We start from the raw sequence: 114,471 nt of genomic DNA, 5'->3' as shown, positions 1-114,471 counted from the left end.
GTCCTCGCCCTTCTCGTACTCCTCGTCCGCCCGCCGGTCGATGGCGATCTTCTCGCCGTTCTGCTTGCCGGTGATGGGGTGGTCCCTGAGGATCAGATACGCCGTCATCGTCTTGGTGACGCTCGCGATCGGCACGGGCTTCTGCGCGCCGTACGTGCCGACCATGCCGACGCCCTCGACCTCCACCGCGCCCTGGCCCTCGCCGGGGAACGGCAGGCCCAGCCGGCCGCCCTCGAAGGTGTAGGAGGGCTCGGCGGTGAGCGTGAGCCGGGGCTCGGGCAGCGGGCGCAGCACCTGGGCGGCCGCGAAGACGATCAGCAGCAGCAGAACGAGCGGCGTCCAGATCTTGACCCGGCGCGCCGCCGAACGGATCCGGGTGTCCGGGGTGTTCGTCAGCTGGGCGAGCAGGTCGAGCGGGGGCTGCGGCGGCATCGGCTGCTGGCTGGTCCGCTCGGCCTCGGTGAGGCTCGCGGGGGCCTGGGGGCCCGAGGCCGTCTCGGCGCGCTCCGGAGCCTCCGGCGCGCGCGTCCCGGGACCGGCCGCGCCGGACGCCGCCGGCTTCCCGGGGGCCTCGGCGGCGGTCGCGCCGTCCTTCCTGCCCCAGGACGCGGTCCGCACCTCGTCGTCCTTGCGCAGCGGTACGAAGGTGCTGGGCCGCTCGCCGGCGGTGGAGCCGGCGGACTTCGGCGCGGGGTTGGACTCGGCGCGGGGGGCCGGAGGGATCTTGAGCGCGGTGGTGGGGGAGTCGCCGGCGGGGGCGGGGCGAGTGACGGCCCGGAAGGCGGTGGTGGGGTGGTCGGCCCCGGCCTTCGCGTCCGGCTCGGGGTCCGACTTCGCGTCCGGCTTGGAGTCCGGCTTCGAGTCCGACTCGGGGTCGGCCTTCGGGGCCGGCTTCGGCTCGGCCTTCGCGTCCGACTTCGGGTCCGGCTTGTTGCCCGCCTCGTCGCCCGGCCCGTCGGACGCCGGCTCGTCCTGCTCGGCGGCCTTCTTCTCCTGCTCGTCCCCGACCTGCGGCTTGTCCGAGCCGGAGGCCGACCGCGCGTCGGAGCCGGAGGCCTTGTCCGCGGCGGCGGCCTTCGCGGGACCGCCGGAGTCCTCGTCCGGCCGGTCCGCGTCAGCGTCCGTATCCGTATCCGTATCCGTGTCTTCGCGCTCGCCCCGGTCCCCGGACGCCTGCGCGGGTACGACGGAGGACGCGCCCTTCTTGTCGGCCGGACCGGCCTCGGGGCTCTCGTCCGCCTTGCCGGTCCCGCCGGTCCCACCGGTCTCTTCGGCCTTGCCGGTCTCTTCGACCTCTTCAGCCTCGTCGGCTTCTCCGGCTTCTCCGGTCTCGCGCTCGGAGCCCGAGTCCCGTTCCGCCGAGGGCCGTTCCCTCACCTCGGGCAGGAGGGCCGTCTCCTCGGCCGCCGTCTCCGGCAGCGCGGCGGTCTCGTCCGCCGGGTCCGAGCCGCCCTCGGCGCCGGGCTCGTCGTCGGCCGACGCCACCCAGGCCGCCACCGCCGACCGCAGCCGCTTGTCCCGCTCCATCGACCCCGTCTCCGTGCCCGGTTCGGGCCGTCCGCCGCCCTGGGTGGGCCCTGGACGGGCCTCAGAGCCGGTCTGGGCGGCCTCCGGGCCGTCCCCCCGACCCTTGGCGCTCTCAGGGCGCGTGAAGACCGCCGTCGGCTGATCCCCGCCCGATGACCCCGCCCGGCCCAGCACGGCGGCACGCGGATCGCGTTCGCCTGACGCCGTCTCCCCCGACGACTTCCGCTGCTCCGACCTGTCGGGGGACTCGCCCGCCACCGTGCCTCCTCCATGAGTCGTGCGCCGTTGCCCACGTACGCACCGCGGGACGCCGGATGTCGGCGGCCCAAGTTGTCCGAACCATCTATCAGTGTCCTGTGTGAGAGCACGGCCCCCATGGCTAGACGAGAACGACATACCTATCGGTTCCCACACAAAGCCCGCAGGCGCTCTCGACAGACCAATGTGAGAGGGGTCACCCTGTCATTCATCCACGCGGGGAGGCATGGATGGGCAGGAGCCGCAGAACAATTCCGGAGGAGCTTCTGCTGCTCGCTCTGGACCCGGCCACGGGTACCACAGCGCAGCCGCAGTCGCTCGACCTCGGCCTGGCCGGAGCCCAGCTAGTAGAGCTGGCTCTGGCAGGACGGATAGCCCCAGACGGGGATCGTATCGCCGTGGTGATGCCACGGCCGACCGGAGATCCGACACTGGACTCCGCACTGGAGCTGCTGCGCCGACGCGGCAGCCCGGTCCGGGCCGTCCACTGGATCGGCGGGCCCCGGCTGGGGCTGCGCCAGATCTATCTCGCGCACCTGGAGCGGTGCGGCATGGTCCATGCCGTGGCGGGCCAGATGTGCGGAGTGCTGCCGACGACGCGCTATCAGGCGACGGAGACGGCGATCAGCCGGGACATCAGAGCCCGGCTGGACAGCGCGATCCGCACCGGCGTTCCGCCGGACCCGCGGACCGCGGCGCTCGCCGCGCTGGCCCACGCGGTCGGACTCGGCAAGCACCTGTACCCGGGCAACGAGGGTCGTTCCTCGCGGTCCCGGCTGCGGGATCTGATCAGACACGACCCCATGGGCGGACTCGTGGCGCACGCCGTGATGGACGTTCAGAACGGGGTGGCCGCGCAGCCGCGCCGCAACCCCACCGCGACGACCGGCGGCCGTCAGCCCGCCGTGTCGATGCAGCCGCGCCGCGGAAGCATGGCCCGCGTCGCCCTCCACTGAGCGGAACCGAACCGAGCGGGCGGGACGGAACAGCAGCACCGCACCACAATTGATCAGCACCGGTTGAATTCCAGCACCGCCCGAACCATCGGATTCAACCGGACCACCAGCGGCGTCCGGCGCGTAAAACCCTCTGCCGGAACGCCGCACCCGGCCGTCCGCACGGCCGGTTCGCCCGCCGTGTCCGACGCGCGGGGCAGCCTTGCGCCGCCCCGCGCGTTCCCATGCGCCGGGCAGGGCCGCGGAATCCCGTCGCGACGAAACCGAACTGCCCGAACGAAACCGACGCCTCTACGTCGCGAACGCGACCCGTGTAGCGATTTTGCAGCGCGCATGTGCCGTTTGGTGGCAGTCTGCTGAGCAGTAGATACGCTCAGCTACGCAGTCGGAGGTGCAGTTTCCGTGGCGTCCAACGTCAATCCCACCGTCAGGCGACGCCGATTGGGCCTGGAGCTGCGCCGGCTCCGCGAGCTCAAGGGCATGACGGCCGAAGAGGTGGCGGAGCGTCTCCTGGTGTCCCAGTCGAAGATCAGCCGTCTGGAGAACGGCCGCCGTTCCATCAGCCAGCGCGATGTGCGCGACCTCTGCGGAGTGTACGAGGTGGACGACCACCGCATCGTGGATTCGCTGATGCAGATGGCCAAGGATTCGCGTCAGCAGGGTTGGTGGCACGCCTTCGGCGATATTCCGTACAGCGTCTACATCGGTCTGGAGACCGACGCCGCGAGCCTTCGGGTCTATGAGCCCCAGGTGGTTCCCGGTCTGCTCCAGACCCGTCCGTACGCGGAGGCGCTGATCGCGGGAGCCTTGCCGGAGAGCGGCGGGGCCGATGTCGAGAAGCGCGTCAGTGTGCGGATGCGACGACAGGAACGGATCAAGGCGGACGAGCTGCCGCTGCGGCTGTGGGCGGTGATCGACGAGGCGGCGCTGCACCGGGTGGTGGGCGGCGAGCAGCTCATGCGCGAGCAGCTGGAGTATCTGATCGAGCTGTCCCTGCTGCCGCATGTCACCGTGCAGGTGCTGCCGTTCGAGATGGGCGCGCATCCGGGCATCAATGGCCAGTACGCGATCCTGGAGTTCCCGGACGCGACGGATTCCAGCGTGGTCTATATCGAGGGCGTCACCAGCGATCTCTATCTGGAGAAGGCCAACGACGTGCACAAGTACAGCGTGATGTACGAGCATCTGCGGGCCCAGGCGCTGAATGTGGAACAGACCCGGGCGTTCATCGAGAACATCGCCGAGCGGTACGCGAAGCCGTAACGCCGTAGCGCCGTAGCGTCGAAACCACGTGGCACAGCATCGCCGTGGAGCGGCGGGGGACGCGCGGCCGGTGGCGGGGGAGGCGCAAGGTACACCTCCGCCACAGTGCTGCGGAAGAGTCCCATGGAATATGCCATCCGACCGAGTGAATGCGGGCCTCATGGGTCGGTGGTGACGAGTAGCGTCCATCGCACCAACGAAAACGTTGGCGCAGATACGACCAACTCGCCGAAGCGGAGCGAAAATGGCCATCATTCAAGGAGCCACGGAGACCTGGACGAAGTCCTCGTACTCCGGGGGGAACGGTGCTTGCGTCGAGGTGAAGTCGCCGGTGACCGAGGCGATTTCGGTGCGGGACTCCAAGGTCCCCGCCGGCCCGAGCATCACCTTCGTCCCCAGCTCGTGGAACGCGTTCGTCAGCGAGATGGGGCAGAGCGCGTTCGACCTCGGCTGAGCGCCGCGCCCCACTCACCGCACCACAGGGATCGGACGCGCAGCAGAGCCGGCGCGTCGACTGATCCGCCGCGGTGAATGATCCGGCGCGACGACATCTGAAGAGCCCTCTCGACTGGTCCGCCGTCCTGGCCGAGGGGGCTCGGCCGCACCCACGGCCCACCGCGCCCTTCCCCGTCCCGAAAACGCACACACCCGCACCACGACCGCACCCACCCGCACCGCGACCGCATGCGCATCGCGACCGGGCTCCCCCAAGACCTCGCGGTCTCAGCGCAGCCGGTCGACATGGAGATCGGTGCCCGGCACGGTCGGGACGAACGGGGCCAGCAGCTCGACCCGCCCCAGCCCCGACCCCGCGACCTCCTCGACGAGCCCGCCGAACGCGGTCCCCCACCGCACCGCCGGGTCCTCCTCCAGGAACCACAGCACCGTCAGCCGGGTGTCCACCCCCTCCACCTGCTTCACATACGTCATCCGGTCCCCCGGCAGCGGCGTCGGCCGGAAGACCGTCGCCATCGCCGCCGGCGAGCCCGCGAGCCGCTGCGGCAGATGCCGCGTCCGCAGCCACTCCAGCAGCTCCGCCCGCCGCTCGGGCCCCTCCGCGTCGACGACCTCCAGCACCAGACCGGCGTACGGATGGTCCAGCGCGTGCAGATCGCGGGGCCCGGCCGCGCCGTCGCGGTAGACGGTGGCCTCATGGTCCTGGAAGGCGGTGAACACATGGGTACGGGCGTGATGCACCCGGCCGTCCCGGTTCAGCCGCTTGTTCACCGCGACCGTCCAGCGCAGATGGTCGGCACGGCGGCCCTCGGTGATCCAGTACGTGGAGAGATAACAGCCCGCGGTCACCGGCCGGGCGACCGCCGACCGCTCGGGGACGCGCAGCGACTGGAGTTCGCGGGTGGCGACCCAGCGCCGGCCCGCGAAGATCCAGGGCATGGCCATCGCGCCCGCGTAGTAGTGATCGTCCTCGTACCAGCGGTTGTACGCGTACTCCTGGCCCGGATGCGGTTCGACCAGGGTGATCAGGGCATGGCCGGGGCGGACCCCGTACGGCCCCACGGCCGCCAGTTCCCCGTACAGCTCACTGCCGGTGTCCTCGCTCATGGCACCGCGCTCCCTTCCCGTCGGCGACGGACGCCTCTACTCTGACGGTCCGTCAGATCAGATGCCAGGGCCGGGAGGCGACCGGATGCTGCTCCGAGGCAAGACCGTGGTGGTGTCGGGGGTGGGTGCCGGTCTCGGGCGCCGGGTCGCGGAGGCCGTCGTGCGGGACGGGGGCCGCGCGGTCCTCGGCGCGCGGACGGCGGCGAATCTGGCGCGGACGGCCGGGGCGATCGACCCCGGCGGGGACCGCACCGCCCACCGGGTCACCGACATCACCGACGAGGCCCAGTGCGAGGCGCTCGCGGCGCTCGCCGTCGAACGGTTCGGCCGGCTCGACGCGGTGGTGCACGTCGCCGCGTGGGACAGCTGCTTCGGCGGCCTCGCCGACGCCGACTTCGCGGTCTGGAGCGCGGTGCTGGAGGTGAATCTGCTGGGTACGCTGCGGATGACCCGCGCCTGTCTGCCCGCCCTGCGGGAGCGCGGCGGCTCGGTGGTGATCATCGGTACGCAGTCCTCGGCGGCGGCTCCGTCCCAGGTGCGCCAGACCGCCTACGCGGCCTCCAAGGGCGCGCTGACCTCGGCGATGTACTCCCTGGCGCGGGAGCTGGGGCCGGAGCGGATCCGGGTGAACACGGTGCTGCCCGGCTGGATGTGGGGCCCGCCGGTCCGGGCGTACGTCCGGTCCGCCGCGCGCTCCGGCGGCGTACCGGAGAGCGAGGTGCTCGCCCGGCTCACGGACCGGGCGGCCCTGCCCGAGCTGGCCACGGACGGGGATGTGGCGGAGGCGGCCGTCTTCCTCGCCTCGGACCGGGCGCGGGCGATCACGGGGCAGTCGCTGCTGGTGAACGCCGGGGAGCTGATGCGTTAGCGGTCGGGCCGGGTCCGCTCACGGTTCGAGTCCGGGTCCGGGTCCGGGTCCGCGTCCGGGTCCTCGTAACGCTCCGGGACGGTCCCCTCGTACCGCTCCGGGACCGCCGCCCGGTAGGACTCGGGGACGATCTCGACGGTGATGTGCGAGGGGATCGCCGGGCCCCGGCGGGGCTTCTTGGGGAGGGTGAGGGTGTGCAGCCGGGGAAAGGCGGTCAGCCACTCCCCCGGCTCGAAGTTGACGTATCCGCGCCGCAGCCAGAGATGGGTCAGCCGGTCCGGATCGATGTGCTCGACCAGATCCCGGGGGCGGTACAGACCGACGATCTGGATCCGGTCCCGGCCGCCCATGGCGCGCAGGGCCCGCAGATGGTCGGAGTTGTGGGCGGCGAAGTAGAGGTCGGTCTCGTCGAGATGGGCGATGATCTCGTCCGCGTACTCCTGGCTGTCGAAGTGGTACCAGTCCCAGGCGAGCTGGCGGCGTACCACGAGGTCGGGGTGGTCGCGATAGCGGGTGAGGAAGGAGAGGGCGGCGTCGGTGGCGACGCGGGAGGCGGTGACGACGACGTTCACGGCCTCCCGGGAGGTCAGCTTCTCGGGGCCGGGGAGCAGGCCGAGGACGAGGGGGCCGCCGACCTCGGCGAGATGGCGGGCCCAGTTCGCGTGCGGCGGCGGGATGAAGTGCGAGGTGAGGGCGACGATGCGCTGCCGGGTGGCCGGGGCGACCTCGGTGGCGTGCTCCAGACAGCTGGCGGCGAGCAGGGCCTCCCGGAGGAAGACCGCTCCGGGCTCGACGTCGGCGGCGCTCGCGGAGCGGCCGATCAGCTCCCGGAGGATGCGTTCCCGTTCGGCGGGCCGCCCCAGCGCCACCGCCATCCGGACCACGTCCTCCCACTGGTCCCGGCCCGCGTTGCGGAGCAGCAGCGGGAAGTCGCCCTCCTCCACCAGGGCCTTCGCCCCCAGATAGTCCTGGAAGGTGCGGTGGACGAAGTCGACGCGGCCGACGGCCGGTTCGCGGAGCAGGCCGGAGCGTTCGAGGAGATGGCTCAGCACCCGCTCGGGCGGGGCTTCGACATGGGCCATGTGGACGAGGGCGCGCGCCAGCTGGGCGAGGGCGTCGGCGCGGTCCATCTCGGCCCTGTCGTTGCGGATCATCCAGTGGGCGAGCTTCTGGAGCAGCAGGATCTGGGTCTCGGAGGAGAGCCTGAGACCGTCCTCGGCGCGGACGCCGCGCTCGGTGTCGCGGCGCTCCAGGAGCATGCGCAGCGCGGCCTCGTAGAGGTCCTTGCGGCTCTGCGGGAGGAAGCCGTTGCGTTCGCGGTGCAGGGCGCAGAGGAGTCCGCACATGAGCGGATTGACCGCGAGTCCGCCGAGGTCGGAGCCGGCGCGGACGGCCGCGAGGAGGGCGTCGGCGAGTCCGGCGGGGGCGTCGGCGGCGGTGTGCCAGCGGCGGACGAAGCGGGTGACGTGGTCGCGGGTCATCGGGGAGAGCGCGAGTTCGGCGAAGCCGAGGTCGGCGAGCCAGTCCTCGGCGACGGCGGAGGGGCGTGCGGTGACCACCCACAGATTGCCGGGGAAGTCGCCCATGAGTTCGCGCAGCCAGCGGCGGGTCTCCTCGCGTTCGCGCCGGGGGATCTCGTCGATGCCGTCGATGAGGACGAGCGCCCGTCCGGAGCCGAGCACACGGTCCGCCCAGCCGTCGGGCTGCGCGCCCGCGATCGCGCTGCGGACGGCGTGGAGGAAGTCGCCGGGGGTGGGGGGCGATCCGTCGCGGACGACGCGGCGCAGCGGCAGGACGAAGGGGACCCGGCCGACGAGCTGGGTGAGGTGCTCGCCGATCTCCTCGTACGGCTGGCGGGCGGTGGTGACGGCGAGCCACTGGACGAGGGTGGTCTTGCCGGAGCCCGCGCCGCCGCGCAGCAGGACCCGGTCCCGGCCGCTGAGGACGGCTTCGACGGGGAGGGGTACGGGGTTGGCGTCGGCGGCGGTGACGGCCTCCAGGGCGACGTAGGCGGCGTCGAGCCGCCATTCGCGGGCCTGGTTGAGGTCGAGTCCGTAGATGGTGAGTTCGCTGTGCTTGCGGGCGATGTGCTCGGCGTACCGCTGCTCGAAGCGGGTGTCCTCGGCGAGGGGCGAGCCGACGCGCTCCAGGAGCAGATCGGTGCGGGCGACGAGGCGGTCGATCGAGCGGGTCTGCTCGACGAGGGTGCGGGCGACGAAGCCGGAGCGCCGGGTGAAGAAGTCGAGGATGTGCAGGGCGGCGGTGTGGAGCAGCGGCTCGTAGTACGGCTCGGCCGCCGCCGACAGGGCGGTGGGGCGGGCGAGCCTGCGGGCGAACTCCTCCGGGCCGAGGCGTACGGCCTGGACGTCGTCCATGTCGAGGTCGCCGAGGCTGTGCAGGGCGAGGGCGAGCGCGTCGGCCAGCTCCTCGCGGACCTCGTCGGCGGGGGTCTCCCCCGGTCCCCGGGAGGCGGTGGCGCGGGTGGCGAGTTCGGCGGCGAGTCCGCGCAGGTCGCGCTCGCCGAGGGTGCGCTTCTCGCCCCGGAAGGAGACCAGCCCCGATATCCGCACCGGCCGGTCGACCAGTCCGGCGCCCTCGGACTCCCGCACGAAGAGCTTCTTGACGAGCGGGGCCACGACGGCGGACGCGAGACGGGCGGCGAGGGCTGCGGAGGCGTCCATGGGCGTCGATGCTAGAGGAATGAGGTGGGGGCGGGGGCTCGGGAGCCTGGAAGTGTGTGGGGGCTTGGGGGCTTCGGGGCTTCGGGGCTTCGGGGCTTCGGGGCTTCGGGGCTGGGGCTTCGGGGCTTGAGGGCTTCGGGTCAGCCGCGGGGGTAGCGGGCGAGCCAGCCGGGGGCGGCGGCGGTGGGGCTGTGCAGGGCGGGCCCCTGGGTCATCTCCATGGCGAAGTCGTCGGCGAGGGTCAGCACGGTGGGCCGGCCCTCCAGTTCGGCGAGCCAGGCGGGCGGCAGGGCCGTCTCGCCGTGCAGCGCGCCGAGCAGGGCGCCGGTGATCGCTCCGGTGATCTGCGAGGGTCCGCCGTGGTTGACCGCGAGCCGCAGTCCGTGGCGGACGTCCTCGCTGACGAGCGCGGCGTACACGGCGACGGCGAGCGCGTCCTCGGAGTGGCCGCCCGCGCCGAGCGCGGAGACCCGGTCCGCGTCGGGCACTCCCTGGCGTACGGCGCCGAGCGCGGCCGTCAGGGCGTCCGTGACCGGCTGGTGGCCGGGGCGCACGCCCACCAGGTCGAGCGCGCGCCGTACGGCGGCCTCCAGGGTCTCGCCCCGGGCGAGGCCGTGGACGACGACGGCGAGCGCGCCCGCGGAGAGATAGGCGGCGGGGTGGCCGTGGGTCTGCGCCGCGCACTCCAGGGCGAGCTGGCACACCAGCTGCGGCTCCCAGCCGACGAGCAGCCCGAACGGCGCGGACCGGGCGAGCGCCCCGGCGTCGCGCGCCTCCGGGTTCTTGGGGTCCTCCAGGGTGCCCATCCGCTCGTCGCCGAGGCCGAGCAGGCTGGCCCGGGGCGGATCGCGCCGGGTGTAGAGCCACTCCTCGCAGGCGAGCCAGCCGTTGTCCTTGCGGCGCTCGTCGGGGCCCCAGTCGCGCTGGGTGGCGGCCCAGCGCAGACAGGCCCGGTGGACGTCGGTCGGCGGATGCCAGGCCCCGGTGTCCCGGCGGACCTGGGCGCGGATCAGCCCGTCGACGGTGAACAGGACGAGCTGGGTGACGGCGGTGACGGCGCCCCGGCGGCCGTGCGCGGGTACGAGATCGATGACCCCGCCGGGGCCGTGGGCGGTGCGGATCTCCTCCAGCGTGAGCCCCGCGACGCCCGCTCCGAAGGCGTCGCCGACGGCCCCGCCGAGCAGCGCGCCCCGGACCCGGGACCGGAAGTCCTGCTGTTCGGCACGGCCCCAGACGGCTGTGGCTGCTGCGCTCACCGCGCGCCCTCCCTGGACGTGGAACCTGGTCCGAACCTCTGCCGGGGCAGCACTGTAATCGAACGGGGGACGCCCGGCCCGTCATGTGTTCCCGGGCCGGAGAAGGGGTAGAGGACGCGTGGAGAAGCGGGTGCGGGGCCCCTCGGGTCAGCGCACGACGACGATCTCCGTGCCCTTCACCGTGAAGTCCCAGATCTTGTTGCCGTCCTCGGTGCGCACCCGTATCGCCCCGGTCTGCGTCCCGGGCACCGGCTTGGGCGACGAGCCGTCCACCGCGGCCGAGAAGGCGATGGGGATCTTCCCCGAGGCGGAGAAGTACACGATGTTCTCCACCGAGACGCCGTCGTTGCCCGTGATGGTCGGCGTGCGGTGGGACACCTTGTGCGTGCCCAGCGCCGGTTCCACGTTCCCCGGCCACACCGTGAACGTGCGCAGCGTCTTGTCCGAGTGATCCACCAGCCACGCCCGGTCCGCGCCCAGCGAGTACACGATCCGCTTCCCCGTCCCCGACCCCTCCGGCACCGCCGGCGGCCTCGGCACGGCCTTCGGCTTGTCCGCGCTCGCCGAAGGACCGGGGCTCGCCGCGGGCTTCCGCACCGCGGCGTTCTGCGGCACCGACTCACCGGCCTGCACCGCGAGCAGCACCACACCCATGAGCGCCGCCGAGGTGAGCCCTGTCACCAACGCCCCGGAAGATATCTGACGGGCCATCGGGCAATGTCTCCTCGCGCTCTCCCAGCCCCCTTCGGGCCGATGACGCGAAGCAGCTTATCGGCTCATCCGCTTGGAGCGGGGGGAACGGGAGGGCGGGGGGGACGGGTCCGGGCCCGTCAGCCCCTCGGGGCGGCGGAGGCCGGGCGCAGGTTCCGGTTCCGGTTCGGCGGATTGTGCGGTCCCGGATCCCGGGGCGGCTCCGGCGGAGGCTTGGGGGACGACGGCGGCTTCGGGGCTCCGGACGCCTCGGCCCCGGACCCGAGCCGGAGGGACGGCGGGACGGGGCGGGCCGAGCCGCGTACGGCGGGCCGCCGCCCCGGACGGTCCGCGGCAACGAGGTGCTTCAGCGAGTGGTCCTTCGTTGACAAGAGCATGTCGCCAGTCTGCCGGGCAGGGCCCGTGGCGGGAAGGACGCCTCCGCCGCCCGGGACGCCTCTTCCAGCCGTCCCGGGCCGAGGGCGATCAGTCGGTGGCCAGGGGCAGGAGTTCGGGGAGGTGGCCGTCGGAGCCGTGGGCGGCGCGCATGCGTTCGTCGGGGACCGGGCCGTAGAGGGTGGAGCGGGCGCGGGCGGGGCGGCCGGCGAGGTCGGCGATGGCGACGAGGTCCTTGATGGAGCGGTAGGAGCCGTAGCGGGAGCCGGCCATGCGGGAGATGGTCTCCTCCATGAGGGTGCCGCCGACGTCGTTGGCCCCGGAGCGCAGCATCTCGGCCGCGCCCTCGGCCCCCAGCTTCACCCAGCTGGTCTGGATGTTCGTGATGTGCGGATGGAGCAGGATCCGCGCCATCGCCGTCACCGCCCGGTTGTCACGGACGGTCGGCCCCGGGCGCGCGATCCCCGCCAGATAGACCGGCGCGTTCGTGTGGATGAACGGCAGCGTCACGAACTCGGTGAAACCGCCCGTCTCCTGCTGGATGCGGGCCAGCGTCCGGAAGTGGCCCAGCCAGTGCCGGGGCTGGTCCACATGCCCGTACATCATCGTCGACGAGGAGCGGATGCCCAGCCGGTGCGCGGTGCTGATGACCTCGATCCAGGTCGCCGTGGGCAGCTTGCCCTTCGTGAGCACCCAGCGGACCTCGTCGTCCAGGATCTCCGCCGCCGTCCCCGGCATCGAGTCGAGCCCGGCCTCCTTCGCCGCCGTCAGCCACTCCTTGATGGACAGCCCCGTACGCGACGCCCCGTTCACGACCTCCATCGGCGAGAACGCGTGCACATGCATGTCCGGTACGCGCTTCTTCACCGCCCGCGCGATGTCGAAGTACGCCGTCCCGGGCAGATCCGGATGGATCCCGCCCTGCATGCACACCTCCACCGCGCCCACGTCCCACGCCTGCTCGGCCCGGTCCGCGACCTGGTCCAGGGAGAGCGTGTACGCGTCGGCGTCCGTGCGGCGCTGCGCGAAGGCGCAGAACCGGCAGCCGGTGTAGCAGACATTGGTGAAGTTGATGTTCCGGGTGACGACATAGGTGACGTCGTCGCCCACCACCGACTTCCGCAGATCGTCCGCCACCCGCGTCAGCGCGTCCAGCGCCGGCCCGTCCGCGTGCAGCAGGGCGAGCGCCTCGTCGTCCGTGAGCCGCGTCGGGTCGTCCGCGGCCTGCCGCAGCGCCTGCCGCACATCCGTGTCGATGCGCTGCGGCACCATCCCCGGCGCCGCGGCCTCCCGCAGCGCGTCCCAGTCCCCGTACACCTCGTCGAAGTCGTCCCGCCGGTCCCCGGTGCGCCCCTCGGTGTCGATCGTGCGGTGCAGATCGGTGCGCCCGGTCGCCGTGAAGCTCTCGTCCGGCTCCTGCCACGGCAGCCCGGCCGGCATCGCGCCCGCCCGCGCCAGCCCCGTCTCCGGGTCCGCCAGCGCCCGTACGTGCGGCACGAGCCGGGGGTCCAGCCACGGCTCGCCCCGCCGCACGAACTCCGGATACACGCAGAGCCGCTCCTCCAGCCGGAACCCCGCCGCCGCGGAGTGCTCCGCCAGCTCGTCGATCTGGGGCCACGGCCGCTCCGGGTTCACATGGTCGGGCGTCAGCGGGGAGACCCCGCCCCAGTCGTCGATCCCCGCGCCGATCAGCCGCGCGTACTCCGAGTCCACCAGATTCGGCGGCGCCTGGAGACAGGCCGACGGGCCCATGATGTGCCGGGCCACCGCCACCGTCGCCACCAGCTCGTCCAGCTCCGCGTCCGGCATCCCGCGCATCGCCGTGTCCGGCTTGGCGCGGAAGTTCTGCAGAATCAGCTCCTGAACGCCGTGATAGGCCCGCGAGACCCGCCGCAGCGCGAAGAGCGAGTCCGCCCGCTCCTCGTACGTCTCCCCGATCCCGATCAGCAGCCCGCTGGTGAACGGCACCGAGCTGCGCCCCGCGTCCTCCAGCACCCGCAGCCGTACCGCCGGCTCCTTGTCGGGCGAACCGTAGTGCGGGCCCCCCGGCTCGCTCCACAGCCGCGTCGCCGTGGTCTCCAGCATCATCCCCATGGACGGCGCGACCGGCTTCAGCCGCTGGAAGTCGGTCCAGCTCATCACGCCCGGGTTCAGATGGGGCAGCAGCCCCGTCTCCTCCAGGATGCGGATCGACATCGCCCGCACATACGCGATGGTGTCGTCGTACCCCTCCGCCTCCAGCCACTGTCGCGCCTCGGGCCAGCGGTCCTCCGGCTTGTCCCCGAGCGTGATCAGGGCCTCCTTGCAGCCCATCTCCGCCCCGCGCCGCGCGATCGCCAGAACCTCGTCCGGCGACATGAACATCCCGTGCCCCGCCCGGCGCAGCTTTCCGGGCACGGTGGCGAAGGTGCAGTAGTGGCACTTGTCGCGGCACAGCCGCGTCAGCGGGATGAACACGCTCTTCGAGTACGTGATGACCCCGGCGCGCCCCGCCGCCTCCAGCCCCGCGTCCCGCACCCGCGCGGCGGACCGACACAGATCCTCCAGATCACTGCCCCGCGCCTGGAGCAGCACCGCCGCCTCGGTGACATCGAGGGCGACCCCGTCCCTGGCTCGCTTGAGGGCGCGGCGCATGGAGTTCTCGGTGGGGCGAGCGGGCTTGTGATCCGTCATGAATCGAGCATACGAGCTGCGTCCGGCGGCCGACCGGCCCGCACCCGATAAAAGGAGCCAACCTCCGTTACGCCCCGCACCCCGCCGCCGGCACCCGTCGCTCCCCCGGAATCACCCGTGCCACGATGGCCCGCACCCCGCCGAACGCGCTACGCCCCCACCCGGCCCCCCGCTCCCCCACCGGGTGCGCACCCCGCGCGGAAGGGGTACGCCAAGGGCACGACCGGGCCCGCGTCAACGCCGTGAGCGGAAATCCACTCCGCAGCGAGCCGTAGACACCCGCCGTGGAATGAACCGAAACCGACGGCCAGGCGTCCGGCGGTCAGCAGAAGAGAAGGTCGGCATCGATGTCCACGCAGGCCCTCATGACCGCGACCAGTTCCCGTGTGTCCTCGACGCGGCGCCGGTGAACGGGGTCGGCGTCGTGCCGTCGCCGGTCGATGATCTCCTCCAGCCGGGGCAGCATCGCCGCGCACTCGGCGGGCGTCAGGCTGCCGTCCTCGTCCGAGTGGTCGAACAGCGGCTCCAGCGTGGTGGAGACGTCGCTCCACGGGCGGTCTCCCCGGAAGGTCTCCGAGCCGGGCGGCCCGCCCGGCCAGGGGCTCAGCGCCAGTTGAGCCCCCGTCCGGCAGCGGTCAGGGAGTAAGGGACACATCCGCCCAGACCGTCTTGCCGACCGCGCGGTCCTTGGTGCCCCAGGACGACGCCAGGGCCTCGATCAGGAAGAGGCCCCGGCCCGATTCCGCGTCCGGTGTCGCCTCTCTGGGGATCGGCGCGCGTTCCGCCCGCGCGTCCGAGACCTCGATGCGCAACGTGTCCGGAGTCAGCGCCAGGCGGAGTTCGAACTCCCTGCCCGGCAGCTTCGCGTGCGTCACCGCGTTCGCGGCCAGCTCCGCCACGATCTGCGCCGCCGCGTCGGACGAGTCCGTCCCGACCGGGATCCCCCAGCCGTCCATGGCGTGCACCGCCAAGAGCCGCGCCATCTGCGCGCACTTGCGGGTCGCCGGGAAGCGCTGGGCGAATTCAACCGTGTGAGTGGGGGTTTGGGGATTCATGTCACCGAGCGTGGGCCCATACCCATACTGCTGAACAGCAGTGATGTCACGACGCTGGGTATCGGTACGGGTGCGTCCGGTGTGCTGTACGGGGCCTCGGCCGTGCCTGCCCAGGCACACACACAAAGGCGGTACGGACATGTCAGACGCAGCCCGTGAGCGGCGTCCCGAACTCCCGATCGAACTGGACGGGACGGCCTTCCTCTTCAATACCCTCCGGCTCCAGGTGAAGATCCTCCGCACCGCGTCCGGGATGAGTCAGAAAGACCTCGGCAAAGCCCTCAGCTTCAGCGAAGATCTCGTCTCCTCCATCGAACGCGGCGTACGTCCCACCCAACCCGACTTCCTCAACCGCGCCGACGACGCCCTCAAGGCCGGCGGGCTCCTCAAGGCCGCCATCGACGACGTCGAGAAGGCCCTCGCGCAGGCGCGGAAGCGGCATCCGGACTGGTTCCGGGACTATGCCGATGCGGAGGCACAAGCGCTCGCACTGCATGTGTACAGCGTCCAGGCCGTTCCCGGACTGCTTCAGACGAAGGAGTACGCCCGCGCCAACTTCATGCACTGGCGCCCCTTGCTGAGCGAACAAACCATGGAGAAGCGCGTCGCCGATCGCATGGCCCGCCAGGTAATCCTGGAGAAGTGGCCCGCCCCCACCTTCACCTTTCTGATGGAAGAGGCTCTGTTGCGACGGCCCACTGGAGGTGTCGCCGTTCACAAGGAGCAGCTGCGGAAACTGCTCGACGCAGGTCAGAAGCGGAACATCGAGATTCAAGTGATGCCCATCAACTGCCCCGACCACCCCTCGCTGGACAGCTCATTCACCCTGCTGACTCCCAAGGGGCGAAGGCAAGTCGCCTATATCGAAGCCCAGGGATACCCCAAGCTCATCACCGACCAGGATGAGGTGCGCATCTTCAGCGAACGCTATGGGATTATGCGATCGCGGGCCCTCCGGACCGACGAATCCCTGTCCCTCATCGAGACGTTGCTGGGAGCACCATGAACAGCGAGCACCTCCACTGGGTCAAGAGCACCTACAGCAGCGGATCAGGCGGCGAGTGCCTGGAAGTCGCTCTCACCTGGGACAAGTCCAGCTACAGCGATGGCTCCGGCGGCAACTGCGTCGAAGTCGCCGCCTGCCCCACCCTCATCCACGTACGCGACTCCAAGCAGCCCTCCGACGGGCGGCTCGACCTGCCCGCGCCCGCGTGGGCCGCGTTCGTCGCGTACGCGCGTACGCACGCCGTATGACCGACGTACTTCGGGCCTGGTACCCGCCGCTCCCGCCGGGTGGCTTGCGGGGGGACGGGAAGACGCTCGCCGTCGCGCGGTTCCTGGCGCGCGTCGGCGGGGCGGCCTTTCGCAGTGGGCCGCTGGGCATGGAGCTGAGCCGGGTCGACTGCGCGAGCCGGGGGTTCTCCTTCCGGGACGTGGAGACGCCCGATCCGAGGCTGCCGGTCTTCCCGCTCGGGCCCGTCCCGGAGGAGGACTGCGCGCGGAACGAGTGGGTGTGGATGCCGGCCCCGCCGTCCCCGCCCTGGGCGCACCTGGCCTGGCTGGTGACGGACCTCGGCGATCAGTACGGGATGCTCGGCGAGCACGGCGTAGAGCTGCTGGGCGTGGACGCGCCCTCGCGGAGCCGGGCCGATCTGCTGGTGGCGCACGCGGGTGCGCGCCGGCGGGTGCGGGTCGCGCTGGAGGGGCGGACGGAGCCGATCGAGAACGCGGCGATGTTCGTCGGCGAGCTGTTCGGCGAGGGTCGGCACACGCGGTACGCGGCCGATGGAGCCGGGGACCTGGTCGATGTGAGCGGGGTCCTGTAGCCGGGGCGGTCCGCCGGACTTATCACCGGGTCTGACGCGTACAACCGTTGAGGAGACTCGGGAGTCTCTTCTGTACCCCCGTCCCCATGACGTCATCCGGGGCGCGGGTATCAGACCGCGCGGCCGTGGACACGGCCCGCACTCAGCAGGAGACCTCCGCATGATCATGCGCACGAACCTTCGTCTCGTCGTCGCGACGGCCACCGCCGCCGCCCTCACCGGCGGACTGCTCGGTCTCTCGGCCGGGACCGTCGCCGCGGCCCCCGCCAAGCACGCCGACGACTTCAACGGCGACGGCCACCGCGACTACGCGTCGTTCGAGACTCCCGGCTCGGTCGTCGTCACCTACGGGACCGCGGACGGTCCGGGGCGCGAGAGCGAGACGTTCGACCAGAACAGCCCCGGGATACCGGGTACGCGCGCCGCGGGCGGCGACGCCTTCGGCGACGTCCGCGCCAACGCCGACTTCAACAACGACGGCTACGCGGACCTCGCCGTCAGCGACCCCGAGGAGAAGGTGGGCAAGCACAAGGGCCGGGGCCTGGTCGTGATCATGTGGGGCTCGAAGTCCGGGCTGGGCGCCAAGGCCGCCTCCCTCGCGCTGAAGACCTCGTACGCCCGGCAGGGCCTCGGCCGCCACCTCGCCGCCGGGGACTTCGACGGCAACGGCAAGGCCGACCTGGCCGTGGCCGACCAGAAGTCCGTCCATGTCTTCCGGGGCGGCTTCTCCTCCAAGAACGGCGGCACCGGCAAGGTCACCCGGCACCAGCACCGTGATCAGCTCGAAGTGACCGGTCTGGCGGCCGGGAAGGTCACCAAGGACAGGGCGGCCGACCTGTACGTCTTCGGGGCCGCCGCCGACGGGTCGAACACCTGGTTCCTGCGCGGCGGCTCGACCGTCAAGGCCGCCAAGAAGCCCACGGCGTACAACGCCTCCCACGCCGCGCGCGAGGGCGTCGTCGCCGACTTCGACAAGGACGGCTACGGCGACCTCGCCATCGGCGACTTCGCGGACAAGGGCTTCACCGGGGCCGTGCGGGTGGTGCGCGGCGGGAAGAACGGCCCGGGGAGCACGTACCGGCTCACGCAGTCCACCGCCGGGATCGCCACCGGGGCGGCCAAGCACGACGGCTTCGGCTTCTCGCTCTCGGCCGGCGACACCGACCGGGACGGCTACCAGGACCTCGCGGTCGGGGCCACGGAGCGGATCGGCTCCGTCGAGGGGGCGGGCGGCGTCCACATCCTGCGCGGCGGGAAGAAGGGGCTGACCGGAGCCGGATCTCAGTGGTTCACCCGCGCCACGGCGGGCATCCCCGGCGAACCCAGGAGCAACGGCTTGTTCGGCACCGACGTCCGGCTCCGCGACCTCGACCGGGACGGCGACATCGATCTGCTCGTCACCGACCAGGGCTGGAACAGCGTCCGGCTCGACGGCGAGACGTCCGGTATCACCGCGCGATCGGCGTACGAGCTGAGGATGCTCGCGAACTTCCCGCAGTAGTCGTCGTCCCCCCTCGGCCGGGGGCCGCGCACACCGCGCGGGTCCCCGGCGCACCAGCGCATCCACAGGAGCACCCTTTGTCCATCCGCCCCACCCGCCTCCGCCGTGTCGTCGCGACCGCCACCGCCGTCGCCCTCGCCGGCGGGCTGCTCTCCCTCGCCACCGGTCAGGCGACCGCCGCCGCGAAGCCCGCAAAGCCCGCGAAGTACACAGACGACTTCAACGGCGACGGATACCGCGACTACGCGACCAGCGTCACCGGGCAGTCGGTCACCCTCACCTACGGCACCGCCGCCGGACCCGGCGGCAAGACCAAGGAGTTCGACCAGCGCAGCCCCGGCATACCCGGCACGCTGACCGGCGCCGACGGCTTCAGCTCCGCCATGGCGGCCGCCGACTTCAACAACGACGGCTACGCCGATCTCGCCGTCGCCGACCCCACCGAGAAGGTCGGGAATCGCCGGGGCCAGGGCATGGTGGTCGTGGTCTGGGGGACGAAGTCCGGACTCGGCTCGAAGGCCACCACGCTGCCGCTGAAGTCGCCCAGGGCCGACATGGGGTTCGGCCGGCACCTCGCGGCAGGCGACTTCGACGGCAACGGCAAGGCCGATCTCGCCGTCGCCGACGATCAGTCCGTCCACATCTACCGGGGCGGGTTCTCCTCCAGGAACGGCGGGACCGGAAAGGTCACCCGGCACACCCCGAACCATGACGCGCTGCTGGAGATCACCGGCCTCGCCGCCGGGAAGGTCACCAAGGACAAGGCCGTCGACCTGTACGTCCTCGGGGCGGGGTACGCGAACGGGCGGCAGAACTCGGGCACCTGGTTCCTGCGCGGCGGCTCCACCGTCACCGCCCCGAAGAAGCCCTCGACGTACAACGCCGCCACCCCGGACTACAGCCCCGAAGGCGTCGTCCCGGACTTCGACAAGGACGGCTACGGCGACCTCGCGGTCAACGACACCCCGTACAAGAAGCACGCGGGGTCGGTGCTGGTGCTGCGCGGCGGGAAGAGCGGCCCCGGCGGCTCGTACCGGCTCACCCAGGGCACCGCCGGGGTCGCGACCTCGCTGACGGCCGGTGACGAGTTCGGCTTCTCGCTGTCGGCGGGGGACACGAACCGGGACGGGTATCCGGATCTCGCCGTGAGCGCCATGGAGACCGTCGGCGGCCTCGACGCCGCGGGCGGCGTCCATGTGCTGCGCGGCGGGAAGAAGGGGCTGACCGGCGGCGGGTCGCAGTGGTTCACGCGGGCGACGGCGGGTGTGCCGGGCGAGCCCCGCGAGACCGGGATGTTCGGCGCGTTCGTCCGGCTCCGGGACGCCGACCGGGACGGCGACGCCGACCTGATGATCTCCGACAACAGCGAGAGCACCCTCGTCCTCAAGGGCGGGGCGTCCGGGATCACGACCGGCTCCGCCTCCGTGGTGAAGCTGCGGGCGAACTTCCCGCAGTAGGAGCAGCCCTCCCGGCCGACCGGGGTCCGCGCCCGGCGCGCGGGCCCCGGGTCAGGAGGCCGAGCCCGGCGCGGGCCCGGGGTCCCGGGCCGCCGGGGCGGGTCACCGGGGCACGGGGTCACCGGGGCACGGGGTCTGCAGCTCCGCCAGGAAGTCCGCGACCAGCGGCCCCATCGCCGCGCCCAGATCCTCCGCCGTCAGCAGTTCGCCGGAGAGCGCGACCGGCGCGAGGCGGCCGTGCGGGAGGGTCCGGGCGACCTCGGCCGCCAGTGCGGTGGGGTGGCGGGCGTCCATGCCGGGGACGATCAGGGCGGGGGCGGTGATCGCGGCCAGCTCGGACACCTCGCGGAAGGCGCGGTCCTCGCCGAGCGCGCAGAAGGCGGCCACGCTCGCCGGGTCGGAGCGGGGGATCGCCTCGCGGACCAGATTCCCGATGAGCGGGGCGAGGCCGGGCAGAACCGGGGCCCAGGCCGCCGCCACGCCCTCCGCGCGCACCCGGGCGGCGAACCGCTCGAAGAAGAGGCGTTCGGCCTCCTTCGCCTCGTCGTCCTCGATGTCCTCCACGCTGATCACCACGATCGCGCGCACCCGGTCCGGGTGTTCCAGGGCCGTGCGGAGCGCGATCGTGCCGCCCAGGCCCGTACCGACGAGCACCGCGCGTTCGGCGCCCAGACGGTCCTGGAGGGCGGTGACGTCGTCGGCGTACCGCGACCAGGTGTGGCGGGCCGGGTCCGCGCAGACGGAACGGCCCCAGCCCCGGATGTCGGGCAGGACGGCGGTGTGCGCGGGGCCGAGCCGGGCCGCCAGCGGGAGCAGGCTGCGGTGGTCGGGGCCGCCGCCGTGGAGCAGGATCACGGGGTCGCGGCCCGAGCCGGTCGCCTCGGGGCCGCTCACCTCGGCGTGGAGGGGGCAGCCGTCACTTCCCCGGAACGTCAACTCGCGCATCTGGCCTCTTTCTTCGGGTTCCCCGCCATTCTCCGCCGCCCGCGCGCCGCGACGGCGGAGCAGCGAGGTGATCAGTACGGGGACGAACGACAGCCCCATGCACACCGCGCCCGCCCACATCGCCGCGCGCACCCCCGCCAGTTCGCCGATCACGCCCGCGAGGGCCGAGCCCAGGGCCAGCGCGCCCATCAGCATGAAGCGGAAGGTGGCGTTCATCCGGCCGAGGAGTCCATCGGGCGTGAGGCGCTGGCGCAGGGTGACCGCGAGGACGTTGTCCACGCCGACCTTGCCGATGGCGAGCACCCAGCCGGCCGCCGCGAGCCAGAGCCAGCCGCCCCGGTCCAGCAGGGGGATCGCCAGCGGGGCCGGGGCGAGGGCCAGTCCGACGAAGCCGATGGCCCGGCTGTGGTCGCCGCCCCACCGGCGGACGACGACACGGGCCGCGCGGGCCCCGAGGAAGACGCCCACGCCGCCCGCCGCCCAGTACAGGCCGAGGACGGCGGGCGAGAGGCCCAGCTCCCGGGTGAAGAGCACCGGGAGCAGGGTGTTGATGAGCTGGAGGCCGAGGTTGGAGAGGGATCCGGCCAGCACGAGCGCGCGCAGCTCGCGGTGGGCCAGCACATGGCGCAGCCCCTCCCTGATCCGGGCGGTCAGCCTCGGCGGCCGCTCCCCGGGCCCGGGGCGGGGCGCCTCCCGGATTCCGGTGTACCGCAGGGCCGAGACGAGGTGGAGGAGCCCCACGGCGGCGGCCGCCGCCGGCGCGGTCAGCAGCTGGACCAGTGCGCCGCCCGCGCCCCGGCCCGCGACCTGGCCCGCCGCCTGAAGGCTCACCAGCGCCGTGTTGGCCCCCACCAGGCTCTCCCGGCCGACGATTCCCGGCAGCGCGCTCTGCGCCGCGACATCGCCGAAGACGGTGGCGCAGCCGGTGAGCAGGACGGCCACGTACAGATGTTCGAGAGTGAGCGCGTCGAGCTGCCACGCGAGGGGTATCGAGAGGGTGAGCACTCCGCGCACCAGCTCCGCCGCGATCAGGACGCGGCGGTGGCGCATCCGGTCGATCCAGGCTCCGGCGGGCAGTCCGATCAGCAGGAACGCCACGGTCGTCAGGGTGGCCAGCAGACCGACCTCGCCCGGGCCCGCGTCCAGCGCGGTCACGGCGATCAGGGGGACGGTGACATGGCCGATGTTGACGGCGAGGTTGGTGAGGACGGCGGCGGAGAAGAGCGTACGGAAGTCGGGCACCCGCCAAGGGCTCGGTGAGGGCATGCTCCTCACCCTGCCGGGGCCCCAATTTCCGTACCAATCATTTAGTGTGGACTGAATGGTGCGAGTGGGGCGTGCTCAAGGCGGCACTGTCGAGATCGAATTCACGGCTGAGGACATGGCGCGTACGCGTTTCGCCGTCTCTCCCCTGTGGGAGGTGGTGGCGAGTGTACGGGTGCTCAAGGGGGCGGACGACCAGGGAATGCACCGTCAGTGGACGGAGCAGGTAAGGCCGTTGCTCGAAACGGCGAAGCTGGACATCACCCCGCTGTCCCGGCTGATCACCGTGCCGGCGGAGTGCATTCCGTCCTTTCTGGCGCCGCCGCCGACGACGCCCCAGCCCTCCCTCGAAGTGGAGCTGACGACCCTTCGGGCGACCCCGCCGGAGCTTCTTCGCACCTCCACCCCCGGGGTGCAGGGATACGCCGAGGAGCTGCGCTCGGACCCCGCGCGGGAGCTGGGCCGGCTGTCGGACGTCATCGCCGCGTACTGGGAGCTGGCGATCGCGCCGTACTGGCCCCGGATGCTGGCTCTCTTCGAGGGCGACATCCTGCACCGGGCCATCCACTTCGCCGAGGGCGGCGCCCGGCGGCTCTTCGACGACTTCGGGCCCCAGCTGAGCTGGGACTCCGGCACCCTCCAGCTGGTCCGCAGATCCAGCCGGGGGACACAGCGGCTCGGCGGGCGGGGGCTGCTGCTGGTGCCCTCGGCCTTCGCCTGGCCGCAGATCTTCTCCAATCTGGGCCGCTCCGACTGGCAGCCCACCCTGCGCTATCCCCCGCGCGGGATCGGAACCCTGTGGAAGCTCGGGCCGCAGCCGTGCTCCGACGCGCTGGCGGGGGTGCTGGGGCGCACCCGGGCGCGGCTGCTGGCCGAGCTGACGGCCCCCGCCTCCACGACCGACCTGGCCCGGCGGATCAGTCTGTCGGCGGGAGGCGTCTCACAGCATCTGACGGCCCTGCGGGCGGCCGGGCTGGTGAGCGCGCACCGGACCGGGCGGGTGGTGCTGTACGCGCGGACGAGTGTGGGGGAGGCGCTGGTCGGGGAGCGGTGAGCGGCTGCGTGGGCGGGGGGCGGGGCCCGTCGCCCGGCGAGCGGCTGCGTGGGCGGGGGGGCGGGGGCCGGGACCGTCGCCGGCGGCGGGCCCGGGGCCGGATCGCGCGCTCGCCGATGCCTGGCGCGTACCGGACTGATACACAGCCGCCGTAGGTTCCCGGGAGAGACCGCCATGCCCGGAGCGGGAGGGCAGAGCCGTCGCCCGACCAGGCACTATGGAGGTCGAGCGACAGACTGGGCACCACCGAAAGGCATGGCGTGATCGCTGACCCGCAGGGAGCCGTGACGGCAGGGGGCGGCGGCCGGCCGGCCGAGCAGGCTCCGGTCGTCCTCCTCGTCGAGGACGACGAGGTGATCCGTACCGCCGTCTCGATGGCTCTGGAACGCTACGGCTACCGGATGCTGTCGGCCGCCGACGGGCTCACCGGTCTCGAACGCTTCCGTGAGCACACGCCCGACCTCCTGCTGCTGGACGTGATGCTGCCCGAGCTGGACGGCATCGGACTCTGCCGCAAGGTGCGCGAGACCAGCCAGGCCCCGATCCTGATGATGTCCGCCCGGGGCGACTCGCTGGACGTGGTCTCGGGGCTGGAGGCGGGGGCCGACGACTATGTGGTGAAGCCCGTCGACACCCCCGTACTGGTGGCGCGGATCCGCGCGCTGCTGCGGCGGGTCACCTTCGCGCCGGAGGCTCAGGAATCCGCCGGGTCCGCCGGTCCCGCCGGGTCCGCTGCCGCTGCCGCTGCGGACCGGGACGCGGACCGGGACCGGCTCATCTTCGGCGATCTGACGGTGGACACCCGCGGGCTGGAGGTCTTCCGGGACGGCGAGCGGATCGCGCTGGCCCCGACCGAGCTGCGGCTGCTGCTGGAGTTCGCCGCCCATCCCGGGATCGTCCTGGACCGGCAGACGCTGCTGCGCAAGGTCTGGGACTACGGCTGGGACGGCGACAGCCGCGTGGTCGACCTCTGTGTGCAGCGGCTCCGGCGGAAGATCGGCGCGGACCGCGTCGAGACCGTGCGCGGCTTCGGCTACAAGCTGCGGCGCTGAGGTGCGGAGCACGTTGAGGACACGGGGTACACGGGGTACACAGGGCGCGCGGGGCGCGTGGAGCACCGCCGCGTCGGCCTGGCGGAGCCTGTGGAACTGGCGATCCCTGCGGTGGAAGATCGCCGCCCTGGTGATCGCCGCGTCCTGCGCCGTGGCGCTCGCCGTGGGCGTCATCGTGCACCGGGCCACCGCCGACCGGTTCCGGTGGGAGGGGGAGGGCCGGGCCTTCATGGAGTTGGAGGCGTCGGAGCGGGAGTACCGGGAGAACGGCGGAACGCCCCCCGAGTACACCGTGTTCGACCCGGCCGAGATGCCGCCCGAACTGCTCGAACGCGTCGAGGAACTCGACGGGACCGGGGCCTGGTACGACACCGAGAGCGTGCAGGGCCCGTGGATGTGGGCCGCTCAGCGGGTCGACGGCGGAGTGCTCGCCGTACGGATCCACATGGGGCCCTCGGACATGAGCCTCGCCGCCCTGGACCGCACCATCGTGAAGGCCTCCGCGGCGGCCCTCGTCGTGATCGTCCCCCTCTCCCTCGTCATCACCGAACTGCTCAACCGGCGGCTCCGCCGCGTCGCGCGCACCGCCCGGCACATCGCGGACGGCGATCTCGACGCCCGTACGGGAGCGGGCGGGTCCGGCGGGGACGAGATCACCGAGATCGCGGGGGCGGTCGACTCGATGGCGCACGCGCTCCAGGAACGGATCGTCAACGAGCAGCGCTTCACCGCCGACGTCGCCCACGAGCTGCGGACCCCGCTGATGGGGCTGGTCACCTCCACCGAGCTGCTGCCCGAGGGCCGGGCGACCGAGCTGGTGCGGGACCGGGTGCGGGTGCTGCGCGGGCTGGTCGAGGATCTGCTGGAGATCTCCCGGCTGGACGCGGGGGCGGAGGCGGCGGATCCGCGATGGGTGCCGGTGGGGAGCGTGGTGGAGGCGTCCGTGGCGCGGGCCGGGGAGCCGACCCGGACGGTGGTCGTCAGCGACCGGCGCGTGGAGACCGATCCGCGCCGGCTGGACCGCATCATCTCCAACCTGGTGATCAACGCGCACCGGCACGGGCGCGGGCCCGTCGAGGTCCGGGTGGACGGCGGGACCGTCGTCGTCCGCGACCACGGTCCCGGCTTCCCGGAATCCCTCCTGACGGAGGGGCCGCAGCGGTTCCGCACCGGCGCTTCGGAACGCGGGCACGGGCACGGGCTGGGGCTGACGATCGCGCTGGGGCAGGCGGTGGTCATCGGGGCGACGCTCGAATTCACGAACGCGGAGGGTGGGGGGGCGGTCGCGGTGCTGAGGCTGCCGGAGGGGGATCCGCCTCCGGCGGAGGCCGGGCCGCCCGGGTCTGCCTGAGGCTGTCTGGCCTCTGTCTGGCCTGTCTGGCCTGTCTGGCCTGGTGGGCGCTGCCCGGTGCGTGTCGATACAGGGCGGAGACATGGTCGAGCGGGGGGCGAGGAGCGGGGGCGGCGAGGTGGATGCGGGGGCCGCGCAGGGTGGGGGTGTACGCGACCTTCCGCGTGCCCGTCATCCGGAGGCAGCACTTGTCCGCGCAGCAGTCCGCATCAGGGGGTTTGCGCCTCAATCGCCGGCGGGGCCGGAGTTCGACTCAGCCGCCCGGCGAAACTCAGGAGCCCGAAGAGGCGGGCTTCGCGGACCCGCCGACCGAGGAGAGCGACACCAACGGGACGCCGCGCCTCAAACGCCGGCGAGGCTGGAATTCAGGTCCATCGCGCCTCGAACGCCGGCGGGGCTGGAGTTCGACTCAGCCGCCGGGCGAAGCTCAGGAACCCGAAGAGGCGGGCTTCGGTGACCCGCCGACCGAGGAGAGCGACACCAACGGGACATCGCGCCTCAAACGCCGGCGAGGCTGGAATTCAGGCCCGTCGCGCCTCGAACGCCGGCGGGGCTGGATTTCAGGCCCGTCGCGCCTCAATCGCCGGTGGGGCTGGGATTCAGCAGGGCGGCGGGGCTGGGTGGTTGGGAGTGTGGGTGGGGTGGGGGCGGGGGGGTTGGTGGTGGTGGGGTATTCGGGGGTGCCTGGTGGGGGGTTGGGGGTGGGGAGCCTGGTGGAGACGTTTCTGCCGTGGTCGGGGGTGGCGGTGGCGGTGCTGGCGGTGGGCGCGCTGGTGCGGCGGTCGTGGGTCGCGCTGGGCGGGGTGACGCTCGCGGCGCTGGCATGGCTCGCGCTGTTCGGCGGGGTGCTGCTGGACAAGGGGGAAGGGGGCGGTGAGCTGACGGTGGTCAGCCACAATGTGGCCGAGGACAACGCGGACCCCGAGGGCGCCGCCCGGGCGCTCGCCGCGTCGGGGGCGCAGGTGATCGCCGTACAGGAGCTGTCGCCCGCCGCGCGGGACCGGTTCCGGGCCGCGCTGCCCGAGCGCTACCGCCACCACACCGTGCAGGGCGGGGTCGGCCTGTGGAGCACGTACGAGGTGACCTCGGCGGAGCCGCTGGAGATCATGCCCTGGCCCCGGGCGCTGCGCGCCACCCTGGCCACGCCGAAGGGGCCCGTCACCGTCTTCGTCGCCCATCTGGCGTCGGTGCGGGTCACCCCGGCGTCCGGCTTCGCCACCGGTCGCCGGGACGCGGCGGCGAAGCTTCTCGCGGAGGCCGTCGAGCGGGACCGGTCGAAGCGGACCCTCCTGGTCGGCGACTTCAACGGCACCGCGGACGACCGTGCGCTGGCCCCGCTGCTGGACGGGATGACCTCGGCCCAGGACGCGGCGGGGGACGGCTTCGGCTTCAGCTGGCCGGCCCGTTTCCCGGTGGCCAGGATCGATCACATCCTCGCCGACGGGCTGCGGCCGGTGTCCGCGCGGACGCTGCCCGCGACGGACAGCGATCATCTGCCGGTGGCCGCCTCCTTCGCCTACTGAGGGCCGACGCCGTCAGAGGTACTGGGCGTAGCCGTCGAGCGCCCGCAGGATCTCCGGTTCGGGGGCGGAGGGCAGCTGGAGGACGACCTCCTCGATGCCGAGGTCCGCGAAGCGGGCCAGCCCGTCCGCGTCGGGGACCACGCCGAAGGGGATCACCCGCAGATCGCCGGGGGCGCGGCCCGCCGCCTCCCACGCCTCGCGCAGCGCGGGCAGCGACTCCGTCAGTCCGGCGCCGCCGAGCGGGAGCCAGCCGTCGGCGTGGGCGGCGACGGCGGCGAAGAGCCCGGGGCCCGCCCCGCCGCCGAGGAGGACCGGAGGGGCCCCTCCCGCGGGCTTGGGGTGGGCGAGGGAGGCCCGGACCGAGCCGTACTCCCCCGTGTACGCGGTGGGTTCGCCGGCCCACAGGGCGCGCATCAGCGCCAGCGAGTCATGGACCCTGGCCCGCCGGGTGGCCCATTCGACGCCGTGGTCCTCGGCCTCCTCCCGGTTCCAGCCGTATCCGGCCCCGAAGGTGAAGCGGCCGCCGGAGAGATGGTCCAGGGTCGCGATCTGCTTGGCGAGGCCGATCGGGTCGTGCTGGGCGACGAGGGCGACGCCGGTGCCGATGGCGAGCCGGGTGGTCACCGCCGCCGCCTGGGCGAGGGCGACGAAGGGATCGAGGCTGCGGCCGTACTCCTCGGGCAGTTCGCCGCCGAGCGGGAACGGGCTGCTCCGCTCCACCGGGATATGGGTGTGCTCGGGGAGGTGGAGTCCGGCGAAGCCGCGCTCCTCCAGGGCGCGGGCGAGCCGTACGGGGCTGATGGTCCGATCGGTCAGAAAGAGCGCAGTCGCCAGGCGCATCGCGTTCCTTGTCGTCGTTCTCAAGATGCTCAGGGATGGATTCCCCACCCGTCGCCCTACCCGCGCGGTCTGGCTCACTCCCCGTCTTGCGGGTCTGTTCACGGGTCGGTAACAGAGTCTCAGGGCAGCACTTCCGCCGTACGGAGAGCGTGAGGAGTCCAGCCGTATGCGCCACGACGAGGTACGTGAGGGACATGCCATGGGCCGGCGGGGGCTCCTGGTGACGGGGGCGGCCTCGGCGCTTACGTTGGGAGCTGTGAGCTTCGCCGGGGCCGCGCCGCACACGGACGGGGAGATCAGGGTCGTCCGGGGCGTGCTGCCGCCCGACGCGCCCGACTATGTCTATCTGCCGGTGGAGGTGGGCCGGGGGGTGCGGGAACTGGCCGTCTCGTACGGCTACGAACGCCCCGCGGTCCCCGCCGGGACGCCCGGCAACGCGCTCGACATCGGGATCTTCGACGAACGGGGCGTCGCGCTCGGCGGGGAGGGGTTCAGGGGCTGGTCGGGAGGGGCGCGGACATCGTTCTTCATCCGGGCCGACGACGCCACTCCGGGGTATGTGGCGGGCCCGGTGCGGGCGGGCGTCTGGCACATCGTGCTCGGGCCCTACACGGTCGCGCCCCGGGGACTGCCGTACGAGGTGACCATCACGCTGCGCTACGGGGAGCCGGGCCGGACGCCCGAGCGGATCTATCCGCCGGAGCGCGCCGGGGGCCGGGGGCGGGCCTGGTACCGGGGGGACTGCCATCTGCACTCGTGGCACTCGGACGGGCGGCGCACCCCGGGCGAGATCGCGGCGCTGGCGCGGGCCGCCGGGCTCGACTTCATCCACACCTCGGAGCACAACACCCATGCCGGGCAGCCGTTCTGGGCCGAGCACGCCGGGGACGATCTGCTGATCCTCACCGGTGAGGAGATCACCACGCGCACCGGGCACGTGCTGGCGCTGGGCACCGACCCGGGGACCTTCGTCGACTGGCGGTACCGGGCGCGGGAGAACCGCTTCGGGCGGTTCGCCCGGGAGATCCGGCGGGCCGGCGGGCTGGTGGTGCCCGCGCATCCGCACGCGAGCTGTGTCGGCTGCGGCTGGAAGTTCGGGCTCGGGGAGGCGGACGCGGTGGAGGTGTGGAACGGGTCGTACACCGCCGACGACGAGGTCTCCCTCCAGGCGTGGGACGCGGCGCTGGCGCGCGGCAGATGGATTCCGGCGATGGGCAACAGCGACGCGCACCGGGACCCCGATCCGGTGGGCGGGCCGCAGACGGTGGTGCTCGCGGAGGAGCTGACGCGGGCGGCGGTGCTGGAGGGGCTGCGGAGGGGGCGCAGCTATGTCGTGGAGTCGTCGGCGGTGTCGCTGGCCCTGTCGGCGGGGGACGGGAGAGGGCGGCGGGCGGGGATCGGGGAGCGGCTGCGGGCGGCGGCGGACGCGCCGGTGACGGTGCGGTTCGCGGTGGCGGGGGCGCCGGACGGCGGCTCGGTGCGGCTGGTCACCGAGCAGGGGGTGTTGCTGACCCGGGCGGCGGCGGATCTGGAGCCGGGGTCGGGGACGGGGGCCGACCGGGCGGCGGGAGCCGGGGCGAGGGCGAGGGCGGGGGCGGGGGCGGGGAGCGACGCCGGAGCGGGGGCCGGGGGATGGCGGGGCGGGGAGTGGCGGACGGGCGCGGGGCGGGCCGGGTACGCGCGGCTGGAGGTGCGGCATCCCTCGGGGAGGCTGGCCGGGTTCACCAACCCGGTGTTCCTGGGCGGATGAGACGGGGGTACGGGGGACCCGGCCGGGCCCCCCGTACGCCTCGGGCGGCCCGGATCCCGGTGGGGGCGGTCCGGGCGACGTACTCCTCGAAGGCGCGGGGAGGGCGGCCGAGGGCCTGGCGGCGGGGAACGGCCCGGCGGCCGGTCTTGCCAGTGGCGCCGGGGACGGACTTCTGTCATATGCCGGAGTCAACAGGCGGCGGGCGGTACGACCCATGGTTGAAACGTCCATTTATCTGTGTGATCGTGCCTCAGTGGATCTTCTGGACGACTGTCTGACCGGTGTGCGCGCCCAAGAGGCGGTGTTCCGCCGCGCGGGGTACCGGACGGGCGGCGAGCCGTGCGGGCCGCTGCTGGATCTGCCGCTGGTGCGGGTGTTGCGCGAGCCGGGCGTCACGGTCGGCTCGGCGGCCCGGGGAGCCGGCCGCACGGACGGCCTCGCGTTCGGCGCGGCCTTCGAACGGGTGCGCGGGACGATCCCGTCCGCCCATCGCACAGCGGCCTCGGGGCCGGGGAGGAACCGATGAAGAGACCGGTCGAGAGAATCGGGGGCTGGGTCGCGGGGTTCGCGCTGCTCGCCGGGATCGTGGTGGTCGGGCAGAGCGACTTCATGGACACCGACAAGACGCCCGAGCGGGTGGAGAACGGCGTCGGCGAGCTGCGGCTGAGCGTCACCGGGCGGCCGACGCCGGGATCGCTGGCCGCCGCCGAGCAGGTACTGGCCAAGATCAGCGCCGGGGACGCGGACGGGCTCGTGGACCTGGCGGAGGGCGACCCGGGCGAGGCGGAGGAAGCCGTCGCCCGCGCGTGGGTGAAGGACTGGCGGGACGCGACCACCGGGCCCATGACGGCGGAATTCAGCGAACCGGAGAAGGGCGTCTCGGTGGACGTCGCCTTCGAGGGGCGGGGCGTCTTCTCCTTCGGTCTGACGCCGGCGGAGGACGAGGACCGGTACGAGGTGTTCCTGACCGAGGACTAGAGCCTGGTCCGGGGGGGCAGCGCGCGCCCCCCGGCACCGCGCGCTACTCCGGGACGATCAGGGACGGGGTGTCGCGGGTCAGCACCTCGCCGCGGAAGAAGGCCGGGCTGCGGCGGCTCATCACGGTCATCAGCACCACCCCGAGCAGCAGCAGTCCGACGGCGATCACGAAGACGGAGCCGACGCCGAGGACCGCCGAGCCGCTGCCGTACGCCGGGTCGCCCATGTCGTACAGGGTCTTGACGAAGACCGCGGCGAGCAGCGCCCCGCCGACGCCCGGGAAGAGGCCCTTGAAGAGGAGGTCGCGGGGGGAGCGGGTCAGCTCGCGGCGAAAGTACCAGGCGCAGGCGAAGGCCGTGAGGGAGTAGTAGAAGCAGATCATCAGGCCGAGCGCGTAGACCGTGTCGATCAGGACGTTCTCGCTCACCAGGGTCATCACCGTGTAGAACGCGCCGGTCGCCGCGCCCGCCACGACGGTGGCCCGGCCCGGGGTCTTGAAGCGGCTGTTCACCCGGGCGTACGACGGGGGCAGCGCCTGGTACGAGGACATCGCGAGGACCGTGCGGGCGACCGGGATGAAGGTGGTCTGGAGGCTCGCGGCGGCGGAGGCGAGGACCGCGACGAAGAGCAGGACGCCCAGTCCGGGGCCCATCACCGGGCCCGCGAGCGCGGCGAAGACATTGTCGGAGGTGTCGGGGTTGGCGAGGCCGAGGCCCTTCTCGCCGGAGCCGACGGCCATCTGCGCGGCGATGCCGGTGACGAGATACGCGCCGACCAGGACGACCATCGCGATGAGGGCGGCGCGGCCCGGGGTGCGGTCGCTGCCGGTGGTCTCCTCGTTGGCGGCGAGACAGGCGTCCCAGCCCCAGTACATGAAGATCGAGAGGGAGAGGCCCGCGGTGAAGGCCGCGAAGGACTCGACGGCGAACGGGTTCAGCCACTCCATGGAGAAGGAGAGCGAGGTCTCGAAGGAGTCCGCCCGGCCGAGCGCCATGGCCACGAAGACTCCGAGGACCAGCAGTTGCAGGGCCACGAGCGTGTACTGCACGCCCTTGGTGGCCGTCATGCCCCGGTAGCTGATGGCCGTGGCGACGGCGATGAGGATCAGCACGGTGAGGATGTGCGCGGCCTTCGCGTCGCCCAGTCCGGCGACGGACTCGCTGCCGGTGATCTCCCCCGCGAGCAGCCAGAAGAAGGAGGCGGCGACGCCCGCGAGATTGGAGAGCACGATGATCGTGGCGATCACCAGCCCCCAGCCGCACATCCAGCCGACGCGGGGTCCGAACGCCTTCACCGTCCAGGTGAAGGAGGTGCCGCAGTCCGGCATGACCCGGTTCAGCTCGCGGTAGGCGAAGGCGACCAGCAGCATCGGCAGGAATCCGGCCAGGAACACCGCGGGCATCTGGAGTCCGACCTCGCCCGCCGTGGAGCCGAGGGTGGAGGTCAGGCAGTAGACCGGGGCGACGGTGGAGATGCCGATGACCGCGCTGCCCGTCAGCCCCACCGAATTCCCGCCGAGGCCCTTGGCGCGTGCTCCGCCGGCCCCTCCGGGGGCGTCCCCCGCGCCGTCTCCGGCCCGGGGCCGCGCATCCGTCTGAGTCATGAACAGGACGTTAATTGCTGCGGTTTCCACATCCGGAGGGAAGCCATCCGAATAGCGAACCTTTGATTTAAGGGAGGATATTCCGCTTGCGCCTGCACTTGAAAGACCAAGGGCGGGCAGCGCACACTTCTTGCAAGGAGAGGGGCGCATTCTTCCAGGTGCGATAACCGCAGCAGCGCCCGGTTTGGGCCGGTATGAAATTTTCCCGCGCCTCCCTCCGCCCTTGTGTACGCCGCGTAAACGTCTCCTGTCGCCTTCGTGACGGCCGTGAGAAAGTGGAACCAGAGCGGAACGTGTCGACCCGGGTGACCCGAGTGGTCGTGCGGTGGGGGGTGCCGAGATGTTGTCCGTGGTGTCCAGTGAGGCCGTGCCCGCGCGGGACCGGACGGAGTGGTACCAGGACGTCATCGCCCAGGAGGTCGCGCCGACCCGGCTGATGCTCGCGGACACCGACTCCTTCCGGGCCGAGGCGGCGGTGCTGGAGCTGGGACGCGTGCGGGTGTCGAGGTTCTCGTACACCTCGCTGCTGTCCTGGCGCACGCCCGAGCTGATCCGGCGGAGCGACCCCGAGCGGTACTCCCTGGCGTTCATGACCCAGAGCACCATGTGGATATCCCAGCGCCGCAGCCACGCCGAGCTGTTCGCCGGGGACGCGGTCCTCTTCGACTCCTCCCACCCCTTCGACGCCGGAACCGGAAGCATGGCGGGCGGGCCCGACGGCGCGCTGGTGCGGGTGGTGATCGTGTCGCTGCCCCGGGACGCCGTGTCGCTGCCCCCGGACCGCGTCGACCGGCTGCTCGCGCGGCGGCTCGACGGGCGGACCGGCATGGGGGCGATCCTCGGGCAGTTCGTCACCGCCCTGGAGACCCACGCGGGCGACTGCCTCCCCCATGAGCTGGAGCAGCTCGCGGACACCACGCTCGCCCTCTCCTCCGCGTTCCTCGCCTCGCGGCTGGACTCCTACGGCGATCTCCCCGCCGAGACCCGGGCCCGGGCGCTGCTGGAACGGATCAACTCCTTCATCGACCACAATCTCGGCGACCCCGCGCTGACCCCGCGGGCCGTGGCCGAGCGCCACCACATCTCGCTGCGGTCGCTGTATCTCCTCTTCCAGGGCCAGGGCGGCGGCGAGAGCGTGGCCGCCTCCATCCGCCGCCGCCGGCTCGAACGGTGCCGCGCCGATCTGGTCCGGCCCGAGCTGCTGGCCGCGCCCATCCACAGCGTCGCGGCGCGATGGGGGTTCAACAGCGCGGCGGTGTTCGGCCGGGCGTTCCGGGAGGTGTACGGGGCGAGTCCGCGCGAGTACCGGCGGCAGGCGGTGCTGACGGGAGCGGCGGGAGCGGTCGCCGGGGGCGGGGCCGGGACGCAGCTCCGGGCGTTGCACGGAACGTCCAAGGGGGTTGCCAGTTGAGACAGGTCCGGCGCGGGGCGTGAACCTACGCTCGGGTTACGAGCGACAGAACCGGTGAGGGAAGGGAGAGCCCTATGCGAATCACCGGCCGGGGCGGCGGAAGACGGACGAGCGGGGCGCACCGGGGACCTCGGTCCTGGGACCCGGGGTGAGCGGCCCGCCCGCCGGGGCGGGGCCGGACGCCCCGCCCCGGGCCGGGTCCGTCCGTCAGCCGGACCAGGTGACGGCCTGGGTCTCCGAGTAGGCGTGCAGGGCGAAGGAGCCGACGTCACGGCCGACGCCGCTCTGTTTGAAGCCGCCGAACGGGGCCTCCATGTTGCGGGCGACGGTGTTCACCCCCACACCGCCGGTGCGGAGCCGGGCCGCGAGCCGGAAGGCGCGCCCGACGTCCCCCGACCAGATGTAGTCGATGAGTCCGTACTCCGTGTCGTTGGCGAGGGCGACGGCCTCCTCCTCGGTGTCGAAGGGCAGGACGACCGCCACCGGACCGAAGATCTCCTCGCGGACGATCCGCATCCCGGCCGCGCAGTCGGCGAAGAGGGCGGGCGCGACATAGAAGCCCCGTGACAGAGCCGGGCGTTCGCCGCCCGCGACGAGCCGGGCGCCCTCCTTACGGCCCAGTTCGAGATAGGACTCGACGCGATCGCGGTGCGCGGCGGAGATCAGCGGGCCGACGACCGTGCCGGGTTCGGCGGGATGACCGATCCGCAGCCGGGCCAGATAGCCGCTCAGCCGGGCGATCAGCCGCTCGTACACCCCGCGCTGGGCGATCACCCGGGTCGGCGCCGTACAGATCTGGCCGCTGTAGAACGAGAACGTCGTGCCGATGCCCAGCGTCGCCGCGTCCAGGTCCGCGTCGTCGAAGACCAGCGCCGCCCCCTTGCCGCCCAGCTCCATCAGCCGGCGCTTCATCTCCCGCCCGCAGACCTCGCCGATACGCCGGCCGACGGCCGTGGAGCCGGTGAAGCTGACCATGTCGACGTCCGGGGAGCCGACGGCGGCCTCGCCCACGGCGGGCGCGGAGCCGGTCACCACATTGACCACCCCCGGCGGGACGCCCGCCTCCGCCAGGGCCTCGGCCATCCGGTAGACCGAGAGCGGATCCTGCGGGGCGGGCTTCACCACGACGGTGTTGCCCATGGCGAGCGCCGGGGCGACCTTGCCCGCCGCGTTGGCCCACGGATTGTTGTACGAGGTGACGCAGGCGACCACGCCCACCGGCCGGCGCACGGCGACCGCCCCCGTCACGCCCCCTCGCCCCATCGGGCCCGCCGCGCCGACCTGCGGCGGCAGCGGCTGCTCCACGGGCTCCAGCGCGCCCCTGGCGTACCGCCGGAAGCGGGCCGCGGCGACCCCGACCTGCATCGAGCGCGCGGTGGCGGTGGTCGCGCCGGTCTCGGCGCGGGCGAGGTCGGCGTACGGCCGGGCGTTCCGCTCGATGATCCCGGCGGCGGCGTCGAGGATCCGCGCGCGCTCCCGGGGCTCGGTGCGCGACCAGGAGTCGAAGGCCGCCCGGGCGGCCCCGGCCGCGGCGTCCACCTGGGCCCGGCTCGCCTCGGGAGCGAGCCCGACGGGCTCCTCGGTCGCCGGGTCGAGCACCTCGTAGTGCCCCCCGTCGGGCTCGACCCACTCGCCGCCGATGAAGAGTCCTCGCGGGGTGCTTCCCTCCGGGGCGCTCATACGGCCGGCACCGTCCTCGTGTCACGGCCGGAGCGCAGTACGGTCCCGGGCGCCGCGCCGGTGGTCCGGTCCTCGCGCACGGTCTCCACGCCGTTGACGCGCACGGAGACGATCCCGATCGCCCGCGCGTCCAGCCGCGGGCCGTCCCCGGGCAGATCGTGGACGAGGGAGGCCGGGCCCGCGTCGATCCGCTCGGGGTCGAAGAGGACCAGGTCGGCGTGGAACCCCGGCTCGATCCGGCCGCGTTCGCGCAGCCCGAAGAGGCGGGCCGGATCGTCTGTGAGCATCTTCACGGCCGCCTCCAGCGGAACGAGCTTCCGGCCGCGCAGACAGTCGCCGAGGAAGCGCGTGGTGTACGGGGCCCCGCACATCCGGTCCAGATGGGCGCCCGCGTCGGAGCCGCCGAGCAGGACGTCCTCGTGCTGCCAGGTCCGCCGGCGCAGCTCCCAGGAGGCGGGGTCGTCGTCGGTGGGCATCGGCCACAGGACCGTGCGCAGACCGTCGTTGGCGCAGATCTCCACCAGACACTGGAAGTCGTCCTGGCCGCGCTCGGCGGCGATGTCCCGGACGACGCGTCCGCCGACGCCCGCGTTCGCCCCGGAGTAGGTGTCGCCGATGACGTACCGGCCGAAGTCGGCCAGCCGGCGGAAGACCCCGGCCTCCTTGGAGTCGGCGCGGCGCAGCAGTTCGGCGCGGACCGCCGGGTCGCGGAGGCGCTCGATCCGCTCCGGGACCGGGAGGCCGAGGATTTCGCCCCAGCCGGGGATGAGGTTGAGCGCGCAGAAGGTGCCCAGCGACATGTTCATCGGGGTGAGGATCGGCATGGTGAGGGCCACGATCCGGCCGCCCGCCGCGCGGGCCCGTTCGGAGGCGGCCAGCTGGCGGGGGACGCGCTCGGGGACGGCGGCGTCGATCGTGAGGACGTTCCAGTTCAGCGGCCGTCCGGCGGCGGCGCTCATCCGTACGAGAAGGTCGATCTCGGCGTCGCTGAACTCGTCGAGACAGCCCGCGACGATCGCCTCCAGCTGGGTGCCCTCGTGGTCGCCGACCGCCCGCGACAGCGCGATCAGCTCCTCGGGCCCGGCGTGCCGGGAGGCGACGGGCGCGCCGTCGCCGTCGGAGTGGGTGGCGGACTGGGTGGTGGACAGGCCCCAGGCGCCCGCCTCCATCGCCTCGTGCAGCAGGTCGACCATCTGCCGGAGCTGGTGCGGGGTGGCGCGGCCGCCGACGGCGTCCGGGCCCATGACATGGCGGCGCAGCGCGCAGTGGCCGACCATGAAGCCCGCGTTGACGGCGATCCGGCCCTCCAGGGCGTCGAGATACTCGCCGAAGGTGTGCCAGTTCCAGGGCGCGCCCTCCTCCAGGGCGACCAGGGACATGCCCTCGACCCGGGACATCATCCGCCGGGTGTAGTCGGCGTCCTCGGGGCGGTCCGGGTGGAGCGGCGCGAGGGTGAATCCGCAGTTGCCGCCCGCGACGGTGGTGACGCCGTGGTTCATGGAGGGGGTGGCGTACGGGTCCCAGAAGAGCTGGGCGTCGTAGTGGGTGTGCGGGTCGACGAATCCGGGGGCCAGGACGAGTCCGGAGGCGTCCTCGCCGGTGACGGCGTCCGTCTCGCCGAGGGCTCCGGGGTCGGCGACGACGGCGATCCGGCCGTCGCGCAGACCGACGTCGGCGGTGCGGGCGGGCGCTCCGGTGCCGTCCACGACGGTCGCGGAGCGAATGAGGTGGTCGAGCATCGGGGGTGGTCCTCTCCGGGGGGCCTCGGGGGCTCGTGAGGTGGTCGGGGGGCGCGGGGTGCGGGCCCGGGCGGGCTCAGGCGCGGGCCCGGGCCACGGGTGGGCGCGGGCTCAGGAGGGCTCAGGCGCGGGCTCAGGAGGGCCGGAAGCGGGTGGTCCGGTGGATCGGGTCGGTGTCGATCTGGGGGATGACGTGCTCGCCGATGAGCTTGATCGTCGTCATGGTGTCCTCGTACGAGATCCCCACCGGCAGCCCGAACGACAGCTGGTCCGCGCCCGCCTGCTCCCACCGCTTGCACTGCTGGAGCACCTCCCCCGGGTCTCCGCAGATCAACAGCTCCTCCGCGATCAGCAGCTCGACGACCTCGGCGGTGTACTCGGGGATCAGCTCGGGCCACTCGGGGACGCCCTCGGGGCGGGGGAAGGTGTCGTGGTAGCGGAAGAGCAGCGACTGGAGGTGGTTGAGCCCGCCGCCGGCCGCGATCTCGACCGCCTTGTCGTGGGTCTCCGCGCAGACGGCGGTGGAGGTGACCATGACGTTGTCGTTGACGAAGTCCCCGATCGGCCGGGCCCGCGCGATCGCCGACTTGTACGAGTCGAGCACCCACTCCATGTCGGAGACCTTCTGGACGCTGAACCCGAGGACGCCCAGCCCCTTCTCCCCGGCCATGGCGTACGAGGAGGGCGACCCGGCGGCGTACCACATCGCCGGGTGGGACTTCCCGTACGGCTTGGGGAGGATCTTGCGCGGCGGCAGGGACCAGTGCTTGCCCCGGAAGCCGGGGTACTCGTCCTGGAGCCACATCCTGGGGAACTCGGCGATCGTCTCCTCCCAGATCTCCTTGGTGTGGTTCATGTCGGTGACGCCCGGCAGGAAGCCGAGGATCTCGTGGCTGCCCGCGCCCCGGCCGGAGCCGAACTCGAAGCGCCCCTCGGAGAGGTGGTCGAGCATGGCGACCTTCTCGGCGACCTTGACGGGGTGGTTCACGGGGGCGAGCGGGTTGAAGATGCCCGAGCCCAGATGGATCCGGTCGGTGGCGTGGGCGAGATAGCCGAGGAAGACGTCGTTGGCGGAGAGGTGCGAGTACGACTCCAGGAAGTGGTGCTCGGAGGCCCAGGCGTATTTGAAGCCCGAGGCGTCGGCCTGGATGACGTACTCGCTCTCCTCCATGAGCACGCGGTGCTCGGCGAGCGGGTCGGTCTCGGCCCGCTTGCCGACGTATCCCTGTACGAAGATGCCGAATTCCAAGGGGTCACCGTCCCAGTTTTTCTGACGCACCGTCAGATTGTGATGCGCTCGACTGTTCCACCGGCCGATTGCGCCGTCAATAGCTGACGTACCGTCAGATCGATGCCCCGGGCCGGCTCAGAGGACGTTGACGCCCGCCATCCAGCCGCCGTCGATGACGAACGGCTGGCCGGTGATGTACGAGGAGTCGTCGCAGCTCAGGAAGAGCGCCAGCGCGGCGACCTCCTCCGGCCGCCCGATCCGGCCGAGCGGCACGACCTTCCGGTACATCCGGTCCATCGACTTCCGCGCCTGCCCGGGGTCCGCGTCCGGCTGGAGGACCGAGGGGCTGACCATCGGGGTGTCCACCGCTCCCGGGCAGACCGCGTTGACCCGGATGCCCCGCGCCGCCAGCTCCAGGGCCGCGACCCGGGTCAGGCCGAGGACGGCGTGCTTGGACGCGGTGTACGCGCCGAGCATCGCCGCGCCGGCCAGCCCGGCGTACGAGGACACGTTCACGATCGTGCCGCCCCCCGCCGCCCCCAGCTCGGGCGCGAGGGCGCGGATCCCGAGGAAGACCCCGGTCTGATTGACCTGGGTGATGAACTGGTACTCCTCCAGCGGGGTGGAGACCAGCGCGTTGAAGCGCAGCACGCCCGCGTTGTTCACCAGGCCGTCGATCGCGCCGAAACGCTCCTTGGCGGCGGCCACGGCGGCGGTCCAGTCGGCCTCCCGGGTGACGTCGAGCCGGGTGTAGAGGGCGTCGGGGCCCAGCTCGGCGGCGACGGCCTCGCCCTGTTCGTCCAGGACGTCGGCGAGGACGACCCGCGCGCCCTCGGCGGCGAAGAGCCGGGCCTCCGCCTCGCCCTGGCCGCGAGCGGCTCCGGTGATCAGGACGACGCGTCCGTCGAGCTTTCCCATGGGTCTCTCCTCAGGTCGGTCCTCAGGTCGGCCCTCAGGTCGGCCCTCAGCTCGGTCGCGGCGAAGTCCGCAGCCTTCGCGGGGGCCTTCGGGGGGCCTTCGGGGGTGCGGCGCGGGTCAGGCGGCGGACGACAGATGCGGGGCGACGTCGGCGGCGAAGGCGGCCATCTGGTCGGTCAGCTCGGCGCGGTCGCGGCTGCGGAAACGGACCTGGATCTGGTGCACGCCCATGGCGGCGTACTCCCGGAGCGACTCGGCGACGGCCTCCGGCTTCCCGGCGAGCGTCCGTCTGCCGGACTCCCGGCCGGGCGGCCCGCCGGGGTCGCCCAGGCGGATCGGCTCCGGGATCGCGCCGATCTCCAGCGGCTCGGCGATCCCGGCCGCCTCGCGCAGGGCCCGGAGCGCGGCGATCCTGGCCGGGAGCAGCTCGCGCGGGTCGCCCTGGGACAGCCAGCCGTCGCCCCGGACGGCGGCCCGGCGCAGCGCGGCGGGCGAGGAGCCGCCGACCCACAGGGGGATGTGCGGCTGGGCGGGCCTCGGGCGCTGGCCGAGATCCTCGAAGGAGAACCTCTTCCCCGCGAACCGAGGAAACTCGTCGGGCCCGAGGGCGGCCCGCAGCGCGTCCACGCTCTCGTCCAGCAGCTCGCCGCGCCGGGCGAAGTCGGCGCCGACGGCCGCGAACTCCTCGGGCACATGACCGGCTCCCACGCCCAGGATCAGCCGTCCGCCGGAGAGATGGTCGAGGGTCGCGTACTGCTTGGCGGTGATCAGCGGGTGGCGCAGCCCGACGACGGCGACATGGCTGAGGAGCCGGACCCGGCGGGTGATCCCGGCGAGGAAGGAGAGGGTGGCGACGGGGTCGTACCAGACGGTGGACATGGCTCCGGCGAGCCGCCGGGGGATGGCGACGTGGTCGCAGACGGCGACATAGGCGAAGCCGGTGCGGTCGGCGACCCGGGCCACCTCGGCGAGGTCCTCGGCGCCGGCGGCGGCCTCCCAGGGTTCCGCGTAGAGGGTGGACTGCGACTGGACGGGGAGCTGTATGCCGTAGGACAACAGGCCTTCGGGGAGTATGCGCACGGGGGTGCCTCCTCGCCTGGGCCGGCGGGGCGCCGGTCGGTGGGGAGCATCGTCGTGGCTGACGCATCATCAGACAAGAGGGGGCGGCTCGGGCGCCGGGCGGGGCGCCGGGCGGGGGGGTGCTGGTGCCTGGGCGTCGAGGCGGGGCTCGGGCTCCTGTCGGGGGCGCTGCCCCCGAGGCCCCCGCGCCTCAAACGCCGGCGGGGCTGAAGAGTGCGGCTCGGGCGCCGAGTGGGGCTGATATGGCGGGTCGGGCCCCGGGCGGGGGGAAATGGCAGGTCCGGCACCGGGGGGGTGGGGTGGCGGGTCAGGAGACCTGGAAGCCGAGGGCGGTGGCGACGACCGCGGCCTGGCTCAGGTCGATGCGGGCGCCCTCGACGCGGACGGTGAGCGGATCGAGGGAGGACAGATCGCTCCCCCGCAGATCCGCCCCGGCGAGCTTCGCGCTGTGCAGCATCGCCCCCGAGAGATCCACCCCGGTCAGCGTCGCCCCCTCCAGCCGGGCCGCCGTCAGATCGCACTCCCGCATCCGGAGGCCGTCGAAGGAAGCCCGCCGCAGATCGGCCCCGGGCAGCCCGGTGAACGACCAGTCCCCGCCGGTCACCCGCAGCAGGCCGAAGGTGCACTGCTGGAACAGGCTGCCGACGGCCTTGCACTGCTCGAAGGAGGTGTCGAAGAAGCCGCAGCCCTTGAAGACGCAGTTGGTGAACGCCGCGTTCGTATGCCGCGAGGCGTTGAACTTCACCCCGGAGAAGGTGCACTCGTCGAAGACCCCGCCGTCGTTCACCACCTCCGTCCAGTCGGTGTCGTAGAACGTGTGGCGCGCGAACCGCAGACCCGACAGATCCCTCCCGTACCAGTCCTCGCCCCGGACGATCAGCTCCGCGTCGGGGACGGGCGGCTCGGACGAGTAGGGATCGACACTCGCGCGCTCACGTCTGATGGCCATGTTCCCGATTGAACACCCGGCCACTGACAACGGCCCGGCGGGACGCGAGTACCGCCGCGGCACACGCGGATGGCCAGTGGGTAGCATCGCGGCTTCGGGAAGCGGACAAATGGTGGAGTGGAGTCGAGTCGTGACGCGACCGCGTGTGGGTGTGGCCGTACTGACCATGGGGAACAGGCCCGTCGAGCTGCGGGCGCTGCTCGACTCCGTCGCGATGCAGGACGAGCCCCCCGCCCGGGTCGTGGTCGTCGGCAACGGCGCGCCGCTGCCGGAGCTGCCCGACGGGGTCACCGCCGTGGAGGTGCCGGAGAACCTCGGGGTGTCCGGGGGGCGCAATGTCGCCATGGAGCGGCTGCGGGAGTTCGGGGACGTGGACGTCCTCGTCGACCTGGACGACGACGGGCTGCTCGTGGACCGCGATGTGTTCAGCCGGATCGGCGATCTGTACGAGGCCGATCCCCGGCTGGGGATCGTGTCGTTCCGGATCGCCGACGAGAACGGGGAGACGCAGCGGCGGCACGTGCCCCGGCTGCGGGCGAAGGATCCGATGCGCGGCGGGCTGGTGACGACCTTCCTCGGGGGCGGGCACGCGCTGTCGATGCCGATGCTGGAGCGGGTCGGGGGGTGGCCCGAGGAGTTCTTCTTCACCCACGAGGAGACCGACCTCGCCTGGCGGGCGCTGGACGACGGCTGGAAGGTGCTCTACGAGCCCCGGCTGCTGCTCCAGCACCCGAAGACGTCGCCCGCCCGGCACGCGGTGTACTACCGGATGACCGCGCGCAACCGGGTGTGGCTGGCGAAGCGGAATCTGCCCGCGCCGCTGGTGCCGCTGTACCTCGGGAGTTGGACCGCGATGACCCTGCTGCGGACCCGGTCCGGGGAGGGGCTGAAGGCCTGGGCGGGCGGGTTTGTGGAGGGGGTGCGGGAGCCGTGCGGGGAGCGGAGGCCGATGCGGTGGGCGACGGTGTGGTGGATGACGAGGCTGGGCCGCCCCCCCGTGATCTGACCCCCGCCCCGCCCCTGCCCGGCCCTTGAGCACGCACCCCCGCCACCAGGCGCGTACAGGCACGGACAAACCCAGCCCGTCCGGCGCTTGACCACGCGCCTCCACCACCAGGCGCGTACAGGCACGGACAAACCCAGCCCGTCCGGCGATTGAGGACGAACCTCCACCACCAGGTGCGCACAGGCACGGACAGACTCAAGGTCTGCCCCCGGGGCTCCGCCCCGCACGCCTCAAACGCCGGCGGGGCTGGGTTATGGCATGCGCTGCCCCCCGCCAACCACCCACAGGCTGAACTCATGACACCAGGACCAGGCAACTCCAGCCCGTCCGGCGATTGAGGACGAACCTCCACCACCAGGTGCGCACAGGCACGGACAGACTCAAGGTCTGCCCCCGGGGCTCCGCCCCGCACCCCGCGCCTCAAACGCCGGCGGGGCTGGAACTCCCAGCTCACGCCCACGCCACCCGTCCAGGCCCATGCGGGGCTCCGCCCCGAGCCCCACGCCTCAAGCGCCCGCGGGGCTGGACGTCGCGGCTCACGCCCCGTCACCCACCCCGGCCGCCCGGAGGGCAGGCTCACGGAACCCACAGGCCCTCCGGGCTCAGCCCGAGGAGTTGGATCGCGTTCCCCCGGACGATGCGGTCGACCGTCTCGGCGGGGAGGTGGGACATCTGGGACTGGCCGACCTGGCGGGAGTGGGGCCAGGTGGAGTCGGAGTGGGGGTAGTCGGTCTCGTAGAGGACGTTCGCGGGGCCGATGGCGTCGAGGTTGCGCAGGCCGAAGGCGTCGTCGAAGAAGCAGCCGTAGACGTGCTCGGCGAAGAGTTCGGACGGGGGACGGAGGACCTTGTCGGCGACGCCGCCCCAGGCGCGGTTCTCCTCCCAGACGACGTCGGCGCGTTCGAGGATGTAGGGGATCCACCCGATCTGGCCCTCCGCGTACATGATCCGCAGGCCGGGGAAGCGTTCGAACTTGCCGCTCATGAGCCAGTCGACCATGGAGAAGCAGCAGTTCGCGAAGGTGATGGTCGAGCCGACGGCGGGGGGCGCGTCCGCCGAGGTGGAGGGCATTTTGGAGGAGGAGCCGATGTGCATGGCGATCACGGTGCCGGTCTCGTCGCAGGCCCGCAGGAAGGGATCCCAGGCGTCGCCGTGGATGGAGGGCAGCCCGAGGAAGGGCGGTATCTCGGAGAAGGCCACCGCCCGCACCCCGCGCGCCGCGTTCCGCCGGACCTCCGCCGCCGCGAGTTCGGCGTCCCAGAGGGGGACGAGGGTGAGCGGGATGAGCCGCCCCGCGGCCTCGGGCCCGCACCACTCCTCGACCATCCAGTCGTTGTAGGCGCGGACGCAGAGCAGCCCCAGCTCGCGGTCGCGGGCCTCGGTGAAGGTCTGCCCGCAGAAGCGGGGGAAGGTCGGGAAGCAGAGCGCGGACTGGACGTGGTTCACATCCATGTCCGCGAGCCGCTCGGGGACGCTGTAGGAGCCCGGGCGCATCTGCTCGTACGTGATGATCTCCAGCTTGATCTCGTCGCGGGCGCAGCCGACGGCGGTGTCGAGCCGGGTCAGCGGGCGGTGGAGATCCTCGTACACCCACCAGTCGCCGATGGGGCCGTCGTCGCCGCGGGCGCCCATGACCGGGGCGAATCTGCCGCCCAGGAAGGTCATCTCCTTGAGCGGCGCGCGGACGATCCGGGGTGCCGTGCCCCGGTGCTTCGACGGGAGCCGGTCCCGCCAGACATGAGGGGGCTCCACCGTGTGGTCGTCCACCGAAATGATCTTGGGGAAGGTCTCCATGCCTTCCACGGTAGCGCTGATCTGACGGTACGTCAGCTCTCTGGACGGGCCCGCCCCGGACGGCCGCGTCCGGCCCCGGACGGGCCCGCCCGGACGGCCGGAGCTGCCGGAATCGTCCGACGGGAATGAACCCCGGGAGCCCTTTCACCCTCTTGGAGACCGGCACGCCGAGCATCTATACACGGTGTGTATAGTGCGAAGGAGCCCGCCCGCGGCCACGGCGGAGCGACACCTTCCGACCATCGAGAACCACCCAGGGGGAACCCGCCATGCCCGACCACCGCAGGAGGTCCAGGGCCGTCGCCGCCATCGCGGCCGCCGCCGCGCTGACCCTGACCCTCGGCGCCTGCTCCCTGGGCCGCACCGCGCCGGCCGACGCCCGCGCCGACGCCCTGGACGACGGGAAGTCGCTCGCCGGGGCCGCCGCGAAGGCCACCGACGTCAGCCCCGCCGAACCGGTCGACTGCGAGAAGAAACGATGCATCGCGCTCACCTTCGACGCGGGCCCGGGCAAGGACACCCCCGAGCTGCTCGACCACCTGAAGAAGGAGAAGGTTCCCGCCACCTTCTTCCTGCTCGGCAGGAAGCACATCGTCAAGTACCCCAAGGTGGTGAAACGTCTCTCCGACGAGGGTCACGAGGTCGCCAACCACACCTGGACCCACAAGCGCCTCGACCGGCTGAAGCCCGACGGGATACGCGAGGAGCTGGAACGCACCCAGGTCGCGATAGAGAAGATCACCGGGACCAGGCCCACCCTGATGCGCCCGCCGCAGGGCCGGATCAACGACGACGTCACCGCCGTCAGCAAGGAGCTGGGCCTCGCCCAGATCCTGTGGAGCGCCACCGCCAAGGACTTCTCCACCAACGACTCCGCGCTGATCGAGAAGCGGATACTCAAGCAGGCGAGCCGCGACGGCATCATCCTTCTGCATGACATCTACGACGGCACCGTGCCCGCCGTCCCCGGGATCGTCGCGGAGCTGAAGAGCCGCGGCTACACCTTCGTCACCGTCTCCCAGCTGCTCGCCCCGGCGAAGCCCGTGCCGGGCGAGATCTACAAGCCCTGAGCCCGCCCCCCGCCCGTCCCCCTTCCGGCTTCCCCGGTCCGCCCGGCCCCGCCCCGCGGCGGCCGGCGGACGCGTTCCGGACACCGCCGGGCGGGAAGGACGTGAAGACACGGGGAAACCCCCGCCGAGGACCGTCACCGGCCCGGGGCGGCGGGTTAGCCTGCATGACAGCCCGACCGGGGCCATCTGCAAGCAACCCGTTACTGACGGGGCCGCCATGCACAAGGCAGACTGTCGGGTGCGAATCGGCAGTTCGGGGCAGGGGGCAGCAATGGACCGTGACAGCGGGCCACGCGTACCGGAGCAACGAGTTCCGGCGCCCAGTGATGTTGTTGACCTGCACTTCAGCGTGCTCGGTCCGGTACGGGCCTGGCGGCGCGGCGAAGTGCTGCCATCGGGTTCGCCCCAGCAACGGGCGCTGCTCGCCGCGCTGCTGCTGCGGGACGGCCGTACCGCGACCGCGTCCGAGCTGATCGACGCGATCTGGGGCGAGGACCCGCCCTCGCAGGCGCTCGCCGCGGTCCGTACGTACGCCTCCAGGCTGCGCAAGATCCTCACCGCGAACGCCCTGGTCAGCGAATCCGGCGGCTACGCCATAAGGATCCGGCGGGACAGCGTCGACCTCTTCGTCGCCCAGGAGCTGGCGCTCGAGGCCGAGAAGGCCCGCGCCGCCGGGGACCGCAATCAGGCCCGGGTCCAGATCGACAAATCGCTCGGACTCTGGGACGGCGAGGCGCTGGCCAACGTCCCGGGCCCGTACGCGGAGAACCAGCGCGCCCGGCTGGACGAATGGCGGCTCCAGCTGCTGGAGACCCGGCTCGAACTGGACCTGGAGTCCGGCTGCCACGCCGAGGCCGTCTCCGAGCTGACCGCCCTCACCGCCGCCCACCCGCTCCGGGAGCGGCTGCGCGAGCTGCTGATGCTGGCGCTCTACCGCAGCGGACGCCAGGCCGAGGCGCTGGCCGTGTACGCCGACACCCGCCGGCTCCTCGCCGAGGAGCTGGGCGTCGACCCGCGCGCCGAGCTGTCCCAGCTGCAACAGCGCATCCTGCGGGCGGACGAGGAGCTGGCCCGCCCCAGCGAGGAGGAGACCCCGGCGCTCCAGATCGCCCGGCCCGCGCAGCTGCCCGCCACCGTCCCCGACTTCACCGGCCGGGCCTCCTTCGTCCGGGAGCTGGGCGCGCGGCTCGCCGCCTCCGAGGGATCCGTCATGGCCGTCTCGGCGCTCGCGGGCATCGGCGGCGTCGGCAAGACCACCCTGGCCGTCCACGTCGCCCACGAGGCCCGGCCGCACTTCGCCGACGGACAGCTCTACATCGACCTCCAGGGCGCGGGCAACCGGGCCGCCGAACCCGTCGCCGTCCTCGGCGCGTTCCTGCGCGCCCTCGGCGTGCCGGACTCCGCCATCCCCGACTCCCCCGACGAGCGGGCCGCGCTCTACCGCTCCACCATCGCCGGCCGGCGGATCCTGATCCTGCTCGACAACGCCCGCGACGCGGCCCAGATCCGCCCGCTGCTGCCGGGCAGCTCCGGCTGCGCCGCGCTGGTCACCAGCCGGGTCCGGATGGTCGACCTCGCCGGGGCGCATCTGGTCGACCTCGATGTGATGTCCCCGGACGAGGCCCTCCAGCTCTTCACCCGGATCGTGGGCGCCGAGCGGGTCAGCTCCGAGCGGGAGGCCGCCCTCGACGTCGTCGCCGCCTGCGGCTTCCTGCCGCTCGCGATCCGCATCGCCGCCTCCCGGCTGGCCGCCCGGCGCACCTGGACCGTCTCCGTGCTCGCCGCCAAGCTCGCCGACGAGCGCCGCCGCCTGGACGAACTGCAGGCCGGGGACCTCGCGGTGAAGGCGACCTTCGAACTCGGCTACGGCCAGCTGGAGCCGGACCAGGCCCGCGCCTTCCGGCTGCTCGGCCTCGCCGACGGCCCCGACATCTCGCTGGCGGCCGCCGCCGCCGCGCTCGCGCTGCCGCCCCAGGAGACCGAGGATCTGCTGGAGGCCCTGGTCGACACCTCGCTGCTGGAGTCCGCCGCGCCCGGCCGCTACCGCTACCACGACCTCGTACGGCTCTACGCGCGCTCCTGCGCCGAGCGCGACGAGAGCCCCGAGGAGACCGGCGCGGCGCTCTCCCGGCTGCTGGACTTCTATCTCGCGACCGTGACCCGGGTCTACACGATCGAACGCCCCGGCGACCGGCTGCCGGACCACCTGGAGCCCACCGAGCACGACGGACTGCCCTTCGGCGACCGGCACGAGGCGCTCGACTGGCTCTACACCGAGGCCCACTGCGTGCTGGCCTGCGCCCAGCAGGCCGCCGCGAGCGGCAGGCTGCGGCGCGCCGTGGACCTGCTGTGGGCCGCCAAGGACCTCGCCGAGTCGGGGGCCAACTCCAAGCAGTACGAGTCGGCCGCCTTCGCCGCCCGCGACGCCGCCAGGGCCGCGGGCGACGCCCGCGCCCAGGGCCGCGCCCACACCACCCTCACCCATGTCTGCCTGATCGCCGGACGGTACGAGGAGGCCGACGAACACGCCGAGCAGGCCGCCCTGCTGGCCACCCGCGCACAGGACCCGACGCCCGTCTTCTGGTCCCACAACGACCGCGGGATCATCGCCCTGAGCCGGGGCCGGCACGCCGACGCCGACCGCTTCCTCCAGCAGGCCATCCAGGAGGCACGCGCGGACGACAACGGACCCGGCGAGGCGAGCGCCCTGTGCAATCTCTCCCGCCTCTATCTCTCCATGGGCCGCACCGAGCAGTCGATCGGCCTCGTCCAGCGGGGGATGGACATCTACGACCGCAACGGGCTCACCATGCGACTCGCCAACGCCCGCTACGCCCTGGGCATGGCGCTGACCCAGGCGGGACGGCTCACCGAGGCTCTGGAGCAGCTCATGGGCGCGCTGGACAGCTTCGAGGCGAACCGGCAGCGCCTGTGGGAGGGGACCACCCTCTTCCGTATCGCCCAGGCCCATCTGTCGGCCCGCCGCCCCGCCCGCGCCGCCCAGCACGCCGAACAGGCCCTGGCGATCGGCTGCATCGGCGGCGACCACACCCGGGCGAACGTCCTCATCACCCTCGGCCGGGCGCTGGCCTCGCTGGGCCAGGCCGACCGCGCCCGCGCCTGCTGGCGCGAGGCGCTCGCGCTGCACGAGGCCTCGGGCGCGGCGGAGGCCGAGGAGGTACGCGGGCTGCTCGCCCCGCTCAGCGCCGCCTGAGCGGCCCCTGGGGGCCCGCTGTGGGGCCCCTGGGGCCCGCCGGGCGGGTCCGGGCGGCACGGGAGCGCCCGAGGCGGTACAGGAGGGCCAGGAACGGTACGGGAGGCCCGAGGCGCGTCCGCGAGGGCCGGGAGCGGTCCGCGGGCCGCCGGGCGGCCCGTCCGAGGACGGTCCTCCGGGCCGCGGCGGAACGGCGCGTTCCCGCCCCGCCTCCCGGCGGCTTCCGGCCGTACGTAGGCTGGGACCGCTCCCTGCCTGGACGTTCATCGAATGTTTATGCCGGTCCGAGATGCTCATGCGCAGTCGATCCGTCGCGTCGGGGGGCAGACGGATCACTCGGGACTCTCACCTCTCCGGGGGGAAGGTGGAGATCCCACGGCCTTTCGTCCGGCGACCCTCGGGGGAGTCTCCGGGCGAAAGGCCGTACCCAGTTCCTGTACGACACGCACGACCCATGGGGGAACCATGAACGACACCGAGCACAAGAACGACGACTTCATCGCGCAGGACAGCCACGCGACGGGCGGACCGGCCGCCGGCCTGCTCGCCGACGGCCCCGTCGTGACCCAGGACAACCACGCGCCCGCGCCGCCCCGGTTCATCAGCGAGGCCGCCGCCAAGCCCCAGGACAACCACGCGCCCCCGCCGCCGGCCGCCGGCCTGCTCGCCGACGGGCCCGTCGTCACCCTGGACAACCACGCGCCCGCGCCGCCGAGGATCATCAAGGAGGGCGCGGCCAAGCCGCTCGACAACCACGCGCCCGCGCCGCCGAGGCCCTGAACCGCACCCCGGCGGCCCGCCGGCCCCGACGCCCCTGACGGGCCGTCCGGACACCCGGGCCGCCGGATCGCCACCGTACGGAAGTCCGACGACGACAAACCCCGGCCGATCCCGAGATCGCGCCCCGCTCAAGATCTCCGAACTGAAAAGGACCTGAAATGACAAGGGCCTGAGCTGAATATCCCAGCTCAAGGTCCGGTCCAGGTACGGAAATCAGAGGCCGGGAATTAACCGAGCGTGAGGCATCCGCATACGAAGGACTGAGCGGGGCTTCACCCGAAGGTGTACGGCCGCGACGGCACGGAGGTGAGCCGTCGCGGCCGTTTCGCGTTCCCGGCCGGACCCGGCACGCCTCCCCCACCATGCCACCTCTGCTCAGGAGCCCATCTGATACTCCGTCAGTCACCCGGCGGCGGAGGCTCCTGACGACGGCACAACGCCACAATTACTTCCGCCAAAACCCCCCGCGATCAGTCGATGACGGTGTGTACTTGGGCGGGTCGTTTCCAAAACGGCACCGACCGCCGCCCTCCCCGAGGTCTATTCGATGATCGAGATACCGGATCTGGCCATCGTCGCCGCCGGGACCATGACCGTGTTCTATATCGGAAACGAACTTCTGCGCTCCCGTCGCCAACGGGCGCGGCAGCGCGCCGAGATCGAATCCCTGGAAACCCAACTCGACGCCGCCCGGCGCAGAACGGAACACCTCTCACGGTCCTGCACCGCCGAAGTCCTCCACCTGGCGCACGACCGCATCCCGGCGGCGGCCACCCGCGCCGCCCACCCGCATGTGCAGGTGCCCGGACCACTGGACCCCACCCTCACGGACAGTGAACTCGGCGCGGCCCTGCACAGCGCCCTCACCGGCGTCGCCACCGCGACGCTCCAGGAGCGCAAGCGCGTCGACGCCGCCGCCCGGGCCGGGATGCGCGGCGCGACCCGGGAGATCCAGGCCGGGCTCTACCGGCTCCAGGACGTCCTGCGCGGACTGCAGCAGCGCTACGACGACCCCGAGCTGTCCCAGACCCTCTACTCACTCGACCACGAGAACGAACAGTCCCTGCGCCGGGCCCAGGTGGCCGCCGTGGTGTGCGGGGCCTGGGTGGGGCTCGCCCGCGAGGAGTCGCACCTCGTCGACGCCGTGACCGGCGGACAGTCACGGATCATCGGCTATCAGCGCGTCCATATGAGCAACCATCTGGAGCCCGGCACCGCGCTGGTCTCCCACGCCGTCGAGCCGGTCGCGATCATCGTCGCCGAGCTGCTCGACAACGCGCTCCGCCACTCCTCGCCGGACACGACCGTCACGGTGAACCTGGAGCGCGCCCACCACGGCGTCACCGTCACCGTGGACGACGCGGGCGTCGGCATGGCCGCCGACGAACGCGCCTACGCCCAGCGGATGGTGGCCGGACGCGATCCGATCCTGCTGTCCGAGCTGGGGGACCCGCCCCGGATGGGACTGGCCGCGATCGGCCAGCTCACCCGGCAGTTCGACCTCTCCGTCGATCTGTCGTCGCCCTCGCCCTACGGCGGGGTCCGGGCGGTGCTGCTGGTCAAGAACCATCTGCTGAGCCATATCGACCCGGCCGAACGGCCCCAGGCGGCCAGCGCCCCGCACTCCACCCGAGGCGGAGCGACGGCGGAGCCCGGCCACGGTCTCCCGGCCGCCGGCCCGCTCGGCCCGCTCGGGCTGCCCGGTCCGGCCGGGCCCGGCGGGCTCCCCGGAAACGCCGGTCACCCCGGCGCACCGGAGACGCCCGCACCGGCGGGACCGGCCCAGGACCGGGGACGACAGCCAGGACCGGCCCAGGACCGGCCCGAGCCGTACGGCGCCGACCGGCTCCGTACGGAACAGCCCGACCGGCCGCGTACGGAACAGCCGGGAGCCGGCCCGGACCGGCCCGAGCAGTCCTGGGCCGAGCCCTCCTGGCCGGGCAGGCCGGCCTGGCACGAGCCCCGCACCCCGGCCACCGCGCCCGGCGTCGAATGGCCCGCGCCCGCTCCGTCAGATCTCTCCCCCTCCGCCCCTTCCGCCCCCTCCATTCCCTCCTTCGCGAGTTCCCCCACCCGTACGGCCGCCGACCCGGGCGCCGCACCCTCCCCCGCTCCCTCCCGTACCGCGTCCGAGGCCATCACCCACGACCCCGCACCCGCCCCGGGCGACGACCTGCTCCCCCGCAGGCGTCGCCGGGTCCGCGCGGCCGGACACCCCGGCGAAGCGCCCCCGCGCCCCCCGCGTCCCGCCCGCTCCCCCGAAGAGGCCGCCGCGGCGCTCGGGGCGCTCCAGGCCGGGACCGCAGCCGCACGCAACGCCGCCGACCCCGAAGGGAACGACCCCCGATGACCAGCCGCACCTCCCGCGACACCGGCGATACCGCGTGGGTGCTCGATCCGATCCTGGAAATCCCCCATGTCCGCGCCGCAGTCCTGCTGACCCGGGACGGTCTCGTCTCCGGCTACTCCGACCGGCTCTCCCAGGCGTCCGCCGAGCGCGTCGCCGCGATCACCAGCACCGTGCAGGGGGCCTGCCGCACCGCGGCGGCCGCCTTCGCGGACAAGGACGGCGCCGAGGTGCGCCAGGTGGTCGTCGAATCCGACCACGGCTACATCCTGGTCGCGCCCACCACCCACGGCACCTGTGTGGCCGCCTATGGCGATCCCGAGGTACGGCTCGACCTTCTCGCCCACCGGGTCCACTCCCAAGTGGCCCGGCTCGGCGAGAAGGCCATGGCAGCCGCTCCCCGGGGAGCCAGCGGCCACACTCCGCTGTGAACGGGCGCCGGGCCGGCCGGCCCCTCGTCCCCGCCTACGTCTCCACCGGCGGGAAGACCCGGCCGAGCCGCAACAGTCTGGAGCGCCTCTCCGTACTGACCGGTCTGACCACCTGCCCGGCCGAACAGCCGGGCGGGACCGGGCCCTCCTGCGGCACCGGGCCGCCCATACCGGGCGCCGGCTCCGGCCACGACGTACGCCGGGTACGTCACCACACGGCCCCGCTCCCCTCCGCACCACCCGCACCACCTGTCCCGCCCGGTCTGCCCGCCGCCCAGCGGACGCTGCTGGGCACGCTGGACGGCGGGTCGCTGACCGTGGTGGAGACGGCGGCCCTGCTGGCGCTGCCCGTCTCCGCCGTCCGCGTACTCGCGGCGCACCTCATCGACCTGGGACTGGTGAGCGCCCGCCCGCCGATCCCGTTCGCCGCCCAGCCCGACCTTGATCTGTTGGAGAGAGTCGCCGATGGCCTCCGCGCCCTCAAGCTCTAGCGGCCTGCACCTGCCGGACAGCGCCCGCGAACTGGTGAAAATCCTGGTCGCAGGCCCCTTCGGGGTCGGCAAGACCACACTGATCGACTCCGTGTCCGAGATCCGGCCCCTGCACACCGAGGAGCAGCTCTCCGAGGCCTCCGTCGCGGTGGACGACCTCGCCGGGGTGCGGGACAAGACCACGACCACCGTCGCCATCGACTTCGGGCGGATCTCCCTCAACGGGGGCATCGTGCTCTATCTGTTCGGCACCCCCGGGCAGGAGCGGTTCCGCTCGCTGTGGAAGGACATCGCCTACGGGGCGCTCGGCGCGCTCGTCCTGGTGGACACCCGCCGGATCGACGACTCCTTCGAGGTGCTGGGCCTGGTGGAGGACGCGGGGCTGCCGTACGCGGTCGCCCTGAACACCTTCCCCGACGCCCGCCAGTACACCGAGGAGCAGCTGCGCACCTCGCTCGACCTGGAGCCCGGCACCCCGATGGTCGCCTGCGACGCCCGCGACACCCGGGCGTCCATCGACGCGCTGATCTCGCTGGTGCAGCATCTGCTCACCCGGATGAGCCAGAGCCCGGGCCCCGGCGCAAGCCTGGATCCGGTCACGGGCCCGGACCCCGGCACGGGCGTGGATCCGGTCGCGGGCGTGGATCCGGTCGCCGACGGGGTCGCCGTCTGCCCGGCCCCGGAGATCCCGTGAACAGCCCGCTGAACGCCCCCGTGAACGCGGCGAACGTACCGTCGATCGCCTCCCCGGTCCGGCTCTGGGAGGACGGCTTCGCCGCCGACCCGCACTCCTACTACGAGATACTCCGCGCACAGGGCCCGGTGGGCTGGGCCGAACTCGCGCCCGGGATCTTCGCGTACGTCGTGGTCGACCGGCGCGCCGCGCTCGATCTGCTGCACGACTCGGAGATCTGGTCGCACGACCCGCGCCCCTGGGAGGCGACCGTCGCCGAGGACTCGCCCGTCCTCGGCATGATGCGCTGGCGGCCCAACACCCTCTTCGCCGACGGCCAGGCGCACATCCGCTACCGGCGCACCCTCGTCGACGCCTTCAGCCTGGTCGAACCGCACGACCTGCGGGAACGGGTGCACCGCGCGGTCGACATCCTCGTCACCCGCTTCGGGCCCCGGGGCCGCGCCGACCTCGTCTCCGACTTCTGCCGACCGCTGATGGGGCTGATCTTCAACAATCTCTTCGGGCTGCCGGACAGCGAGAGCGACCGGCTCACCGACTCCATGGCGCAGATGATCGAGGGCTCGGAGCGCTCGGCCCAGGCAGAGGTGGAGTACGGGCGGTACGTCCTCGAACTCATCGCCGCCAAGATGGCGCGCCGCGGCGACGACCTCACCAGCTGGCTGCTCGACCATCCGCTCGACCTCACCCCCGAGGAAGTCACCTGGCAGGTCTTCCTCACCCTCGGCGCGGGCCACGAGCCCACCGCCAATCTGGTCTCCAACGCCCTCTCGCGCATCCTGGGGAACCCGGCGTACTACACCACGCTCACCAGCGGATCGCGCCCCGTGATGGACGCGGTGGTGGAGGTGCTGCGCTTTGAGACCCCGCTGGCGAACTACGGCATCCACTACGCCCGCAGACCGTTGAGCTTCCACGGGGTGTGGATACAGGCCGCCGTGCCGGTCGTCGTCTCCTACGGCGCGCTGGCGTACTTCGCGGAGAAGGAGTCCGGCTCCGCGCACCGGACCAACGACGCCTCCCATCTCTCCTGGTCCGCGGGGCCGCACGCGTGCCCGGTGAAACAGCACACCCTCCTGATCGCCACGGAGGCGATCGAGCGGCTGACCCAGTGGCTGCCGGACCTCAGCCCGGTCCTCCCCCGGGACCGGCTGACCTGGCGCCCCGGGCCCTTCCACCGCTCGCTGACCGCCTTCCCGGTCCAGTTCAGCGCCCGTACGCCCGACCAGTCAGGAGACCCGGGATGACCCTGTCCGCGCCGGTGGCCATCGATCCGTTCGGCGCCGACATCCCGGCCGAGAGCGCCCGGCTGCGCGCGCTGGGACCGCTGGTCCCGGTCGAGCTGCCGGGCGGGATACCCGCCTGGGCGCCGACCCGCTACTCCACGCTCAGAACGCTGATCCTCGACCCCAGGGTCAGCAAGGACCCGCGCAGACACTGGTCGCTCTACGCGGAGATCCCCCGGCACCCGGAGTGGGCCTGGATCCTCAACTGGGTCGGCGTGGTCAATATGCTCTCCGCCTACGGAACCGACCACACCCGGCTGCGGAAGCTGGTCGCGCCGAGCTTCACCGCCCGGCGCACCGAGCAGATGCGCGGCCGCGTCGAGACGATCACCGCCGAGCTGCTCGCCGGGCTGGCCGCCACCGCCGACGAGCACGGCGTGGTGGATCTGCGGGCCCAGTACGCCCACCCCCTGCCGCTGCGGATGATCTGCGACCTCTTCGGCGTACCGGACGAACTCCGGGCCGCCACGGCGCGGATGGCGGCCGCCGTCATCGACACCTCGGACCCCGGGCCCGAGCACGCCGCCTCCGTACAGCGGCAGATCGGCACGGTGCTGCCCGCGCTCATCGCCCACAAGACCGAGCACCCGGGCGACGATCTCACCACCGAGCTGATCAGGGTCCGCGACGAGGACGGCGACCGGCTCAGCGACGAGGAGCTGCTGTCGACGCTGCTCCTGGTGATCGGGGCCGGCTTCGAGACGACGGTGAATCTCATCGGCAACGCGGTGGTGGCGCTGCTGCGGCACCCCGCGCAGCTCTCGGCGGTGCGGGTGGGGGGCGTCTCCTGGGACGCGGTCGTCGACGAGGTGCTGCGCGGGCAGCCGTCGATCGCGAACCTTCCGCTGCGGTTCGCGGTCTCGGACATCACCGTCGACGGGGTGACCGTCCCCGCCGGGGACGCCATCCTCACCACCTTCGCGGCGGCCGGCCAGGACCCCGCCCACTACGGCCCCGACGCGGCCGGCTTCGACCCCGGCCGCAGCGCCGACGACCATCTCGCCTTCGGCATCGGCGTCCACCGCTGCATCGGCGCCCCCCTCGCCCGCCTCGAAGCCCTCACCGCCCTCCCCGCCCTCTTCACCCGCCACCCCTCCCTCCACCTCGCCGTCCCCCCACAAGACCTCCGCCAACTCCCCTCCTTCATCGCCCTCGGCTGGTCCTCCATCCCCGTCACCCTCGGCCCCACACCTCCCCCACCACCTGAGCCGACCCAGTAGCGCCCCACCACCCCCACGCCCCCCACCACCACTCCGGCCCCAGCACCAACCGCCCTCCCCCACCACGCGCCGGGAGCAGCAAGCCGCACACGCTCGGCCCTGTCGGCGACCGAGGCGCACAAGACGCCTACCCACGCCCCGCCGGCGACCGAGGCACGCAAGCCCCAACCCAAGCCCGCCGCCGCTCCGGGCCCAGCGACAACGGCCCTCAACTGCCCTGGGCACCCCCGTCGCGACGCCCAACCCCCCGTCGGCCCGGACCCGAGCCACAACCCCCCGCCACGCGCCGGGAGCAGTGGGCCGCACATTCCCAGCCCCGCCGGCGATTGAGGCGCACGAGACGCCCACCCACGCCCCGCCGGCGACCGAGGCACGCAAGCCCCAACCCAAGCCCGCCGACGCTCCGGGCCCAGCGACAACCGCCCTCAACTCCCCAAGAGGGGAGCGCCGCACACCCCAGCCCCGCCGGCGATCGAGGCGCGAGAAACGTCAAACCAAGCCCCGCCGGCGATTGAGGCGCGGGGGCTCGGGGGCAGCGCCCCCGACACGGGCCCTGCCGAAGCCACCGCGGAGTATCACCGGGTGGTGGGACAACCCTTCGGGAATCTCGTGGGTCAAGGAGAGGCGTGACACGTCCTGTGACGGTCATGACCGACATCCATCCTTCCGTCACGATGACGATCTCCCTGGGGCATTGATGAACTCACCCACCCGCGCCCTCACCCTCACCCTCCTCACCATCACCCTCACCACCCTCACCATCACCCCCTCCTTCGCCGCCCCCGCCGAACAGACCCCTCGCCCCCCGGCCTCGGCCGGCCCGCGGGACGACTTCAACGGGGACGGGTACGAGGACCTCGCCGTCGGCGTCCCGGGTGCGGAGGTCGGGGGCGGGGCGAACGCGGGGCTGGTGAGTGTGGTGTACGGGTCGGCGTCGGGGTTGAGGACGTCGAGCAAGCAGATCCTGCGCCAGGGCGCGGACGGCGTCCCGGGGACGCCCACGGCGTACGGCAGCTTCGGCGTGGCCCTCGCCTCCGCGGACCTCGACCGGGACGGGTACGCGGACCTGGTCGCCGTCTCGCGGCAGCGGGACCCGCTTCCCGGGGAGGACGTAGCCCGCGGAATCACGGTGATGTGGGGCGGCCCGAAGGGCCTCGCGCGGGGGGCGACCCCGGCGACCGCGCTCAAGGGCGGCGCGTACTCGGTCGCCACGGGGGACTTCGACGGCGACGGCCGTCAGGACCTCACGGTCGGCGAGGACAGCGGCCGACTCAGGGTGCTGCACGGCCCGTTCGGCGCCGACGGCTCCCCCGCGCGCGAGTCCGTGACCGAGCCCACCGAGGGGAACCCGGACCGGCAGCTCATCGAGGTGAAGTCCGGCGATGTGGACAAGGACGGCGTCACCGACCTCGTCGGGCTCTACAGCTGGAACGACGACTCCTACTGGAGCCCCGAGCTGATCTTCTGGAAGGGCACGGCCACCGGACTCGCCCCGTACCGCCACCTCACCGACCACCGGCGGAACCAGATGATCGGCCACACGCTCGACGTCGGCGATGTGAACGGGGACGGCTTCGCGGACATCGCCGTCGGCCTGCGCTCCAAGGGCGATCTGAACCAGCCCGACATCCCCGAGGGCGGCCAGGTCACCTACATCCCGGGCAGCGCGAAGGGCCCCCTCGGCGCCAGGACCCGCGTCTTCCACCTGGACAGCCCCAAGGTCCCCGGCAGCCCGAAGGACAGCTTCGGCTTCGGTGCGTCGGTCGCCGTCGGGGACCTCGACGGCGACCGGTACGGAGACATCACCGTCGGCGTCACCGGAATGACCGTCGGCGGCCGGGAGAAGGCGGGCAGCGTGATCATCCTGCGCGGCACCGCGAGCGGTCCGACCTCGGCCGATTCCCGCGAGTTCCACCAGAACACCAAGGGCGTCCCCGGCACCGCCGAGAAGGACGACGCCTTCGGCTCCCGTACCAAGACGCTCGACGCGAACGGCGACGGCCGCGACGACCTCGTCGTCGGCGCGCCCGGGGAGAACACCTCGGTCGGCGCGGTCTGGGTCTTCGGGTCCGACCGCTCCGGAGCGACCGCCAAGGGCTCCTCCGTCCAGGGGCCCAAGCTGCTCGGCCTTCCGATCAGCGAGGGCATGTCGTTCGGCCGGGTCTTCACCGGCTGACCGCCCGCCCCCGCCCATCCACCACACCGCTTCGACGGAGATCCTCCATGGACACTCGCAGAACGATCCGCCCGCTGGGACTGCTCGCCGCCCTCGCGGCCATCACCTCCCTCACCGCCCCCGCGGCCTTCGCCGCCCCCGCCGAGAAGCCCGCCGCCGAGAGACCCGCCGCCGGCAAGCCCGCCGCCCCGCACGGGATGAAGGACGACTTCAACGGCGACGGATACCAGGACCTCGCCGTCGGCACTCCGTACGCGTACGTCGACGGCCGCACCCGCGCGGGCCATGTCGGGGTGGTGTACGGCTCGAAGTCGGGGCTGAACACCTCCGAGCGGCAGACGATCCGCCAGGGCGCGGACGGGATACCGGGGAGGGTCGAGGCGCACGACCTCTTCGGGTACTCCCTCACCTCCGCCGACCTCAACCGGGACGGCTACGCGGACCTGGTGGCCACCTCGTTCGGGGAGCATCTGACCCCGGAGGACGGCGTCGCGGGCCGGGTGACGGTGATCTGGGGCAGCGCGAAGGGGCTCGCCCGCGGGGCGACCCCCGCGGCCACCATGCCGGGCAACGTCGACAGCGTCGCCGCGGGGGACTTCGACGGCGACGGCCACCAGGACCTCGCGTCCGGCAACGACATGGGCTGGGTCGATGTGCGGCACGGCCCGTTCGCCGCCGACGGCTCCCCCGCCCGGGAGTCGGCGGCCCGGGCCGACTGGGACGACAACCGGCAGCTCAAGGAGTTGCGGGCCGGCGATGTGAACAGGGACGGCATCACCGACCTCGTCGGGCTGCACGGCTGGGAGGACGACTCCTACTGGCGTCCCGAGCTGGTCTTCTGGCAGGGCACGGCCACCGGACTCGCCCCGTACCGCCACCTCACCGACCACCGGAACAAGCGGATCCTGGGCGACAGCCTCGATGTCGGCGATGTGAACGGGGACGGCTACGCGGACCTCGCCGTCGGCCTGCTGTACGCGGGCGAGACCGACCCCGAGATCCCGGCGGGCGGCAAGGTCACCTACATCCGGGGCAGCGCCAAGGGACCGCTGGGCGCGAAGAACCGGATCTTCCACCTGGACAGCCCGAAGGTCCCCGGCAGCTCGAAGGACAGCTACGGCTTCGGCGCGTCGGTGTCCGTCGGGGACCTCGACGGCGACCGGTACGGAGACATCGCCGTCGGCGTCACCGGGACGAACGTCGAGGGCCGGCCGGTCGCGGGCAGCGTGATCACCCTGCGCGGCGCCGCGAGCGGACCCACCTCCGCCGGCTCCCGTCAATTCCACCAGAACACCAAGGACATCCCGGGCACCGCCGAGAAGGGCGACGCCTTCGGCTCCCACAGCAAGATGATCGACGCGAACGGGGACGGCCGCCGGGAACTCGCCGTCACCGCGATCGGCGAGAACAACAGCACCGGAATGGTCTGGGTCCTCCCGACGGACAAGAACGGCGTGACGCCGAAGGGCTCCTTCCACTTCGGTCCGACCGTCTTCGGGCTCCCGGCCGACGAACTGGCCGAGTTCGGCTCCGAGTACACGGGCTGACCCGCCCCATCCCTTCTCGACGGAGGCTGTTCATGAACACGCGCACGACGACCCGCACCCTGGGCCTGCTCGCCGCCCTCGCGGCCGTCACCTCCCTCACCGCCCCCGCGGCTTTCGCCGCCCCGGCCGGAAAGCCCGCGGGAAAGCCCGCCGGAGAGCCCGCCGCCGCGAAGCCCGCCGCTCCCATGGAGATGAAGGACGACTTCAACGGCGACGGATACCAGGACCTGGCTCTCGGCACCCCCTGGGCCACGCTCGACGGCCGGTGGAGGGCGGGCCATGTCGCCGTGGTCTACGGCTCGAAGTCGGGGCTGAAGACGTCGAGCAAGCAGATCCTGCACCAGGGCAAGGACGGCGTCCCGGGCACGCCCGAGGCCGACGACCTCTTCGGGCACAGCCTCGCCTCGGCCGATCTCAACCGGGACGGGTACGCGGACCTGATCGTCGGTGTGGCCGGACAGAACGCGGTGCCCGGGAAGGGCTATGTCGAGAACCTCACGGTGGTGTGGGGCAGCCCGAAGGGGCTGGCGCGGGGGGCGGCGACGGCGGACCACATCCCGGCCGACATCATCACCCAGGCCGTGACGGCGGGAGACTTCGACGGCGACGGGAACCAGGATCTCGCGGCCGGCGACTACGACGGGCTTCTCAAGGTGCTGCACGGCCCGTTCGACGCCGACGGCGTGCCCGCCCGCGAGACCGTGACCGAGCCGAGCGACTGGGCGGACCTCCGGCGGCTCAAGTTCCTCACCTCGGGTGATGTGAACGGCGACGGGAAGGACGACGTCGTCGGTCTGCACGGCTGGACCGGGGACGACGACACGGGCCGCCCCGGGCTCTACCTGTGGGAGGGCAAGGCCGCCGGGCTCGCCCAGTACCGTCCGGTCACCGATCACCGCCGTAATCAGCTGCGCGGCGACTCCGTCGACGTGGGCGATGTGAACAGGGACGGCTACGCGGACATCGCCGTCGGCCTCACCCACGACTACTACGCGGTGGGCGCTCCCGTGCCCCAGGGCGGCATGGTGACCTATGTCCGGGGCAGCGCCAAGGGGCCCCTCGGCGGCAAGTCCCGCGTCTTCCACCTGGACAGTCCGAAGGTCCCCGGCAGCCCGAAGAACAGCTACGGCTTCGGCGCGTCGGTCTCCGTCGGGGATCTGGACGGCGACCGGTACGAGGACATCGCCGTCGGCGTCGACGTGTCCTTCGTCGGCGGACGCGAAGGGGCGGGCAGCGTGATCACCCTGCCCGGCACCGCGAACGGACCCACCTCCACCGGCTCCCGCGAGATCCACCAGAACACCAAGGACGTCCCCGGCACCGCCGAGAAGGACGACGCCTTCGGCTCCCACACCAAGATGATCGACGCGAACGGGGACGGTCGCCGGGAACTCGCCGTCACCGCGATCGGCGAGAACAACAGCACCGGAGCGGTCTGGGTCCTCCCGACGGACAAGAACGGCGTCAAGCCGAACGGCTCCTTCGTCTTCGGGCCCGAGGCCCTCGGCCTCCCGGCCGACCCGGCCCGATTCGGCTCCGTCCACACCAGCTGACCGAACCGCCGACCCCACCCCCATCACCCCGCAGAGAAGGCTCCCCATGAACGACACACGCAGGGCGACCCGCACCCTGGGCCTGCTCGCCGCCCTCGCGGCCATCACCTCCCTCACCGCCCCCGCGGCCTTCGCCGCCCCGGCCGAGAAGCCCGCCGGAAAGCCCGTCGGAAAGCCCGCCGCCGCGAAGCCCGGCGCCCAGAAGCCCGCCACGGCTTCCCCGGCGAAGAAGGCCCCCAAGGGCATGAAGGACGACTTCAACGGCGACGGATACCAGGACCTCGCCGTCGGCACCCCCGAGGCCCGGGTCGAACTCCGGGACAACGCCGGGCATGTCGCGGTGGTGTACGGATCGAAGTCGGGCCTGAAGACCTCGGGCCGGCAGGTCGTGCACCAGGGCAAGGACGGCGTCCCGGGCACGCCCGAGGCCGACGACTTCTTCGGGCACTCGCTCACCTCCGCCGACCTGAACCGCGACGGATACGCGGACCTGGTCGTCAGCGTGGCCGGGGAGGACTGGCCGCCCGGGCAGGATCACGTCGGGAACCTCACGGTGGTCTGGGGCAGCCCGAAGGGCCTCGCCCGGGGCGCGACCCCGGCGAGCGACATCAAGGCCAAGTCCTACACCCGGGCCATGGTGTCCGGGGACTTCGACGGCGACGGCAACCCCGACCTCGCGTCCGGGTCCTACGAAGGCAGCCTCCATGTGCTGCACGGCCCGTTCGACGCCGCCGGAGCCCCGGCCCGGACGTCCGTGACCCAGCCGGTCGGGGAGACCGAGTACCGCAGTCTCCACTCCCTGCGCGCCGGTGATGTGAACCGGGACGGGAAGACCGACGTCATCGGACTGCACGGCTGGACCGAACACGACCTCGGCCGGCCCGAGCTGGTCTTCTGGGAGGGCACGGCCACCGGACCCGCCCCGTTCCGCCACATCACCGACCACCGCCGTCACTACATCGAGGGCGACTCGGTCGACGTCGGGGATGTGAACGGGGACGGCTACGCGGACATCGCCGTCGGCCTCCTCTGGAACAACTACACCTCGGAGTCCACCGTGCCCGCGGGCGGCTCCGTCACCCATGTCCGGGGCAGTGCCCAGGGGCCGCTGGGCGCCAAGAACCGCGTCTTCCACCTGGACAGCCCCAAGGTCCCCGGCAGCCCGAGGACCAGCACCGGATTCGGTGCGTCGGTCTCCATCGGGGACCTCGACGGCGACCGGTACGGAGACATCGCCGTCGGCGTCACCGGCATGGCCGTCGGCGGCCGAGGGGGCGCGGGCGCCGTGGTCACCCTGCCCGGCACCGCGAACGGACCCACCTCCGCCGGCTCCCGCGAGATCCACCAGGACACCAAGGGCGTCCCCGGCGCGGCCGAGAAGAACGACCTCTTCGGCTCCCGGGTCAAGGTGCTCGACGGCGACGGCGACGGGCGCGGGGAACTCGCCGTCAGCGCCTTCGGCGAGAACAAGAACGCCGGAGCGGTCTGGGTCCTCCCGACGGACAAGAACGGCGTCAAGCCGAACGGCTCCTTCGTCTTCGGGCCCGAGGCCCTCGGCCTCCCGGCCGACCCGGTCCGATTCGGCTCCGTCCACACCAGCTGACCGAACCGACGGCCCCGCCCCCATCACCCCGCAGAGAAGGCTCCGTATGGACGACACACGCAGGGCGACCCGCGCCCTCGGGCTCGTCACCGCCCTCGCGGCCGTCACCTCCCTCGCCGCCCCCGCGGCTTTCGCCGCCCCGGCCGAGAAGCCCGTCACGGCTTCCCCGGCGAAGAAGGCCCCCAAGGGCATGAAGGACGACTTCAACGGCAACGGGGCCTTCACGGTCGGGGCGGCGACGTTCGGGGCGAAGCCCGGGATGTTCGACGAGTTCGGGGCGGCGTACACCCGCTGACCGGCGTCGGAGACCCTCTCCGGCGGCGCGAACGGCCGTCCGGTCCGTTCGCGCCGCCGGAGCCCGTCGGCCTCAGGACGGCCGGCGGGCGCGCAGCTCGGTCTTCAGGATCTTCCCGGAGGCGTTGCGCGGCAGCTCCGCGAGGAATTCCACCTCGCGGGGCACCTTGTAGTTCGCCATCTCCCGGCGGGCCCAGTCGATCAGCTCGTCCGCGGTGAGCGCCGCGCCCGGCCGCCGTACCGCGTACGCCTTCCCCACCTCGCCGAGCCGCGCGTCGGCGACGCCGATCACGGCGATGTCCGCGAGGTCCGGGTGGCGGCCGAGGAGGCGTTCGATCTCGGCCGGGTAGGCGTTGAAGCCGCCGACGACGTACATGTCCTTGATCCGGTCGGTGACGGTCAGATTGCCGGCCGGGTCCAGGACGCCGATGTCGCCGGTCCGCAGCCAGCCGTCCGCGTCGACGGCGGCCTCGGTGGCCCCGGGGTCCTCGAAGTATCCGCTCATGACCTGGTGGCCGCGGACGAGCACCTCGCCCGGTTCGCCGGGGGCGGCGAGCACCCGGATCTCGGTGTCGGGGACGGCGCGTCCCGAGGTGGCGGCGACGGTGGCGGGCGGATCGTCGCGGCGGCACATGGTGACGATGCCGGACGCCTCGGAGAGTCCGTACGCCGTGAGCACGGTCGGTACGCGCAGCTCGTCCCGGAGCCGTTCGATCAGCCGCAGCGGCACCACGGCCGCGCCGGTGACGATCAGCCGCAGGGTGGAGAGGTCGTGCCGGCGCCGGTCGGGGTGGTCGAGCAGCGACTGCAGCAGGGCGGGCGGTCCGGGGAGCACGGAGATCCGCTCGGCGGCGATGTGGGCGAGGACCGGGCCGGCTTCGAAGACCGGGCGCGGCACGACGGTCGCGCCGCGGGTGAGGGCGGCGATGATCCCGGCCTTGTAGCCGAAGGTGTGGAAGAAGGGGTTCACGATCAGACAGCGGTCGCCCTCGCGCAGTCCGGCCAGCTCGCTCCAGACGTCGTAGCAGCGCAGGGTCTGGGCGTGGGTGATGACCGCGCCCTTGGGGCGGCCGGTGGTGCCGGAGGTGTAGAGGATGTCGGAGGGGGCGCCGGGTTCGACGGAGTCGGCGCGGGCGCGGACCTCGGCGGCGGTGATCCGGTCGCCGTCCGCGAGGAAGTCCGGCCAGGCGCGGCAGGTCTTCGGCGCGGTGTCGGCGAGGACGACGACCTGCTCCAGCTCGGGGAGGGCGGGGCGCTCGCGGCGCAGGGCGGCGGCGTAGGACGTGCCGAGGAAGGTTCCGGTGACGAAGAGCAGCCGGACCCGGGCGCGCCGGAGGACGTCGGCGGCCTCGGCCCCTTTGAAGCGGGTGTTGACGGGGACGAGCACCGCGCCCGCCGTGACCGCGCCGAGGGCGGAGACGATCCAGTCGAGGGTGTTGGGGGCCCAGACGGCGACCCGGTCGCCGCGTTCGACGCCGGCGGCCATACAGGCGGCGGCGGAGCGCTCGACGCGGTCGCCGAGCGCGGTGTAGCTCAGCCGGGTGCGGCCGTCGACCACCGCCTCGCGCTCCCCGTACCGGGCGGCGGCGTCCCGTACCAGCCGGCCGACGGTGCCCCACTCCAGGTCGCCGCGCACAGGAACCCCTCCGCCCCTCTAGCTGACTTATCGTCAGATTAGCGGTAACCTGACGCACTGTCAGCAGCCTGGGTCGAACGGCGGAGGTGTGCGTGGCCGGTCTCAAGGACGCGACGGCGATAGCCGGGATAGGCCGCACGGCCTTCGCGAGACGGCTCCCCGAATCGGAGAAGACACTGGCCTGCCGGGCCGTCGTGGCAGCCCTGGACGACGCGGGGATCGACGCGTCCGAGGTCGACGCGTTCGCCTCGTACACCATGGAGGAGACCGACGAGGTCGAGGTCGCCAAGTCGATCGGCGCGGGCGATGTCACCTTCTTCTCGAAGGTCGGCTACGGCGGCGGGGGCTCCTGCGCCACCCTCGCCCATCTGGCCGCCGCCATCGCGACCGGGCAGGCGAGCGTCGGGGTGGCCTGGCGCTCCCGCAAGCGCGGCAGCGGGCCGCGCCCCTGGCGGAACACGGCGGCGCAGCTGCCGACGCCCGCCCAGTGGAGCCGCCCCTTCGGGCTGCTGCGGCCCGTCGACGAGATCGGGATGCTCGCCCGGCGCTACATGCACGAGTACGGGGCCACCCGCGACCACTTCTTCAATGTGGCGCTCGCCTGCCGCAACCGGGCCAATCAGAACCCGGCGGCGATGATGTACGAACGGCCGCTCACCCGCGAGATGTACATGACCTCGCGCTGGATCAGCGAACCCCTCTGCCTCTTCGACAACTGTCTGGAGACGGACGGCGCACTCGCCTGTGTGATCGTCTCCGCCGAACGCGCCCGCGACTGCCGTCAGCGTCCCGTCTACCTCCACTCGGTCGCCCAGGGACTGCCCGCGCAGCACCACGGCATGGTGAACTACTGGAACGACGACCCGCTCACCGGCCCCGCCTGGACGGCGGCCCGGCAGCTCTGGAAGTCGGCCGACTTCGGTCCCGACGACGTGGATGTGGCGCAGATCTACGACGCGTTCACCCCGCTGGTCCCGCTCTCGCTGGAGGGGTACGGATTCTGCGGGCGCGGCGAGGGCGCGGCCTTCACCGAGGGCGGGGCGCTGGAGATCGGCGGCAGGCTGCCGCTGAACACCGCGGGCGGCGGGCTGAGTGAGGCGTACGTCCATGGCTTCAACCTGATCGACGAGGGTGTGCGGCAGCTGCGGGGCGTCTCGACCGCGCAGGTGCCGGGCGCCGCCACCTGTCTGGTCACGGCGGGCGAGGGAGTGCCCACCTCGGCCGTACTGCTGAGGAGTTGAGATGGCCTTGCTGGATCCGGTCCCCGACGACGACGGAGCGCCGTTCTGGGAGTACACGGCCCGGGGCGAGCTGCGGGTGCAGACGTGTGTGCCGTGCGGGGAGCCGCGCTTCCCGCCCCGGCCGTGCTGTCCGCGCTGCCGGTCCTTCGACAGCGAGTGGCGGGCGACCGGCGGCCGGGGCCGGATCTGGTCGTTCGTGGTGCCGCACCCGCCGCTGCTGCCGGGGTACGCGGAGCTGGCCCCGTACAACGCGGCGGTGGTGGAGCTGCTGGACGTGCCGGGGATCCGGCTGGTGGGCAATGTGGTGACCGGTCCTGACGCGCCGCTGAACTCGGTCGATCCGGCCCGGCTGCGGATCGGCGCGGCGGTGCGGGCGGTGTTCTCCCCGGCGGGGGCGTCCGGCGGGGGGCTTCGGCTGCCGCGCTGGCAGCTGGAGCGGTCGTGAACGTCCGGGTGGAGCCGGCCCCGGGCAGGGAGAAGGGGGTCGTCCTCGTCGTCCTGGACCGGCCCGAGAAGCACAACGCCATCGATCTGGAGATGGCCGGGCAGCTGTCGGCGGTGTGGCGGGAGTTCCGCTACGACGACTCGGTGCGGGCCGTGGTGCTGACCGGGACCGGGACGAAAGCTTTCTGCACGGGGATCGACCGCTCGGTGGACGTGCCGCAGCCGCCCTCGCCGTACTCGGTCGACGATCCGCTGATCGCCATCGGGCCCAAGGCCAACGACCTCTGGAAGCCGGTGGTGGCGGCGGTGGAGGGGATGGCGTGCGGCGGGGCCTTCTACCTCCTGGGCGAGTGCGAGTTCGTGGTCGCCTCGCGGGAGGCGACCTTCTTCGACCCGCACACGACGTACGGAATGGTCAGCGCGTACGAGTCCATGTATCTGGCGCAGCGGATGCCGTACGGGGAGGTGGCGCGGCTGGCGCTGATGGGGACGGCGGAGCGGGTGTCCGCCGCGCGGGCCCACCAGACCGGGCTGGTCTCGGAACTCGCCGCGCCCGGGGAGGCGGTGGCGGCGGCGCTGCGGGCGGCGGCGGTGGTGGCGTCGCATCCGACGGGGGCGGTGCAGGGGACTGTGCGGGCGGTGTGGGCGGCCGCGCAGTCCGCCCGCGCGCAGGCGTTCGGGCTCGCGCCGCATCTGATCGCGCTCGGCAATCTGGCGCCGGAGGAGCAGGGGGAGTTGTTCGGGGGGAGGGGGGAGGGGGGGTATCGGGTGCGGTGAGGGGCCGGGGGCCAGGGTGGGGCGCCTGGGGCTTTCGGGTGCGGTGGGCTCGGGTGCCTGGGGCCAGCGTCCGTCCTCAAGCGCCGGACGGGCTGGAAGTGGGGGTGGTCGCGCAGGGGGAGGTGGCTGGGCGCGACGCCGGGGTTCGGTGCGGGGACACGGCGCGTCGTCCGTCCTCAAACGCCGGACGGGCTGGAGGTGGAGGTGGCCGCAGGGCTGGAAGTGGGGGTGGCCGCGCAGGCTGGGGATGGGGCGCAGGGCGGCGAAGGGGGACGGCCGTCGTGGCGGTCTCACGGAAGGGGATCGGGACGGCGGCCGCCGGGATTGAGGTTACGCCGGTCCGGGGTGGGTCGCCAGTGGGGTGCGGGGGTCGGGGCCGCTTCGGCGGCCGCCCGGCGGGCCGTTTCGCTGGTCGGGGTGGTGTGCGGCCGGGGAGGGGACCGGGCGGTGGTCGACGTCGGCGGGGGGCGGCTGGGGTGGTGGCGGCGGGGCCGGCGGGTGGGCGGCGAGGAGGGCGCAGGTCAGCGCGATCAGGGCGGCCCCGGCCGCGGTCCTGCCCCTGGGCACGGGCCCTCCCGATGTCGGCTGTGGTGCTGGGAGGCCCACGCTGCCAGGGGGAGTGTTTCGCCGATGTCTCCGCCGGCGGCGGCCGCCCTCAGCGGGGGCGGCCCGTCGCGGTGCCCTTGACCGCGTCGAGGGCGTACACGCAGCGGTCCTTGCTGCACGCGTACACCACTCCGCCCTTGGCGACCGGGGAGCCGGTGATCTCGCCGCCCGTCGCCAGCTTCCAGCGGAGCTGACCGCCGGAGGCGTCGAGGGTGTAGAGGACGTGGTCGGCCGAGCCGAAGTGGACCCGGCCGTCGGCGACGACCGGGGCTCCGACGACCTCGCCGCCCGCGGCGAAGCGCCACATCGGGGTGCCGGTGACGGCGTCCAGGGTGTAGAGCGCGCTGCCGCTGCCGACATGGACGTTGCCGCCGGTGACCAGGACCGGTTCGGCGGACTGGCGGGACTCGGTCGCGATGCGCCAGCGGTCCTTGCCGGTGGCCGCGTCCAGGGCGTACACCGTGCCGAGGTAGTCGGCGAGATAGACCCCGCCGCCGGTGACCGCGGGGCCGGGGGCGAAGGCCGGCGGGGAGAGGAAGACCGCGGGGGCCTCGAAGTGCCAGCGGACCATGCCGGTCGCGATGTCGACGGCGAGGACCCGGGTGCCCGCCGAGACATAGACATTGCCGTCGGGCGCGGGGAGCACCCGGACCGGGACATTGCCGCAGGAGGCGGCGTCGCCGACGGGATAGGACCAGCGCTCCGCGCCGGTGCGCGCCTGGAGCGCGCAGAGCCGGGCGTCCTTCCAGACGTAGACGGTGTCGTCGTGGATGACCGGCCCGGCCTCCGGGGTCTCGAAGTCGGTCTGCACCCCGGTGACCTCCCACAGCTTCTCGCCGTTGGACGCCTCCCAGGCCGTCGCCCGGCCGCCGCGCGATCCGGTGATCACCGTGCCCCGGTCCGCCTTCAGGGAGTAGACCCAGGAGTCGGTCTGGAAGCGCCAGCGCTCCTGTCCGCCCACCGCGTCGAGGGCGTACAGCGTGGGGCCGTCCGAGGCGTGGATCCGGCCGCCGTCGACGGCCATCGTCCAGGCCACGTCCTTGGTCTTGAACTGGCGGCGGCCGGTGGCCACGTCCAGCGCGTGGACCTCGAAGGAGGTGACGTACAGCAGATCGCCCGCGACCACGGGCGTGCCCCACACGTCGTTGGACATCCGGAAGCGCCAGGGCCGCCAGTGGGCGGCGATCTCGGGGGCCGCGGGGGGCGTGGGCGGCGGCAGGGGGGCGCGCACGGGGGCGGCGGGGGCCGGGGGGAGGCCGGTCAGTCCGGCCGGGGGGCGGATCCAGCCGGTGGCGGGGCCCGCCTCGGCGACCCCGGCGCGGGCGGGGTCGGCGACCCGGGGACCGGGCCCGATGGGGACGCCGACGCCCGGCAGCCGTACCGGACCGGCTGCCGCGGGGGCTCCCGTACGGGGATCTCCGCCCGGTCCGGAACTCCAGTCGGGGGCCCGGCGCGGCGGGGCGGACGGCATCGGCGGCGGCTCCGGCGGCCGCTGCGGGACGACGGCGGGCACGGTTCTCCCGCCGCCCCGGCGCAGTTCGATCATCGCCGTCGCCGGTCCGGGCAGCCAGGCCGACGCGGTGCCGCTGTCGTCGCCGCCGGAGGCGAAGAGATGCGGTGCGAGCTGGGACTGGAGGTCCTCGGGGGTGGGGCGGCGGGTCTTGTCCGTCTGCATACAGGACTCGATCAGCGGGCGCAGCTCGGCCGGCAGACCCTCCAGGTCGGGGCCCTCGCGCAGCAGCATGAAGACGGTCTCGACGGGGTTGGCCCCGTGGAAGGGGGCGTGGCCGGTGGCGGCGAAGACGAGGGTGGAGCCGAGCGAGAAGACATCGCTGGCGCCGGTCACGCTGCGGGAGTCGCGGGCCTGTTCGGGCGACATGTAGGCGGGGGTGCCGACGGCGACGTTGGTCATGGTGAGCCGGGTGTTGGAGACCCCGGAGGCGATTCCGAAGTCGATCACCCGGGGGCCGTCCTCGACGACGAGGACGTTCGAGGGCTTGAGGTCGCGGTGGACGAGTCCCGCGCCGTGGATCGACTGGAGTGCCTCGGCGATGCCCGCGGCGAGCCAGCGGACCGCCTGGGCCGGGAGGGGCCCGCACTCGTTCACTATCTCTTCCAGCGAGGGGGCGGGCACATAGGCCGTCGCCAGCCAGGGCACCGCGGCCCTGGGGTCGGCGTCCACCACGGCGGCCGTGTAGAACCCGCTGACGGCGCGGGCGGCCTCGACCTCGCGGGTGAAGCGGACACGGAACAGCTGGTCCTCGGCGAGTTCGGTGCGCACGGTCTTGATCGCCACCCGGCGGCCGGACGCCGACCGGGCGAGATAGACCAGCCCCATGCCCCCGGCTCCGAGCCGGCCCAGCACCTCGAACGGACCGATTCGTCTCGGATCGTGCTGCGTCAGCTGCTCCATACCTGCCTGCCACCTCCCCGTACGGGTCCCTGTCTCACCACCGAGACCTCAGCGGCGGTACCCACCCTGATTGTTCCTGTCCGGGCCCACGGTTGCGAACCCGGGGGCGGATCGGGGTGTCTCACCCGGATTCGGGCACAGCGGCGCGTCAGGGGCCAGTGGATTCCGCGTCGGTGAGGGGCTGGGTCTCGGCCAGGACGGCGAAGGAAGCACCCTGATTGTCCATGAGTACGGCGATTCGCCCGTAGAGGATGTCGAAGGGCGGCGCCTGGACGCGTCCGCCGAGGCGGACGGCGTGGGCGACGGCCGCGTCGCAATCCTTGACGCAGAAATAGACAAGGAAGTGGCCGGGGAGTTCCGGCGGGAAGGCGTCGGTGAGGACGCAGCGGCCCGCGACGGCGGTCTCCGCCCCGGCGGCGGCGCTGTCGGGGCGGGGCGCGCCGCGCGGGGACCAGAGTCTGATGTCCATGGTGGAGCCGGAGCCGGAGCCCGGGTCGGCGACCTGCGGCAGATCGGTGCCGGTGAAGCCGAAGACGTCCTCGTAGAAGGGGTCCGCCCGCTGTTTGTCCCAGGTGTAGACCTCGGTCCAGCAGTACGCGCCGGGGACGCCCCAGGTCTCGAAGCCCGCGCGTCGGCCGGCCTGCCAGAGTCCGAAGACCGCGCCGCCGGGGTCGGCCGCCGTGGCGGCCGTGCCGCGGTCGCCCACCGGGTGGGGGCCGCCGATCAGCCGTCCGCCGGCCGCGGTGATCCGGCCCGCGAGGGCGGTGATGTCGTCGGCGGCGAAGGAGATGTTCCAGACCGTGGGCATCCGGCCGTCCCCCTTGGGGGCGAGCCCGGCGACGAGCCGTCCTCCGCCGACGGCGTCGGCCGAGCGGCCCTCGCCCGGGCGGAAGGTCCAGCCGAACAGCTCTCCGTAGAAGCGTTTCCCGGCCTCGGCGTCGGGCAGCTCGGCCTCCGCCCAGCAGGGGGTGCCCTCGGGGAATGCCTCCATGGGCCCGGCTCCTTCGCTTCGCGCGGTGGTGCTCGTCACACTCAAGTTAACGGGGCATCGCGGGCATCGCAGAGGATAAAATCGAACATTTGACCACTGGTGTGCGAGCGGGGGCCCGCCCCGGCCGCACCCCATTTGCAGTCGGCCGAATCGCGCGCCGATCACCCCTCGGTAAGCTGACGGCATGACAGGACAAGTACGCACTGTCGACGGCCGGGTGGCCGGACGACGCGGGCAGGCGACGCGGCAGAAGCTGCTCGACTGCCTCAGCGAGATGCTCAGCTCGTCGCCGTACCGGGACGTCAAGGTCATCGACGTGGCCCGGAAGGCGGGCACGTCGCCCGCGACCTTCTATCAGTATTTCCCCGACGTCGAGGGCGCGGTCCTCGAAATCGCCGAGGAGATGGCGAAGGAGGGCGCAGGGCTCACCGCTCTGGTCTCCGGACGCAGCTGGGCCGGCAAGGCGGCCTGGCAGACCTCCGAGGAGCTGGTCGAGGGCTTCCTCGACTTCTGGCGCCGCCACGACGCGATCCTGCGGGTCGTGGATCTGGGGGCGGCGGAGGGCGACAAGCGGTTCTACAAGATCCGTATGAAGATCCTGAACTCGGTCACCAACTCCCTCACGGAGTCGGTGAAGGAGCTTCAGGCCAAGGGCCGCGTCGACAAGGACGTCAGCGCCGCCGCGATGGCCGGTTCGCTGGTCGCCATGCTGGCCGCGGTCGCCTCGCACCAGAAGGGGTTCACCACCTGGGGCGTGAAGCAGGCCGAACTCCGGCCGAATCTCGCGCTGCTGGTGCACCTCGGCATCACGGGCCGCAAGCCCACGAAGTAGGGACCCGCGCCCGCGCGGGTCCCCGCTTCAGCGTTTCCCCCGCCCGAGCCGCACCCGACTTCAGCGTTCCCCCGCCCGAGCCGCACCCCGGCTCCGGCGTTCCCCGCCCCAGCCGCTCCCCCACGAGCGGTCCTCGTAAGTCCCCGCAGATCCCGCAGGTCCACAGATCCCGCAGGTCCCGCAGGTCCCGCAGATCCCCGTCCGCGCACGCTCTCCGTACGCGCGATCCCCACCCCCCAACCCGCCGCCACGGGTTGCCGACCTCTCCGGCCCCGCCGCGGCAGGCCGCCGTCCCTCAGCCGTCGGTCCCCGGTTTGACGCCCCAGATGTAGAGCCGGTCGTCGACCGCCAGCAGATTCCACAGCGCCTCGGCGTCCGGCAGCCGCAGATTCACACAGCCCGCCGAGCCCCCTCCGTCGTAGAGATCGTCCAGCCGGCCGTGCAGGGCCTGGCCCCCGTCGAAGAACTGGGCGAACGGCATGGGGGCGTTGTCGTAGATCGTGGAGACATGGTCGCGGTTGCGCCAGTAGATCGAGTGCCAGCCGAGCCGGGTCTCCTCGCTGTCCCGTCCGGTGCGGATCGGCACCGGCTGGAAGACCACCCGCTCCCCGCGCTGCACCCAGAGCAGCTGCCGGTCGAGATCGACGCAGGTGACGCGGTACGAGCGGACCGGGCAGTCGCCCGCCGCGTTGGGATCGGCCCGGGCCTGGAGCGCGACCGTCCAGCGGTAGGTGGCGAGGCTCGCGTAGCCGTCGGCGGGGGTGAGCGCCTGCTCGGTCTGGAAGGCCCGGATCGCCTCGCAGTCGGCCGCCGACTGGACGCCGTCCACGGGCAGTCCCAGATACTTCTCCACCGGCCGCTGATAGGGGCCGGTCCGCGCGGTGCAGGGCTCGGCCCGGTGCCCGGTCCCGGCCGCCCGGGCGGGAGCGGGGGCGGCCAGGGCGACGGCGAGGGCCGCCGCCGCGGTCAGGACGGCGGCTCGCGCCGCCGGGCGGCCCCTGGCGGCCCGTCCGTCCGCACCGGCGCGTATGACGTGATGCCTTCCTCGCATTCCGCACACTCCGTTCTCGTTCCCGTACGCGCCCCGCGAGGCGTTTCGCGTACGGCGCGGGCCCCCCACCCACAGGTATCAGCGGACGACCCGCCGCGCCCCAGGCGGCGGGCCAAACCGGTGAGGGCGTGTGCGGACCGGTCGGTCCGCACACGCCCTCAGGCTGCTTCAGAGATGTCGGGGATCAGCCCTGGTGGGGCTTGCTCGGACCTCCCTTGCCGCCCTTGCCCTTGCCGGGCTCGCCGCGCTTGTTGGCGATGTCGACGGTCACACCGTCGGCGGCGTTCTCGGCGGTGATGACGTACGGACCGAAGACCGGGTTCTCGGGAAGGACATAGCCCTCGGGAACGTCGGTCTCCAGCAGGTAGTACGTCCCGGTGTCCAGGTCCTCGAAGAGGCAGACGCCCTGGGCGTCCGTGGAGCAGCCGCCGCCGACGGGGGTGTCGGAGGGGTTGCCGCCCGAGCCCGAGGTCTGGAGGCCCGGGATGCCGTTCGTCTCCTCCCACAGCTCGAACACCGCGCCGGCCAGCACACGGCCGTTCTTGGCGTCGGTCTTGTGGAGGGTGATCTTGCCCTTGACCGCCGGGGTCCTGGTGTTCTCGGCGGTGACGGTCACGCCCTGGGAGGCGTTCTCCTCGGTCAGCACCAGCGGACCGAAGACCGGGTCGGCCGGCAGGTCGTAGCCGGCCGGAGCGGCCGTCTCCTGCCAGTAGTACGTGCCGACCTCGACCGTGCGGGAGCAGACTCCGTTGGCGCCCGTGGTGCAGGGGGCGCCGACGGTGGTGTCCGGGTTGATGCCGATGGTCTGGAGACCGGGGATGTCGTTGGTCTCCTCCCACAGCTGGAACACCGCGCCGGCGAGGGTGTCACCGGTGTCGGCGTCCTCCTTGACGACGGTCACCTCGCCCGTGACCACGGGGGTCTGGGTGTTCTCGGCGGTGACCGTGACACCCTGCGAGGCGTTCTCCTCGGTCAGCACCAGCGGACCGAAGACCGGATTCGCCGGCAGGTCGTAACCCGCCGGAGCGGCCGTCTCCCGCCAGTAGTACGTACCGACCTCGACGGTCCGGGTGCACTCGCCGTCCGCTCCCGTGGTGCAGGGACCGTTCAGCTGCGTGTCCGGGTTCGCGCCCGTGGTCTGGAGACCGGCGACGCCGTTGGTCTCCTCCCACAGCTCGAAGACCGCGCCCGCGAGGGGCTCGTCGGTGGCGGCGTCCGTCTTCACGACGGTCACCTCGCCCGTGACGACCTGCGACCGGGTGTTCTCGGCGGTGACCGTGACACCCTGCGAGGCGTTCTCCTCGGTCAGCACCAGCGGACCGAAGACCGGGTCCGCCGGCAGGTCGTAACCCGCCGGAGCGGCCGTCTCCCGCCAGTAGTACGTACCGACGCCGACGGTCCGGGTGCACTCGCCGTCCGCTCCCGTGGTGCAGGGACCGTTCAGCTGCGTGTCCGGGTTCGCGCCGGTGGTCTGGAGACCGGCGACGCCGTTGGTCTCCTGCCAGAACTCGAAGACCGCGCCCGCGAGCGGGTCGCCGCTGACCGAGTCCTCCTTGACGACCGTCACATCACCCGTGACGGCGGGCGTCTCGTTGTTCGGCGCGTTCACGATCACGCCCTGGGAGGCGTTCTCGTTGGTGAGGACGAGCGGACCGAAGACCGGGTTGGCCGGCAGGTCGTACCCGTCGGGGGCGGCGGTCTCGCGCCAGTAGTAGCTGCCGGTCTCCACCGTGCGGGTGCACTCGCCGTCGGCCCCGGTGGTGCAGGGACCGTTCAGCTGCGTGTCGGGGTCCGCGCCCGTGGTCTGGAGACCGGGCACGCCGTTGGTCTCCTCCCACAGCTCGAAGACCGCGCCCGCGAGAGGCTCGTCGGTGGCGGCGTCCGTCTTCACGACCGTGACATCGCCGGTGACGATGGGGGTGCGGTCGTTCTGGGCGGTCTCGGTGACGCCCTGGGAGGCGTTCTCCTCGGTCAGCACCAGCGGACCGAAGACCGGGTCGCCGGGCAGGTCGTACCCGTCGGGGGCGGCGGTCTCGCGCCAGTAGTAGGTGCCCACCTCGACGGTGCGGGTGCACTCGCCGTCGGCCCCGGTGGTGCAGGGACCGTTGATCTGGGTGTCCGGGTTCGCGCCCGTGGTCTGGAGACCGGCGACGCCGTTGGTCTCCTCCCACAGCTCGAACACCGCGCCCGGCAGCGGGTCGTCGGTCGCGGCGTCCACCTTGACGACGGTGACATCGCCGGTGACGGCCGGGGTCTGGGTGTTCTCCGCGTTGACGGTGACGCCCTGGGCCGCGTTCTCCTCGGTGAGGATCAGCGGACCGAAGACGGTGTTCGCCGGGAGGACGTACCCGGGAGGCGCCGCGGTCTCGCGCCAGTAGTAGGTGCCGACCTCGACCGTACGGGTGCAGAGGCCGTTCGCCCCGGTGGTGCAGGGGCCGTTGTTCTGGGTGTCGGGGTCCGCGCCCGTGGTCTGGAGACCGGGAACGCCGTTGGTCTCCTCCCACAGCTCGAACACCGCGCCCGCCAGCAGCGCGCCGGTGGCCGCGTCCGTCTTCTCGACGGTGACGTCGCCGGTGACGGCCGGGGTCTCGGTGTTCTCGGCGGTGACCGTCACACCTTCCGCCGCGTTCTCCTCGGTCAGCACCAGCGGACCGAAGACCGGGTTCGCCGGCAGGTCGTATCCGTCGGGGGCCGCGGTCTCGCGCCAGTAGTACGTGCCGACCTCGACCGTACGGGTGCACTCACCGGTCGCGCCGGTGGTGCAGGGACCGTTGTTCTGGGTGTCGGGGTCCGCGCCCGTGGTCTGGAGACCGGGAACGCCGTTGGTCTCCTCCCACAGCTCGAACACCGCGCCCGCGAGCGGGTCGCCCGTCACGGAGTCCGTCTTCACGACCGTGACATCGCCCTCGACGACCGGCGTCTGCGCGTTCTGCGCGGTCACCGACACGCCGTCGGCGGCGTTCTCCTCGGTCAGCACCAGCGGACCGAAGACCGGGTTCACCGGCAGGTCGTAGTTCGGCGGGGCCGAGGTCTCCTGCCAGTAGTAGGTGCCCACCTCGACATTGGCCGAGCAGACGCCGTCGGCGCCCGTGGTGCAGACGCCGCCGATCTGGGTGTCGGGGTCCGCGCCGGAGGTCTGGAGACCGGGAACGCCGTTGGTCTCCTCCCACAGCTGGAAGCCCGCGCCCGCGAGCGGGGCGCCGGTGATCGCGTCGGTCTTGACGACCGAGACGTCGCCGGTGACGGCCGGGGTCTGGGTGTTGTCGACGTTCACATTGACGCCGGCCGGCGCGTTCTCCTCGGTGAGGATCAGCGGACCGAAGACCGGGTCGCCGGGCAGGTCGTAGCCGGGCGGCGCCTGGATCTCGCGCCAGTAGTAGGTGCCGGTCTGCACCATGGCGGCGCACTCGCCGCCGGCGTTCGTGGTGCAGGGGCCGTTGATCTGCGTGTCCGGATTCGCGCCGGACGTCTGGAGGCCCGCGACGCCGTTGGTGTCCTGCCACAGCTCGAACACCGCGCCCGCCAGCGGCGCGCCGGTCACCGCGTCCATCTTCTCGACGGAGATCTCACCGGTCACCGGCGTACGGCTGTTGTCGGCGTTGACGGTGACCCCGTCGGGCACATTGTCCGGTCCGAGGACCAGCGGCCCGAAGACCGGATTGAGCGGGAGGTCGTAGCCCGGTGGTGCGGCCGTCTCACGCCAGTAGTACGTGCCGAGGATGACCGTACGGGAACAGACGCCGTCCGCCCCGGTGACGCAGTCCGCGCCGAGCTGGGTGTCGGGGGTGGCCCCGGTGGTCTGGAGACCGGCGACGCCGTTGGTCTCCTCCCACAGCTCGAAGGTCGCGCCCGCCAGCGGGTCCAGGGTCTCCGCGTCCCGCTTCACGACCCGCACCGGCGCGGTGACCGGGACGGCCTCGCAGTCGGGCAGATCGCCGTTGAAGGGGTACGCGTGGAACTCCTGGCCGCCGCCCCCGCCGACCACACTGGTGTGGGTGAGGGAGCCGGTGGAGAAGAAGCGGCCGTTGACGCCCGGCAGGGTGACCGTGGTCGTCGAGGCCTGGTTGCCGACGAGGACGCTGCCCTGGAACTGCCCGGTGCCGCGCAGGCCCACGGCCGTCGCGTCGGGGAAGTTCCACAGCAGCCGCTCGCGCAGCGCGTTGAACGCGCTGCCGTCGGCGATCTCGCCGCTGTAGGTGTTGATCGAGCGGTTCGCCCCGATCACATTGACCAGGACGGTCGACGTGGCCGGGATGTTCACGAACGTCAGGCCCTGCTGGCCGCCGCTCGCGGTGGTCATGTTGAAGTCGACGTTGAAGACCTGGAGGGCGGAGGTGCCGTCACCGGTGAAGACGGTCTCGCCGCCGTTGTTGACGGCGGTGCCCGTGGCGGGCCGGGGCCCGTTCTCGTCCCGCGCGTAGCACTGGCTGGCGTCCGTCAGCTGGTCGCGCAGCGCCAGATACGGGGCCGCCGCGTTCGGGTCCTGGATGACGTCGTCGGCCTCGATGGTGCCGGTGGCGGTGCCCGCGTGGCGGACCACACCGCCGTCGGCGAGCAGCCGCTGGCCGGCCGCGATGGTGACATCGCCGCCGGTGGTCAGGAAGTCGGAGCCGGCCGGGGGCGGCACGCGGGAGCCGACGCCCACGACGCCGAGGTTGTAGATGACACTGCCGCCCACCGACTTGTTCTGGTCGAAGTCGTCGAGAACGACGACCTTGCCCTCGGCTTCGGCCGCCCGTTCGCGGACCAGGAAGTCATTGCCCACGAAGACGTTGATATTGGCGTCCCGGCCCATGATCGGGCCGTTGCTGATCGGCGGGAACGGGTCGGGGCAGTCGCCCGGAATGCAGGGACCGAGCCCGCCCGGGAGCGGCGCGGCCGCCGCGGCCTTCACCACGGTGGTCTTGCCGGCCGGGGCCAGTGAGGCACTGGTCGGCAGCGCGCCCGGCCCGAGGGCCAGGGCGGGCGCCGTCACGGCGAGGACTGCGCAGGCCATGCCCGCGGTCCAGGACCGTTGTCGCAATCGCGCGAGGATTGCTCTCATACGTCGAGTTCTCCTGTTGGCTGTCTGTCCGGTAATTCTTTGGACAGGCTGAGCAGGAGAAACTCAAGGGCGTGGGCGACACTCCCGTATAAGCGGAATAAGGATCGATCAATCACCCGGCCGCGCGATCGGTGAGGTAATCCCTCAATTCCATTCCGCGTTTTCCCGCCCCGGCATTCGGCCCGCCGGGCCCGGATCCGCCGCCGCCCGCGCCCGGGCCCGGTGCTCGCTCGGGCGGACGCCCAGGGTGCGTTTGAAGGCCACGCTGAGGGCGTACGCGTTGGAGTAGCCGACCCGGCGGGAGACGGCGTCGACGGTGGCGTCGGTCTGGGCGAGCAGATCGGCGGCCTGGCAGATCCGCCACTCCGTCAGATACGCCATCGGCGACTGGCCCACCAGATCGCTGAACCGCTGGGCGAACCTGGCCCGGGAGATCCCGGCCTCGGCGGCCAGCCCGGCGACCGTCCAGGGGCGGGCCGGCTCGCCGTGCATCAGCCGCAGCGCCCGGCCCACCGTCGGATCGCCGTGGGCCCGGTACCAGGCCGGGGCGCGGGCCTCCGGCCGTTCGAACCAGTCCCGCAGGCTGACCACCAGCAGCAGATCGAGCAGCCGGTCCAGGACCGCCTGCCGGCCGGGGGCCTCCCGGCCGATCTCGTACGCGATCATCTCCAGCGGCGGGCAGCCGCTCGGCGAGGCCGGGATCCGGGCGACCCGGGGCAGCGCGCCGAGCACCCGCTGCGAGACGCTGCCGCGCACCTGATAGGTGCCCTTCAGCAGCACCGTCGGCTTCGGCCGGCCGTCCGTGTCGTATCCGCACAGCGGCGACGCCTCCAGCAGCCGTCGCCCGTCCGGCGTCGTACAGCGCTCGGCGTCGTGGATCACCACCCGCGGGGCCGTGCCGGGGTCGTCGGCGACGGTGTACGGCTCGGGGCCGCGGACGATCACCACATCGCCGCAGTCCAGGGGGACGGGGTCGGCGCCGTCCGGGGTCACCCACGCCCGGCCGTCGAGCATGGCCAGCAGGGTGAGCGGGGTGGGCTCGACGAATCTCATGGACCACGGCGGATTGAACGCCGACTGGTCGAAGAGGGCTCCCCTGGGGCTGACATCGTGCAACAGGCTCGACAGGGCGTCATCCATGCGGGTGAGTCTAGAAGCCGGAGAACGAGACGCACAGACATCTTTATGAGAGGAACAGCCATCCTCCGTTCAGCGCGCCGCCGGTTCACTGGTCCCATGACGTCCACTCACACCTCCACATCCTCCGCCTCCTCCTCCTCCTCCGTGCTGGTGCTCGGCGGCACCGGCAAGACCGGCCGGCGGGTCGCCGCCGCCCTCTCCCGCCTCGGCATCACCCCCAAGGTCGCCTCCCGCTCCGCCCCGGTCCGCTTCGACTGGGCCGACGAAGGGTCCTGGGACCCGGCGCTGGCCGGGGTCGGCGCGGTGTACGTCGTCGACTCGCAGGGCCCCGCCGCCCCGGCCGAGGTCCGCGCCTTCGCCGCGGCCGCGAAGACGCGGGGCGTCCGGCGGCTGGTGCTGCTCTCCGCCCGGGTCTGGGAGGAGCTGGACGACGGCAGCGGAGAGGTGTTCGCCACCGAGCGCGCCGTCCGGGAGTCCGGCCTCGACTGGACGATCCTGCGCCCCGCCTGGTTCAACCAGAACTTCACCGAGGAGCCCTGGTACTCCGCCCCCCTCGCCGAGGGCGAGCTGCGCCTTCCCGCCGGGGACGGCCGCGAGCGCTTCGTCGACCTCGACGACCTCGCCGAGGTCGCGGCCGCCGCACTCACCCAGGACGGCCACTCCGGCCGCGTCTACACCCTCTCCGGACCCGACGCCCTCTCCTTCCACGACGTCGCCGAGGCCCTCTCCACCGCCTCCGGCCACAAGGTGACCTACACCCCCGTCACCCGCGAGCAGTACATCGAGGAACAGCTCGCCCGCGGCTACGCCCCCGACTTCGCCGAACTCATGGCCGACCTCTTCCTCCACATCGGCGCGAACGGCAGCGCCGCCCCCTCCGACGGCGTCCGCCAGGCCCTGGGCCGCGAGCCGCGGGCGTTCGGGGAGTACGTGCGCCGCACGGACTTCTCGTCGCTGGGGGCGGCGCGGGGGTGAGCACGCGGCCGGCCCGGGCGCGCGGGGTGACGGCCCGAGCGGGCGGGGTGACGGCCCGGGCGCCCGGGGTGACGGCCCGAGCGGGCGGGCGGGCTCGGGCGACCTGGCCGGCCCGGGCCTGCGCTCACCACCTGGGCTCGGCCCAGACGACCTTGCCGAGGGGCCGCTCCTCGATCCCCCACCGGGCCAGCACACCGAGAATCCTCAGCCCCCGCCCGCGCTCCCGCTCCACCGATCTCCCCCCGGACCCGGGGCACACGGCGCACGGGGTCGTGCACCTCGACCCGCACCGTCCTGTCGCGGACGGCGAGCACGACCAGCAGGGAGTCCCCGGGCTCGGTGCCGTAGCGCACGGCGTTGGTGACCAGCTCGGAGACGATGAGACGGAGATCGTCCAGCTGTTCGCCGGTGACGCCGGGCATCCGGTCGGCGACGAACGCGCGGGTGTACGAGCGGGCCGTGCCGACCGACTCGGGGAGTCCGGGCAGCACCAGCCGGGCGGACCCGTCGTCCTGGAGCACCTCGTCCGGCGGCGTCCCGCCCCAGGACCGTTCGCCCCACGGCGGGGGCGGCGCACCGAGGTCCGGCTCGGCGGTGGCGCGAAGTCGCTGACCAGGATTCACGGTGCCTTCTCTCTCTCGACCTCGGCCCATACGGATTCGCGGCCGCCGGCGCGGTCGTGGCCGAACCGGTCGGCGTTCGCGAGGGCGGCGAGGATCGCGGTACGGGTTCGCGGGCTCGGAGCGCTCGGCAGGTCGACCTCGACGCGCGTCACGGACGCGGTCTCGCTGACGCGCGGTTCGCGGCCGACGGCGGCGGCGAGCACATCGGCGAGGAACGCGGCACGGGCGTTGGGCACAGCTCTCCCAAGGTGAGCGCTGCATCACACAACGTGATGCTGAGTATTCAGCTTCAACCTGATGGGTTAGCTTTGTCAATGTCGCCGCCCAACTCCCGGAGCGCCCCATATGCCACGTGACACCCCTTACTTGCAGGTCGCCGACGCGCTGCGCGCTCGCATCAAGGCCGGTGAGTGGGGCGTGGGCGACAAGCTGCCCAGCCGGGCCCGCTTCGCCGAGGAGTACGGGGTCGGCCAGAGCGTGGCCCAGCGCGCCATGGAACGCCTCATCATCGAGGGTCTCCTCGAAGGCCGCGCGGGCTCCGGCACCTATGTGCGGCGGCCGCGCGAACGGCTGCGCATGGTCCGCTCACGCCACCGCGAACGCCGTGGCGAATCCCCCTTCCGCGCGGACATGCGCGAGCAAGGCAGGGCCGGGGCCTGGGAGTCCCGCAGCGAAGCCCGGACCCCCGCGCCGGAGAGCATCGCCGAACGGCTCGCCATCGCGCCCGGCGACCTGTGCGTCCGCACCGCCTACGAGTTCCTCGCCGACGGACAGCCTGTGCAACTGTCCGAGTCGTGGGAGCCGATGGCCGTCACCGGCGGCACCCCCGTCGTCCTGCCCGAGATGGGCCCGTACGCGGGCGCGGGCGTGGTCGAACGGATGCGGTCGATCGGCGTCGCCGTCGAGACCGCGGTCGAAGTGCCGCGCCCCGCCCGTGCCACCCAGGAGCAGGCCAATCTGCTGGGCATCTCCGTCGGCGATCTCATCACCTTGATCGAACGGACTTACTACGACGCCGAGGGCCGCCCGGTGGAGACCGCGGACATCGTGGTCGCCGACGTTCGCTGGGAGATCGCCTACGAGATCCCCGTCGACCGGACCGATGCCTGACCGCCGCCCGTGGAGTCCTGGGCGCCTGAAGGGCCCCGGGACACCCGGGAGCCCCCGGCTCAGCGGCGGGTGAGGCGGAAGAGGCGGATTTCGCGGGGGACGCGGGACTGGTAGGCGGCGTAGGGGGGCCAGAAGCGGAGGGCGTTGGCCCAGGTGCGGCGGCGGTCCTCGCCGGTGAGGAGGCGGGCCACGACCGGGACGGACTCACCCCTCCAGCTGATCTCGGCCTCGGGGCGGGCGAGGAGGTTGGCCGTCCACGACGGGTGGCGCGGGCGGCCGAAGTTGGAGCCGATCACGATCCAGGAGCCGTCGTCCTCGGGCATGCAGGCCAGCGGTGTGACCCTCGGCCGGCCCGTTCTGGCTCCCCGGGCGGTGAGGACGAGACCGGGCAGCATCAGGGTGCTCACCATGGCCCGGCCGCCCGTGAGCCGGTGCGTCGCGCGGTCCAGCGGCGGGATGACCCGGGGGGCGAGCCGGGCGAAGAGCCGGGTGGCGGAGAGGGCCCTGACCAGCCGGACGCCGAGCGGGGCCCGGTCCTCCGCGCGCCCCCCGGTCACCGGCCCGCCCCCGGCCCCGCGTCCACCGCGTCCGCGTCCATCACGACCCGGTCCCGGTCCGCGAGCGATCCCGGCGCGAGGCCCCCGAAGAGCCCCGCCGTCTCCGCCGCGCGGTCGCGCAGGCGGTGGACCGGGCCGAACAGCAGCTCGTCGCCGGCCGCCCGCTTGAAGTAGCGATGCGTCCGGTGCTCCCAGGTGAACCCGATCCCGCCGTGCAACTGCACCGCCTCCGCCGTCACCGCCCGTACCGTCTCCAGGCACTGCGCCAGCGCCAGGCTGCCCGCGCCGGACGGGTCCCATGCCGCGTACCGCGCGGCCGAGCGGGCGGCGCGGACCCGGACGTACAGATCGGCCAGCCGGTGCCGCACCGCCTGGAACGAGCCGATCGGGCGGCCGAACTGCTCCCGCTCGCGGACGTGCCGCACCGTCCCCTCCAGCGCGCACTCCGCCGTCCCCGCCGACTCCGCCGCGAGCAGCGCCGCCGCCCGCGCGCCCATGGCCGCCAGCGCGCCGGGCGTGCGCGTCCCGTCGTCGTCGCCCAGCGGCTCGGCGGCGCAGTCGCGCAGCTGTACGCGGCCCTGCGGCCGGGTCTCGTCCAGCGCGGTGAGCCGGGCCCGGCTCAGCCCCGCCGCCCCCGCCCGGACCAGGAACAGCCGGGTCCTGCCGCGTGCCGGGCCGCCCGCGCGGGCGGCGACCAGCAGCAGCCCCGCGCTGTGGCCGTCGAGGACCTGGCCGGCCTCCCCGTACAGCAGCCAGCCCCCGTCCGGCGCGGGCCGGGCCTGGACGCCGCCGGCCCGGCCGCCCCCGGCCCACTCCCCGGCGGTGTTGTCGCCGGTCAGCCCGAGCGCGGTGGCGAGTCCCGCGCCCGGGACCGCGAGGGCGCAGGTCAGGGAGGCGTCCGCGAGGCGCGGCAGCAGCGTCTCGCACTGGGCGCGGGAGCCGAGCGCGGCGATCAGCGGGGCGGTGAGCCCGGAGGTCGCCAGCAGCGGCGAGGGCAGCAGCGCGCGGCCGGTCTCCTCGCAGGCGAGGGCGAGTTCGGCGAGTCCGCAGCCGACTCCCCCGTACGCCTCGGGGAGGGCGAGCCCCGGCAGCCCGAGCCGTTCGCCGAGGTCCGCCCAGAGGGCCCGGTCGTGTCCGGCCGGGGCGGCGGCCGCGGCGGCGACCTCGGCCGGGCCGCAGCGCTCGGCGAGCAGTTCGCGCAGGGCGCCGCGGATCGCGCGCTGTTCCGCGGTGAGGGGGGCGAAGGCGTTGTCCATGGACCCTCCCGTTCTGACGGCACGTCATATTAGGCCCGTGCGAGCCACGTTGGACAGACTCCGGGGCCTCTTCCCGCGACCCGATCTGATGTACCGTCAGATACATGTCCGCCACCTCGCGCAAGGTCGCCGTCGTCGGCGTGGCCCTCTCCGACTGCGGCCGGCTGGAGGGCCCCACCCCCTACACCCTGCACGCCCAGGCCGCCCGCCGCGCGCTCGCCGACTCCGGCCTCGACCGCTCGGTCGTCGACGGACTCGCCTCGGCGGGCCTCGGCACGCTCGCGCCCGTCGAGGTCGCCGACTATCTCGGCCTCCGGCCGCGCTGGTCCGACTCCACCTCCGTCGGCGGCGCGACCTGGGAGGTGATGGCCGCCCACGCCGCCGACGCGATCGCCGCCGGGCACGCCAACGCCGTACTCCTCGTCTACGGCTCCACCGCCCGCGCCGACATCGCGGCCGGCCGCCGCACCGCGGGCCTGGACCTCGGCAACCGCGGGCCGCTCCAGTTCGAGGCCCCGTACGGCCATACGCTGATCGCCAAGTACGCGATGGCCGCCCGCCGGCACATGCACGAGTACGGCACCACGCTGGAGCAGCTCGCCGCCGTCGCGGTCCAGACCCGCGCCCACGCCGCCGCCAACCCGGACGCGATGTACCGCTCGCCGATCACCGTGGACGACGTGCTGGGCGGGCCGCTGATCGCCGATCCGTTCACCCGGCTCCACTGCTGCGTACGCGGCGACGGCGGGTGCGCGGTGCTGCTGGCGGCCGAGGAGTACGTGCCCGACACCGCGAAGGCCCCGGTGTGGGTCCTCGGCTCCGGCGAGTACGTCTCGCACGCCGCCCTCTCCGGCTGGGACGACTTCACCGTCTCCCCGGCGGCCGTCTCGGGCCGGCTCGCCTTCGAACGCGCCGGGCTCACCCCCGCCGAGATGGACATCGCCGAGATCTACGACGCCTTCACCTATATGACCCTGGTGACCCTGGAGGATCTCGGCTTCTGCGCCAAGGGCGAGGGCGGCCCCTTCGTCGAGGAGGGCCGGATCGGCCCCGGCGGCGCCCTGCCGGTGAACACCGACGGCGGCGGGCTCTCCGCCTGCCACCCCGGAATGCGCGGGCTGTTCCTGCTGGTCGAGGCGGTACGGCAGTTGCGCGGCGAGGCGGGCGGCCACCAGGTGACGGCGGCCGGCGGCGGGCCGCCCCGCCTCGCGGTCGCCTCGGGGACGGGCGGCTGGTTCTGCTCCTCGGGGACGGTGGTGCTGGGCCGCGACTGAGCCCCGCCGCCCGGCCCTACTCGCCGGCCGCCGGCCCGTCCGGCGGCAGCAGCCGTTCCACCAGGGAGGCGATCAGATCGCCCGCCTCCGCCGCGGGGAACACCTCGGGCAGCGTCAGCCGCTCCACCACCAGCCAGTTGGCGGCGAGATAGATCATCCTGACCGCGTCCGCGTCCCCGGGGAGCCCGGCCTCCAGATGCCCGGAGACATTGGCCTCCACGTCCTGTCTGACCCGCTCGGTCAGCACCGCGCGCAGGGCGGGGCGGCGGGTGGCCTCCAGCCGCAGTTCGAGCAGGGCGAGATACGCCGTACGGAAGGTCGCGATCCGCTCCACCACATCGCGGACCAGCCGCGCCGTCCGTTCCCGGGTCGCCGGGCCCTCGCTCATCGACGCGAGCGTGGCGTCGTCCGGGCGCATCCGCTCGTAGATCCGCGCACCGGCCTGATTGAGCAGGTCGTCGCGGTTGGCGAAGTAGTTCGACGCGGTGCCCTTGGGCACGGAGGCCTCGGTGTCGACGGCGCGGAAGGTCAGCCCGCGCGCGCCGTCGCGGGAGAGCACCTCGATGGCCGCGTCGACCAGCGCGGCGCGCCGGGCCAGGTTCTGCCGCATGGGACGGTCACCGTTCCTCGGGGTTCGGCCGTTCCTCAGAGTTCGGCCGTTCGACCACTATAAGCGGAGCACTACGGCTTGAGTGGTGTTCACTGGGCGAATGGACAACGACGGCCGGGACCCCTTCCACGCCCAGGACGCCTTCCGCGTACTGCTGTACGCCCAGCGGGTCTGGGACATCGACCTGCCCTCCTTCGACCCGGAGACCGCTCCCGCGAGCCCGCTGCCGCTCTTCCACCAGTGGTTCGCGGAGGCGGTCGCCGCCGGGCAGACCGAGCCGCACACCATGACGCTGGCGACCGTGGACGGGGACGGCGCGCCGGACGTCCGGACCCTGATGCTGCACGACGCCGACGCGCGCGGGTGGCACTTCGCCTCCCACTCCACCAGCGCGAAGGGGCGGCAGCTGGACGCCCGCCCCGAGGCGGCCGCCGGCTTCTACTGGGCCGCCCAGGGCCGTCAGGTCCGGGTGCGCGGCCCGGTCGCCGTCATCGGCGCGGCGGAGAGCGCCGCGGATCTGCACGCCCGCTCGACGGGCGCGCTGGCCGCCGCCCTCACCGGCCGCCAGAGCGAGGTCCTGGCCAGCCGCGAGGAACTCGCCCACGCCTCGGCCGCCGCCTGGGAACGCGCCCGCACGGAGCCGGAGGCCCGCGTGCCGACCTGGACGCGCTATGTCCTGGAGCCCCGCGAGGTCGAGTTCTTCCAGGGTGACGCCTGGCGACAGCACGTCCGGCTGCGCTACCGGGGTGCGGGGGCGCGCTGGGAGCGCGAGCTTCTCTGGCCGTAGGCCCCGGGCGGGGCGGGCGGCGCGGGGCGCGCCGGGGGTACGGGGGTACGCGCCCGTGGGCCCTGGCCCCTGTCGGCCCCGGGCCCACCGGGGCGAAGCCCTGACCTGCGGCCGGACCGCGCCCGCACCCGCCTTGTGGCGGAGCTTCGTCCTCAATCGCCGGACGGGCTGGGTTTGCTCTCGCCGAGCCGGGTTCGCTCACCGCGCTGAGTTTGCTCTCGCCGAGCCGGGTTGCACCCGACAGGCGCGCCAAGCCCGCCCAACTCAAGCCCCGCCGGCCACATCCAGCCCCGCCGGCGATTGAGACGCGGGACCCCGGGACGGCATCCCACCACCCAGCCTCGCCGGCGATTGAGGCGCGGGGTCCGGGGCAGAGCCCCGGGGGCAGCCAGAACCGTGCGGGATCCCCGGGCGCGGGTCCGTCCTCAAACGCCGGACGGGCTGGATTTACTCGCCGAGCCGGGTTCGCTCACCGCGCTGAGTTTGCTCTCGCCGAGCCGGGTTGCACCCGGCAGGCGCGCCCAGCTCAAGCCCCGCCGGCGATTGAGGCGCGGGGCGCGGGGCGGCATCCCACCCGGCCCCGCCGGCGGTGGGGCGGAAGACCGGGATGGGGGGGCCGTCGGGGGCCGGGCGGAAGGCGACCTTCAGGGGCATGCCGACGCGCAGCCCGCCCCCCGCCTCCTCCCACCCCACCACCTCGGTCGCCATCCGCGGCCCCTCGGCGAGATCGACCACGGCCGCGACGTACGGCGTCCGCGCGCCGAACGGCGGCAGATCGTTGCGGTGCACCACGGACCAGGTGTAGAGCAGGGCCCGCCCGCTCGCGGTCTCCCAGTCGACCTCGTCGCTCCAGCAGTACGGACAGAACTCGCGCGGATAGTGGTGGGCCCTGGCGCAGGCCCGGCAGCGGCGGACAAGCAGCCGCCCCGCGCCGGCCGCCTCCCAGTACGGCCGGGTGAAGGCGTCGATCTCGGGCGTCGCGCACGTGGCGGACGCAGAGGGCGCAGAGAGCACGGAGGGCACAGCGGACGCGGAAGGCTGCGGGGACGCCTGGGTCATCAGAAGAGTCCGATCGCGTGGTCGAGGGACCAGGTCTGCCAGGACAGGGCGAGGAGCGCGACCAGCGAGATCAGCGCCATCATCGCGTTCTGCCCCTGCTCGGCCCAGTCGTGGATCATCAGGACGAGATAGAGCAGATTGAGGAGCAGCCCGCCGACGAGGGCGACGGGCGTCAGGAATCCGGCGACCAGCCCGAGCCCGACGGCCAGTTCGGCGTACACCACGAGGTACGCCATCGCCCGGGGCCGGGGCGCGACCACCGCGTGGAAGCCCTTGGTCACCGGGGCCCAGCGGTGCCGGTCGGCCACCTCCCGTGCCCAGGCGATCCCGGTCCCGCGCTCGAACCACCCCTTCCGGTCCTTGTGCCGCCAGCTCTCCAGCCACCACAGCCCGAGCCCGATCCTCAGGACGGCAAGCCATTCGGTGCCGGTGAGCCAGACGGTCGCCATCCGGACCTCCCCTGTCCTCGCCCTCGCACGGGCATATTTCTGACGGTACGTCAGTTCAGCCGATCCCCGGCCCGCCGCGCAAGAGGCGTGCGTACTCGGCCGAAGTCGGCCAACAGACGGTCGACTGTGATCAATTCGGTATGGATTCCCGTCTTGACCGAGACCCATCAAGGGGGGTGGGCAGTACGCTCACGCTCTATGGACAGAACGGACGACAGGCCCGTCTATGTGATCGGCGGCGGCCCTGGCGGCCTGGCCGCGGCGGCCGCACTGCGCAAGCGGGGCGTACGGGCCGTGGTGCTGGAGAAGTCCGACGCCGTCGGCGCGTCCTGGCGCGGCCACTACGACCGGCTCCGTCTGCACACCACCCGCGGGCTCTCGGGACTGCCCGGACTCGCCGTGCCCCGGAGATTCGGCCGCTGGGTCTCCCGCGACGACCTGGTCCGCTATCTGGAGAAGTACGCGAAGGTCCAGGAGCTGGACGTCGTGACGGGCGTGGAGGTCTCCCGCGTCGAGCCCGCCGGGAACGGCGACTGGCTGCTGCACGCCACGGGCGGACGGCGGCTGACCGGACGGGCGGTGGTGGTCGCGACCGGGTACAACCACACGCCGAGAGTGCCCGACTGGCCGGGGCGCGAGGGGTGGACGGGAGAGCTGCTGCACGCGGGCGAGTACCGCGACCCCGCCCCGTACCGGGGCAAGGACGTCCTGGTCGTGGGCGTGGGCAACACCGGCGCGGAGATCGCGGTCGATCTGGTGGAGGGCGGGGCCGAACGGGTCCGGCTCGCCGTCCGCACACCCCCGCACATCGTCCGCCGCTCCACGCTGGGCTGGCCGTCCCAGCGCACCGGCGTCCTGGTCCGCCGGCTGCCCGCCCGGCTGGTGGACGGACTGGCGGGCGTCCTCTCCCGGGTCTCCGTGCCCGATCTGACGGCGTACGGGCTGCCGCGCCCCGCGGCCGGGCTCGCCACCAGGGCCCGGGCCGGGGCCATCCCGGTGCAGGACGCGGGATTCGTCAAGCTGGTGCGCGCCGGGAGGATCGAGCCGGTCGCGGCGCTGGACTCCTTCGACGGCGACAAGGCCGTACTGGCGGACGGCGACCGGATCGCGCCCGACACGGTGATCGCGGCGACGGGCTACCGGCGCGCGCTGGAGGGGCTGGTCGGACATCTGGAGGTCCTGGACGCCGAGGGCCGGCCGCTGACCCGAGGCGGGCGGACGCCCAAGCGGGCTCCGGGGCTGTACTTCACCGGATTCACCAATCCGATCAGCGGAATGCTCCGCGAGCTGGGAATGGACGCGCGCCGCATCGCGAAGTCCCTGTCCAGGGGCTGAGCCCCGGGCCCGCCGCCGACCGCACACGCGCCGCACGGCGAAGACCCGGGCCGAGAACCGGGCCCCCGCCGCCGGCGCGCCACGGGCCCGCGCGCCCCGGCGTACCCCGAGGACGCGGCCCGACGCCCCCGACACCCCGGCGCGACCGGCGTCCGACTGGCCGGAAGTCCCGTTACCCCTCGCCCTCCCGGTCCCTAGGATCACGGTGGCCCGGGGCCCGGCCGGGCGCGGCCCGAGACGGCCGCGACCGAGGGGCTCGGGGCCCGGTGCGGCACGGGCTCTTCCTGACTGTGCGTCAGATCAGTAATCTGACTACGCGTCAGTTAGTTTGCACCGAGCAGGAGCGGGGCTCAGCGATGCTTGGATCGACTCACGGCACCCTCACCTCCGGCCTCCGCGCACGCGTCGTCGCCTGCGGAGACCACTCCCGCGACGCCGTCCACGACACCGCCTCGGTCACCGCGACCGCCGGTGACCTGGATGTCAGCGGACGGCCGCTGTACGCGCCCGTACCCGACCTGGACCGCTTCTTCCGGCCCCGATCGATCGCCGTGATCGGCGCGTCGGACGGGGAGGGGCGGCCGAGCGCCGGAATCACCCGGCAGCTCATCGGCTGGGCCGAGCGGGTCGGCGCCCGGCTGCACCCCGTGCATCCCGCGCGGGAGGAGGTCTTCGGACTGCGCTGCGCGCCCTCGGTGGCCGCGCTGCCCGAACCGGTCGATCTCGCGGTGCTGCTGGTCGGCGATCCGCTGCCGCTGATCGGCGAACTGGCCGAGGCGAAGATCGGCTTCGCGGTCGCCTTCGCCTCCGGATACGCGGAGACCGGCGAGGCGGGCGCGCGGGCGCAGGCCCGGCTCGCGGAGGAGGTGGCGCGGACGGGCGTGCGGCTGCTGGGGCCCAACACCAATCTGAACGCCTTCGAGACCTTCCGCGACGATCTCGAAGGTCCCGCCATCGCGCTGATCACCCAGTCCGGCCACCAGGGCCGGCCCGTCTTCACCCTCCAGGAGCTGGGCGTACGGCTCTCCCACTGGGCGCCCACCGGCAACGAGGCCGACTTGGAGACCGCCGACTTCATCTCGTACTTCTCCGAGCACCCCGAGGTCGGGGCGATCGCCTGCTATGTCGAGGGACTCAAGGACGGGCGGTCCTTCCTGCTCGCCGCCGACCGGGCCGCCCGGCGCGGGGTGCCGGTGGTCGCCGTGAAGGTCGGGCGGACGGAGGCGGGCGCGCGGATGGCCGCCTCCCACACCGGGAAGCTGACCGGCGCCGACCAGGTGGTGGACGCGGCCATGCGGCAGTACGGGGTGATCCGCGTCGACGGTCTGGACCAGCTCCAGGACACCTCGGCCCTGCTGGCCCGGGCCCGTAAACCGGTCGCCGAAGGCGTCGTCGTCTACTCGATCTCCGGTGGCACCGGGGCCCACTTCGCCGATCTGGCGACCGCCGCCGGGCTGCCGCTGCCCCGGCTCTCCGAGGCCCGGCAGAAGCAGCTGCACCGGTGGATACCGGAGTATCTGAGCGTCGCCAACCCGGTGGACAACGGCGGCCACCCCGTGGGCGACTGGCGCGGACGGAAGATCATCGACGCGATCCTGGCCGACCCCGAGGTGGGGGTGCTGATCTGTCCGATCACCGGTCCGTTCCCGCCGATGAGCGACCGGCTGGCCGAGGATCTGGTGGCCGCCGCCGAGGCCACCGAGAAGCTGGTGTGCGTGGTGTGGGGGTCTCCGGTGGGCACGGAGGCCGCGTACCGGGAGACCCTGCTGGGCTCCTCGCGGGTGGCCACCTTCCGCACCTTCGGCAACTGCGTGGACGCCGTCCGCTCCTATCTCGGCCACCACCGCTTCACCAGCGGCTACCGCTCCCCCTTCGACGAGGCCCCGCGCGGCCCCTCGCCCTCGTACCGCAGGGCGCGTGCTCTGCTGAGCCCCGGCCGGCAGCTCAGCGAGCACGCGGCCAAGCAGCTGCTGCGGGCGTACGGGATCAGGGTGCCGCGCGAGCAGCTGGTGACCAGCGCGGCGGCGGCCGTCCGCGCGGCCGGGCTGGTCGGCTATCCGGTGGTGATGAAGGCGTCCGGCGACCGGCTGGCCCACAAGTCCGAACTCGGCCTGGTCACCGTCGGTCTCACCTCCGCCAGCCAGGTGCGGGACGCCTATCGCGACCTCACCGGGATCGCCCGCCGCGAGGGCGTCGACCTGGACGGCGTCCTGGTCTGCCAGCTGGTCGACCGGGGTGTGGAGATGGTCGTCGGGGTGACCCGGGACGCGCTGTTCGGGCCGACGGTGACGGTCGGGCTCGGCGGGGTCCTGGTGGAGGTGCTCCAGGACGTGGCCGTACGGGTGCCTCCGTTCGGCGAGGACCAGGCGCGGGCGATGCTCGGCGAGCTGCGGGGGCGGGCGCTGCTGGAGGGGGTGCGGGGCGGGCCGCCGATGGATGTGGACGCGCTGGTGGAGGTGGTGCTGCGGGTGCAGCGGATGGCGCTGGAGCTGGGGGACGACCTGGACGAGCTGGACATCAATCCGCTCGTGGTGCTGGAGCGCGGCCAGGGCGCGGTGGCGCTGGACGCGTTCGCGGTGTGCCGGTGAGCGGCGGCGAGGCGCGGGCGAGCGGCGGCGGTGCGCCGGTGGGCGGAGGCGAGGTGCTGCACCGCGTCGACGGCGGCGTCCTGTGGATCACCCTCAACCGGCCCGAGGTGATGAACGCCCTCGCCCGCGACCAGCGCGAGCTGCTGATCTCCCTGCTCGACGCCGCCTCGGGGGATCCGGCGGTACGGGCCGTCGTCCTCACCGCCGTCGGGCGGGGCTTCTGCGCGGGGGCCGATCTGCGCGGCAGCACCGCCGGGCCGGGGCGGGAGCCGGTCGCGGGCGATGTGAGCCGGACGATCCGGTGCGGGGCGCAGCGGCTGATCGCGGCGGTGCTGGAGTGCGAGAAGCCGGTGATCGCGGCGGTCAACGGCACGGCGGCGGGCGTCGGCGTCCATCTCGCCCTCGCCTGCGATCTGGTGCTGGCGGCGGAGGAGGCCCGATTCACCGAGGTGTTCGTCCGGCGCGGTCTGGTGCCGGACGGCGGCGGGGCGTATCTGCTGACGCGGCTGGTCGGGCCGCTGCGGGCCAAGGAGCTGATGTTCTTCGGCGACTCGGTGCCGGCCGCCGACGCGCTGCGGATGGGGCTGGTCAACAGGGTCGTTCCGGCCGCCGAGCTGGAGCGGACGGCCGGGGAGTGGGCGAAGCGGCTGGCCCGGGGGCCGACCCGGGCGCTGGCGCTCGCCAAGCAGCTGGTGAACGTCTCGCTGGAGTCGGACCGGGCGGCCGCGTTCGCGGCGGAGGCGGCGGCGCAGGAGATCAATATGACGACGAGGGACGCGCGGGAGGGGGTGGCGAGTTTCGTGGAGCGCCGGAGCGCGGTGTTCGAGGGGCGCTGAGCCGGGCCTCGGACGGATGAAGGGCCCCTGCCGCCGTGGCGGAGGGGCCCTTCGAGCACATGCCGCTGGACGACTGGGGGTTCCATCCAGCGGCGCGGGCTCAGTGGTGGTTGAGGAGCTTCACGACCAGCTCCCAGAGCGCTCGCGCTCCGAGGGCTATGCCCAGCCGTTCCGTCACCTCGCGGACCCGCCCTTTCCGGGCGCGTTCGGTGTCCACCATGTGCCACCTCATCTCATTCTCGTGTGGGCCGGGTCGCCCGGTGGATCCGGCGACCCCCAGGACGGCGGATCATCCGAAGGAACCCGGCCCAGCCCACTGATGAGGTAAGGCACTGTCAGGCTAGACCCGAACCGCGCACGGGTCCAGGGGAGTTGAGCGATGCGGGGGCCGAGGGCCCGCCGCGGATCGGGGGCCGGGGGCGGGCGGGTTCCGGCGTGTTCCCGGGGTTCCTATCTGACGGTACGTCAGTTTCAATGGTCGGGTGATGGGACACGCGGCCATGGCCGCCACCGCCGTCCGGCATCTCCGCTCCGCCGGATCCGCCCCCGCCGGGGCGCGGTACGGGACACCGCCCGGGGCCGCTCCCCGGACCGCGCCCCGGGCCGTGCTCCGGCCTGTCGGGGAGGGCGGGGAGGGCGGGGAGGGCAGGGAAGGCGGGGAGGCCGGGCGGCCGCCGGTCGTCGCGGCGGAGCTGCGGCGGGTCCTCGGGCACTTCCCCACCGGGGTCGCCGTCGTCACCGCACGCGACGGGGACGGCCCGGCCGGATTCGCCTGCCAGTCGTTCTCCTCGCTGTCGCTCGATCCGCCGCTGGCGGTCTTCATGGTCGGCCGCGCCTCGGCGACCTGGCCGCGCATCGCCCGCGCGGGAAGCTTCTGCGCCAATGTGCTGGGCGAGGAGCAGGAGGCGCTCTGCCGAAGGTTCGCGGTGAGCGGGGCGGACAAGTTCGCCGGGGTGGCGCACGGGCCCGCGCCGGTCACCGGCTCGCCCCTGCTCGCCGGGGCGCCGGCCTGGGCGGACTGCGAGATCCAGGCCGTGCACACCGGGGGCGACCATCTGATCGTCGTGGGCCGGATCGTGGCGCTCGGCGCGGAGGGGGGCGGCGAGCCGCTGGTCTTCCACCGGGGGCGGTTCCGGCGTCTGGAGCGGTGAGGCCGCCGGTTCGGCGCCCGGAGCCGGGGCCGCCGGTTTGGCGCCGGTCCCGCGAGCGCGCCGCACACCATGGCCGCGCCCCGGTCCCGGCGCCCCGGTCCACTGACCTCGCTCATCAGACGCCGGGCGGTCCGCCGTCCCGCCCTTCGACATGGGCGATCACCTCGTCGGCCAGCTCGGCCGTGGGCCGCTCCCCGTCGAGGACGACGGTGTCCGGCGACAGCGTGGCGAGCGCGGCCGTGGCGGCCGGGATCTGGTCCTTGGTCCACTGTCTGACGCGCTCGTCCCGTGCCGGGTCGTCCTCGTGGTTGATCCGCGCGTCGAGCCGCCGGACCAGCTCGTCGGGGCCGACGTCCAGGAAGAAGTGGTGGACGGGAACCCCCGCCGCGCGGAGTCCGCCGTGGATCTCCTCGGCGTACCGGGGCTCGACCAGGGTCATGGGGGCGATGACGGGCCGCCCGTACTCCCGCACCAGACCCAGGCCCAGCGAGACGACCTGGCTCCGCCACAGCGGGAGGTCCTGGAAGTTCCCGGTCGGCGCGGTCACGATCTCCGTCAGCACATGGCCGACCTGCTCCGGGTCGAAGACCAGGGACCCCCGGAGCCGCCGGTGCAGCTCGGCGGCGAGCGTCGTCTTGCCGCCCCCGAAGGCTCCGTTCAGCCAGATGATCACGTAACTCTCCTCTCACACAGGGCACTTCACCCTCGCACACCCCACCCCTCAGCTGTCGAGACCACCGGGGAGAGCCGGGGCCGGGGCGGCGGGCGGACGGCGGGTGATCACCAGGGCCATCAGCGCGGCCATCGCGCAGAGCGCCCCGGAGGCGTACCAGACCACGTCGTACGAGCCGAACACGTCGCGCGCCGCGCCGCCCGCGAACGCCACCACCGCCGCGCCCACCTGGTGCGAGGCGAGCACCCAGCCGAAGACGATCGCGCTGTCCTCGCCGTAGTGCTCACGGCAGAGGGCGATCGTCGGCGGGACGGTCGCCACCCAGTCCAGGCCGTAGAAGACGATGAAGAAGACCATCGGCAGCTCCACCGAGGGGGCCAGCAGCATCGGCAGGAAGAGCAGGCTCACCCCGCGCAGCGCGTAGTACACCGCCAGCAGTCTGCGGGCGTCGAAGCGGTCGGTGAACCAGCCCGAGGCGATGGTGCCGATGACGTCGAAGACGCCGATTACCGCGAGCAGCGAGGCCGCCGCCGTGATCGGCATGCCGTGGTCGTGGGCGGCGGGCACGAAATGGGTCTTCACCAGGCCGTTGGTGGACGCGCCGCAGATCGCGAAGGTCCCCGCCAGCAGCCAGAACGGGCCGGTGCGCGCGGCTCTGAAGAGCACCTGGACGGTACGGCGGGCCGCGCCGGGCACCGGCGCGGGCTTGGGCGTGAAGCCCTCGGCCCCGTACGCCGCGATCCCCGCGTCGGCCGGGTGGTCGAGCAGCAGCAGCCAGACCAGGGGGACGACGGCCAGCGCGGCGAGCGCGACCGTGAGGGCGGCGGGCTCCCAGCCGCGCTCCTCCACCAGCCAGGACAGCAGCGGCAGAAAGACCAGCTGGCCCGAGGCCCCGGCGGCGGTGAGGATGCCGGTGACCAGACCGCGCCGCCGCACGAACCAGCGGTTGGTGACGGTCGCGGCGAACGCCAGCGCCATCGATCCGCTGCCGAGCCCGACCAGAACGCCCCAGTACAGCACCATCTGCCAGGGCTCGGTCATGGTCACGGTGAGCGCCGCGCCGATCGCGATGACGGTGAGGGCGGCGGCGACCACCCGGCGGATGCCGAAACGGTCCATCAGGGCGGCGGCGAACGGCGCGGTCAGCCCGTACAGCGCGAGATTGACCGAGACGGCGAAGCCGATGGTGCCGCGCGACCAGCCGAAATCGCCGTGCAGCGGCTCGATCAGCAGGCCGGGCAGGGAGGCGAAGCCGGCGGCTCCGATGATCGTCACAAAGGCGACGGCGGCGACGGACCAGGCGCGGTGCGCCCGGAAGCGGCCGGGGCGGGGCGCGGGCGGGCGGGAGTCGCCGGAGGGGGCGTCGGGGGTTCGGTGGTCGGTCTGGTCATCGGTCTGGTCGTCGGTCTGGCGTGTCTCGGTCACGGAGTCCAGCCTCCGGGGAGCGTCTCGCGCCATCGAGTGGCCCGAAGGACACCTTTCGCTAGGATCGGGCCATGGCTTCCGCACCGCACCGGGTCGTCGTCCTGGCGCTCCCCGGGGTGATCCCGTTCGAGCTGTCCATCCCCCACCGGATCTTCGGCCGGGCCTACTCCCCGGCGGGCGATCCCCTCTACACGGTCACCACCTGCACCGCCGTGCCCGGCCGGGTCGCCACCGAGGCGGACTTCGAACTGTGGGTGGAGCACGGCCCCGAGGCGCTGGCCGAGGCGGACACGGTGATCGTCCCGGCCGCGTACCAGCCCGCCGTCCTCTTCCGGGAGGGCCGGCTCCCGGACGAGCTGGCCGGGATCTTCGCCTCCGTCCGGCCCGGCGTCCGGATGGCGTCCATCTGCACGGGCGGCTTCTTCCTCGCGGCGGCCGGATTCCTCGACGGCCGCCCGGCGACGACCCATTGGAGCTGGACCGAGCAGTTCCAGCGGCTGTTCCCGACGGTCCGGGTCGATCCGAACGTGCTGTACGTGGACGACGGGGAGGTGCTGACCTCGGCCGGGGTCGCCGCCGGGGTCGACCTCTGCGTCCATATGGTCCGCCGTGACCACGGCTCGGCGGTCGCCAATGACGTGGCCCGGCGCAGTGTGGTGCCGCCGCACCGGGACGGCGGACAGGCGCAGTACATCCGGCGGCCCGTCCCGGAGCCCCGGTTCGCCACCACCTCCGCCGCGCGCGGCTGGGCACTGGGGCGGCTGCACCAGCCGATCCAGCTGCGGGACCTCGCGGAGCAGGAGTCGATGAGCGTACGGACGTTCACCCGGCGCTTCCGCGAGGAGGTGGGGGTGAGCCCGGGGCAGTGGCTCACCCAGCAGCGGGTGGAGCGGGCCCGGCATCTGCTGGAGTCGACGGAGCTGTCGGTGGACCGGGTGGCGCGGGACGCCGGATTCCGCACCGCCCAGTCGATGCGGCAGCACCTCCAGTCGGCGCTGGGGGTGCCGCCGACGGTGTACCGGCGCACCTTCCGGTCGGCGGGGGACGGGGAGGCCGGGTCCGCCCGGCCGATCGGGGAGGTCGGATCCGTCGGGGCGGTCGGGGAGGTCGGATCCGTCGGGGCGGTCGGGGCTGCCGGGGCGGTCGGGGCGGCGGCGGTCGTCAGCTCCCGAAGGTGAGCACCGCTCGGGTCACCCGGCCGTGGCGGGCGTCGTCGGCGGCACGGGCGAACTCCTCGACGGGATAGGTCGCGCCGACCAGCTCGTCCAGCAGCAGCAGGCCCTGCCGGTACAGCCCGGCGTACCGGGCGATGTCGTGCTGCGGGCGGGAGGACCCGTAACGACAGCCCAGAATCGATTTGTCGAGAAACATCGCCGACGGGGCGAAGGACGTCTCCGCCGTGGGCGCGGTCGTCCCGAGGAGGACCGCCTGGCCGCCGCGGTCCAGCAGATCGATCGCCTGGCGGATCAGGGCGGTGTTCCCGACGCACTCGAAGACATGGTCCGCCCCGGTCGGCAGCGTCTCGCGGACCGTCCCGGCCGAGGTGCGGAAGCCGGTCGCGCCGAAGAGGCGGGCGGTTTTCTCCTTCGCCGGGTCGGCGTCGACGGCGATGATCTCGGACGCCCCCGCGAGCCGCGCGCCCTGTACGACATTGAGCCCGACGCCGCCCGCGCCGATGACGACGACGCTCTCGCCGGGGGCCACCCGGGCCCGGTTCAGCACCGCGCCGACGCCGGTCAGCACCGCGCACCCCAGCAGCGCCGCCGACGCAGGCGGGATGTCGGCCGGGATCCGGACCGCCTGCACGGCCCTGACGACCGTACGCTCCGCGAAGGCCGAGTTGGACGCGAACTGGAAGAGCGGCGCCGCGCCCCGGCGGAAGGGTCTGCCGGGGCGGCCGATCGCCTTCCGGCACATCGTGGGCCTGCCCCGGTCGCAGTCGGCGCACGCGCCGCAGTTCGCGAGGGTGGAGAGCGCCACATGGTCGCCGGGCCCGACATGCCCGACCCCGGGGCCCACGGCCTCCACCACCCCCGCGCCCTCGTGCCCCAGCACCACCGGCACGGGGAACGGGATGGTGCCGTCGATCACCGCGAGATCGCTGTGGCAGAGCCCGGCGGCGGCGACGGCGACCAGGACCTCGCCCGGGCCGGGCTCGCGCACCTGGAGATCGTCGGCGAACCGGGCCGTCGCGCCGTCGAAGACGACACCTCTCATCGTGGCTCCCTCGGTAGGCCGAGCACCCGCTCGGCGATGATGTTCCGCTGGATCTCGTCGGAGCCGCCGTAGAGGGTGTCGGCCCGGCTGAACAGGAACAGCCGCTGGGCCGCGTCGAGTTCGTACGGCCGCTCCCCGCTCCAGTCGTACGGTCCGGCCGTGGCGGCCGGACCGCGCACCGCCACGGCCAGCTCGCCGAGGCGCTGGTGCCAGCCGCCCCAGAGCAGCTTGGCGACGCTCGGCGCGCCGGGGTCGTCCCCGGCGCCGGAGCCGAGGGTACGCAGGGCGTTCCACCGCATGGTGCGCAGCTCAGCCCACTGGCGCACCAGCCGGGCCCGGATCACGGGGTCGCCGGCCGCGCCGGTGGCGACGGCGGTGCGGACGACGTCGGCCAGTTCGGCCTCGAAGCCGATCTGCTGTACGAGGGTGGAGACGCCGCGCTCCAGCGCGAGCAGGCCGAGCGCCACCCGCCAGCCGTTGCCCTCGCCGCCGACGAGATGCTCGTGCCGGGCGACGGCGCCGTCGAAGAAGACCTCGTTGAACTCGCTGGTGCCGGTCAGCTGGCGGATGGGGCGGACCTCGACGCGGCCCGGCTGGTCCATGGGGACCAGGAGGAGCGAGAGGCCCCGGTGGCGGCGGGCGTCGGGGTCGGTGCGGGCGAGGACGAAGCACCAGTCGGCGTGCTGGGCCAGGGAGGTCCAGGTCTTCTGGCCGGTGAGGCGGTGGACGGGGCCCTCCCGGACGGCGGTGGTGCGGACGGCGGCGAGGTCGGAGCCCGCGCCGGGCTCGCTGTAGCCCTGGCACCAGAGTTCCTCGCCCCGGGCGACGGGGGTGAGGAAACGGTCCTTCTGGGCCGGGGAGCCGTAGCGGATGAGGGTGGGGGCGAGGAGGTTCTCGCCGATGTGGCCGAGGCGGGCGGGGGCCTGGGCGCGGGTGTACTCCTCGGCCCAGGCGACCTGTTGGAGGAGGGTGGCGGTGCGGTTGCCGTAGGCGGCGGTGGGCCAGCCGAGGCCGATCCAGCCGGCGCGGCCGAGTTCGCGTTCCCAGCGGCGGCGGGTGTCCAGGCTCTCGTGCTCGCTGCCCGGGCCGCCCCCCGCGCCCCGGTACCCCTCGCCCACATGCGCCTCCAACCACCCCCGCGCCTCCCCCCGAAACCCCTCCTCATCCCTCATCCCGCCTCCTCCTCCACCTGCCCGAAGCAACCCGAACCCGCGAACACCCCGAGCCCGGGGGCCCTTTCCGACCCGGGCGACCCCATTCAGCCCGTCCTGCGCTTGTCGTTCTCAGCCCGTCCGGCGCCTGTCGACTTCAGCCTGTCCGGCGCCTGTCGACTTCAGCCTGTCCGGCGTTTGAGGACGGACCTCCGCTCAGGGGGCCTGAGCCAATCCCGACCCGGACGGCCGCAGCCCGGCGCCCCTCGCCCACCCGGGCGACCCCATTCAGCCCGTCCGGCGATTGAGGACGGACCCGCGCCCCGGCGCACCCGGGCCGAACCCGACCCGGACGACCACCCCCAGCCCGCCCGGCGATTGAGGACGGACCCCGGCCAGAGGTCTCCCGCGCCATCACCACGTGCGGTCACCCACCAACCGGTTCCTTTCCAGTGCGGGCCCCTGGAGTGCGGGTCCGTCCTCAAACGCCGGACGGGCTCGGAGATTCCGCCCGGACAGGTCGGGACTGGCTCACGCCCCCGGGCCGGAGGTCCGTCCTCAAACGCCGGACGGGCTGGGAATTTCCGCCCGGACGGGCTGGGAGATTCCGCCCGGGCAGGCTGGGAGCGGCAGACGCAGGAGGGGCCGGAAGGGCGGCGCGGGGTCATCGGGTGAGGGGTGGGGGGAGGAGGGGCATGGGGTCGATGCCGACCGTGCTCGGCAGGAACTCGGCGATGCTCCGAGGCGTCCACCCCCCTTCCGCGTACCCCGCCCTCAACTCCCTCGGCTGCGCCCACACCGCGATCTTCGGCCCGGCCACCGTGTACACCTGCCCGGTGATCTCGCGGGCGCGCTCGGACAGGAGGTAGACGACGAGCGCGGCGACGTCCTCGGGCTCGCCGATCTCCTTCAGCTCCGCGGGGACCTTCGCGGACATCCGGGTACGGGCCACGGGCGCGACGGCGTTCGCGGTGACGCCGTACTTGTGGAGGCCGAGCGCGGCGCTGCGGACCAGCGAGATGATCCCGCCCTTCGCGGCTGAGTAGTTGGCCTGCGCCGCGGACCCCTGGTGGCTGCCGCTGGTGACGCCGATCAGCGTGCCCGACCGCTGCCCCCGCATCACCGCCGACGCGGCCCGGAAGAGGGTGAAGGTCCCTTTCAGATGGGTCGCGAGGACCGGGTCCCACTCCTCCTCGGACATGTTGAAGAGCATTCGTTCGCGGAGGATCCCGGCCGCGCAGACGACCCCGTCGATCCGCCCGTACTCCGCGAGCGCGACCTCCACCACCCGCTGCCCGCCGGCCATGGTGGAGATGTCGTCGCCGACGGCGACCGCCCGCCCGCCGGACGCGCGGATCTCCTCGGCGACCGCCTCCGCCACCTCGGAGGCGGGCTCGCCGCCCGCCAAGGACACGCCGAGGTCGTTGACGACGACGGCGGCCCCCTCCGCCGCCGAGGCCAGCGCGACCGCGCGGCCGATGCCCCGGCCCGCGCCGGTGACGGCGACGACCCTGCCTGCCAAGAAGTTCCCCACGACCGGCCCCTTCCCGCGCTTTCTGACGGACCGTTAGATTTTATGTCCGGCCGGTCGCCCGAGCACAAGCCCCAGGAGGCCCGATCCTGATGCCACTGCCCCCGGAGTTCCACGAGATGGCCGCGCGCGTCAACAACTGGGGCCGCTGGGGGGCCGAGGACGAGATCGGCACCCTGAATCTGATCACCGCCGAGTCGGTGCGCTCCGCCGCCGCCACCGTCCGCGCCGGACTGCGGATCCCCCTCGCGCTCCCGCTGCGCCGGGAGGGCGTGCAGACCGGCCTGGTCCCCGGCCGGATCGACCCGCTGCACACGATGACCCTGATCAACGACGAGATGTTCGGCCCCGGGTCGGTGGCCATCAGCGACGACGCCGTCACCATGGGGCTCCAGGCGGGCACCCACTGGGACGCGCTGACCCACGCCTCCCACTCGGGCCGGATCTACAACGGCCGCCCGGCGGACACCGTCACGGCCGCCGCCCGGTCCCGGTTCAGCGGCATCGACACGCTCCCCCCGGCGGTCTCCCGGGGCGTGCTGCTGGACGTGGCGCGGGCCAAGGGGCTCGACCGGCTCCCGGCCGGCCACGCGGTCACCCCGGACGATCTGGACGAGGCCGCCGAGTTCGGCCGGGTCACCGTCGGCGCCGGGGACATCGTGCTGGTGCGGACCGGGCAGATCGGGCTCTGCCTCGCCGGGGACCGGAGCGGCTACGGCTTCCCGTCCCCCGGTCTCTCGGTGCGCGCGCCCGCGTGGTTCCACGCCCGCGATGTCGCCGCCGTCGCGAACGACACCCTCACCTTCGAGATCGTCCCGCCCGAGATCGAGGATCTGTGGCTGCCGGTGCACGCGCTCGACCTGGTCGAGATGGGCATGCCGCAGGGCCAGAACTGGGATCTGGAAAACTTGTCCACAGCCTGTGCACAAGAACGGCGGTACGCGTTCCTGCTCTCCGCCGTGCCGGAACCCTTCGTCGGCGGCACGGGATCCCCGGTCGCCCCCGTCGCGATCCTGTGAGACCCGCGCCCCGAACCCCAGGACCCGGTCCGCCCGCTACCGCCGCGCCGCCATCAGCCGGCCCGCCGCCTCGCGCTCGTACGCCAGCTCCGGCACTCCCCGGTCCACCTCGCACCAGATGGACTTCCCGGCGCCCTCCTCGCGCCAGCCCCAGCGGTCGGCGAGCCCGTCCACCAGCTCCAGACCGCGACCGCCGGTGTCCTCGCCGGCGGCGCGCCTCGGGCGCGGCGGGCGCGGGCAGGCGTCGGCGACCTCGACCCGTACCGTCCCCGCCTCCACCGCCCCCGCGCCGAAGAGCATCCGCAGCACGGCCGGGCAGCCGGTGTGCACGACCGCGTTGGTGACCAGCTCGGAGATCAGCAGGATCAGGGTGTCGGCCAGCGGCTCGTCACCCCGTATCCCGGACTTGACCAGCCGTGAGCGGGCCCATCTGCGCGCGCGTCCCACCTCCGCGGGATCGGGCCCGACCTCCAACTGAACCTGGAGCACCTGCACCGCTCACACCATCCGAACCGGCGGACACATCGCCTCACGCCCCGACTGGGCCATCGACCTTAGCCAGGTCACTGAACGTGACTTCCTCACACCACAGCATGGTTGACGTACAGTCACCGCAACAAGCGCTTCGGGCATATTCCAGCGCGAAGGAGTACCCGTGGCGCATACTGTGCGACGCGCGTCACGGGGAGTCGAACAGAGGCTCGTAGACCGTCTGGCCAGGGGACTCGATACGACTCGCATCCCACGGAGCGTACCGGAGCCGGACCCCGCCGCCGGTGTGTGACGGCCGCGTACCGGACACAAGCCGATATCGACGCTCAGTGACACCACCGGTGATGGCGTTCGCGACGCCGTGGCGCTCCGTCAGCCGTTCCCGGCGCCGAGCGCCTTCGCCAGCAGCTCCGCCGCCTCCTCCTCCACGGGCCGCATCCGGGCCCGCACCCAGGCCCGTTTGAGGTGCAGATGCACCTCCGCCTCCCAGGTGAAGCCCATCCCGCCGTGCACCTGGAGGCAGTCGCGCGCATTGCGCACGGCGGCCTCGTCGGCGAGCAGTTTGGCCCCGGCGATCTCGACGGGGTCCTCGGTGACGGCCGCCGCGTACACCGCCGCCCTGGCCGTCTCAGCCCGTACGAGCATCTCCGCGCACAGGTGCTTGACGGCCTGGAAGGACCCCACCGGCCGGCCGAACTGCTCGCGCTCACCGGCGTGCCGCACGGCCGTCTCGGTGGTGCGGGCGGCGCTGCCGAGCTGTTCGGCGGCGATGAGCAGCGCGGCGGCGGGCTCGTACACGGCGGCCGGGCCGGGCACCCGGTGCAGGGGGGTGAGCGGGTCGACCGAGCGCAGGGCGACCGCCCCGGCGCACTCCGCTCCCCCGTGCACCCGGTCGGCGGCGTCGAGCCAGGTCACCAGCGTGCCGTCGACCCGGGTGACGACCGTGCGGCCCTCGGCCGCGCCCCCGACCGTCCCGGCGGCGAGCTGTGTGGCGACCAGCGGCCCCGGCAGCAGCGCCCGTCCGGCCTCCTCCAGCACGAGGACCGCCTCCGCCGCCCCGAGCCCCGTGCCGCCGGCCTCCTCCGGGAGCCGGAGCGCGAAGAATCCGGCGTCCCCGAGCCCGCGCCACAGCTCCCGCAGCCGCGCCGGGTCCACCGGCTCCCGGAGCGCGTCCCGCGGCCAGAGGCGCTCCAGCGCCCGTCGGGCCCCGGCCGCGAGCGCCCGCTGGTCGTCGGTGAGCCGGAAGTCCATGCCGTCAGCCGCCCTTCGGAAGGCCGAGGATCCGCTCGGCGATGATGTTTCGCTGGATCTGGGAGGTGCCTGCGGCGATGGTGTACGAGAGGGAGGAGAGCCGGTCGGCCGTCCACGCGCCGTCGAGGTCCAGGGCGGCGTCCCCGCACACCCGGGCCGCCGTCTCGTACAGCTCCTGCCGGGCCTGCGAGTAGCGCAGCTTGAAGACGGAGGCTCCCGCGCCGGGCGGCCCGCCGGTGTGCCGCGCCTCGCTCGCGTTCCACTGGATCAGCCGCCACAGCGCGCGGAATTCGGCGTTCAGCCGCCCCAGGGCGCTCCGCAGCGCCGGATCGTCCCAGTGGCCGCCCGCGCGGGCGGCGGCGGCGATCCGCTCCAGGTCGCGGCGGCAGGCCACCACCTCGCCGGCGAACGCGGTCCCGCGTTCGAAGGAGAGCGTCACCATCGTGACCCGCCAGCCGTCGTTCTCCGCGCCGACCCGGTTGGCGACCGGGACCCGCACCCCGTCGAGGAAGACCTCGGCGAACTCGTCGGTCCCGGCGAGGGTGCGCAGCGGCCGTACGGTCACTCCGGGCGCGTCCATGGGCAGCGCGAGCCAGGAGATGCCCCGGTGTCTGGGGGCGCCGGGGTCGGTGCGTACGAGCAGCTCGCACCAGTCCGCGACCTGCGCGTGGGAGGTCCAGAGCTTGGAGCCGGTGACGATGTAGTCGTCGCCGTCGCGCACCGCCGAGGTCCGCAGCGCGGCGAGGTCGGAGCCCGCGCCGGGCTCGCTGAAGCCCTGGCACCAGATCTCGTCGCCGCGCAGCACGGGTTCGAGCCAGCGCTCGCGCTGGGCGTCGGTGCCCTCGGCGGCGATGGTCGGTCCGGCGTGCAGCAGGCCGACGAAGTTCGCGCCGACGTAGGGGGCTCCGGCGCGTTCGGTCTCCTCCAGGAAGATCAGCCGCCGGGCGGGGGGCGCGTCCCAGTGGAGCCCGCCGTATCCGGCGTCGTACAGCCGCCGCTGCCAGCCGGTGTCGTACGTCCGCCGTCCCGGCCAGTCGTCGGGCGCGGGCGGGGCGGGGAGTCCGGGCAGGGCGCGGCCGAGCCAGCGGCGCAGCCGGGAGCGGAACGCCGCCTCCTCCTCGGTGTCGGCGAGGTCCACTAGCGGATCCGGTCCGGGGCCTGGGTCCGGTCCGGGGCCTGGGTCCGGTCCGGGGCCTGGGTCCGGTCCGGGGCCGAGCGCCGCTCCCCGGCCTGGCGGCGGTCCCGATCCCGATCCCGATCCCCGGCCCGGTCCCGGTCCCGGTCCAGATCGAGGCCGAGCATGCGGATCGCGTTGCCGCGCATCAGCTTGTAGACGGTCTCGTCGTCCAGCCCGCGCACATGGTCGAGGGCGACCTCGCGGGTGTGGGGGAAGGTGGAGTCGACATGGGGATAGTCGGTCTCGAAGGTGGCGTTGTCGCGGCCGACGACGTCGAGCGCGGCGATGCCGTGCTTGTCGCGGAAGAAGCAGCAGAAGATCTGGCGGTAGTAGTAGCTGGAGGGCGGTTCGGGGACGAGGTCCTTGACTCCGCCCCAGGCGCGGTGCTCGCGCCATACGTCGTCGGCGCGCTCCAGGGCGTAGGGGATCCAGCCCATCTGGCCCTCGCTGTAGGCGAGCTTCAGCCGGGGGAAGGTCACCAGCACCCCGCTGAAGAGGAAGTCCATCATCGAGGCCATGGCGTTGTTGAAGCTCAGCGCGGCCTGGACGGCGGGCGGGGCGTCCGGGGAGGCGGCCGGCATCTGGGACGAGGAGCCGATGTGCATGTTGACCACGGTTCCGGTCTCCTCGCAGACGGCGAAGAGCGGGTCCCAGTGTCCGGAGTGGATGGACGGCAGCCCGAGATGGGTGGGGATCTCGGAGAAGGTGACCGCCCGGACCCCGCGCTCGGCGTTCCGCTTCAGCTCGGCGACGGCGAGGTCGATGTCCCAGAGCGGGATGATGCAGAGCGGGATCAGCCGGCCGCCGCTGTCGCCGCACCACTCCTCGACCATCCAGTCGTTGTAGGCGCGCACACAGGCGAGGGCGACCTCCTTGTCGCGGGCCTCGGCGAAGGTCTGGCCGCAGAAGCGGGGGAAGGTGGGGAAGCAGAGCGAGGCCTCCACATGATTGAGGTCCATGTCCGCGAGGCGCGCCGCCGGGTCCCAGCAGCCGGGGCGCATCTCCGCCCGGGTGATGCCCTCCAGGGTCATCTCGTCACGGTCGAAGCCGACGGCCGCGATGTTCCGCTTGTACGGGAACCTGAGGTCTTCGTAGATCCACCAGTCGGTGGGCGGGCCGTCCGGGTCCATGGTGATCCGGTACTTCCCGCCGATGTAGGCCAGCTCGCCGATGCCCGCGGTGAGCGGCTGGGGTCCGCGGGCGCGGTACTTCGCCGGGAGCCAGGTCTCGAAGAGGTGCGCGGGTTCGATGACGTGGTCGTCCACGCTGACGATCCGGGGGAGTTCGGCCATGGTGTTCCTCTCCGCGGTGCCCTGGAAGAACTGGATCTGATGACCCGTCAGAAATCAGGCTAGCCCCGCACCCCTGGACCGACAAGGCGCGCAGCCCTACGCTCTGGCCACTGACTGACGCTCCATCAGTTACGGCGGGGGTACGGGATGAACGGGACCGCGCACGCGCTGGGACGGTCGGCGACCCTCTGGGAGCTGGCCCGCCGCCGGGCCGCCCTCACCCCGGACCGGCCCGCCCTCCTCCAGGGCGACGCCGCCCTGACCTTCGGCGGACTGCGCGAGCGCGCGGAGGCCACGGCGGCGGGGCTGTACGAACGCGGGGTGCGGCCCGGGACCGTCGTCGCCTGGCAGCTGCCGACCCGGATCGAGACCGTCGTGCTCTCCCTGGCGCTCGCCCGGATCGGCGCGGTCCAGTCACCGGTCATCCCCTTCTACCGCGACCGCGAGGTCGGCTTCGCGCTGCGCGCGTCGAAGGCCGCGTTCTTCGCCGTGCCCGGCGCCTGGCGGGGCTTCGACCACACGGAGATGGCCCGGCGGCTCGGCGCGCGCGGCGTCTTCGAGGCGTACGGCCCGCTCCCCGCGGGCGATCCCTCGGCGCTGCCCCCGCCGCCCGCCTCCGGCACGGACGTCCGCTGGATCTACTGGACCTCCGGCACCACCTCCGAGCCCAAGGGCGTCCTGCACACCGACCGCTCCCTGATCGCCGGCGGCTCCTGCCTCGCCCACGCGCTCGGACTGTCGGCGGACGACATCGGCTCGATCGCCTTCCCGTACGCGCACATCGGCGGCGCGGACTATCTGGTGATGCTGCTGCTGTACGGGTTCCCCGCGGTCCTCTTCGAGACGTTCGCGCTCCCCGGGGCGCTGGCCGAGTACCGCAGGCACGGCGTCACCACGGCGGGCGGCTCCACCGCGTTCTACAGCCTCTTCCTCGCCGAACAGCGCAAGGACCCCGGCCGCCCGCTGATCCCCACCCTGCGGCTGCTGGCCGGGGGCGGCGCGCCCAAGCCGCCGGAGCTGTACCACGCCGTCGTCCGCGAGCTGGGGTGCGAGCTGACCCACGGCTACGGCATGACCGAGGTCCCGATGATCACCATGGGATCCCCCGGCGACGGCCCGGAGAACCTCGCGACGACCGAGGGCCGCCCGCCGCCCGGGATGGAGATCCGGATCGTGGACGGGGAGGTGCGGCTGCGCGGGGAGGCGGTGTGCCGGGGGTATCTCGACCCGGCGCAGACGGCGGCGGCCTTCGACGAGGACGGGTTCCTGATCACCGGGGATCTGGGGCGGCTCACGCCCGAGGGGCGTCTTGTGCTCACCGGCAGGCTCAAGGACGTCATCATCCGCAAGGGCGAGAACGTCTCCGCCCGTGAGATCGAGGATCTCCTCCACACCCATCCCGCCGTCGGCGAGGCCGCCGTCGTCGGACTGCCCGACGCCGTGCGCGGCGAACGCGTCTGCGCGGTGGTGGTCCCCCGCCCGGCCGCCGAGCCCCCGACCCTGGAGACCCTCACCGCCCATCTCCGGTCCGCCGGGCTCGCGGCGCACAAACTCCCCGAACAGCTGGAGACGGTGGCGGAGCTGCCGCGGAACGAGGCGCTGCGGAAGGTGCTGAAGTACCGGCTGCGCGAGAGGTTCTCCTGACGGGGGCCGGGTCCCGGGCGGAGCCCGGTGTCCCGCGCCCGCCCTGGGCCCGGGCCAGGCCGCCCGCCCGGTGTCTCGGGCCTGTCCGGGGCTCTCGCCAGGCCGCCCGCCCGGTGTCTCGGGCCTGTCCGGGGCTCCCGCGCCCGGCCGCCCTTCTCTACGCCGCGCCCGGCGGCAGCTCCAGGACCATCACGTCCAGCACGAAGCCGCTGTCCCCGGCGCGCGCCTCCCCCACCTTCCGGTAGCCCCACCGCCGGTAGGCCGCCAGCGCGGCCCGGGCCTCCGGCCACATGTTGAGGAGCATCCGCTCCTCCTCCGCCCCCTCGGTCAGCGCGTCGTGCAGCCGCCGCCCGACGCCGAAGCGCCGCCACCGCGCCCGTACCGCCAGCTCCATCAGGCCGAAGGTCCGTCCGCCGTCCTCACGGGACAGGGCCTCCGGCACCGGCTCGACCATCCGGTCCCACCAGTCGTTCCGCGCCCCGAGCGCGTACCCGTACGCCATCCCCACCGGCTCCCCGTCCCCGTCCCGGGCGAGCGCCGCCCGGAACCCCGGCTCCCCCGCCTTCCCGTGAAACCGCCGGAGCCCGGCCTCCACCCCCTCCGCCGTCTCCTCGTACGGCGGCTCCGCGAACACCTCCGCGTACACCCGTCTCAACTCCCCCTCCACCCGCACCGCCCCCGCCGCGTCCATCCGCTCCACGGTGATCGTCTCCCGCGACGCCATCGCCCCTCCGCTCCCTCTCCACCACACCCGTCACATCCGAACCCCCGTAACCCTGCCCCTTCGACCGCCTCCCCGACACCTCCGCCCACTGACCGGACGGACCGCCCGCACGTCCGTGACCCGATGGGATGAAATGCCCCGCTCGACGGCGCGGGGGCCCGGGCGGCGGAGTAGAACGTACGGCCATGGGACTGGGAGACCGACATCAGAAGAAGGACGTCGAGGCGGCGCTCAGGAGGGCCGAGGCATGCGGTCTTAAGGTGAAGCACGACAGAAACGGGCATCGCTGGGGGTATGTCGTCTGCTGCCCGTGCGACAACAAGTACGTGCGGGTGTACTGCACCCCCAGGAGTACAGGGGACGAGGCGAAGAAGATCGATGACTTCACCAAGCACCACCGAGGCTGCGCGTAGCTGGCACTTCACCATGCACGCGCGGGATCCGCTCACCCCGGAGCAGTCCGACGCCCTGGACCATCTCGACAGCTTCGCCGACGGATTCGTGAGCCTGGTGGAAGTGCCCGGCGTGGAGTCGTCGTTCGTCTGCTACTTCCCGGCGGACACGCTCATGGACGCCATGGCACAGGCCCTCGCCCGCATGGCGGACCTTCCGGGCGTCCTCATCCGCAGCATCGAACTGGACGCCTGCTCCTTCGACCACAACGGGATGGCGACCGCTTCGGTCGTTCCGTGGCCGTCGGAGTAGACCCCGTCCGCCGACGAATCGGTGTGAGCCGGCGGCGCGGAGCGGTCGCCCCGAGGGGAGGAGCACTCCGCGCGGCGGCGGTCAGAGGGTGCGGAGGAAGTCCGTGAGGGCGGCGGTGAACTCGGCGGGGCGTTCCATGTTGGGGTAGTGGGCGGCGGCGTCGATCAGGGCGGTGCGGCCGTGGGGGACGGCGGCGATCAGGCGGGCGGACATGGCGAGGTGGTCGTCGGCGTCGAGGGAGCCGTTGAGGGCGAGGACCGGGACGCGGATCCGGGAGGCGCGGGCCCAGGTGTCGGCGACGGGGGTGATCAGGGGCGGTTCGCCGGTGGTGTGCTTGCGGACGGTGTGGTCGCACATCGCGCGCAGACGCCGTACGACGCCGGGGTCGACGGCGTCGAGCGGGCGGTGCGGGCCGGGGGCGAAGAGGGTGAAGGCGTCGAGCCAGCCGTCGATGTCGCCCGCGGCGAGCGCCTTCGTCCAGGCGGTGTTGACCCCGACGGTCCACGGGCTGGTGAATTCCGGTTCGCTGGTGCCGGCCCCGCTGGCGACGACGGCCCGGACCAGATCGGGGTGTTCGAGCGCGGTGTCGACGGCGGTGGCCGCGCCCATGGAGAGGCCGACGAGGATCGCGGGGCCGGTGTCGAGACCGCGCAGCAGATCGGCGACGTCGTCGGTCGGGCGGAAGGGGCCGTTCGCGTTCGAGGACTCGCCGTGCCCCCGGGCGTCGGGGGCGATCACCCGGTACTCGGCGGCCAGGGCGGGAATCTGGTCGTCCCACATGCGGTGGTCCAGGAATCCGCCGTGCAGCAGCACCAGCGGCGGGCCCCCGCCGGTGTCGCGGTAGGCGATGCGCCGGCCCTCGGTCGCGAACTGGAACACCTCGGAAGCAGCTGTCATGACACCCAAGGTGTCATCATGATTCCCCCTTTGGCAACCGAGGTGTCATGCTGAGCGGGTGACCGACGACGGCAGGCCCCTGTCCCCCGATGACCTCGCACCCCGGCTGATGGAGGTGTTCGCCCTGGTCGGGCCGTTGTACCGGCAGGTGCTGCGCAAGGTGGAGGAGGCCGCGCCGATCGAGGGCGCGTCCGTGGGCGTACGGGCCGTTCTGGATCTGCTCCGTGAGCACGGGCCCATGACCGTGCCCCAGATGGGCCGCACACAGGCGCTGAGCCGGCAGTTCGTCCAGCGCATGGTCCATGACGCGGCGGACCGGAGCTGGGTCGAGACCCTCCCCAACCCGGCCCATCAGCGCTCCTCGCTGATCCGGCTCACCGACGAGGGCCGGGCGGTGATCGACGCCGTGACCGCCCGCGAGCACGCGCTGCTGCGGCGGGTGGACGGGGATCTGACGGACGCCGAGGTGACGGCCTGCGTACGGGTGCTCGGGCGGATGCTCGACGTCTTCGAGGGCTGCCCGGCGCCCACCGCCCCGGCGGACGGGCCCGCTCCGTCCGGGCCGGAGGGGATCACACCCTCCGCGCCGGAGGGAATCGCACCGCCCCCGCCGCGCGGGACCGCGCCGTCCCCGCCGCGCGGAAATCGGTCGCCGTCGCCCGAGCGGCCCGCCTAGGCTTCCGCGCCATGACCGTGCTGCGCGGCGCGTCCGTCGCCCTCCGTCCCGCCGTCCCCGCCGATGTCCCCGCCCTGGCCGCGATCAGGGCCGCTCCCGAGGTGCGCGCCCGATGGCGCGGCGGGGAGGATCTGGCGGCGGAGACCGCGGAGGATCTCGCCGATCCGGACACCCGGTGTCTGACGATCGAGTACGCGGGACGGACCGTCGGTCTGATCCAGTGGAACTCCGAGGACGAGCCCGACTACCGGCACGCGGGCATCGATCTCTATCTCGATCCCTCGGTGCACGGCAGGGGGCTGGGCTCCGACGCGGTGCGCACCCTCGCCGCCCATCTCGTCGACGACCACGGCCACCACCGGCTGACCATCGATCCGGCGGCCGACAACACGGCGGCCATCCGCTGCTACGCCAAGGTGGGCTTCCGGCCGGTGGGCGTCATGCGCGCCTACGAGCGCGGCGCGGACGGCGAGTGGCACGACGGACTGCTGATGGATCTGCTCGCCGCCGAGCTGGTCCGCTGACCGGAACGCCCCGGGGCCGCCGCCGCCCACCGACGGCGGCGGCCCCGGGGACACGGTCCGCTACGGGTGCTCCGGCGTCACGTAATAGGACGCGAAGGCCGACAGCACCTCCTCCTCGCTGATCCGGCCGTCGCCGTCGGCGTCCAGGGCCCGCGCGACCTCGGTCGCCAGATTGCGGTCGACGCCCAGCACCTTCAGCACCCGCGCCACGGACGACGGGGTCATCCCGGAGCCGTCCTCGTCCGCGATCGCGACGACCGCGTGCAAGAACGGCCGGGCGATCTCCGCGAAACGCTGCGGATTGTCCCGCAGCCGCTTCACCGCTCCGGTGATGAACTCCTGGCGTGAAACCCTCTGGTCGCCGTCCACGTCGGCGATCCCGGCCATGCCCTGCCAGAACGCCTCCGCGCCGCTGTAGAGGGCCTGGCCGCGCGCACAGCGGGCGGTGGTGGAGAACTCCGTGAGCAGCGCGGCAGCCGCCCCGCTGAAGTCCTGCCGGTCGATATAGCCGTTGCCGTCCTGGTCAAAGGCGGCGAAGCGAGACGCGATCTTGCGCTCGTACTCTGCGCTGTCCATGCGGGGAGCGTACGGCCCCGAATGGCTGACGCGTGCAAGTACCCGCCAATTCACCGGATCCGGGGTCCGGGAAACGGGCGGGGGCGCGCCCCTGACGGCGTTTCACGCCGGGAGCGCCTCCGGCTCGTCCCCGGTCGCCGCGGCGGTGTCCGCGTACACGTCGAAGAGCCGGCGCACGCCCAGCGCGCCCAGCACCCGGTTCACGTGCGAGCCGTCGGCGGCGCCCCGGGCGGGCAGGATCAGCCGGAGTCTGCCGCCGCAGGAGTGCAGCAGCCGGCGGGCGGCGATCAGCACGCCCACTCCGCTGGAGTCGCAGAACAGCACCTCCGACAGGTCGAGCACGACGTCCCGCTGGCCCTCGGCCACCGCGGCGTGCACCTGGCGGCGGACCTCCGGCGAGGACACGAGGTCGAGTTCGCCACGGACGCGCAGTACGGTCCACGCGCCCCGGCGGACCTCGTCCACAGTGAGCGTCACCACCAAACCTCCCCATTGTGCGCTTTTTTCCTACCCATCAGACATAAAACCCCATGTCTGCTGCCGATTTCTCCGGGGGTACGGTCCCTCTACCACCTCGGCCTTCCCCTGGGGGCGCACTTGAAGCAAAGGGGCGTGCGCGAGTATCCGCGCGCATTACATTCGCGAGGAGGGGGACACAGGTACGGAGAGGCACGGGAGCACGACGCAGGGCATGGGCTGGGGCTTGGGGGCCGTATGGCAAAGGACACACCGCCGCGCTGGGACCGCAGGATGCAGCAGCGTCTGGCGCGCGGCGAGGCCGCGGCGCTCGGCGAGCTGTACGACCGGTTCGCCTCGCTGGTGCACATGCTGGCGCACCGGGTGCTCGACGACGACGGCGCGGCGGATCAGGTGACCCGTGAGGTGTTCGGCTACATCTGGGAGAATCCCGACGCCTACGACCCGAAGCAGGGTTCGATGCGCTCCTGGGTGGCCAAGCTGACCAACAGCCAGGCCGTGCACCGGCTCCGCCAGAGCGAGGCGGCGGCCCTCGCCGCCGGCGAGGGCGGTTCGCCGGAGGAGCTGGAGCAGAAGGTGCGCCGGGCGGCGGTGGCGGCCCGCGCGGACTACATCGTCACCTCGATGCCCGCGCCGCTGCGGGCCGCGCTGGAGCTGGCGTACCACCAGCGGCGGGACTACCGGCAGACCGCGGAGGACCTCGGGGTGAGCGAGGACGAGGCCCGGCGGAGGCTGCGGCTCGGCCTCCAGCTGCTGTCCACCGCGCACAGCCGCCCGCTGGAGGGTTCCTCACCACCCGGATACGGACGCTCCTTGTGAACGGCGCCTCGGACGAGAGCCACGACCGTCACGGAAGCCGGAGCGGGCGCGGCGGCCAGGACCGTCGCCACGGCGCCGGTGACGCGAACCGGGCCGACGGCGGCGAGGGGGAGGGCGGACATGAGCGCCCGGCCGGGCACGACGCCCCGCGCATACCGGGCCCCCGCCCGGCCGCCGACGATCTGGAACCGGAGCTGCGGCCCGCCGCGGAGAGCGGTGCGGAAAGCGGTGCGGAAAGCGGTGCGGCGGACGGAGCCGAGGCGGTGATCCCCTCCCACGGCGTGCTCAAATCCCTCCTCGGGGCCTGGGCGCTCTCCGCCTGTTCCGCCGAGGAGACCGCCTCGGTCGAGCTTCACCTCGGCGAGTGCGCGCCCTGCGCCGACGAGGCGCTGCGGCTGCGGGACGCGGTCGCGCTGCTGCACACCGAACGCGAACTGGATCTCGATCCGATGCTGCGGTTCCGGGTGCTGGAGAACTGTCTGGGCCGTCGGCCCGCCCGTATCCCGGTGCCGGAGTGGGCGGCGCCCTACGACGCGGAGACCGCCCGGCTCGACGCCCTGCTGCGTGACATCGGCACGGCGGAGTGGAAGCGTCCGGTGCGGCTGCGCTGGTTCGACGGGCAGGAGCCCCGGGACCGGACCGAGACGGTCGCCGGGGTCATCGGCCATCTCATGACCGTCGACGGGCTGGTCGCGGGCGCGCTCGGCCTGGACGACCCGCTGGGCCGGAACGCGCCGCTCTCCCCGACTCGGCGCAGCGAGCGCTTCTGGCGGGAGGAGCCGCGCCCGGTCGCGGGCGAGGTGCACGAGCCGTGGCGGGAGCAGAGCCACACCCTGATCCGTACGGTGTCGTTCGCGGGCCGCGGGGTGGCCGAGCTGTCGGTCTCATACGGGGACTTCGCGCTGCCGCTGCGGGACTCCCTGCTGGACCGCGCCTTCGAGTGCTGGATGCACGCGGACGACATCGCGGAGGCGGTGGACTATCCGTACGATCCGCCGCGCGGCTCCCATCTGCACCGGATGGTCGATCTGGTGGCCCGGCTGCTGCCCGCGGCGCTCGCCGGCCGCCGTCGCGCGGGGCTGGCGGGGCCGGCCAGGCATCTGGTCGCCGCGGGCTCGCCGGGCCGTTCGCTCCATCTGGAGATCGAGGGCGCGGGCGGCGGCGACTGGTACATCCCGCTCGACTCCCCGGCCGCGCTGGGCTCCGCCGATCACGCGGTGGCACAGGTGGCGCTGGACCGGGTGGAGTTCTGCCATCTGGTCGCGGGGCACATGCCGCCGGAGGAAGCGGCGGCCGGACAGGACGGCGACCGCGAGGCGATCCGGGACGTGCTCTTCGCGGCGGCCTCGCTGAGCAGGGTCTGAACGGTCTGCGCAGGGCCTGAGCGGGTCTGAACGGGTCTGAGCAGACCCGTGACCGGTTCGGGCCGGGTCTGAGCGGATCCGAGTGGAGGGAGCCGTGGGGGGGGGGGCCCCCCCCCCCCCCCCCCCCCCCCCCCAAAAAAAAACACCCCCCCCACCAACTCCGGAGAATCGAAAACAACCAGAAAGCCGCCCATCCGAACTATCAACAG

94 protein-coding genes and 4 pseudogenes (1 of these 98 only partly in view) are annotated in these 114,471 nt (G+C 73.1%); 53 read left to right on the top strand and 45 right to left on the bottom strand.

Annotation, left to right across the window (positions count from 1 at the left end; all coding sequences use genetic code 11):
* On the bottom strand, positions 1 to 1,527 hold the 5' portion of the coding sequence (locus tag ACF089_RS24130; protein ID WP_392030036.1) for a serine hydrolase. The gene continues 861 nt to the left of window position 1, outside the view; 1,527 of the gene's 2,388 nt are visible here — the first part of the coding sequence; the start codon lies at positions 1,525 to 1,527; the stop codon falls past the left edge of the window.
* A gap of 488 nt (positions 1,528 to 2,015) precedes the next feature.
* Here ACF089_RS24130 and ACF089_RS24125 point away from each other — a divergent pair, with 488 nt between their 5' ends.
* The 3 genes from ACF089_RS24125 to ACF089_RS24115 all read left to right on the top strand — a co-directional run bounded on the left by ACF089_RS24125 (position 2,016) and on the right by ACF089_RS24115 (position 4,458).
* A complete protein-coding gene (locus tag ACF089_RS24125) occupies positions 2,016 to 2,741 on the top strand; it encodes a GPP34 family phosphoprotein (RefSeq protein WP_392030034.1) in 726 nt (241 codons plus the stop codon).
* 402 nt (positions 2,742 to 3,143) lie between these two features.
* Positions 3,144 to 4,004, top strand: a complete 861-nt coding sequence (locus ACF089_RS24120) for a helix-turn-helix transcriptional regulator (protein WP_392030032.1) — start codon at positions 3,144 to 3,146, stop codon at positions 4,002 to 4,004.
* Positions 4,005 to 4,248: 244 nt separating this feature from the next.
* Positions 4,249 to 4,458: a DUF397 domain-containing protein gene (locus ACF089_RS24115; RefSeq protein ID WP_392030029.1), complete on the top strand. Its 210-nt coding sequence runs from the start codon at positions 4,249 to 4,251 to the stop codon at positions 4,456 to 4,458.
* 269 nt (positions 4,459 to 4,727) lie between these two features.
* Here ACF089_RS24115 and ACF089_RS24110 read toward each other — a convergent pair whose 3' ends face one another.
* Positions 4,728 to 5,567 (bottom strand): hypothetical protein, encoded by an 840-nt coding sequence (locus tag ACF089_RS24110; RefSeq protein ID WP_392030026.1) that lies wholly within the window; start codon positions 5,565 to 5,567, stop codon positions 4,728 to 4,730.
* Positions 5,568 to 5,652: 85 nt separating this feature from the next.
* Here ACF089_RS24110 and ACF089_RS24105 point away from each other — a divergent pair, with 85 nt between their 5' ends.
* A complete protein-coding gene (locus ACF089_RS24105; protein ID WP_392030024.1) occupies positions 5,653 to 6,435 on the top strand; it encodes an SDR family oxidoreductase in 783 nt (260 codons plus the stop codon).
* Here the strand turns inward: ACF089_RS24105 and ACF089_RS24100 are convergent.
* The 6 genes from ACF089_RS24100 to ACF089_RS24075 all read right to left on the bottom strand — a co-directional run bounded on the left by ACF089_RS24100 (position 6,432) and on the right by ACF089_RS24075 (position 15,186).
* Positions 6,432 to 9,116, bottom strand: a complete 2,685-nt coding sequence (locus tag ACF089_RS24100; RefSeq protein WP_392030021.1) for an NACHT domain-containing protein — start codon at positions 9,114 to 9,116, stop codon at positions 6,432 to 6,434. The two genes, ACF089_RS24105 and ACF089_RS24100, sit on opposite strands and share 4 nt — an antisense overlap.
* 140 nt (positions 9,117 to 9,256) lie before the next feature.
* Positions 9,257 to 10,372, bottom strand: coding sequence for an ADP-ribosylglycohydrolase family protein (locus ACF089_RS24095; RefSeq protein ID WP_392030018.1), 1,116 nt, complete (start codon positions 10,370 to 10,372; stop codon positions 9,257 to 9,259).
* 147 nt (positions 10,373 to 10,519) lie between these two features.
* Positions 10,520 to 11,083, bottom strand: coding sequence for a hypothetical protein (locus ACF089_RS24090; protein ID WP_392030015.1), 564 nt, complete (start codon positions 11,081 to 11,083; stop codon positions 10,520 to 10,522).
* A 465-nt stretch (positions 11,084 to 11,548) separates the two neighbouring features.
* Positions 11,549 to 14,131 carry a bifunctional FO biosynthesis protein CofGH gene (locus ACF089_RS24085; protein ID WP_392030012.1) on the bottom strand — a complete coding sequence of 861 codons (2,583 nt, stop codon included), beginning with the start codon at positions 14,129 to 14,131 and terminating at the stop codon, positions 11,549 to 11,551.
* A 322-nt stretch (positions 14,132 to 14,453) separates the two neighbouring features.
* A complete protein-coding gene (locus tag ACF089_RS24080; protein WP_392030009.1) occupies positions 14,454 to 14,786 on the bottom strand; it encodes a hypothetical protein in 333 nt (110 codons plus the stop codon).
* The gene (locus tag ACF089_RS24075) at positions 14,767 to 15,186 is read right to left on the bottom strand and encodes an ATP-binding protein (protein ID WP_392030006.1); all 420 of its coding nucleotides are present in this window, start codon (positions 15,184 to 15,186) and stop codon (positions 14,767 to 14,769) included. The genes ACF089_RS24080 and ACF089_RS24075 overlap by 20 nt, the downstream gene beginning before the upstream one ends.
* A gap of 139 nt (positions 15,187 to 15,325) precedes the next feature.
* Here ACF089_RS24075 and ACF089_RS24070 point away from each other — a divergent pair, with 139 nt between their 5' ends.
* The 5 genes from ACF089_RS24070 to ACF089_RS24050 all read left to right on the top strand — a co-directional run bounded on the left by ACF089_RS24070 (position 15,326) and on the right by ACF089_RS24050 (position 19,970).
* The gene (locus tag ACF089_RS24070) at positions 15,326 to 16,192 is read left to right on the top strand and encodes a helix-turn-helix domain-containing protein (protein WP_392030003.1); all 867 of its coding nucleotides are present in this window, start codon (positions 15,326 to 15,328) and stop codon (positions 16,190 to 16,192) included.
* On the top strand, positions 16,189 to 16,440 hold the full coding sequence (locus tag ACF089_RS24065) for a DUF397 domain-containing protein (RefSeq protein ID WP_392030000.1): 252 nt from the start codon (positions 16,189 to 16,191) through the stop codon (positions 16,438 to 16,440). The genes ACF089_RS24070 and ACF089_RS24065 overlap by 4 nt, the downstream gene beginning before the upstream one ends.
* Complete coding sequence (locus ACF089_RS24060; RefSeq protein WP_392029997.1) at positions 16,437 to 17,012, top strand: hypothetical protein; 576 nt, start codon at positions 16,437 to 16,439, stop codon at positions 17,010 to 17,012. The genes ACF089_RS24065 and ACF089_RS24060 overlap by 4 nt, the downstream gene beginning before the upstream one ends.
* Before the next feature lie 166 nt (positions 17,013 to 17,178).
* Positions 17,179 to 18,513 carry an FG-GAP and VCBS repeat-containing protein gene (locus tag ACF089_RS24055; RefSeq protein WP_392029994.1) on the top strand — a complete coding sequence of 445 codons (1,335 nt, stop codon included), beginning with the start codon at positions 17,179 to 17,181 and terminating at the stop codon, positions 18,511 to 18,513.
* A 77-nt stretch (positions 18,514 to 18,590) separates the two neighbouring features.
* Positions 18,591 to 19,970: an FG-GAP and VCBS repeat-containing protein gene (locus ACF089_RS24050; RefSeq protein WP_392029991.1), complete on the top strand. Its 1,380-nt coding sequence runs from the start codon at positions 18,591 to 18,593 to the stop codon at positions 19,968 to 19,970.
* 102 nt (positions 19,971 to 20,072) lie between these two features.
* On the opposite strand, the gene ACF089_RS24045 is transcribed toward ACF089_RS24050, so the two are convergent.
* The gene (locus tag ACF089_RS24045; RefSeq protein ID WP_392029989.1) at positions 20,073 to 22,181 is read right to left on the bottom strand and encodes an MFS transporter; all 2,109 of its coding nucleotides are present in this window, start codon (positions 22,179 to 22,181) and stop codon (positions 20,073 to 20,075) included.
* 55 nt (positions 22,182 to 22,236) lie between these two features.
* On the opposite strand from ACF089_RS24045, the gene ACF089_RS24040 reads away from it, so the two are divergent.
* The 4 genes from ACF089_RS24040 (at position 22,237) to ACF089_RS24025 (ending at position 27,158) form a co-directional block, all read left to right on the top strand.
* Positions 22,237 to 23,232 carry a helix-turn-helix domain-containing protein gene (locus tag ACF089_RS24040; RefSeq protein ID WP_392029986.1) on the top strand — a complete coding sequence of 332 codons (996 nt, stop codon included), beginning with the start codon at positions 22,237 to 22,239 and terminating at the stop codon, positions 23,230 to 23,232.
* A 374-nt stretch (positions 23,233 to 23,606) separates the two neighbouring features.
* The gene (locus tag ACF089_RS24035) at positions 23,607 to 24,284 is read left to right on the top strand and encodes a response regulator transcription factor (RefSeq protein WP_392030564.1); all 678 of its coding nucleotides are present in this window, start codon (positions 23,607 to 23,609) and stop codon (positions 24,282 to 24,284) included.
* 88 nt (positions 24,285 to 24,372) lie between these two features.
* Complete coding sequence (locus tag ACF089_RS24030) at positions 24,373 to 25,635, top strand: ATP-binding protein (protein WP_392030561.1); 1,263 nt, start codon at positions 24,373 to 24,375, stop codon at positions 25,633 to 25,635.
* A 713-nt stretch (positions 25,636 to 26,348) separates the two neighbouring features.
* Complete coding sequence (locus ACF089_RS24025; protein ID WP_392029983.1) at positions 26,349 to 27,158, top strand: endonuclease/exonuclease/phosphatase family protein; 810 nt, start codon at positions 26,349 to 26,351, stop codon at positions 27,156 to 27,158.
* Between the two features lie 12 nt (positions 27,159 to 27,170).
* Here ACF089_RS24025 and ACF089_RS24020 read toward each other — a convergent pair whose 3' ends face one another.
* Positions 27,171 to 27,998 (bottom strand): TIGR03619 family F420-dependent LLM class oxidoreductase, encoded by an 828-nt coding sequence (locus tag ACF089_RS24020; protein WP_392029979.1) that lies wholly within the window; start codon positions 27,996 to 27,998, stop codon positions 27,171 to 27,173.
* A 166-nt stretch (positions 27,999 to 28,164) separates the two neighbouring features.
* Here ACF089_RS24020 and ACF089_RS24015 point away from each other — a divergent pair, with 166 nt between their 5' ends.
* The 3 genes from ACF089_RS24015 to ACF089_RS24005 all read left to right on the top strand — a co-directional run bounded on the left by ACF089_RS24015 (position 28,165) and on the right by ACF089_RS24005 (position 30,726).
* The gene (locus tag ACF089_RS24015; protein ID WP_392029976.1) at positions 28,165 to 29,748 is read left to right on the top strand and encodes a CehA/McbA family metallohydrolase; all 1,584 of its coding nucleotides are present in this window, start codon (positions 28,165 to 28,167) and stop codon (positions 29,746 to 29,748) included.
* A 253-nt stretch (positions 29,749 to 30,001) separates the two neighbouring features.
* A complete protein-coding gene (locus ACF089_RS24010; protein WP_392029973.1) occupies positions 30,002 to 30,274 on the top strand; it encodes a hypothetical protein in 273 nt (90 codons plus the stop codon).
* Positions 30,271 to 30,726: a hypothetical protein gene (locus ACF089_RS24005; protein ID WP_392029970.1), complete on the top strand. Its 456-nt coding sequence runs from the start codon at positions 30,271 to 30,273 to the stop codon at positions 30,724 to 30,726. Before ACF089_RS24010 ends, ACF089_RS24005 begins: the two co-directional genes overlap by 4 nt.
* A gap of 43 nt (positions 30,727 to 30,769) precedes the next feature.
* On the opposite strand, the gene ACF089_RS24000 is transcribed toward ACF089_RS24005, so the two are convergent.
* Positions 30,770 to 32,329: an APC family permease gene (locus ACF089_RS24000; RefSeq protein WP_392029967.1), complete on the bottom strand. Its 1,560-nt coding sequence runs from the start codon at positions 32,327 to 32,329 to the stop codon at positions 30,770 to 30,772.
* 352 nt (positions 32,330 to 32,681) lie between these two features.
* Here ACF089_RS24000 and ACF089_RS23995 point away from each other — a divergent pair, with 352 nt between their 5' ends.
* Entirely contained in the window at positions 32,682 to 33,740 is a 1,059-nt protein-coding gene (locus ACF089_RS23995; RefSeq protein WP_392029964.1) for a helix-turn-helix domain-containing protein, read from the top strand.
* A 207-nt stretch (positions 33,741 to 33,947) separates the two neighbouring features.
* On the opposite strand, the gene ACF089_RS23990 is transcribed toward ACF089_RS23995, so the two are convergent.
* From ACF089_RS23990 to ACF089_RS23965, 6 genes are all read right to left on the bottom strand, one after another.
* Positions 33,948 to 35,420 (bottom strand): aldehyde dehydrogenase family protein, encoded by a 1,473-nt coding sequence (locus ACF089_RS23990; RefSeq protein ID WP_392029961.1) that lies wholly within the window; start codon positions 35,418 to 35,420, stop codon positions 33,948 to 33,950.
* The gene (locus ACF089_RS23985; protein WP_392029959.1) at positions 35,417 to 37,159 is read right to left on the bottom strand and encodes an amidohydrolase family protein; all 1,743 of its coding nucleotides are present in this window, start codon (positions 37,157 to 37,159) and stop codon (positions 35,417 to 35,419) included. The genes ACF089_RS23990 and ACF089_RS23985 overlap by 4 nt, the downstream gene beginning before the upstream one ends.
* Before the next feature lie 133 nt (positions 37,160 to 37,292).
* Positions 37,293 to 38,408: an LLM class flavin-dependent oxidoreductase gene (locus ACF089_RS23980; protein WP_392030558.1), complete on the bottom strand. Its 1,116-nt coding sequence runs from the start codon at positions 38,406 to 38,408 to the stop codon at positions 37,293 to 37,295.
* Positions 38,409 to 38,525: 117 nt separating this feature from the next.
* Positions 38,526 to 39,308, bottom strand: a complete 783-nt coding sequence (locus ACF089_RS23975; RefSeq protein WP_392029956.1) for an SDR family NAD(P)-dependent oxidoreductase — start codon at positions 39,306 to 39,308, stop codon at positions 38,526 to 38,528.
* A 117-nt stretch (positions 39,309 to 39,425) separates the two neighbouring features.
* Positions 39,426 to 40,367, bottom strand: coding sequence for a TIGR03619 family F420-dependent LLM class oxidoreductase (locus tag ACF089_RS23970; RefSeq protein ID WP_392030556.1), 942 nt, complete (start codon positions 40,365 to 40,367; stop codon positions 39,426 to 39,428).
* A gap of 328 nt (positions 40,368 to 40,695) precedes the next feature.
* Entirely contained in the window at positions 40,696 to 41,337 is a 642-nt protein-coding gene (locus ACF089_RS23965) for a pentapeptide repeat-containing protein (protein ID WP_392029953.1), read from the bottom strand.
* Between the two features lie 109 nt (positions 41,338 to 41,446).
* Between ACF089_RS23965 and ACF089_RS23960 the strand changes: the two genes are divergently transcribed.
* Entirely contained in the window at positions 41,447 to 42,343 is an 897-nt protein-coding gene (locus ACF089_RS23960; protein WP_392029950.1) for a glycosyltransferase family 2 protein, read from the top strand.
* Positions 42,344 to 42,919: 576 nt separating this feature from the next.
* Here ACF089_RS23960 and ACF089_RS23955 read toward each other — a convergent pair.
* The gene (locus ACF089_RS23955) at positions 42,920 to 44,137 is read right to left on the bottom strand and encodes an amidohydrolase family protein (RefSeq protein ID WP_392029946.1); all 1,218 of its coding nucleotides are present in this window, start codon (positions 44,135 to 44,137) and stop codon (positions 42,920 to 42,922) included.
* Positions 44,138 to 44,406: 269 nt separating this feature from the next.
* On the opposite strand from ACF089_RS23955, the gene ACF089_RS23950 reads away from it, so the two are divergent.
* The 14 genes from ACF089_RS23950 (at position 44,407) to ACF089_RS23885 (ending at position 62,844) form a co-directional block, all read left to right on the top strand.
* Complete coding sequence (locus tag ACF089_RS23950) at positions 44,407 to 45,207, top strand: polysaccharide deacetylase family protein (RefSeq protein ID WP_392029943.1); 801 nt, start codon at positions 44,407 to 44,409, stop codon at positions 45,205 to 45,207.
* Between the two features lie 271 nt (positions 45,208 to 45,478).
* Positions 45,479 to 48,421, top strand: coding sequence for a BTAD domain-containing putative transcriptional regulator (locus ACF089_RS23945; protein WP_392029940.1), 2,943 nt, complete (start codon positions 45,479 to 45,481; stop codon positions 48,419 to 48,421).
* A 465-nt stretch (positions 48,422 to 48,886) separates the two neighbouring features.
* The gene (locus tag ACF089_RS23940) at positions 48,887 to 49,201 is read left to right on the top strand and encodes a hypothetical protein (protein ID WP_392029939.1); all 315 of its coding nucleotides are present in this window, start codon (positions 48,887 to 48,889) and stop codon (positions 49,199 to 49,201) included.
* A 547-nt stretch (positions 49,202 to 49,748) separates the two neighbouring features.
* Positions 49,749 to 51,551 carry an ATP-binding protein gene (locus ACF089_RS23935; protein ID WP_392029936.1) on the top strand — a complete coding sequence of 601 codons (1,803 nt, stop codon included), beginning with the start codon at positions 49,749 to 49,751 and terminating at the stop codon, positions 51,549 to 51,551.
* Complete coding sequence (locus tag ACF089_RS23930; protein ID WP_392029933.1) at positions 51,548 to 51,979, top strand: roadblock/LC7 domain-containing protein; 432 nt, start codon at positions 51,548 to 51,550, stop codon at positions 51,977 to 51,979. The genes ACF089_RS23935 and ACF089_RS23930 overlap by 4 nt, the downstream gene beginning before the upstream one ends.
* Positions 51,976 to 52,470, top strand: coding sequence for a DUF742 domain-containing protein (locus ACF089_RS23925; protein WP_392029931.1), 495 nt, complete (start codon positions 51,976 to 51,978; stop codon positions 52,468 to 52,470). Before ACF089_RS23930 ends, ACF089_RS23925 begins: the two co-directional genes overlap by 4 nt.
* Entirely contained in the window at positions 52,445 to 53,164 is a 720-nt protein-coding gene (locus ACF089_RS23920; protein WP_392029928.1) for an ATP/GTP-binding protein, read from the top strand. The genes ACF089_RS23925 and ACF089_RS23920 overlap by 26 nt, the downstream gene beginning before the upstream one ends.
* Positions 53,161 to 54,411 (top strand): cytochrome P450, encoded by a 1,251-nt coding sequence (locus ACF089_RS23915; protein WP_392029925.1) that lies wholly within the window; start codon positions 53,161 to 53,163, stop codon positions 54,409 to 54,411. The genes ACF089_RS23920 and ACF089_RS23915 overlap by 4 nt, the downstream gene beginning before the upstream one ends.
* The gene (locus ACF089_RS23910; protein WP_392029922.1) at positions 54,408 to 55,670 is read left to right on the top strand and encodes a cytochrome P450; all 1,263 of its coding nucleotides are present in this window, start codon (positions 54,408 to 54,410) and stop codon (positions 55,668 to 55,670) included. The genes ACF089_RS23915 and ACF089_RS23910 overlap by 4 nt, the downstream gene beginning before the upstream one ends.
* 697 nt (positions 55,671 to 56,367) lie before the next feature.
* A complete protein-coding gene (locus ACF089_RS23905) occupies positions 56,368 to 57,846 on the top strand; it encodes an FG-GAP-like repeat-containing protein (RefSeq protein ID WP_392029919.1) in 1,479 nt (492 codons plus the stop codon).
* Positions 57,847 to 57,893: 47 nt separating this feature from the next.
* Entirely contained in the window at positions 57,894 to 59,393 is a 1,500-nt protein-coding gene (locus tag ACF089_RS23900; RefSeq protein WP_392029916.1) for an FG-GAP-like repeat-containing protein, read from the top strand.
* 32 nt (positions 59,394 to 59,425) lie between these two features.
* Positions 59,426 to 60,946: an FG-GAP-like repeat-containing protein gene (locus ACF089_RS23895; protein WP_392029913.1), complete on the top strand. Its 1,521-nt coding sequence runs from the start codon at positions 59,426 to 59,428 to the stop codon at positions 60,944 to 60,946.
* A 46-nt stretch (positions 60,947 to 60,992) separates the two neighbouring features.
* The gene (locus tag ACF089_RS23890) at positions 60,993 to 62,549 is read left to right on the top strand and encodes an FG-GAP repeat domain-containing protein (RefSeq protein WP_392029910.1); all 1,557 of its coding nucleotides are present in this window, start codon (positions 60,993 to 60,995) and stop codon (positions 62,547 to 62,549) included.
* Between the two features lie 46 nt (positions 62,550 to 62,595).
* A complete protein-coding gene (locus ACF089_RS23885; RefSeq protein WP_392029907.1) occupies positions 62,596 to 62,844 on the top strand; it encodes a hypothetical protein in 249 nt (82 codons plus the stop codon).
* A 72-nt stretch (positions 62,845 to 62,916) separates the two neighbouring features.
* On the opposite strand, the gene ACF089_RS23880 is transcribed toward ACF089_RS23885, so the two are convergent.
* Entirely contained in the window at positions 62,917 to 64,479 is a 1,563-nt protein-coding gene (locus ACF089_RS23880) for a FadD3 family acyl-CoA ligase (protein ID WP_392029904.1), read from the bottom strand.
* Positions 64,480 to 64,571: 92 nt separating this feature from the next.
* On the opposite strand from ACF089_RS23880, the gene ACF089_RS23875 reads away from it, so the two are divergent.
* Genes ACF089_RS23875 through ACF089_RS23865 form a run of 3 tightly spaced genes read left to right on the top strand, consistent with a single transcriptional unit; the run spans position 64,572 to position 66,941 of the window.
* A complete protein-coding gene (locus ACF089_RS23875) occupies positions 64,572 to 65,720 on the top strand; it encodes a lipid-transfer protein (protein ID WP_392029901.1) in 1,149 nt (382 codons plus the stop codon).
* A 1-nt stretch (position 65,721) separates the two neighbouring features.
* Positions 65,722 to 66,165 (top strand): Zn-ribbon domain-containing OB-fold protein, encoded by a 444-nt coding sequence (locus ACF089_RS23870; protein WP_392029898.1) that lies wholly within the window; start codon positions 65,722 to 65,724, stop codon positions 66,163 to 66,165.
* Positions 66,162 to 66,941 carry an enoyl-CoA hydratase/isomerase family protein gene (locus ACF089_RS23865; protein WP_392029894.1) on the top strand — a complete coding sequence of 260 codons (780 nt, stop codon included), beginning with the start codon at positions 66,162 to 66,164 and terminating at the stop codon, positions 66,939 to 66,941. The genes ACF089_RS23870 and ACF089_RS23865 overlap by 4 nt, the downstream gene beginning before the upstream one ends.
* A 330-nt stretch (positions 66,942 to 67,271) precedes the next feature.
* Here ACF089_RS23865 and ACF089_RS23860 read toward each other — a convergent pair whose 3' ends face one another.
* The 3 genes from ACF089_RS23860 to ACF089_RS23850 all read right to left on the bottom strand — a co-directional run bounded on the left by ACF089_RS23860 (position 67,272) and on the right by ACF089_RS23850 (position 70,951).
* Positions 67,272 to 67,508, bottom strand: coding sequence for a hypothetical protein (locus ACF089_RS23860; protein WP_392029891.1), 237 nt, complete (start codon positions 67,506 to 67,508; stop codon positions 67,272 to 67,274).
* A gap of 88 nt (positions 67,509 to 67,596) precedes the next feature.
* The gene (locus tag ACF089_RS23855; RefSeq protein WP_392029888.1) at positions 67,597 to 69,960 is read right to left on the bottom strand and encodes a PQQ-binding-like beta-propeller repeat protein; all 2,364 of its coding nucleotides are present in this window, start codon (positions 69,958 to 69,960) and stop codon (positions 67,597 to 67,599) included.
* Between the two features lie 148 nt (positions 69,961 to 70,108).
* Entirely contained in the window at positions 70,109 to 70,951 is an 843-nt protein-coding gene (locus ACF089_RS23850) for a VOC family protein (RefSeq protein ID WP_392029885.1), read from the bottom strand.
* A 184-nt stretch (positions 70,952 to 71,135) separates the two neighbouring features.
* Between ACF089_RS23850 and ACF089_RS23845 the strand changes: the two genes are divergently transcribed.
* Entirely contained in the window at positions 71,136 to 71,783 is a 648-nt protein-coding gene (locus ACF089_RS23845; RefSeq protein WP_392029882.1) for a TetR family transcriptional regulator, read from the top strand.
* A gap of 295 nt (positions 71,784 to 72,078) precedes the next feature.
* Here ACF089_RS23845 and ACF089_RS23840 read toward each other — a convergent pair whose 3' ends face one another.
* The 3 genes from ACF089_RS23840 to ACF089_RS23830 form a co-directional block, all read right to left on the bottom strand.
* The gene (locus ACF089_RS23840) at positions 72,079 to 72,834 is read right to left on the bottom strand and encodes a L,D-transpeptidase family protein (RefSeq protein ID WP_392029879.1); all 756 of its coding nucleotides are present in this window, start codon (positions 72,832 to 72,834) and stop codon (positions 72,079 to 72,081) included.
* A 184-nt stretch (positions 72,835 to 73,018) separates the two neighbouring features.
* On the bottom strand, positions 73,019 to 77,878 hold the full coding sequence (locus ACF089_RS23835) for a SpaA isopeptide-forming pilin-related protein (RefSeq protein WP_392029876.1): 4,860 nt from the start codon (positions 77,876 to 77,878) through the stop codon (positions 73,019 to 73,021).
* A 144-nt stretch (positions 77,879 to 78,022) separates the two neighbouring features.
* Positions 78,023 to 79,018 (bottom strand): AraC family transcriptional regulator, encoded by a 996-nt coding sequence (locus tag ACF089_RS23830; protein WP_392029873.1) that lies wholly within the window; start codon positions 79,016 to 79,018, stop codon positions 78,023 to 78,025.
* 96 nt (positions 79,019 to 79,114) lie between these two features.
* Between ACF089_RS23830 and ACF089_RS23825 the strand changes: the two genes are divergently transcribed.
* Entirely contained in the window at positions 79,115 to 79,993 is an 879-nt protein-coding gene (locus ACF089_RS23825) for an NAD(P)H-binding protein (protein WP_392029870.1), read from the top strand.
* Positions 79,994 to 80,304: 311 nt separating this feature from the next.
* Here the strand turns inward: ACF089_RS23825 and ACF089_RS23820 are convergent.
* Both ACF089_RS23820 and ACF089_RS23815 read right to left on the bottom strand, forming a co-directional pair.
* Positions 80,305 to 80,646: pseudogene (locus ACF089_RS23820) on the bottom strand (ATP-binding protein); the annotation flags it as partial.
* Positions 80,613 to 80,852: a hypothetical protein gene (locus ACF089_RS23815; RefSeq protein WP_392029867.1), complete on the bottom strand. Its 240-nt coding sequence runs from the start codon at positions 80,850 to 80,852 to the stop codon at positions 80,613 to 80,615. The pseudogene ACF089_RS23820 and the gene ACF089_RS23815, both read right to left, overlap by 34 nt.
* A 109-nt stretch (positions 80,853 to 80,961) precedes the next feature.
* On the opposite strand from ACF089_RS23815, the gene ACF089_RS23810 reads away from it, so the two are divergent.
* On the top strand, positions 80,962 to 81,726 hold the full coding sequence (locus tag ACF089_RS23810; RefSeq protein ID WP_392029863.1) for a GntR family transcriptional regulator: 765 nt from the start codon (positions 80,962 to 80,964) through the stop codon (positions 81,724 to 81,726).
* A 59-nt stretch (positions 81,727 to 81,785) separates the two neighbouring features.
* Here ACF089_RS23810 and ACF089_RS23805 read toward each other — a convergent pair whose 3' ends face one another.
* Both ACF089_RS23805 and ACF089_RS23800 read right to left on the bottom strand, forming a co-directional pair.
* Entirely contained in the window at positions 81,786 to 82,283 is a 498-nt protein-coding gene (locus ACF089_RS23805; protein ID WP_392029860.1) for a nitroreductase family deazaflavin-dependent oxidoreductase, read from the bottom strand.
* The gene (locus tag ACF089_RS23800) at positions 82,280 to 83,539 is read right to left on the bottom strand and encodes an acyl-CoA dehydrogenase family protein (RefSeq protein WP_392029857.1); all 1,260 of its coding nucleotides are present in this window, start codon (positions 83,537 to 83,539) and stop codon (positions 82,280 to 82,282) included. The genes ACF089_RS23805 and ACF089_RS23800 overlap by 4 nt, the downstream gene beginning before the upstream one ends.
* Positions 83,540 to 83,643: 104 nt before the next feature.
* Here ACF089_RS23800 and ACF089_RS23795 point away from each other — a divergent pair, with 104 nt between their 5' ends.
* Positions 83,644 to 84,813, top strand: a complete 1,170-nt coding sequence (locus ACF089_RS23795; protein ID WP_392029854.1) for an acetyl-CoA acetyltransferase — start codon at positions 83,644 to 83,646, stop codon at positions 84,811 to 84,813.
* A gap of 16 nt (positions 84,814 to 84,829) precedes the next feature.
* Here the strand turns inward: ACF089_RS23795 and ACF089_RS23790 are convergent, their stop codons facing one another.
* Entirely contained in the window at positions 84,830 to 85,423 is a 594-nt protein-coding gene (locus ACF089_RS23790; protein WP_392029851.1) for a TetR/AcrR family transcriptional regulator, read from the bottom strand.
* A gap of 100 nt (positions 85,424 to 85,523) precedes the next feature.
* On the opposite strand from ACF089_RS23790, the gene ACF089_RS23785 reads away from it, so the two are divergent.
* Positions 85,524 to 86,210, top strand: a complete 687-nt coding sequence (locus tag ACF089_RS23785; protein WP_392029848.1) for a pyridoxal 5'-phosphate synthase — start codon at positions 85,524 to 85,526, stop codon at positions 86,208 to 86,210.
* A 588-nt stretch (positions 86,211 to 86,798) separates the two neighbouring features.
* Here the strand turns inward: ACF089_RS23785 and ACF089_RS23780 are convergent.
* A pseudogene (locus ACF089_RS23780) lies at positions 86,799 to 87,269 on the bottom strand (Zn-ribbon domain-containing OB-fold protein); the annotation flags it as partial.
* Entirely contained in the window at positions 87,269 to 87,718 is a 450-nt protein-coding gene (locus ACF089_RS23775; protein WP_392029845.1) for a DoxX family protein, read from the bottom strand. The pseudogene ACF089_RS23780 and the gene ACF089_RS23775, both read right to left, overlap by 1 nt.
* A gap of 198 nt (positions 87,719 to 87,916) precedes the next feature.
* On the opposite strand from ACF089_RS23775, the gene ACF089_RS23770 reads away from it, so the two are divergent.
* From ACF089_RS23770 to ACF089_RS23755, 4 genes are all read left to right on the top strand, one after another.
* Positions 87,917 to 89,053: a flavin-containing monooxygenase gene (locus ACF089_RS23770; protein ID WP_392029842.1), complete on the top strand. Its 1,137-nt coding sequence runs from the start codon at positions 87,917 to 87,919 to the stop codon at positions 89,051 to 89,053.
* A 356-nt stretch (positions 89,054 to 89,409) separates the two neighbouring features.
* Complete coding sequence (locus ACF089_RS23765) at positions 89,410 to 91,641, top strand: acetate--CoA ligase family protein (protein WP_392029839.1); 2,232 nt, start codon at positions 89,410 to 89,412, stop codon at positions 91,639 to 91,641.
* On the top strand, positions 91,632 to 92,477 hold the full coding sequence (locus ACF089_RS23760) for an enoyl-CoA hydratase/isomerase family protein (RefSeq protein ID WP_392029836.1): 846 nt from the start codon (positions 91,632 to 91,634) through the stop codon (positions 92,475 to 92,477). The genes ACF089_RS23765 and ACF089_RS23760 overlap by 10 nt, the downstream gene beginning before the upstream one ends.
* 485 nt (positions 92,478 to 92,962) lie before the next feature.
* Positions 92,963 to 93,628 (top strand): flavin reductase family protein, encoded by a 666-nt coding sequence (locus ACF089_RS23755; RefSeq protein WP_392029833.1) that lies wholly within the window; start codon positions 92,963 to 92,965, stop codon positions 93,626 to 93,628.
* A gap of 115 nt (positions 93,629 to 93,743) precedes the next feature.
* On the opposite strand, the gene ACF089_RS23750 is transcribed toward ACF089_RS23755, so the two are convergent.
* Together ACF089_RS23750 and ACF089_RS23745 are read right to left on the bottom strand one after the other, a co-directional pair.
* On the bottom strand, positions 93,744 to 94,301 hold the full coding sequence (locus tag ACF089_RS23750) for an AAA family ATPase (protein WP_392029830.1): 558 nt from the start codon (positions 94,299 to 94,301) through the stop codon (positions 93,744 to 93,746).
* A gap of 48 nt (positions 94,302 to 94,349) precedes the next feature.
* Positions 94,350 to 95,726 carry an MFS transporter gene (locus tag ACF089_RS23745; protein WP_392029828.1) on the bottom strand — a complete coding sequence of 459 codons (1,377 nt, stop codon included), beginning with the start codon at positions 95,724 to 95,726 and terminating at the stop codon, positions 94,350 to 94,352.
* 71 nt (positions 95,727 to 95,797) lie between these two features.
* On the opposite strand from ACF089_RS23745, the gene ACF089_RS23740 reads away from it, so the two are divergent.
* Positions 95,798 to 96,904, top strand: a complete 1,107-nt coding sequence (locus ACF089_RS23740; RefSeq protein WP_392029825.1) for a GlxA family transcriptional regulator — start codon at positions 95,798 to 95,800, stop codon at positions 96,902 to 96,904.
* Here the strand turns inward: ACF089_RS23740 and ACF089_RS23735 are convergent.
* The 3 genes from ACF089_RS23735 to ACF089_RS23725 form a co-directional block, all read right to left on the bottom strand.
* Positions 96,888 to 97,943: an alcohol dehydrogenase catalytic domain-containing protein gene (locus ACF089_RS23735; protein WP_392029821.1), complete on the bottom strand. Its 1,056-nt coding sequence runs from the start codon at positions 97,941 to 97,943 to the stop codon at positions 96,888 to 96,890. The two genes, ACF089_RS23740 and ACF089_RS23735, sit on opposite strands and share 17 nt — an antisense overlap.
* Positions 97,940 to 99,115, bottom strand: coding sequence for an acyl-CoA dehydrogenase family protein (locus ACF089_RS23730; protein ID WP_392029818.1), 1,176 nt, complete (start codon positions 99,113 to 99,115; stop codon positions 97,940 to 97,942). Before ACF089_RS23730 ends, ACF089_RS23735 begins: the two co-directional genes overlap by 4 nt.
* A 643-nt stretch (positions 99,116 to 99,758) precedes the next feature.
* Positions 99,759 to 100,628: an SDR family oxidoreductase gene (locus ACF089_RS23725; RefSeq protein ID WP_392029815.1), complete on the bottom strand. Its 870-nt coding sequence runs from the start codon at positions 100,626 to 100,628 to the stop codon at positions 99,759 to 99,761.
* Positions 100,629 to 100,717: 89 nt separating this feature from the next.
* On the opposite strand from ACF089_RS23725, the gene ACF089_RS23720 reads away from it, so the two are divergent.
* On the top strand, positions 100,718 to 101,644 hold the full coding sequence (locus ACF089_RS23720) for a cyclase family protein (RefSeq protein WP_392029812.1): 927 nt from the start codon (positions 100,718 to 100,720) through the stop codon (positions 101,642 to 101,644).
* Between the two features lie 36 nt (positions 101,645 to 101,680).
* Here the strand turns inward: ACF089_RS23720 and ACF089_RS23715 are convergent, their stop codons facing one another.
* The 4 genes and pseudogenes from ACF089_RS23715 to ACF089_RS23700 all read right to left on the bottom strand — a co-directional run.
* Positions 101,681 to 102,139: an ATP-binding protein gene (locus ACF089_RS23715; RefSeq protein ID WP_392029809.1), complete on the bottom strand. Its 459-nt coding sequence runs from the start codon at positions 102,137 to 102,139 to the stop codon at positions 101,681 to 101,683.
* Positions 102,140 to 102,508: 369 nt separating this feature from the next.
* Positions 102,509 to 103,387: an acyl-CoA dehydrogenase family protein gene (locus ACF089_RS23710; protein WP_392029807.1), complete on the bottom strand. Its 879-nt coding sequence runs from the start codon at positions 103,385 to 103,387 to the stop codon at positions 102,509 to 102,511.
* A gap of 4 nt (positions 103,388 to 103,391) precedes the next feature.
* Positions 103,392 to 104,525, bottom strand: a complete 1,134-nt coding sequence (locus tag ACF089_RS23705; protein ID WP_392029804.1) for an acyl-CoA dehydrogenase family protein — start codon at positions 104,523 to 104,525, stop codon at positions 103,392 to 103,394.
* A 140-nt stretch (positions 104,526 to 104,665) separates the two neighbouring features.
* Positions 104,666 to 105,856, bottom strand: a pseudogene (locus tag ACF089_RS23700) (amidohydrolase family protein); the annotation flags it as partial.
* Positions 105,857 to 106,003: 147 nt separating this feature from the next.
* Between ACF089_RS23700 and ACF089_RS23695 the strand changes: the two are divergent.
* The gene (locus ACF089_RS23695) at positions 106,004 to 107,500 is read left to right on the top strand and encodes a class I adenylate-forming enzyme family protein (RefSeq protein WP_392029801.1); all 1,497 of its coding nucleotides are present in this window, start codon (positions 106,004 to 106,006) and stop codon (positions 107,498 to 107,500) included.
* A gap of 157 nt (positions 107,501 to 107,657) precedes the next feature.
* Here the strand turns inward: ACF089_RS23695 and ACF089_RS23690 are convergent, their stop codons facing one another.
* Complete coding sequence (locus tag ACF089_RS23690; protein WP_392029798.1) at positions 107,658 to 108,224, bottom strand: GNAT family N-acetyltransferase; 567 nt, start codon at positions 108,222 to 108,224, stop codon at positions 107,658 to 107,660.
* Positions 108,225 to 108,409: 185 nt separating this feature from the next.
* Here ACF089_RS23690 and ACF089_RS23685 point away from each other — a divergent pair, with 185 nt between their 5' ends.
* Positions 108,410 to 108,637: a hypothetical protein gene (locus ACF089_RS23685; RefSeq protein ID WP_392029795.1), complete on the top strand. Its 228-nt coding sequence runs from the start codon at positions 108,410 to 108,412 to the stop codon at positions 108,635 to 108,637.
* A complete protein-coding gene (locus ACF089_RS23680; protein ID WP_392029792.1) occupies positions 108,603 to 108,929 on the top strand; it encodes a hypothetical protein in 327 nt (108 codons plus the stop codon). The genes ACF089_RS23685 and ACF089_RS23680 overlap by 35 nt, the downstream gene beginning before the upstream one ends.
* An 81-nt stretch (positions 108,930 to 109,010) precedes the next feature.
* Here ACF089_RS23680 and ACF089_RS23675 read toward each other — a convergent pair whose 3' ends face one another.
* On the bottom strand, positions 109,011 to 109,826 hold the full coding sequence (locus tag ACF089_RS23675) for an alpha/beta fold hydrolase (RefSeq protein ID WP_392029789.1): 816 nt from the start codon (positions 109,824 to 109,826) through the stop codon (positions 109,011 to 109,013).
* A gap of 109 nt (positions 109,827 to 109,935) precedes the next feature.
* Between ACF089_RS23675 and ACF089_RS23670 the strand changes: the two are divergent.
* Both ACF089_RS23670 and ACF089_RS23665 read left to right on the top strand, forming a co-directional pair.
* A pseudogene (locus ACF089_RS23670) lies at positions 109,936 to 110,340 on the top strand (MarR family winged helix-turn-helix transcriptional regulator); the annotation flags it as partial.
* Between the two features lie 173 nt (positions 110,341 to 110,513).
* On the top strand, positions 110,514 to 111,026 hold the full coding sequence (locus ACF089_RS23665; RefSeq protein ID WP_392029786.1) for a GNAT family N-acetyltransferase: 513 nt from the start codon (positions 110,514 to 110,516) through the stop codon (positions 111,024 to 111,026).
* Between the two features lie 60 nt (positions 111,027 to 111,086).
* On the opposite strand, the gene ACF089_RS23660 is transcribed toward ACF089_RS23665, so the two are convergent.
* Positions 111,087 to 111,602 (bottom strand): EF-hand domain-containing protein, encoded by a 516-nt coding sequence (locus ACF089_RS23660; RefSeq protein WP_392029783.1) that lies wholly within the window; start codon positions 111,600 to 111,602, stop codon positions 111,087 to 111,089.
* A 102-nt stretch (positions 111,603 to 111,704) separates the two neighbouring features.
* The gene (locus tag ACF089_RS23655) at positions 111,705 to 112,079 is read right to left on the bottom strand and encodes an STAS domain-containing protein (RefSeq protein ID WP_392029780.1); all 375 of its coding nucleotides are present in this window, start codon (positions 112,077 to 112,079) and stop codon (positions 111,705 to 111,707) included.
* A 237-nt stretch (positions 112,080 to 112,316) separates the two neighbouring features.
* Here ACF089_RS23655 and ACF089_RS23650 point away from each other — a divergent pair, with 237 nt between their 5' ends.
* Complete coding sequence (locus ACF089_RS23650) at positions 112,317 to 112,898, top strand: sigma-70 family RNA polymerase sigma factor (protein WP_392029777.1); 582 nt, start codon at positions 112,317 to 112,319, stop codon at positions 112,896 to 112,898.
* Positions 112,895 to 114,262: a maleylpyruvate isomerase N-terminal domain-containing protein gene (locus ACF089_RS23645; protein ID WP_392029774.1), complete on the top strand. Its 1,368-nt coding sequence runs from the start codon at positions 112,895 to 112,897 to the stop codon at positions 114,260 to 114,262. The genes ACF089_RS23650 and ACF089_RS23645 overlap by 4 nt, the downstream gene beginning before the upstream one ends.
* Positions 114,263 to 114,471 lie beyond the last annotated feature (209 nt).

The sequence above is a fragment of the Streptomyces sp. NPDC014894 genome, assembly GCF_043080985.1.
GTDB lineage: Bacteria > Actinomycetota > Actinomycetes > Streptomycetales > Streptomycetaceae > Streptomyces.
Note: the sequence above shows the minus strand (reverse complement) of the source record. Positions and strands in the feature narration are given on the sequence as shown.

Coding starts and splice junctions, on each gene's coding strand:
- ACF089_RS24125 (WP_392030034.1), top strand. CDS start 2,016: ATGGGCAGGAGCCGCAGAACAATTCCGGAGGAGCTTCTGCTGCTCGCT.
- ACF089_RS24115 (WP_392030029.1), top strand. CDS start 4,249: ATGGCCATCATTCAAGGAGCCACGGAGACCTGGACGAAGTCCTCGTAC.
- ACF089_RS24110 (WP_392030026.1), bottom strand. CDS start 5,567: ATGAGCGAGGACACCGGCAGTGAGCTGTACGGGGAACTGGCGGCCGTG.
- ACF089_RS24105 (WP_392030024.1), top strand. CDS start 5,653: ATGCTGCTCCGAGGCAAGACCGTGGTGGTGTCGGGGGTGGGTGCCGGT.
- ACF089_RS24100 (WP_392030021.1), bottom strand. CDS start 9,116: ATGGACGCCTCCGCAGCCCTCGCCGCCCGTCTCGCGTCCGCCGTCGTG.
- ACF089_RS24090 (WP_392030015.1), bottom strand. CDS start 11,083: ATGGCCCGTCAGATATCTTCCGGGGCGTTGGTGACAGGGCTCACCTCG.
- ACF089_RS24085 (WP_392030012.1), bottom strand. CDS start 14,131: ATGACGGATCACAAGCCCGCTCGCCCCACCGAGAACTCCATGCGCCGC.
- ACF089_RS24080 (WP_392030009.1), bottom strand. CDS start 14,786: ATGTGTCCCTTACTCCCTGACCGCTGCCGGACGGGGGCTCAACTGGCG.
- ACF089_RS24075 (WP_392030006.1), bottom strand. CDS start 15,186: ATGAATCCCCAAACCCCCACTCACACGGTTGAATTCGCCCAGCGCTTC.
- ACF089_RS24070 (WP_392030003.1), top strand. CDS start 15,326: ATGTCAGACGCAGCCCGTGAGCGGCGTCCCGAACTCCCGATCGAACTG.
- ACF089_RS24065 (WP_392030000.1), top strand. CDS start 16,189: ATGAACAGCGAGCACCTCCACTGGGTCAAGAGCACCTACAGCAGCGGA.
- ACF089_RS24060 (WP_392029997.1), top strand. CDS start 16,437: ATGACCGACGTACTTCGGGCCTGGTACCCGCCGCTCCCGCCGGGTGGC.
- ACF089_RS24055 (WP_392029994.1), top strand. CDS start 17,179: ATGCGCACGAACCTTCGTCTCGTCGTCGCGACGGCCACCGCCGCCGCC.
- ACF089_RS24045 (WP_392029989.1), bottom strand. CDS start 22,181: ATGCCCTCACCGAGCCCTTGGCGGGTGCCCGACTTCCGTACGCTCTTC.
- ACF089_RS24040 (WP_392029986.1), top strand. CDS start 22,237: ATGGTGCGAGTGGGGCGTGCTCAAGGCGGCACTGTCGAGATCGAATTC.
- ACF089_RS24035 (WP_392030564.1), top strand. CDS start 23,607: ATGGCTCTGGAACGCTACGGCTACCGGATGCTGTCGGCCGCCGACGGG.
- ACF089_RS24020 (WP_392029979.1), bottom strand. CDS start 27,998: ATGCGCCTGGCGACTGCGCTCTTTCTGACCGATCGGACCATCAGCCCC.
- ACF089_RS24015 (WP_392029976.1), top strand. CDS start 28,165: ATGCGCCACGACGAGGTACGTGAGGGACATGCCATGGGCCGGCGGGGG.
- ACF089_RS24005 (WP_392029970.1), top strand. CDS start 30,271: ATGAAGAGACCGGTCGAGAGAATCGGGGGCTGGGTCGCGGGGTTCGCG.
- ACF089_RS24000 (WP_392029967.1), bottom strand. CDS start 32,329: ATGACTCAGACGGATGCGCGGCCCCGGGCCGGAGACGGCGCGGGGGAC.
- ACF089_RS23990 (WP_392029961.1), bottom strand. CDS start 35,420: ATGAGCGCCCCGGAGGGAAGCACCCCGCGAGGACTCTTCATCGGCGGC.
- ACF089_RS23985 (WP_392029959.1), bottom strand. CDS start 37,159: ATGCTCGACCACCTCATTCGCTCCGCGACCGTCGTGGACGGCACCGGA.
- ACF089_RS23975 (WP_392029956.1), bottom strand. CDS start 39,308: ATGGGAAAGCTCGACGGACGCGTCGTCCTGATCACCGGAGCCGCTCGC.
- ACF089_RS23965 (WP_392029953.1), bottom strand. CDS start 41,337: ATGGCCATCAGACGTGAGCGCGCGAGTGTCGATCCCTACTCGTCCGAG.
- ACF089_RS23960 (WP_392029950.1), top strand. CDS start 41,447: ATGGTGGAGTGGAGTCGAGTCGTGACGCGACCGCGTGTGGGTGTGGCC.
- ACF089_RS23955 (WP_392029946.1), bottom strand. CDS start 44,137: ATGGAGACCTTCCCCAAGATCATTTCGGTGGACGACCACACGGTGGAG.
- ACF089_RS23950 (WP_392029943.1), top strand. CDS start 44,407: ATGCCCGACCACCGCAGGAGGTCCAGGGCCGTCGCCGCCATCGCGGCC.
- ACF089_RS23945 (WP_392029940.1), top strand. CDS start 45,479: ATGGACCGTGACAGCGGGCCACGCGTACCGGAGCAACGAGTTCCGGCG.
- ACF089_RS23940 (WP_392029939.1), top strand. CDS start 48,887: ATGAACGACACCGAGCACAAGAACGACGACTTCATCGCGCAGGACAGC.
- ACF089_RS23935 (WP_392029936.1), top strand. CDS start 49,749: ATGATCGAGATACCGGATCTGGCCATCGTCGCCGCCGGGACCATGACC.
- ACF089_RS23930 (WP_392029933.1), top strand. CDS start 51,548: ATGACCAGCCGCACCTCCCGCGACACCGGCGATACCGCGTGGGTGCTC.
- ACF089_RS23920 (WP_392029928.1), top strand. CDS start 52,445: ATGGCCTCCGCGCCCTCAAGCTCTAGCGGCCTGCACCTGCCGGACAGC.
- ACF089_RS23910 (WP_392029922.1), top strand. CDS start 54,408: ATGACCCTGTCCGCGCCGGTGGCCATCGATCCGTTCGGCGCCGACATC.
- ACF089_RS23905 (WP_392029919.1), top strand. CDS start 56,368: ATGAACTCACCCACCCGCGCCCTCACCCTCACCCTCCTCACCATCACC.
- ACF089_RS23900 (WP_392029916.1), top strand. CDS start 57,894: ATGGACACTCGCAGAACGATCCGCCCGCTGGGACTGCTCGCCGCCCTC.
- ACF089_RS23895 (WP_392029913.1), top strand. CDS start 59,426: ATGAACACGCGCACGACGACCCGCACCCTGGGCCTGCTCGCCGCCCTC.
- ACF089_RS23890 (WP_392029910.1), top strand. CDS start 60,993: ATGAACGACACACGCAGGGCGACCCGCACCCTGGGCCTGCTCGCCGCC.
- ACF089_RS23885 (WP_392029907.1), top strand. CDS start 62,596: ATGGACGACACACGCAGGGCGACCCGCGCCCTCGGGCTCGTCACCGCC.
- ACF089_RS23870 (WP_392029898.1), top strand. CDS start 65,722: ATGGCCTTGCTGGATCCGGTCCCCGACGACGACGGAGCGCCGTTCTGG.
- ACF089_RS23855 (WP_392029888.1), bottom strand. CDS start 69,960: ATGGAGCAGCTGACGCAGCACGATCCGAGACGAATCGGTCCGTTCGAG.
- ACF089_RS23850 (WP_392029885.1), bottom strand. CDS start 70,951: ATGGAGGCATTCCCCGAGGGCACCCCCTGCTGGGCGGAGGCCGAGCTG.
- ACF089_RS23845 (WP_392029882.1), top strand. CDS start 71,136: ATGACAGGACAAGTACGCACTGTCGACGGCCGGGTGGCCGGACGACGC.
- ACF089_RS23840 (WP_392029879.1), bottom strand. CDS start 72,834: ATGCGAGGAAGGCATCACGTCATACGCGCCGGTGCGGACGGACGGGCC.
- ACF089_RS23835 (WP_392029876.1), bottom strand. CDS start 77,878: ATGAGAGCAATCCTCGCGCGATTGCGACAACGGTCCTGGACCGCGGGC.
- ACF089_RS23830 (WP_392029873.1), bottom strand. CDS start 79,018: ATGGATGACGCCCTGTCGAGCCTGTTGCACGATGTCAGCCCCAGGGGA.
- ACF089_RS23825 (WP_392029870.1), top strand. CDS start 79,115: ATGACGTCCACTCACACCTCCACATCCTCCGCCTCCTCCTCCTCCTCC.
- ACF089_RS23810 (WP_392029863.1), top strand. CDS start 80,962: ATGCCACGTGACACCCCTTACTTGCAGGTCGCCGACGCGCTGCGCGCT.
- ACF089_RS23800 (WP_392029857.1), bottom strand. CDS start 83,539: ATGGACAACGCCTTCGCCCCCCTCACCGCGGAACAGCGCGCGATCCGC.
- ACF089_RS23795 (WP_392029854.1), top strand. CDS start 83,644: ATGTCCGCCACCTCGCGCAAGGTCGCCGTCGTCGGCGTGGCCCTCTCC.
- ACF089_RS23790 (WP_392029851.1), bottom strand. CDS start 85,423: ATGCGGCAGAACCTGGCCCGGCGCGCCGCGCTGGTCGACGCGGCCATC.
- ACF089_RS23785 (WP_392029848.1), top strand. CDS start 85,524: ATGGACAACGACGGCCGGGACCCCTTCCACGCCCAGGACGCCTTCCGC.
- ACF089_RS23775 (WP_392029845.1), bottom strand. CDS start 87,718: ATGGCGACCGTCTGGCTCACCGGCACCGAATGGCTTGCCGTCCTGAGG.
- ACF089_RS23770 (WP_392029842.1), top strand. CDS start 87,917: ATGGACAGAACGGACGACAGGCCCGTCTATGTGATCGGCGGCGGCCCT.
- ACF089_RS23765 (WP_392029839.1), top strand. CDS start 89,410: ATGCTTGGATCGACTCACGGCACCCTCACCTCCGGCCTCCGCGCACGC.
- ACF089_RS23755 (WP_392029833.1), top strand. CDS start 92,963: ATGGGACACGCGGCCATGGCCGCCACCGCCGTCCGGCATCTCCGCTCC.
- ACF089_RS23740 (WP_392029825.1), top strand. CDS start 95,798: ATGGCTTCCGCACCGCACCGGGTCGTCGTCCTGGCGCTCCCCGGGGTG.
- ACF089_RS23735 (WP_392029821.1), bottom strand. CDS start 97,943: ATGAGAGGTGTCGTCTTCGACGGCGCGACGGCCCGGTTCGCCGACGAT.
- ACF089_RS23730 (WP_392029818.1), bottom strand. CDS start 99,115: ATGAGGGATGAGGAGGGGTTTCGGGGGGAGGCGCGGGGGTGGTTGGAG.
- ACF089_RS23720 (WP_392029812.1), top strand. CDS start 100,718: ATGCCACTGCCCCCGGAGTTCCACGAGATGGCCGCGCGCGTCAACAAC.
- ACF089_RS23710 (WP_392029807.1), bottom strand. CDS start 103,387: ATGGACTTCCGGCTCACCGACGACCAGCGGGCGCTCGCGGCCGGGGCC.
- ACF089_RS23695 (WP_392029801.1), top strand. CDS start 106,004: ATGAACGGGACCGCGCACGCGCTGGGACGGTCGGCGACCCTCTGGGAG.
- ACF089_RS23690 (WP_392029798.1), bottom strand. CDS start 108,224: ATGGCGTCGCGGGAGACGATCACCGTGGAGCGGATGGACGCGGCGGGG.
- ACF089_RS23685 (WP_392029795.1), top strand. CDS start 108,410: ATGGGACTGGGAGACCGACATCAGAAGAAGGACGTCGAGGCGGCGCTC.
- ACF089_RS23680 (WP_392029792.1), top strand. CDS start 108,603: ATGACTTCACCAAGCACCACCGAGGCTGCGCGTAGCTGGCACTTCACC.
- ACF089_RS23675 (WP_392029789.1), bottom strand. CDS start 109,826: ATGACAGCTGCTTCCGAGGTGTTCCAGTTCGCGACCGAGGGCCGGCGC.
- ACF089_RS23665 (WP_392029786.1), top strand. CDS start 110,514: ATGACCGTGCTGCGCGGCGCGTCCGTCGCCCTCCGTCCCGCCGTCCCC.
- ACF089_RS23660 (WP_392029783.1), bottom strand. CDS start 111,602: ATGGACAGCGCAGAGTACGAGCGCAAGATCGCGTCTCGCTTCGCCGCC.
- ACF089_RS23650 (WP_392029777.1), top strand. CDS start 112,317: ATGGCAAAGGACACACCGCCGCGCTGGGACCGCAGGATGCAGCAGCGT.